The organism is Frondihabitans sp. PhB188 (genome assembly GCF_003752365.1).
GTDB lineage: Bacteria > Actinomycetota > Actinomycetes > Actinomycetales > Microbacteriaceae > Frondihabitans.
Genome location: NZ_RJUO01000001.1, coordinates 284556 through 399898 on the forward strand (window position 1 = coordinate 284556; position 115343 = coordinate 399898).

The 115343-nt window shown below is 68.8% G+C and carries 107 protein-coding genes and 2 tRNA genes (1 of these 109 only partly in view); 48 read left to right on the forward strand and 61 right to left on the reverse strand.

Annotated features, from left to right (window positions below; translation table 11 throughout):
- Positions 1-2: 2 nt before the first annotated feature.
- The 7 genes from EDF46_RS18815 to EDF46_RS01355 all read right to left on the reverse strand — a co-directional run bounded on the left by EDF46_RS18815 (position 3) and on the right by EDF46_RS01355 (position 6097).
- The gene (locus EDF46_RS18815; RefSeq protein WP_370454028.1) at positions 3-215 is read right to left on the reverse strand and encodes a twin-arginine translocase TatA/TatE family subunit; all 213 of its coding nucleotides are present in this window, start codon (positions 213-215) and stop codon (positions 3-5) included.
- A 78-nt stretch (positions 216-293) separates the two neighbouring features.
- A complete protein-coding gene (locus EDF46_RS01330; RefSeq protein WP_123504479.1) occupies positions 294-1301 on the reverse strand; it encodes a YafY family protein in 1008 nt (335 codons plus the stop codon).
- Positions 1294-2313: a YafY family protein gene (locus EDF46_RS01335; RefSeq protein WP_123504480.1), complete on the reverse strand. Its 1020-nt coding sequence runs from the start codon at positions 2311-2313 to the stop codon at positions 1294-1296. Before EDF46_RS01335 ends, EDF46_RS01330 begins: the two co-directional genes overlap by 8 nt.
- Positions 2314-2370: 57 nt before the next feature.
- On the reverse strand, positions 2371-3294 hold the full coding sequence (locus EDF46_RS01340; RefSeq protein ID WP_123504481.1) for an FKBP-type peptidyl-prolyl cis-trans isomerase: 924 nt from the start codon (positions 3292-3294) through the stop codon (positions 2371-2373).
- A 69-nt stretch (positions 3295-3363) separates the two neighbouring features.
- Positions 3364-4359, reverse strand: a complete 996-nt coding sequence (locus EDF46_RS01345; RefSeq protein ID WP_123504482.1) for an FKBP-type peptidyl-prolyl cis-trans isomerase — start codon at positions 4357-4359, stop codon at positions 3364-3366.
- A complete protein-coding gene (locus EDF46_RS01350) occupies positions 4359-5402 on the reverse strand; it encodes a tRNA (adenine-N1)-methyltransferase (protein WP_123504483.1) in 1044 nt (347 codons plus the stop codon). Before EDF46_RS01350 ends, EDF46_RS01345 begins: the two co-directional genes overlap by 1 nt.
- Positions 5399-6097 (reverse strand): HAD family phosphatase, encoded by a 699-nt coding sequence (locus EDF46_RS01355; RefSeq protein ID WP_255410929.1) that lies wholly within the window; start codon positions 6095-6097, stop codon positions 5399-5401. The genes EDF46_RS01350 and EDF46_RS01355 overlap by 4 nt, the downstream gene beginning before the upstream one ends.
- Positions 6098-6257: 160 nt before the next feature.
- On the opposite strand from EDF46_RS01355, the gene EDF46_RS01360 reads away from it, so the two are divergent.
- Entirely contained in the window at positions 6258-7109 is an 852-nt protein-coding gene (locus EDF46_RS01360) for a proteasome assembly chaperone family protein (protein WP_233579749.1), read from the forward strand.
- A 3-nt stretch (positions 7110-7112) separates the two neighbouring features.
- On the opposite strand, the gene EDF46_RS01365 is transcribed toward EDF46_RS01360, so the two are convergent.
- Genes EDF46_RS01365 through EDF46_RS01380 form a run of 4 tightly spaced genes read right to left on the reverse strand, consistent with a single transcriptional unit; the run spans position 7113 to position 11133 of the window.
- The gene (locus tag EDF46_RS01365; RefSeq protein WP_123504485.1) at positions 7113-7685 is read right to left on the reverse strand and encodes an AAA family ATPase; all 573 of its coding nucleotides are present in this window, start codon (positions 7683-7685) and stop codon (positions 7113-7115) included.
- A 23-nt stretch (positions 7686-7708) separates the two neighbouring features.
- The gene (gene mshC, locus EDF46_RS01370) at positions 7709-8947 is read right to left on the reverse strand and encodes a cysteine--1-D-myo-inosityl 2-amino-2-deoxy-alpha-D-glucopyranoside ligase (RefSeq protein WP_123504486.1); all 1239 of its coding nucleotides are present in this window, start codon (positions 8945-8947) and stop codon (positions 7709-7711) included.
- Positions 8947-9789 carry an undecaprenyl-diphosphate phosphatase gene (locus EDF46_RS01375; protein ID WP_123504487.1) on the reverse strand — a complete coding sequence of 281 codons (843 nt, stop codon included), beginning with the start codon at positions 9787-9789 and terminating at the stop codon, positions 8947-8949. Before EDF46_RS01375 ends, mshC begins: the two co-directional genes overlap by 1 nt.
- 33 nt (positions 9790-9822) lie before the next feature.
- The gene (locus tag EDF46_RS01380) at positions 9823-11133 is read right to left on the reverse strand and encodes a M20/M25/M40 family metallo-hydrolase (protein ID WP_123504488.1); all 1311 of its coding nucleotides are present in this window, start codon (positions 11131-11133) and stop codon (positions 9823-9825) included.
- Positions 11134-11228: 95 nt separating this feature from the next.
- Here EDF46_RS01380 and EDF46_RS01385 point away from each other — a divergent pair.
- The 11 genes from EDF46_RS01385 (at position 11229) to EDF46_RS01435 (ending at position 21274) form a co-directional block, all read left to right on the forward strand.
- Positions 11229-11313: transfer RNA gene (locus EDF46_RS01385), tRNA-Leu, on the forward strand.
- 241 nt (positions 11314-11554) lie between these two features.
- Entirely contained in the window at positions 11555-12532 is a 978-nt protein-coding gene (locus EDF46_RS01390) for an aldo/keto reductase (protein ID WP_123504489.1), read from the forward strand.
- 87 nt (positions 12533-12619) lie between these two features.
- Positions 12620-12862 carry a hypothetical protein gene (locus tag EDF46_RS01395; RefSeq protein WP_148061114.1) on the forward strand — a complete coding sequence of 81 codons (243 nt, stop codon included), beginning with the start codon at positions 12620-12622 and terminating at the stop codon, positions 12860-12862.
- A gap of 107 nt (positions 12863-12969) precedes the next feature.
- On the forward strand, positions 12970-14307 hold the full coding sequence (locus EDF46_RS01400) for an NAD(P)/FAD-dependent oxidoreductase (protein WP_123504491.1): 1338 nt from the start codon (positions 12970-12972) through the stop codon (positions 14305-14307).
- A gap of 856 nt (positions 14308-15163) precedes the next feature.
- A complete protein-coding gene (locus tag EDF46_RS01405) occupies positions 15164-16726 on the forward strand; it encodes a sugar transferase (protein ID WP_158614128.1) in 1563 nt (520 codons plus the stop codon).
- On the forward strand, positions 16726-17928 hold the full coding sequence (locus tag EDF46_RS01410) for a glycosyltransferase family 4 protein (RefSeq protein ID WP_123504493.1): 1203 nt from the start codon (positions 16726-16728) through the stop codon (positions 17926-17928). The genes EDF46_RS01405 and EDF46_RS01410 overlap by 1 nt, the downstream gene beginning before the upstream one ends.
- Complete coding sequence (locus EDF46_RS01415; RefSeq protein WP_199738171.1) at positions 17925-18689, forward strand: CDP-alcohol phosphatidyltransferase family protein; 765 nt, start codon at positions 17925-17927, stop codon at positions 18687-18689. Before EDF46_RS01410 ends, EDF46_RS01415 begins: the two co-directional genes overlap by 4 nt.
- Positions 18686-19843, forward strand: coding sequence for a hypothetical protein (locus tag EDF46_RS01420; RefSeq protein ID WP_123504494.1), 1158 nt, complete (start codon positions 18686-18688; stop codon positions 19841-19843). Before EDF46_RS01415 ends, EDF46_RS01420 begins: the two co-directional genes overlap by 4 nt.
- The gene (locus EDF46_RS01425) at positions 19840-20286 is read left to right on the forward strand and encodes an adenylyltransferase/cytidyltransferase family protein (RefSeq protein WP_123504495.1); all 447 of its coding nucleotides are present in this window, start codon (positions 19840-19842) and stop codon (positions 20284-20286) included. The genes EDF46_RS01420 and EDF46_RS01425 overlap by 4 nt, the downstream gene beginning before the upstream one ends.
- 86 nt (positions 20287-20372) lie before the next feature.
- Complete coding sequence (locus EDF46_RS01430) at positions 20373-20894, forward strand: hypothetical protein (protein WP_123504496.1); 522 nt, start codon at positions 20373-20375, stop codon at positions 20892-20894.
- Positions 20895-21067: 173 nt separating this feature from the next.
- Positions 21068-21274, forward strand: coding sequence for a hypothetical protein (locus EDF46_RS01435; RefSeq protein ID WP_123504497.1), 207 nt, complete (start codon positions 21068-21070; stop codon positions 21272-21274).
- A 193-nt stretch (positions 21275-21467) separates the two neighbouring features.
- Here the strand turns inward: EDF46_RS01435 and EDF46_RS01440 are convergent, their stop codons facing one another.
- Positions 21468-23252 (reverse strand): DEAD/DEAH box helicase, encoded by a 1785-nt coding sequence (locus tag EDF46_RS01440; protein WP_123505148.1) that lies wholly within the window; start codon positions 23250-23252, stop codon positions 21468-21470.
- Positions 23253-23356: 104 nt separating this feature from the next.
- Complete coding sequence (gene dinB / locus EDF46_RS01445) at positions 23357-24691, reverse strand: DNA polymerase IV (protein ID WP_123504498.1); 1335 nt, start codon at positions 24689-24691, stop codon at positions 23357-23359.
- A gap of 133 nt (positions 24692-24824) precedes the next feature.
- On the opposite strand from dinB, the gene EDF46_RS01450 reads away from it, so the two are divergent.
- A complete protein-coding gene (locus tag EDF46_RS01450; protein WP_233579750.1) occupies positions 24825-25847 on the forward strand; it encodes an alpha/beta fold hydrolase in 1023 nt (340 codons plus the stop codon).
- A 76-nt stretch (positions 25848-25923) separates the two neighbouring features.
- Here EDF46_RS01450 and EDF46_RS01455 read toward each other — a convergent pair whose 3' ends face one another.
- Entirely contained in the window at positions 25924-27171 is a 1248-nt protein-coding gene (locus EDF46_RS01455) for an acyl-CoA dehydrogenase family protein (RefSeq protein ID WP_123504499.1), read from the reverse strand.
- A gap of 22 nt (positions 27172-27193) precedes the next feature.
- Here EDF46_RS01455 and EDF46_RS01460 point away from each other — a divergent pair, with 22 nt between their 5' ends.
- Positions 27194-27991, forward strand: coding sequence for an SGNH/GDSL hydrolase family protein (locus EDF46_RS01460; protein WP_123504500.1), 798 nt, complete (start codon positions 27194-27196; stop codon positions 27989-27991).
- 26 nt (positions 27992-28017) lie between these two features.
- Here EDF46_RS01460 and EDF46_RS01465 read toward each other — a convergent pair whose 3' ends face one another.
- Both EDF46_RS01465 and EDF46_RS01470 read right to left on the reverse strand, forming a co-directional pair.
- Positions 28018-29268, reverse strand: coding sequence for a D-alanyl-D-alanine carboxypeptidase family protein (locus EDF46_RS01465; protein ID WP_158614129.1), 1251 nt, complete (start codon positions 29266-29268; stop codon positions 28018-28020).
- On the reverse strand, positions 29265-30098 hold the full coding sequence (locus EDF46_RS01470) for an RNA methyltransferase (RefSeq protein ID WP_123504502.1): 834 nt from the start codon (positions 30096-30098) through the stop codon (positions 29265-29267). Before EDF46_RS01470 ends, EDF46_RS01465 begins: the two co-directional genes overlap by 4 nt.
- Before the next feature lie 118 nt (positions 30099-30216).
- Here EDF46_RS01470 and EDF46_RS01475 point away from each other — a divergent pair, with 118 nt between their 5' ends.
- Positions 30217-31065: a Sir2 family NAD-dependent protein deacetylase gene (locus EDF46_RS01475; RefSeq protein ID WP_123504503.1), complete on the forward strand. Its 849-nt coding sequence runs from the start codon at positions 30217-30219 to the stop codon at positions 31063-31065.
- Between the two features lie 31 nt (positions 31066-31096).
- On the forward strand, positions 31097-31735 hold the full coding sequence (locus tag EDF46_RS01480; protein WP_123504504.1) for a histidine phosphatase family protein: 639 nt from the start codon (positions 31097-31099) through the stop codon (positions 31733-31735).
- Here the strand turns inward: EDF46_RS01480 and EDF46_RS01485 are convergent.
- Together EDF46_RS01485 and EDF46_RS01490 are read right to left on the reverse strand one after the other, a co-directional pair.
- Positions 31732-32790: a glycosyltransferase family 1 protein gene (locus EDF46_RS01485; protein ID WP_123504505.1), complete on the reverse strand. Its 1059-nt coding sequence runs from the start codon at positions 32788-32790 to the stop codon at positions 31732-31734. The genes EDF46_RS01480 and EDF46_RS01485 overlap by 4 nt on opposite strands.
- On the reverse strand, positions 32787-33719 hold the full coding sequence (locus tag EDF46_RS01490; RefSeq protein WP_123504506.1) for an alpha/beta fold hydrolase: 933 nt from the start codon (positions 33717-33719) through the stop codon (positions 32787-32789). Before EDF46_RS01490 ends, EDF46_RS01485 begins: the two co-directional genes overlap by 4 nt.
- Positions 33720-33830: 111 nt before the next feature.
- Here EDF46_RS01490 and treS point away from each other — a divergent pair, with 111 nt between their 5' ends.
- The gene (gene treS, locus EDF46_RS01495; protein ID WP_123504507.1) at positions 33831-35612 is read left to right on the forward strand and encodes a maltose alpha-D-glucosyltransferase; all 1782 of its coding nucleotides are present in this window, start codon (positions 33831-33833) and stop codon (positions 35610-35612) included.
- A gap of 28 nt (positions 35613-35640) precedes the next feature.
- On the forward strand, positions 35641-36366 hold the full coding sequence (locus tag EDF46_RS01500) for a 3'-5' exonuclease (protein ID WP_123504508.1): 726 nt from the start codon (positions 35641-35643) through the stop codon (positions 36364-36366).
- Positions 36367-36414: 48 nt separating this feature from the next.
- On the opposite strand, the gene EDF46_RS01505 is transcribed toward EDF46_RS01500, so the two are convergent.
- The gene (locus EDF46_RS01505; RefSeq protein ID WP_158614130.1) at positions 36415-36966 is read right to left on the reverse strand and encodes a helix-turn-helix domain-containing protein; all 552 of its coding nucleotides are present in this window, start codon (positions 36964-36966) and stop codon (positions 36415-36417) included.
- Positions 36967-37042: 76 nt separating this feature from the next.
- Between EDF46_RS01505 and EDF46_RS01510 the strand changes: the two genes are divergently transcribed.
- The 12 genes from EDF46_RS01510 (at position 37043) to EDF46_RS01565 (ending at position 49300) form a co-directional block, all read left to right on the forward strand.
- Positions 37043-38404, forward strand: a complete 1362-nt coding sequence (locus tag EDF46_RS01510; protein WP_158614131.1) for an NtaA/DmoA family FMN-dependent monooxygenase — start codon at positions 37043-37045, stop codon at positions 38402-38404.
- A gap of 103 nt (positions 38405-38507) precedes the next feature.
- Entirely contained in the window at positions 38508-39638 is a 1131-nt protein-coding gene (locus EDF46_RS01515) for a DUF475 domain-containing protein (RefSeq protein WP_370454029.1), read from the forward strand.
- Between the two features lie 73 nt (positions 39639-39711).
- Entirely contained in the window at positions 39712-40302 is a 591-nt protein-coding gene (locus EDF46_RS01520; RefSeq protein ID WP_123504512.1) for a TerD family protein, read from the forward strand.
- A 31-nt stretch (positions 40303-40333) separates the two neighbouring features.
- Positions 40334-40915, forward strand: a complete 582-nt coding sequence (locus EDF46_RS01525; RefSeq protein ID WP_123504513.1) for a TerD family protein — start codon at positions 40334-40336, stop codon at positions 40913-40915.
- A gap of 91 nt (positions 40916-41006) precedes the next feature.
- A complete protein-coding gene (locus tag EDF46_RS01530; RefSeq protein ID WP_123504514.1) occupies positions 41007-41585 on the forward strand; it encodes a TerD family protein in 579 nt (192 codons plus the stop codon).
- Positions 41586-41626: 41 nt separating this feature from the next.
- On the forward strand, positions 41627-42859 hold the full coding sequence (locus tag EDF46_RS01535; protein WP_123504515.1) for a toxic anion resistance protein: 1233 nt from the start codon (positions 41627-41629) through the stop codon (positions 42857-42859).
- Positions 42860-42897: 38 nt separating this feature from the next.
- Positions 42898-43419 carry a hypothetical protein gene (locus EDF46_RS01540; protein WP_123504516.1) on the forward strand — a complete coding sequence of 174 codons (522 nt, stop codon included), beginning with the start codon at positions 42898-42900 and terminating at the stop codon, positions 43417-43419.
- Complete coding sequence (locus EDF46_RS01545) at positions 43419-43970, forward strand: TerD family protein (protein WP_123504517.1); 552 nt, start codon at positions 43419-43421, stop codon at positions 43968-43970. The genes EDF46_RS01540 and EDF46_RS01545 overlap by 1 nt, the downstream gene beginning before the upstream one ends.
- Before the next feature lie 304 nt (positions 43971-44274).
- A complete protein-coding gene (locus EDF46_RS18245; RefSeq protein ID WP_158614132.1) occupies positions 44275-44757 on the forward strand; it encodes a hypothetical protein in 483 nt (160 codons plus the stop codon).
- A 9-nt stretch (positions 44758-44766) separates the two neighbouring features.
- Positions 44767-45930 (forward strand): HpcH/HpaI aldolase/citrate lyase family protein, encoded by a 1164-nt coding sequence (locus EDF46_RS01555; protein WP_123504518.1) that lies wholly within the window; start codon positions 44767-44769, stop codon positions 45928-45930.
- Positions 45927-48467 carry a phosphoribosyltransferase domain-containing protein gene (locus EDF46_RS01560; RefSeq protein WP_123504519.1) on the forward strand — a complete coding sequence of 847 codons (2541 nt, stop codon included), beginning with the start codon at positions 45927-45929 and terminating at the stop codon, positions 48465-48467. Before EDF46_RS01555 ends, EDF46_RS01560 begins: the two co-directional genes overlap by 4 nt.
- A complete protein-coding gene (locus tag EDF46_RS01565) occupies positions 48467-49300 on the forward strand; it encodes an HAD family hydrolase (protein ID WP_123504520.1) in 834 nt (277 codons plus the stop codon). Before EDF46_RS01560 ends, EDF46_RS01565 begins: the two co-directional genes overlap by 1 nt.
- Positions 49301-49494: 194 nt before the next feature.
- Here the strand turns inward: EDF46_RS01565 and EDF46_RS01570 are convergent, their stop codons facing one another.
- The 4 genes from EDF46_RS01570 to glgA all read right to left on the reverse strand — a co-directional run bounded on the left by EDF46_RS01570 (position 49495) and on the right by glgA (position 52318).
- Entirely contained in the window at positions 49495-49746 is a 252-nt protein-coding gene (locus EDF46_RS01570) for a type B 50S ribosomal protein L31 (RefSeq protein WP_123504521.1), read from the reverse strand.
- A gap of 115 nt (positions 49747-49861) precedes the next feature.
- Entirely contained in the window at positions 49862-50314 is a 453-nt protein-coding gene (locus tag EDF46_RS01575; protein WP_123504522.1) for an SUKH-4 family immunity protein, read from the reverse strand.
- Positions 50315-51097 (reverse strand): ABC transporter ATP-binding protein, encoded by a 783-nt coding sequence (locus EDF46_RS01580; protein ID WP_123504523.1) that lies wholly within the window; start codon positions 51095-51097, stop codon positions 50315-50317. It abuts the gene before it with no gap.
- Positions 51098-51136: 39 nt separating this feature from the next.
- Entirely contained in the window at positions 51137-52318 is a 1182-nt protein-coding gene (gene glgA / locus EDF46_RS01585; RefSeq protein WP_123504524.1) for a glycogen synthase, read from the reverse strand.
- Between the two features lie 365 nt (positions 52319-52683).
- Here glgA and EDF46_RS01590 point away from each other — a divergent pair, with 365 nt between their 5' ends.
- Complete coding sequence (locus EDF46_RS01590) at positions 52684-52917, forward strand: hypothetical protein (RefSeq protein WP_123504525.1); 234 nt, start codon at positions 52684-52686, stop codon at positions 52915-52917.
- A gap of 281 nt (positions 52918-53198) precedes the next feature.
- Here the strand turns inward: EDF46_RS01590 and EDF46_RS01595 are convergent, their stop codons facing one another.
- Positions 53199-53750 (reverse strand): hypothetical protein, encoded by a 552-nt coding sequence (locus tag EDF46_RS01595; protein WP_123504526.1) that lies wholly within the window; start codon positions 53748-53750, stop codon positions 53199-53201.
- A gap of 49 nt (positions 53751-53799) precedes the next feature.
- Between EDF46_RS01595 and EDF46_RS01600 the strand changes: the two genes are divergently transcribed.
- Positions 53800-54672, forward strand: a complete 873-nt coding sequence (locus tag EDF46_RS01600) for a DUF4145 domain-containing protein (RefSeq protein ID WP_123504527.1) — start codon at positions 53800-53802, stop codon at positions 54670-54672.
- A gap of 427 nt (positions 54673-55099) precedes the next feature.
- Positions 55100-55492, forward strand: coding sequence for a hypothetical protein (locus tag EDF46_RS01605; RefSeq protein WP_148061115.1), 393 nt, complete (start codon positions 55100-55102; stop codon positions 55490-55492).
- Positions 55493-55580: 88 nt separating this feature from the next.
- Here EDF46_RS01605 and EDF46_RS01610 read toward each other — a convergent pair whose 3' ends face one another.
- Positions 55581-56186, reverse strand: a complete 606-nt coding sequence (locus tag EDF46_RS01610) for a recombinase family protein (protein WP_148061116.1) — start codon at positions 56184-56186, stop codon at positions 55581-55583.
- Positions 56187-56761: 575 nt separating this feature from the next.
- A complete protein-coding gene (locus tag EDF46_RS01615; RefSeq protein WP_148061117.1) occupies positions 56762-57163 on the reverse strand; it encodes a hypothetical protein in 402 nt (133 codons plus the stop codon).
- A 211-nt stretch (positions 57164-57374) separates the two neighbouring features.
- Between EDF46_RS01615 and EDF46_RS17930 the strand changes: the two genes are divergently transcribed.
- The gene (locus EDF46_RS17930; RefSeq protein WP_158614133.1) at positions 57375-57659 is read left to right on the forward strand and encodes a hypothetical protein; all 285 of its coding nucleotides are present in this window, start codon (positions 57375-57377) and stop codon (positions 57657-57659) included.
- Positions 57660-58310: 651 nt separating this feature from the next.
- Here EDF46_RS17930 and EDF46_RS01620 read toward each other — a convergent pair.
- Both EDF46_RS01620 and EDF46_RS01625 read right to left on the reverse strand, forming a co-directional pair.
- Entirely contained in the window at positions 58311-59324 is a 1014-nt protein-coding gene (locus tag EDF46_RS01620) for a hypothetical protein (RefSeq protein WP_148061119.1), read from the reverse strand.
- A gap of 181 nt (positions 59325-59505) precedes the next feature.
- Positions 59506-60606 carry a site-specific integrase gene (locus tag EDF46_RS01625; protein ID WP_123504532.1) on the reverse strand — a complete coding sequence of 367 codons (1101 nt, stop codon included), beginning with the start codon at positions 60604-60606 and terminating at the stop codon, positions 59506-59508.
- Positions 60607-60782: 176 nt separating this feature from the next.
- On the opposite strand from EDF46_RS01625, the gene EDF46_RS01630 reads away from it, so the two are divergent.
- Both EDF46_RS01630 and serB read left to right on the forward strand, forming a co-directional pair.
- A complete protein-coding gene (locus EDF46_RS01630) occupies positions 60783-62024 on the forward strand; it encodes a glucose-1-phosphate adenylyltransferase (protein ID WP_123504533.1) in 1242 nt (413 codons plus the stop codon).
- A 75-nt stretch (positions 62025-62099) separates the two neighbouring features.
- Complete coding sequence (gene serB / locus EDF46_RS01635; protein ID WP_123504534.1) at positions 62100-62738, forward strand: phosphoserine phosphatase SerB; 639 nt, start codon at positions 62100-62102, stop codon at positions 62736-62738.
- A gap of 33 nt (positions 62739-62771) precedes the next feature.
- On the opposite strand, the gene fabG is transcribed toward serB, so the two are convergent.
- Entirely contained in the window at positions 62772-63482 is a 711-nt protein-coding gene (gene fabG / locus EDF46_RS01640; RefSeq protein ID WP_123504535.1) for a 3-oxoacyl-ACP reductase FabG, read from the reverse strand.
- A gap of 133 nt (positions 63483-63615) precedes the next feature.
- Between fabG and EDF46_RS01645 the strand changes: the two genes are divergently transcribed.
- The 3 genes from EDF46_RS01645 to EDF46_RS01655 are packed head-to-tail and all read left to right on the forward strand — an operon-like array spanning position 63616 to position 65131.
- Positions 63616-64008 (forward strand): DUF3099 domain-containing protein, encoded by a 393-nt coding sequence (locus EDF46_RS01645; protein ID WP_123504536.1) that lies wholly within the window; start codon positions 63616-63618, stop codon positions 64006-64008.
- Positions 64005-64250: a hypothetical protein gene (locus EDF46_RS01650; RefSeq protein WP_370454030.1), complete on the forward strand. Its 246-nt coding sequence runs from the start codon at positions 64005-64007 to the stop codon at positions 64248-64250. Before EDF46_RS01645 ends, EDF46_RS01650 begins: the two co-directional genes overlap by 4 nt.
- Entirely contained in the window at positions 64247-65131 is an 885-nt protein-coding gene (locus tag EDF46_RS01655) for an SURF1 family protein (RefSeq protein WP_123504537.1), read from the forward strand. Before EDF46_RS01650 ends, EDF46_RS01655 begins: the two co-directional genes overlap by 4 nt.
- Before the next feature lie 114 nt (positions 65132-65245).
- Here the strand turns inward: EDF46_RS01655 and EDF46_RS01660 are convergent, their stop codons facing one another.
- Positions 65246-66844, reverse strand: coding sequence for an ABC-F family ATP-binding cassette domain-containing protein (locus EDF46_RS01660; protein ID WP_123504538.1), 1599 nt, complete (start codon positions 66842-66844; stop codon positions 65246-65248).
- A 137-nt stretch (positions 66845-66981) separates the two neighbouring features.
- On the opposite strand from EDF46_RS01660, the gene EDF46_RS01665 reads away from it, so the two are divergent.
- Complete coding sequence (locus EDF46_RS01665) at positions 66982-67599, forward strand: biotin transporter BioY (RefSeq protein ID WP_123504539.1); 618 nt, start codon at positions 66982-66984, stop codon at positions 67597-67599.
- A gap of 91 nt (positions 67600-67690) precedes the next feature.
- Here the strand turns inward: EDF46_RS01665 and EDF46_RS01670 are convergent, their stop codons facing one another.
- From EDF46_RS01670 to sufB, 5 genes are read right to left on the reverse strand one after another with little or no spacing between them, the layout of a single operon-like run.
- A complete protein-coding gene (locus tag EDF46_RS01670; RefSeq protein WP_123504540.1) occupies positions 67691-68023 on the reverse strand; it encodes a metal-sulfur cluster assembly factor in 333 nt (110 codons plus the stop codon).
- A 2-nt stretch (positions 68024-68025) separates the two neighbouring features.
- Positions 68026-68802 carry a Fe-S cluster assembly ATPase SufC gene (sufC, locus tag EDF46_RS01675; RefSeq protein WP_123504541.1) on the reverse strand — a complete coding sequence of 259 codons (777 nt, stop codon included), beginning with the start codon at positions 68800-68802 and terminating at the stop codon, positions 68026-68028.
- 41 nt (positions 68803-68843) lie between these two features.
- A complete protein-coding gene (locus tag EDF46_RS01680; RefSeq protein WP_123504542.1) occupies positions 68844-69191 on the reverse strand; it encodes a Rieske 2Fe-2S domain-containing protein in 348 nt (115 codons plus the stop codon).
- Entirely contained in the window at positions 69191-70567 is a 1377-nt protein-coding gene (gene sufD / locus EDF46_RS01685) for a Fe-S cluster assembly protein SufD (RefSeq protein ID WP_123504543.1), read from the reverse strand. Before sufD ends, EDF46_RS01680 begins: the two co-directional genes overlap by 1 nt.
- On the reverse strand, positions 70568-71986 hold the full coding sequence (gene sufB / locus EDF46_RS01690; protein WP_123504544.1) for a Fe-S cluster assembly protein SufB: 1419 nt from the start codon (positions 71984-71986) through the stop codon (positions 70568-70570).
- Positions 71987-72219: 233 nt separating this feature from the next.
- On the opposite strand from sufB, the gene EDF46_RS01695 reads away from it, so the two are divergent.
- Positions 72220-73185: a heme A synthase gene (locus EDF46_RS01695; protein WP_199738172.1), complete on the forward strand. Its 966-nt coding sequence runs from the start codon at positions 72220-72222 to the stop codon at positions 73183-73185.
- Positions 73186-73233: 48 nt separating this feature from the next.
- Here the strand turns inward: EDF46_RS01695 and EDF46_RS01700 are convergent, their stop codons facing one another.
- Positions 73234-74166 carry a heme o synthase gene (locus EDF46_RS01700; protein WP_123504545.1) on the reverse strand — a complete coding sequence of 311 codons (933 nt, stop codon included), beginning with the start codon at positions 74164-74166 and terminating at the stop codon, positions 73234-73236.
- Between the two features lie 408 nt (positions 74167-74574).
- On the opposite strand from EDF46_RS01700, the gene tkt reads away from it, so the two are divergent.
- The 5 genes from tkt (at position 74575) to pgl (ending at position 81255) form a co-directional block, all read left to right on the forward strand.
- Positions 74575-76677, forward strand: a complete 2103-nt coding sequence (gene tkt, locus EDF46_RS01705; RefSeq protein ID WP_123504546.1) for a transketolase — start codon at positions 74575-74577, stop codon at positions 76675-76677.
- A 32-nt stretch (positions 76678-76709) separates the two neighbouring features.
- Positions 76710-77837, forward strand: a complete 1128-nt coding sequence (tal, locus tag EDF46_RS01710) for a transaldolase (RefSeq protein WP_123504547.1) — start codon at positions 76710-76712, stop codon at positions 77835-77837.
- Positions 77838-77990: 153 nt separating this feature from the next.
- Positions 77991-79535, forward strand: a complete 1545-nt coding sequence (zwf, locus tag EDF46_RS01715) for a glucose-6-phosphate dehydrogenase (protein ID WP_123504548.1) — start codon at positions 77991-77993, stop codon at positions 79533-79535.
- Positions 79532-80482, forward strand: a complete 951-nt coding sequence (locus EDF46_RS01720; protein ID WP_123504549.1) for a glucose-6-phosphate dehydrogenase assembly protein OpcA — start codon at positions 79532-79534, stop codon at positions 80480-80482. The genes zwf and EDF46_RS01720 overlap by 4 nt, the downstream gene beginning before the upstream one ends.
- Before the next feature lie 2 nt (positions 80483-80484).
- On the forward strand, positions 80485-81255 hold the full coding sequence (gene pgl, locus EDF46_RS01725) for a 6-phosphogluconolactonase (RefSeq protein ID WP_123504550.1): 771 nt from the start codon (positions 80485-80487) through the stop codon (positions 81253-81255).
- 146 nt (positions 81256-81401) lie between these two features.
- On the opposite strand, the gene EDF46_RS01730 is transcribed toward pgl, so the two are convergent.
- The 17 genes from EDF46_RS01730 to polA form a co-directional block, all read right to left on the reverse strand.
- Complete coding sequence (locus tag EDF46_RS01730; protein ID WP_123504551.1) at positions 81402-81773, reverse strand: RNA polymerase-binding protein RbpA; 372 nt, start codon at positions 81771-81773, stop codon at positions 81402-81404.
- Positions 81773-82024 carry a preprotein translocase subunit SecG gene (gene secG, locus EDF46_RS01735; protein ID WP_123504552.1) on the reverse strand — a complete coding sequence of 84 codons (252 nt, stop codon included), beginning with the start codon at positions 82022-82024 and terminating at the stop codon, positions 81773-81775. The genes EDF46_RS01730 and secG overlap by 1 nt, the downstream gene beginning before the upstream one ends.
- A gap of 55 nt (positions 82025-82079) precedes the next feature.
- Positions 82080-82868: a triose-phosphate isomerase gene (gene tpiA, locus EDF46_RS01740; protein ID WP_123504553.1), complete on the reverse strand. Its 789-nt coding sequence runs from the start codon at positions 82866-82868 to the stop codon at positions 82080-82082.
- A complete protein-coding gene (gene pgk / locus EDF46_RS01745; RefSeq protein WP_123504554.1) occupies positions 82862-84073 on the reverse strand; it encodes a phosphoglycerate kinase in 1212 nt (403 codons plus the stop codon). The genes tpiA and pgk overlap by 7 nt, the downstream gene beginning before the upstream one ends.
- Positions 84074-84128: 55 nt before the next feature.
- A complete protein-coding gene (gene gap / locus EDF46_RS01750; protein ID WP_123504555.1) occupies positions 84129-85133 on the reverse strand; it encodes a type I glyceraldehyde-3-phosphate dehydrogenase in 1005 nt (334 codons plus the stop codon).
- A 98-nt stretch (positions 85134-85231) separates the two neighbouring features.
- Entirely contained in the window at positions 85232-85855 is a 624-nt protein-coding gene (locus EDF46_RS01755) for a superoxide dismutase (protein ID WP_123504556.1), read from the reverse strand.
- 167 nt (positions 85856-86022) lie between these two features.
- Entirely contained in the window at positions 86023-87003 is a 981-nt protein-coding gene (gene whiA / locus EDF46_RS01760; RefSeq protein ID WP_123504557.1) for a DNA-binding protein WhiA, read from the reverse strand.
- 98 nt (positions 87004-87101) lie between these two features.
- Positions 87102-88001, reverse strand: a complete 900-nt coding sequence (gene rapZ, locus EDF46_RS01765; protein ID WP_123504558.1) for an RNase adapter RapZ — start codon at positions 87999-88001, stop codon at positions 87102-87104.
- Positions 87998-89959 (reverse strand): excinuclease ABC subunit UvrC, encoded by a 1962-nt coding sequence (gene uvrC, locus EDF46_RS01770; protein ID WP_123504559.1) that lies wholly within the window; start codon positions 89957-89959, stop codon positions 87998-88000. Before uvrC ends, rapZ begins: the two co-directional genes overlap by 4 nt.
- Before the next feature lie 9 nt (positions 89960-89968).
- Entirely contained in the window at positions 89969-92923 is a 2955-nt protein-coding gene (gene uvrA, locus EDF46_RS01775; protein ID WP_370454059.1) for an excinuclease ABC subunit UvrA, read from the reverse strand.
- A 127-nt stretch (positions 92924-93050) separates the two neighbouring features.
- Complete coding sequence (locus tag EDF46_RS01780; RefSeq protein WP_123504561.1) at positions 93051-93965, reverse strand: SDR family NAD(P)-dependent oxidoreductase; 915 nt, start codon at positions 93963-93965, stop codon at positions 93051-93053.
- On the reverse strand, positions 93955-96021 hold the full coding sequence (gene uvrB / locus EDF46_RS01785) for an excinuclease ABC subunit UvrB (protein WP_123504562.1): 2067 nt from the start codon (positions 96019-96021) through the stop codon (positions 93955-93957). Before uvrB ends, EDF46_RS01780 begins: the two co-directional genes overlap by 11 nt.
- A gap of 77 nt (positions 96022-96098) precedes the next feature.
- On the reverse strand, positions 96099-96713 hold the full coding sequence (coaE, locus tag EDF46_RS01790; RefSeq protein WP_123504563.1) for a dephospho-CoA kinase: 615 nt from the start codon (positions 96711-96713) through the stop codon (positions 96099-96101).
- Positions 96714-96811: 98 nt separating this feature from the next.
- Positions 96812-98263: a 30S ribosomal protein S1 gene (rpsA, locus tag EDF46_RS01795; RefSeq protein ID WP_123504564.1), complete on the reverse strand. Its 1452-nt coding sequence runs from the start codon at positions 98261-98263 to the stop codon at positions 96812-96814.
- A 208-nt stretch (positions 98264-98471) separates the two neighbouring features.
- Positions 98472-100175, reverse strand: coding sequence for a DUF885 domain-containing protein (locus EDF46_RS01800; protein ID WP_123504565.1), 1704 nt, complete (start codon positions 100173-100175; stop codon positions 98472-98474).
- Positions 100176-100210: 35 nt separating this feature from the next.
- Positions 100211-100522 (reverse strand): PTS lactose transporter subunit IIB, encoded by a 312-nt coding sequence (locus tag EDF46_RS01805; RefSeq protein ID WP_123505152.1) that lies wholly within the window; start codon positions 100520-100522, stop codon positions 100211-100213.
- Positions 100523-100578: 56 nt separating this feature from the next.
- Positions 100579-103242: a DNA polymerase I gene (polA, locus tag EDF46_RS01810; RefSeq protein WP_123504566.1), complete on the reverse strand. Its 2664-nt coding sequence runs from the start codon at positions 103240-103242 to the stop codon at positions 100579-100581.
- A 149-nt stretch (positions 103243-103391) separates the two neighbouring features.
- Here polA and EDF46_RS01815 point away from each other — a divergent pair, with 149 nt between their 5' ends.
- Entirely contained in the window at positions 103392-103736 is a 345-nt protein-coding gene (locus EDF46_RS01815; protein ID WP_123505153.1) for a hotdog fold thioesterase, read from the forward strand.
- Positions 103737-103881: 145 nt separating this feature from the next.
- Here the strand turns inward: EDF46_RS01815 and EDF46_RS01820 are convergent, their stop codons facing one another.
- Both EDF46_RS01820 and EDF46_RS01825 read right to left on the reverse strand, forming a co-directional pair.
- Entirely contained in the window at positions 103882-104487 is a 606-nt protein-coding gene (locus EDF46_RS01820) for an ANTAR domain-containing response regulator (RefSeq protein ID WP_123504567.1), read from the reverse strand.
- Positions 104488-104609: 122 nt separating this feature from the next.
- Positions 104610-104691: transfer RNA gene (locus EDF46_RS01825), tRNA-Leu, on the reverse strand.
- A gap of 261 nt (positions 104692-104952) precedes the next feature.
- Here EDF46_RS01825 and EDF46_RS01830 point away from each other — a divergent pair.
- Positions 104953-105156, forward strand: coding sequence for a cold-shock protein (locus EDF46_RS01830; protein WP_123504568.1), 204 nt, complete (start codon positions 104953-104955; stop codon positions 105154-105156).
- A 102-nt stretch (positions 105157-105258) separates the two neighbouring features.
- Here EDF46_RS01830 and EDF46_RS01835 read toward each other — a convergent pair whose 3' ends face one another.
- The 6 genes from EDF46_RS01835 to trpA all read right to left on the reverse strand — a co-directional run.
- Positions 105259-105888 carry a hypothetical protein gene (locus tag EDF46_RS01835; protein ID WP_123504569.1) on the reverse strand — a complete coding sequence of 210 codons (630 nt, stop codon included), beginning with the start codon at positions 105886-105888 and terminating at the stop codon, positions 105259-105261.
- A gap of 171 nt (positions 105889-106059) precedes the next feature.
- Entirely contained in the window at positions 106060-107505 is a 1446-nt protein-coding gene (pyk, locus tag EDF46_RS01840; RefSeq protein WP_123504570.1) for a pyruvate kinase, read from the reverse strand.
- A gap of 87 nt (positions 107506-107592) precedes the next feature.
- Complete coding sequence (locus EDF46_RS01845; RefSeq protein ID WP_123504571.1) at positions 107593-109050, reverse strand: glutamate synthase subunit beta; 1458 nt, start codon at positions 109048-109050, stop codon at positions 107593-107595.
- A 53-nt stretch (positions 109051-109103) separates the two neighbouring features.
- Entirely contained in the window at positions 109104-113675 is a 4572-nt protein-coding gene (gltB, locus tag EDF46_RS01850) for a glutamate synthase large subunit (RefSeq protein WP_123504572.1), read from the reverse strand.
- 312 nt (positions 113676-113987) lie between these two features.
- Positions 113988-115001 carry a prolipoprotein diacylglyceryl transferase gene (gene lgt, locus EDF46_RS01855; protein WP_370454060.1) on the reverse strand — a complete coding sequence of 338 codons (1014 nt, stop codon included), beginning with the start codon at positions 114999-115001 and terminating at the stop codon, positions 113988-113990.
- A 72-nt stretch (positions 115002-115073) separates the two neighbouring features.
- Positions 115074-115343 carry the end of a tryptophan synthase subunit alpha gene (gene trpA, locus EDF46_RS01860; protein ID WP_123504574.1) on the reverse strand. The gene runs 528 nt beyond the window's last position, so only the last 270 of its 798 coding nucleotides appear in the window; the start codon falls outside the window, past its right edge; its stop codon occupies positions 115074-115076.

The following is a 115343-nucleotide window of genomic DNA, read 5'->3' on the forward strand; positions in this document are numbered from 1 at the left end:
CGCTACTGCTTCGGCGGGAGGTCGGTCGACGTCGTCGTGGTCGGGTGGACCGTCGTGTCGTTGACCGTGCCGGCCGACGGAGCTGCACTGCTCGTGTCGGTGGGCTTGTTGTCGTGGTTGGGAGCGATCTCGGTGCGGAAGATCTTCATCGACTGGGCGATGCTCTTCGCGAGACCCGGCAGCTTCGGCGCACCGAAGAGGAGGAGCAGGATCACGAGGATGATTAGAAGATGGGGCCATCCAAAGGCGTTACCGAACATGGTAGTTGCCTCCTTGCAAGTTCGTAGGGGTGGCTAGTCTAACCCGCCGTCGACCGAAAAGAGCTCATCCTCGCCATACCTGTGACTTGCTCGTGAGACCCAGTCGGAGACCGCGTCGCGAGCGGAGGCCGGGGCGATGACCACGGGACGACCGGGCAGGCCGGAGATGAGCCGGGCGAGGGATCCGAACTGGTTGACCCGCAGGTGCAGGCGGGTGCGGGATGTTCCTGCGCCCTCGATGTCGTCGGGAGCGTAGTCGGCGAGGAACGAGGACGCCGCGGTGTCGATCTCGACCGTCACGACCACGTCGTCGGGTGATCCCTCGAACAGCTTCTCGGGCAGAACGACATCGGACGCCGTGAACGAGATCGGCTGGTCGGACACCGCCGGCGCGGCGATGCGGTCGAGTCGGAAGGTGCGGACGGCCTCGCGCAGGTGGTCGTAGCCGCGGAGGTACCAGTCGGCGTCGAGCGACTCGACGCGCAGCGGGTCGACGCGGCGGCGCTCGACCTGGCCGCGGACTCCGGCGTAGTCGAACTCCAGCTGCACGCCCGCCTCGACGGCGCGCTCGACCAGCGCGAGGAGGTCGTTCGTCGGGGCGTTCTCGACGGCGACCTGGCTCGGCGCGCTCGACGCTCCGCGAGACAGCTTCGACATCAGGGTGGCGATGGCGGCGCGGTCGGCGTTCTCAGGCAGCGACGAGAGGTACTGCAGGCCGGCGATCATGGCGGCGGCCTCGCGCGCCGAGAAGCGCGGCGAGTCGTCGATGGCGACCATGTTGGTCAGAACGATGACGCCGTTCTGCTCGAAGTCGTCCCAGGCGATGTCGAAGAGGTCGCCGTGCTGGTATTGGGTGGTCTCGCCGGGAATCCCTGAGACGGCTATCAGCTCGACGGCGCGCTTGATCTGCGCGACCGGCACCTTGAAGTGGGCGGCGGCCTCGGCGATGCTGACGCTCCCCCTGTCCATCAGGTAGGGCACCAGCGAGAGCAGGAACGCCAGCTTGTCTTGCGCCTGGAGCGCGGGGGCGCGTTCAGCCACGGGAGGCCTCCGAGTCAGCGGTGCCGCGATGGTCGGCGACGAGTGCGGCGAGGCGCGCGACGACCAGCGCTCGGATCTCGGGCGGCGAGACGGCCTCGACCTCGGGGCCGAACGACGCGAGCTCGTCGGCGAGGAGGTGGCGGTCCGACCAGTGCACGGTGAGCGCGCCGTCGAGCCGGCGCACGGTGCCGCGGCGCTTGAGCAGGCGCGTCTCGGCATCGGATGCCGGGTCGGCGCGCACCACGGCGATCTGGGCCTCCCACAGCGCCTCCAGGTCGGCGAGGGCGCGCTCGGCGGTCGCGTCGGGGGGCACGGTCGCCGTCTCGGCGGTCACTGCGACCGGGCTGACGATGCGCGAGAGCAGGAACGTCCGCCACCCGTCGGTCTCCGGGTCGATGGCGGAGCACAGCCACCGCCCCTGGAACTGCACGAGCGCGTAGGGCACGACGCGGCGTGCGCGAGGAGCGTCGTCGCCGGGCTTGAGGTAGTCGAAGCGCACGACGAGTCGGCGGTCGAGCGCGGTCTGCAGCGGCTCGAAGGCGGCGTCGCGGGAGCGGATGCGGGGCGCGTAGTCGAGCTCGGGAACCGGCGCCGTGCCGCCGAGGCTGCGGAGCTTGAGGAGAGCGCGGCGCGACTCCCCCGAGAGCGTGCCCTCGCGCCAGACCATCGCCGCCAGGGTCAGAAGAGCCGTCTCCTCGGACGAGAACGCGATGTCGTCCGGCAGCTCGTAGGCACCGCGAGGGATGCGGTAGCGGAGGTTCTGGTTGTTGCCGGTGTCTCCGGGCTCCTCGATGGTCTCGAGGGGCACGCCGAGCTCGCGGATGTCGTCTTTGTCGCGTTCGAACTGGCGCTCGAGGGCGGCGTTGTCACCCTGCGTCCAGCGCTGGCGGTAGCCCTGGACAGTGGAGAGGATCTCGGTCTTCGTGAGTCCGGTCTCGGTCGCGAGCAGGGCGAGGACGAGGCTGAAGAGCCTCTCTTCGACGGGGACGCGCGGAGCGCGGGAAGCGGGCACGACGACGATCCTAGATCAGTCGGGTGCCGCGACGAGCGCGGGGCGTGCGGGTGCGGATCAGAGGGCGCCGAGCACGTCGAACACGTACACGTAGGTGCTCGCGGTGGTGGCTCCCTTGGCCGGCGGTACGACGACCATGACCTGGGAGCCGACCGGCTGGCCGATCAGAGCCGAGCGGACGGAGGCGGCGATCTGACTGGAGCCGAGGTCGACCGTGGTGGCCGCGCCGGTGTCGGTCCAGGTGGAGCCCTGCACCGTCGGGGTCGAGGCCCAGTCGACGGCGGTGTACTGCACGATCGCGGTGTCGCTCTTGGTGAGGACGTGGCCCGAGCCCTTGCGGATCAGCTGGACCTTCTCGGTGGTCGGCGCCGCGACGTCGGGGATGCTGATGCCGGGAGCACCGTTCGCCGCGGTGACGACGGCGGGCATGTTGTTGACGCCGCGCACGAGCCGGCCGTCGGCCTTGGGGAGGAACGCCTTCACGATGTCGACGACGGCGATGTACGCCGGGCCCGACTTGTCGGTCTTCTTGGCGGTGGTCGAGGTGAGCTCGCTGGCCTTGACGGCGACAGCGACGCGCGAGCCGACGGTCGAGCAGACGAGCGCGTCGGCGATGGGGCCGCCGCTGGTAGCGCCGACGGTGAGGGGAGCAGTCGGCGTGCCATAGGAGCTCGACGAGACGACGTCGCCGGTGGCGCCGCTGTAGATCGTGTACTTGATGAGCACAGGCGTGCCGTCGGTGATGACCTGGCCGTGGCCCGCGACGAGAGTCGACACCTCGGTCTGCTTCGTGTTGATCGGCGTCGGGATCGACACCGAGGTCGGCTTCTTGCCGACCGTGCCGCTGGCCGAGACGACGCTGGAGGCGTCACCCGAGGCCGGGGTGGTGCACCCGGCAGAGCCGGGAGCGGTGCTCGTGGAGCAGGCGGTCAACGTCGCCAGGAGTCCGGCCGTAACGATCAGCGCGGGGATCTTGCGCACGAGTCCTCAATTCCTTTGTACGAGCAAACGCCGACCAGCCTACTGGGTCTTGCCATGTCCCTCGGTCGCTCAGGACACCTTGCCGAGGAGGTCCACGACGAAGACCAGGGTCGAGTTCGCCGGGATCTCGCCGTTGGCCTTCGAGCCGTAGCCGTCGCCCGGCGGGACGACCAGGAGCACCTGGCTGCCGATGGTCTTGCCGGCGAGGCCGGTCACCCAGCCGTCGATCAGCTGACCCGAGGTGAGGCTGCCCACGAAGGCCTGGCCCTTGGTCCACGACGAGTCGAAGACCTTGCCGTTCTTGTAGAGCACGCCGGTGTACTGCATCATCACCTGGTCGCCCTCCTTGACCTTCGCGCCGGAGCCGGTGATGAGGTCCTGCGAGACGAGCTTGGTCGGCGCCGTGACGTCCTTCGGGATGGTGATCGTCGGGGCGCCGTTCTTGGCGAGCTTCACGGTCGGGAGGTCGGCCTGGGGAGCGACGGCTTTGCCGGTCGCCCTGGCGGGGAACGCCTTCAGGATGTCGGCGACGAACACGATGCTGTCGGTCGCGCCGACCCCGCTGCTCTCGATCCCCTGGCCGTTGGTCGATTCCTGCGCGGTCCCGGTGACGGCGATGCGGTCGCCCACGTGCGAGCAGACGAAGCCCTCGCTGAGCGCCGTCAGGCTGTCGGCCTTGCCGGCCATGAGGTAGGTGCCGGCCGACGTGTAGTCGGTCGAGAACGAGGCGATCTTCTTGCCGGTGTCGCCGTCGTACGAGGTGACCTGGAAGATCACGGGCTGCCCCGACTTCACCAGCGAGCCGTCGCCCTTGACGACGGTCGTCTTCTCGGTCTTCTTCGCGCTGAGGCCCTTGTCGAAGGTCACCTTCGGGGCGGAGCCGGTCTTGCCGGTCACCTTCACGGAGTCCGAGACACTGCCCGACGCGGTGCCTCCGGAGCAGCTCGCCTGCGGATCGCTGGTCGAGCTGCACCCGGCGAGCGAGAGCGTGAGCAGGGCGCCGATGGCACCCGCGACGGCAAGCGTCTTCGTGATGGTCTGCTTCTTCATGAGGGACTGGGTCACTAGAGGGTCTCTTCCGTCTGATCCTGCGGGAGCGTGGTGGTGATGTCGGCGCCGGCGATCGCCTTGGCGGCGTCCGACTGAGCCTGCCTGGCGGTCTTGCGAAGCTTCTTCGAGGTGGCCGAGCGCTCACCGAGTGCGCCGGGCGTCCACAGCTCGACGTCCTCCTCGCTGAAGTCCGACTTCGACGCGCGTCTCTTGAGCTGCGGGAGCACGGCGCCCGGGGCGAGCCGTCGCGCCGTCATCAGGAATCCGGTGTGCGCGATCATGCGGTGGTCGGGGCGCACGGCCAGGCCCTCCACGTGCCAGCCCCGCACGAGCGTCTCGGACGAGTCGGGCTCGGTGAAGCCGCCGTAGTGGCGGAACGCCTCCGCGGTGCGCGAGAGCTGCGTCACGGTGGCGACATAGCAGACGACCAGCCCGCCGGGCTTGAGGGCGGTGGCGACGGCGTCGACGTTCTCCCACGGGGCGAGCATGTCGAGCACGACGCGGTCGGCCTCGCCCTCCCCCACGACTCCGGGCAGCTCGTCGGCGAGGTCGCCGACGGTGACCGTCCAGTTGTCGGGCTCGGCGCCCAGGAAGGAGGTGACGTTGCCGCGCGCGACGTCGGCGAACTCGTCGCGGCGCTCGAACGAGGCGAGGCGGCCGGTCGGGCCGATGGCCCGCAGCAGCGACAGCGACAGGGCTCCTGAGCCCACGCCCGCCTCGACGACCGTCGCGCCCGGGAAGATGTCCGAGAACGTCACGATCATCGCGGCGTCCTTCGGGTAGACGATCGCGGCGCCGCGGGGCATCGACATGACGAAGTCGGCCAGAAGCGGTCGCAGCGCCAGGTACTCGTCTCCGGTCGAGGCGATCAGCACCGATCCGTCCGGCTTGCCGACCACGTCGTCATGGCGGATGATCCCGCGGTGCGTGTGGAACTCGCCCCCGGGCGTGAGCGCGATGGTGTGCATGCGGGCCTTGGGCCCCGTCAGCTGCACCTTGTCGCCCCACAGGAAGGGTCCGGACTGTCGGCGCTGTGCCTGCGGCGATTCGGCGCTCATGCGGCGGCCTCGGCCTTCTTCTTCTGGCGCAGGAACTGCGCGAGGTCGTCGAGGGTCACGCCCGCGAGCGTGCTCCGGTGCTGGAACGCCCCGTCGTGCGGGAGCGGCGCGTGGTGCTCGACGCCGAGCGTCGCCGCGCCGGCGGCCACCGCCGAGGCGACGCCCGTCGGGCTGTCCTCGATGGCGACGCAGAGGTCGATGTCGACTCCGAGCCGGCCCGCCGCGAGCAGGTAGGGCTCGGGGTGCGGCTTGGCGTTCTCGACCATGTCGCCGGCGACGACGAGGTCGAACCCCTGGAACTCGATGTTCGAGGCGATCTCCTCCGCCATGCGGCGGAACGACATGGTGACGAGCGCCGTCTTGATTCCGGCGTCGCGGATCTCGCGGAGCAGCTCGCGCGCGCCGGGACGCCACGGGAGGTGGGCGCGGATGCCGACGAGCACGTCGTCCGTCATGCGGTCGATGATCTCTTGGGCGGTGAGGTCGACGCCGTGGTCCTGGAGCACCTTCGCGGAGTGCCAGAGGCCCGAGCCGATCAGGGAGTCGCCGTCGGCGCGGGTCCACGACCCGCCGTGCTCGGCGACCAGGCGCACCTGCGACTGCTGCCAGTACGGCTCGGTGTCGACGAGGGTGCCGTCCATGTCCCAGAGGACGGCCGAGGGCAGCAGAGCGTCGGCGGAAGTCGTTTCGGTCACGACGCCCGAGTCTAGGCCAGGCGGTCGACGGCCACCCGCCGCCGCACGCGGCGAGCGGCCGGGGAGGCTATCGTTGATGGCTAGTGCGCGGCCCGGCCGGGGTGGCGCACCGCAGAGGAGTCAGGTGTCGTCAACGTCACGTTTTGCCGGGGGTCGGCTCATGGTCGTCGCTTTCGAGGGGTGGAACGACGCGGGTGAGGCGGCGAGCAACGTCGCCCGCTCCCTCGTCGAGACCCTCGAGCTGACGACTCTCGCCGAGCTCGACGGCGAGGCCTACATCGACTTCCAGTTCAACCGGCCCATGGCCGCGCGCGACGAAGACGGCAACTCCACGCTCGTGTGGCCGCGGATCCTGCTTCATGGCCCGGCATCGGCCGCCTCGCCCGTCGAAGGGGCCGACGACAGCCTCTTCGTGCTGCTCGGAGCCGAGCCCTCGCGCAGCTGGCGCAGCTTCGCCGCCGAGATAGTCGACCTCGTCGACGTTCACGACATCGCCGGCGTCGTCTTCCTCGGTGCCATGCTCGCCGACGTGCCGCACACCCGACCCATCTCGCTCTACGTCGGCAGCGAGAACCCCGACGTCCGCGCCGAGCTGCTGGTCGAGCGCTCCACCTACGAGGGCCCGGTCGGCATCCTGTCGGTGCTGTCGCAGTCGATCGAGGCCGCCGGCGTCCCCACCGTGTCGATCTGGGCGAGCGTGCCCCACTACGTGCACAACGCGCCCTCCCCGAAGGCGTCGCTCGCTATCCTCGAGAAGGTGGAGGAGATCACCGGCGTCGAGGTGCCTCGCGGCGACCTCGTCGAAGAGGCCGCGGCCTGGGAGAGCGGCATCGACGCGCTCGCCGCCGACGACGAGGACATGGCGGGCTACATCGAGCAGCTCGAGCAGGCACGCGACACCGTCGACTCCCCCGAGGCGAGCGGCGAGGCCATCGCCCAGGAGTTCGAGCGGTACCTGCGCAAGCGCGACGGCAAGTCCGGCGACGACCCCTGGCGTCCGCCGGCGGCCTAGCCGTCAGCCGAGGGCGTCGGCCCGGTGCGTGCCGGCGGCGAAGACGAACTGCTCGACGTCGCGGGGAGACCGAAGGCGCACGACCTGCAGGTGCGGGTGCTCTCGCGCGGCCCGCGTGCAGTCGCGAGCGGGATCGCGGCGCGTGCGGATGGACCAGCGGATGATGTTGTCGCGGTCGGTGAAGAACGTCGACAGCGGGCCCTCGACGTTGCCGCTCCAGAGGCGCTTCCGCGTGACCCGGCGCGTGACAGTCCGCCAGACCACACGGCGCAGCACGGTGCGGAACGGCAGGTCGAGCCAGACCAGGGTGTCGGCGCGCTCCGCGAGCAGCGGGCGCACGACGTGGTACTGCCACTCGCTCACCCAGGCAGGCTCGCTCGTGAGGCGCTCGACGTCGGCCTCGAACGTTGGCAGGGCGGTCCAGTCCGGGCCGTGATAGAGCGAGTCGATCTCGGTGTAGGGCAGCTGCAGGATCCGCGACAGCCGTCGTGCGAGCGTCGACTTTCCGGCGCCGGCCACGCCGGCGATCAGGACTCGGCGGGGCGGATGCGGCAGAGCGTCGAGCGGCCCCAGCATTCGTGCAGCCGGCGTTCCGGAGCTCACGACCGCAGGTCGATGCCGAGCAGCGCGTCGACGGCATCGACGTCGACAGAGGTCGGCACAGCGCCCGAGCGGGCGGCGGCCTCGACCGCGGCGATCGCGGACGGGGTGTCGAGGTCGTCCGACAGGGCCGCACGCAGTGCGGTCAGAAGCTCGGTGGCCTCGTCGCCGGGAACCGCCGTGGTCGCCCACTCCGACCAGTGCGTGATGCGCGCGATGGCGGCGAACACGTCGTCGTCGAACCACTCCCAGTCGCTGCGGTAGTGGTGCGACAGCAGTGCGAGGCGGATGGCGCGCGGATCGACGCCCTCGGTGACCAGCTCCGACACCTTGACCAGGTTGCCGAGCGACTTCGACATCTTCTCGCCCTGGTAGGCGACCATGCCGGTGTGCGCGTAGTGCGACGCGAACGCGTCGCCGGTGAGCGCCGTGCCGTGGCCGGCGCTCATCTCGTGGTGCGGGAAGATCAGGTCGCTGCCGCCGCCGTTGACCGAGATCGGCAGGCCCAGGTGGTCGTGAGCGATGACGGAGCACTCGATGTGCCAGCCCGGTCGACCGTCGCCCACGGCGCTCGGCCACGACGGCTCTCCGTCGCGCGCGGAACGCCAGAGCAGGGGGTCGAGCACGTTGCGCTTGCCGGGGCGGTCGGGGTCTCCCCCGCGCTCGGTGAAGTACTGGAGCATCGTGTCGGCGTCGAGGCGGCTCTCGATGCCGAGGTGCCACGAGGTGTCGGCCGTCGCTCGGTCGACGTCGAAGTAGAGGTCGTCGCCGGCCTCCGAGTCGGCGGTGTCGACTGGGTACGCGAAGCCCGTCGCCAGAAGCCGCGCGGCGGCGTCTCCGATGGCCTCGACGACGTCGGTCACGGCGATGTAGTGGTCGGGCGGGATCACGCGGAGGTGCTCCATGTCGGAGCGGAAGAGGTCGGTCTGCGAGTCGGCCAGCTCGCGCCAGTCGACGCCGGTGTCGTTCGCCCGCTCGAGCAGCGGGTCGTCGACGTCGGTGGTGTTCTGCGCGTAGGCGACCTCGATGCCGGCGTCGCGCCAGACGCGGCCGAGCGTGTCGAACGCGAGGTACGTCGACGCGTGGCCGAGGTGGGTCGCGTCGTAGGGGGTGATGCCGCAGACGTACAGGCGGCCGCCGTCGGTGGGGTGCGCGCCGCCGGTGGCGGTGTCGTAGAGGGTGGGCGGCGTTCCTGCGCCCGGAAGCCCGGGAAGCACCGGGAAGCTCCAGGAGCGCATCAGCCGATGACTCCGATGCCGAGGAGCGCGAACAGCACGACGCCGAGCACGATGCGGTAGACGACGAACGGCAGGAAGCTGCGCTTGGAGATGTAGTTCATGAAGAACGCGATGACCACGAAGCCGACGACGAACGAGACGACCGTCGCGGCCAGCGTGTCGCCCCACGAGTACGGGTTGGGCGCGTGATCGTGGAACGACTGGTAGACCTCGAACAGCCCCGAGCCGAAGACGGCCGGGATCGCCAGCAGGAACGAGAACCGGGCGGCGGCGGGCCGCGAGTACCCGAGTGCCAGACCCGCCGACGTGGTCGCTCCGGAGCGCGAGACGCCGGGAACGAGCGCGAGCACCTGGGCGATGCCGATGGCGATGCCGTGGCCCCACTTCATCTCTTCGAACCGGGCCGTCTTCTTGCCGAGGATGTCGGCGGCCGCGAGGACGAGGCCGAACACGATCAGCACCGTCGCGAGGAGCCAGAGCGAGCGGAACTCGTTCGCGATGAACTTCTGCGTCAGCACGCCGACGACGACGATCGGGAAGGTGCCGATGATCACGAGCCAGCCCATGCGGACGTCGGGGTCGCCGCGGTCGACCCGGCCGAACAACGACCGGAACCACTTGCCGACGATCCGCGTGACGTCCTTCCAGAAGTAGATGAGGACGGCGAGCTCGGTGCCGAGCTGGATGATCGCGGTGAAGGCGGCGCCCGGGTCGAACTCCTTGCCGGCGGCGTGTGGGAAGAAGAGCGCGACGAGGCGGATGTGACCGCTCGACGAGATCGGGAGGAACTCGGTGAGGCCCTGGACGAGGCCGAGCAGGAGCGCCTGAAGGAAGTGTTCCACGTGCTGGGAAAGCCTCTCGGTACAAGGGGAGGATCAGTAGGTGGCGAGGAGGTCGCGGAGCACCCGACTGCCAAAGGTTAGCGCCTCGAGCGGCACCCTCTCGTCGACGCCGTGGAACATCGCCGGGAAGTCCATCTCTTCCGGGAGGCGCAGCGGTGCGAAGCCGTAGCCCTTGATGCCGAGCAGGCTGAGCGCCTTGTTGTCGGTGCCTCCCGAGAGGAGGTAGGGCAGCACGGGCGCACCCGGGTCGTGCTTGTCGAGGGTCGATTTGATCGACTCGACGAGCGGCCCGCCGAACTCGGTCTCGAGGCCGATGTCGGTGTGGATCGTCTCGATCTCGATGTCGTCGCCGATCAGCTCGCGCACCTGGGCGAGCACCTTCTGCTCGTCACCCGGCATGCAGCGGATGTCGACGAGCGCCTCGGCGGTGTCGGGGATCACGTTGTGCTTGTAGCCGGCCTGCAGCACGGTCGGGTTCGTCGTGACGCGCAGGCTTCCCTTGATGAAGCCGGACGCCGTGCCGGTCTTCAGCACCAGCTCGTCGGGGGCGATCTGCTCGGGGTCGACGCCCAGGATGCGCGAGACCTCGCGGAGCAGGCCCGTCGTCGTGTCGGTCAGCTCGACCGGCCACTCCTGGCGGCCGAGAACCGTCACGGCCTCGGCGAGGCGGGTGACGGCGTTGTCTCTGATCATCTGCGACCCGTGGCCGGCCGTGCCGCGCGCGATGAGCTTGATCCAGATCAGGGCCTTCTCGCCGGTCTGAAGCAGGTAGGCGCGCTTGCCGTCGATGAACGTCGAGTACCCCCCGACCTCGCTGATCGCCTCGCCCATGCCGTCGAACAGCTCGGGGTGGTTCTTCACCAGGAAGTGCGACCCGAGCACTCCCCCGGCCTCCTCGTCGGCCAGGAAGCCGAGCACGAGGTTGCGCTCCGGCTGCTGGCCCGAGCGCAGCAGGTCGCCGACGCTGGTGAGCATCATCGCGTCCATGTTCTTCATGTCGACGGCGCCGCGCCCCCAGAGCATGCCGTCTCTCACCTCGCCGCCGAACGGGTCGACAGACCAGTTCGCAGGATCCGCGGGCACCACGTCGAGGTGACCGTGCACGACGAGCCCCGGCTTCGTCTGGTCACGCCCCGGCACCTTCGCCAGCACGCTGTGGCGGCCGGGCTCCGACTCGAACATCAGCGGGGTGAGGCCGAGCTCCTCGAGCTTGGCGGCGACGTACTCGGCCGCGTCGGTCTCGCCGTTGGAGCGGCCGCCGCCGTAGTTGGTGGTGTCGAAGCGGATGAGGTCGCGCGCGATGGCGGCGGTCTCGTCGAGGTCGGTCTGCTCGTGCGAGGTCATGCGTCCACGGTACCGGGCGGAGGGTGTCAGGCCGGCCCTCGAACTCGTGCTAATGTCTTCGAGGCGGTTAGGCCGCAGCAGTGAGACACACACTCGTCCGGGTGGCGGAAATGGCAGACGCGCTAGCTTGAGGTGCTAGTGCCCGTATAGGGCGTGGGGGTTCAAGTCCCCCCTCGGACACGAACGAATAGAAGGCCTCTGCCCCGAAGGGCAGGGGCCTTTTTCGTTCGTCGTGCCTGCTTGTCGCGCTTCGCGCGACGTCGCTCCGCTGGGGCCCTCCGGGCGGGCCTTCGGGGGTGGGTGTCGCCGGGCGTCGCTGCGCTCCGCCCGAGCTTCTGGGCCGCGGGTCGGCGGGCACTCGGGAGGGGGAGAGCCGCGAGTAGGGTCGGTCGTGAACGACACCCGTCTCGAAAGGCTTCTCATGGAATACGTCCGTCTCGGCTCCTCCGGACTGCAGGTCTCCGCGGTCACCCTCGGCATGATGAGCTACGGCGACCCGGCTCGCGGCGGGCACGAGTGGAGCCTGCCCGAGGAGGAGAGCCGCCCCTTCATCCAGCAGGCGCTCGAAGCCGGCATCACGACCTTCGACACCGCCAACGTCTACAGCGACGGCTCGAGCGAGGAGATCACGGGCCGCGCGCTCGCCGACTTCGCCGCTCGCGACGAGGTCGTCATCGCGACCAAGCTGAACGGCCGCATGCGCAAGGGCCCGAACGGCGCCGGCCTCTCGCGCCTCGCCGTCATGACCGAGGTCGACAACTCTCTGCGCCGCCTCGGCACCGACTACATCGACCTCTACCAGATCCACCGCTTCGACCCCGAGACGCCGGTCGAGGAGACCATGGAGGCGCTCCACGACGTCGTCAAGGCGGGCAAGGTCCGCTATCTCGGCGCGTCGTCGATGTGGGCGTGGCAGTTCGCGCAGATGCAGTACACCGCCGACCTCGGCGGCTGGACGCGTTTCGTCTCGATGCAGGACCAGTACAACCTGATCCAGCGCGAGGAGGAGCGCGAGATGCACCCGTTCTGCCTCGATCAGGGCGTGGGCGTGCTGCCCTGGAGCCCGCTCGCGCGCGGCAGGCTGACGCGCGACTGGGACGCCACGACGGCCCGCAGCGAGACCGACCTCTTCGGCCAGACCCTCTACCGCCAGCGCGAGGACGGCGATCGGGCCATCGCCGACGCCGTCGCCGCGGTCGCCGAGGCGCGGGGGATCTCGCGGGCGCAGGTCGCCCTCGCCTGGGTGCGCCAGCAGGACGCCGTGTCGTCGCCGATCTTCGGCGCCACGAAGCCCGAGCACCTCGCCGACGCGGTCGCCTCCGTCGACGTGTGGCTGACCGACGACGAGCTCGACCAGCTCGAGGCCCCCTACGTCACGCGCGACCCGGAGGGCTTCTAGGCGAGGGGTGCCATCGCAGCCACGCGAGGAGCATGATGGGGCCACGGTGAGCGGCGACGGCGCCCTCCCCCGACGAACGGAATCATGATGAGCGACGAACGACACGACGATCAGGCCGCCGAGGAGCGCGAGGCGGCCGCGGAGGCCCCGCTGAACGGCGGTTCGCACTCCGAGGCGGGCTCGTACACGTCGACCAAGGAAGGCGGCGTCGACTACGACGGCGCGTTCACCGACAGCGACATCCCGGCCGAGGGCGTGAAGCCCGGCGAGACCGAGGTCGACAAGGCCGGCTTCGAGGGAAGCTACACCGAGAGCGACGGCGTCGAGTAGACCGGATCGGTCGAGCGCGGACGGAAGGCGGGCACCCCGAGTTCCTGCGGGGTGATTTTCGGTCGCGCGTGGCGAACGACTGCCCGACCGGGAGTAGCGTCGGTGTCATGACAACACGAATCGTTATTCTGGGTGGTGGTTCGGCGGGTCTCCAGACCGCTCTGACTCTGCAGAAGAAACGCCCCCCGCAGAGCGCGAGCATCACGGTCATCGACCCGAGCCCGTACATGACCTACCAGCCGTTCCTCCCGGAGGTCGTCGGCGGGCACATCGACCCGAGAGACGTGACGGTTCCGCTGCGAAAGACGCTGCGCCGCTCCAAGTTCATCCAGGGCGCCATGTCGGCGATCGACACCGACGCGAAGTCGGTCACCGTCGATCTCGCCGACGGTCGCACGACCGAGGTCGGCTACGACCACCTCGTCGTCGCGATGGGCGCCGTGACCCGCACCTTCCCGACCCCCGGCCTCGCCGAGAACGCCGTCGGCTTCAAGAGCGTCGAAGAGGCGTCGTACGTGCGCGCCCGGGTGCTCGGCAACATCGAGAAGGCGGCGGCTTCGACCGACCCCGCCGAGCGCGCCAAGTTGCTCACCGTCGTCTTCGTCGGCGGCGGCTACACCGGCGTCGAGGCGATGGGCGAGCTGCTCGACACCGCCAACGCGGCCGTCGACGGCTATCCCGTGCTCTCGCGCCACGAGCTGCGCTTCGTTCTGGTCGAGGCTCTCGACCGCGTCGCCCCCGAGGTCGGCCCCGAGCTGTCGAAATGGACCCTCGGCGCTCTCCGCGCCCGCGGCATCGACATCCGCCTCCAGACGACCATGCCGTCGTGCGAGAACGGCGACTGCGTGCTGAGCGACGGCGAGACCGTCCCCGCCGGCACGATCGTCTGGACCGCCGGCGTCAAGCCGAACCCCGTCCTCGACAAGACCAGCCTGCCGCGCGGCCCGAAGGGCCACGTGAACGCGAACGCGAAGCTCGAGGTCGTGACGGACGACGGCAAGCGCATCGACGGCGTCTGGGCGCTGGGCGACAACGCGCAGGTCCCCGACCTGACGGCCGCCAAGCAGCCGGCCTACTACCCGCCGAACGCGCAGAACGCCGTCCGGCAGGCAGTCACGGTCGCTGACAACATCCTGGCGTCGATGGCCGGCGAGCCTCTCGCCGAGTACCGACACGAGTCGGTCGGCACGGTCGCCAGCTACGGCATCGGCAAGGGCGCGGCCCTGATCCAGGGCGTGCACCTCAAGAACCTGCTCGCGTGGCTCGCCCACCGCGGCTATCACCTGCTGGCCATGCCCACCCTCACCCGCAAGTGGCGCATCCTCACCGGGTGGGTGACCGAGATCGTCGGCGGCCGCGACGAGACGACCCTCGAGAACCTGGACGACCCGCGTGCGAACTTCGTCGCGCTTGCCGCTCCGGCGTCGAAGGGCGCCAAGAAGTAGCGCAGACCCACCCTGAGAGCGAGGCCTTCCGAGGCCTCGCTTTCGTGCGTTAACCTGCGAGCAGGGTTGCCGGCGGGTGAATGCGGCGTAAACGACCTCGGAGGCAGAGTTCACCCGTTTGAGCCTGGGCAGCACTTCCGGGGTACAAACGATGCGGTCATTCGGGGGGACCATGATTCGGGGTCTCCGCGAGCCGAACGACAACTGTTGTCGATTGTGCAGCCTTCCATCGGTAGGCGAATGCGGTCGATCCCCATGTATCCGGGCGACTCGCCGTCGCCTCCTTGCGAGCGGATAGACTATCCGATTGTCTCGAAGGACCACGTCTGCCTACCCGAACGACGCATTTCGGCTGCATCACCCGTTCGAGGGCCGGGATCACCCGTTGTCATCCCCCCGCCCGGGGGGCGCATGGTCCCCCGAAATGGGGGCATGTGGCCCCCGAGGTGAATGGCCTAGTTTCGATTCATACCCGCTGAAAGGCGGAGGGAGGAAACGGCCGGAAACCAGCCGCTCCCCGTCACCCGAACAACCCGAATGCACCACGCGCTTTACCCGAAGCGTCACCCGATCACCCGCAGCACCCGACACCTTCCCGATCGTCGACTCGCACCGAGCCTCGAGACCCGCCGTACCCGACGGCCCTCAGAGGATCAGAACCGCAGGTCGACACCCGGACGCACGACCGAATCCCGATCTTCCGGTCGTTCGTCCGACCCGGCTCCGACTCGTTCCCGAATAGCGGACTGGAGCCTTTGCGCCGCCTACCCGAACCCCCCCCTGGATCCATGCTTACCCTGCTCATTCTGCGTACGCTTCCGCGTACCCGCTTCCGCCCCGAATCGGAAGCGGCATCGTGACCGGCATCGGCCGCGACCTCGGAGAGAAATCCCGACTCGCGTTCCCCTCGCCGGTGAAATCCGCGGCCGCAGCCTGGTCGGATCTGGGCGAGCGGGTGGGCGGCGCATCCATCGGAACCGGCTGGGCCGTGCGCTACCGTCGCCGGCTGGTCGCCTTCGACGCCATCGTCATCGCGCTCAGCGTGGTCGTCGCCTCGTTCGTCGAGGCCCTCCGCGAGGGGTTCGGCGAGACGCTGGCCTCGCTGTCGACGACCGACACCAGGACTCTCCTCATCACGATCGGCTACCCGGTCGGCATCGGGCTCCTCTGGGCACTGTGCCTGTCCTTCCAGCGCACCCGCGACCTCTCCGTCGTCGGCACCGGCGCGGACGAGTACAAGCGCGTGCTCAACGCGACGATCCTCACCTTCGTCATCATCGCCCTGATCATCTCGATCACCGGCCACGAGTCGATGCGCTCCTACTTCTTCGTCGCCCTCCCCGGCGGCTCGCTCGGCCTCATCGCCTCCCGCTTCCTCCTGCGCCGCTGGCTGATCCGCCAGCGCACCCTCGGCAACTACCTGTCGCGCGCCATCGTCGTCGGCAGCCGCGCCGACGTCACGTACGTCATCGACCGCATCGACGAGAAGCCGGGCGCCCTCTACGACGTCGTCGGCGCCGTAGTCGAAGACGGCGACGACAGCGGCAGCATCGCCGTCGGATCCCATGTCGTGCCGATCGTGGCCGGCCTGGACGACGTGTCCCGCGCCGTCTGGCGCATGAACGTCGAGAGCGTGATCGTCGCCGGCGACCCGCGCCACGGCACCGACTACGTCCGCGATCTCGGCTGGAGCCTCGAAGGCCGCGCGACCGAGCTCGTCATCGCCTCGCGCCTCGCCAACATCGCGGGCCCCCGCATCCACTTCCGCCCGGTCGAGGGACTCCCGCTCATGCACGTCGAGCTGCCGCAGTTCGACGGCCCGAAGCACGTGATGAAGCGCGCCACCGACGTGACCCTCGCGGGTCTCGCCCTGCTCGTGCTCCTGCCCCTGATGGCCGTCGTCGCCGGCTTCATCCGCCTGGGCGACGGTGGGCCGGTGTTCTTCCGGCAGGAGCGCGTCGGGCGCGACGGCGAGCGGTTCACGATGCTCAAGTTCCGCACGATGACCGTCGACGCCGAGGACCGCCTGGCCGAGATCGCGAGCCTGTCCGAGGGCAACGGCGTGCTGTTCAAGATGCGCGTCGACCCGCGGGTCACCCGCGTCGGCCGCGTGCTGCGCAAGTACTCGCTCGACGAGATCCCGCAGCTGATCAACATCCTCGGCGGCTCGATGAGCCTCGTGGGGCCGCGTCCGCCGCTGCCCCTCGAGGTCGACGGCTACGCCGAGCACGTCCACCGCCGTCTCTACATCAAGCCCGGCCTGACCGGCATGTGGCAGGTGGGCGGCCGCTCCGACCTCAGCTGGGAGGAGAGCGTCCGTCTCGACCTCTACTACGTCGAGAACTGGTCGCTGACCGTCGACTTCGTGCTCATGTGGCGCACCGTGAAAGTGATCCTCCGCCCTGAGGGGGCCTACTGATGACCGATATCGAGCAGGAACTCGCAGGCCTCGACGCCCCCGGCGTCCGTCGCGGCGCCCGCCGCGGCCGCATCCTCGTCGTCCACTCGTCCGACGAGATGTACGGGTCCGACCGCATCGTCCTCGAGGTCGTCGCCGAGCTCGTCGCGTCCGACTCCAACGACGTCACCGTCTGGCTGCCGACCGACGTCGAGCCCGGGCCCCTCGGCCCGATGCTCCGCGACCTCGGGGCTCGGGTGGAACGCCACCCGCTGCCGATCCTCCGTCGTCTGAAGATCACTCCCGGCGGATTCCTCCGTCTCGCCAGGGACGCCGTCCGAACGCTCGCCCGTCTCTCGGGCCGTCGTTTCGACCTCGTCTACCTGGCCACCAGCGCTTGCCTGCCCGTCGCTCCCCTTGCTCGCCTCACCGGCGTCCGCAAGGTCGTCGGGCACCTCCAAGAACCATGGGGACCGAAGGACCGGGTAGGTCTTCGTCCCCTGGCAGGCGCGTGCACGGCACTTGTGGCCGTCTCGCGCTCTGTCCTCGGCGCGTCGGGTCTCGCCGAGGACCCGCGGGCGGTGGTGGTGCACAACGGTGTACCCCATCGTTCGCGCGAACTTCCCGCGGCTCCGCCGGAGCACCGCAGGCCGCACTACGTGATCGCCAGCCGCTGGAACCCGCACAAGGGCCACGGCACGCTGCTGCGCGCATGGGAGAAGGCCGGCTGCCCGGGTGAGCTCGTCGTGCTCGGCGCAGTTCCTGCCGTCGGAATCGGCGTGGATGTGAAGGCCCTCGTGGCCCAGCACGTGTCGCGCCCCGAGACCGTCGTCGTCGTCGGCGAGGTCGCCGATGCGACGCCGTACCTGCAGGCCGCCGACGCCGTCGTCCTGCCCACCGACACGCTCGAGGGCTTCGGCCTCGTGACGGTCGAGGCGTTCAGCGAGGGCCGCGCCGTCATCGCCAGCCGCTCCGGTGGGCCCGAGGAGGTCATCGACGACGGAGTGACCGGCTGGCTGTTCGACTGCACGGACGTCGACGCCCTGGCCGAGCTGTTCTCGACGCTCGACGTCGCGACGCTCCGCGCTGCCGGGCAGCGTGCTCAGGAGGTCTACGCCGCCGAGTACACGCCGGAGCGCATGCGCGCCCGGATCGCAGCCGTCGTCGACGGCGAGCTGCACCGCGTCGCCCGCGGCACCGCACCCCTGGCGGTGGCCTCGTGACCACCGCGCTGAACCGCGAGACCTACGGCGAGTCGCTCGCCCGCCTCGCAAGCGCCCAGAAGGGCTCCAGCGGCGCCCCGGCGTACTCGCGCTTCGTCAACCGCCGCATCGGACGATTCCTCGCCGCCGCCGCGTACCAGCTGCGCATGACGCCGAACCAGGTGACGATGGTGAGCGCGCTGTTCACGTTCGCGGGCATCGCCGTCATCGCGTTCGTGCCGACGTCGATCGCCTCGGCCGTGTCGGTCATGCTGCTGCTCGTCATCGGCTACGCGCTCGATTCGGCCGACGGCCAGCTGGCGCGCCTGCGCGGCGGCGGAAGCCCCGCCGGCGAATGGCTCGACCACGTGATCGACGCCACCAAGATCGGCGTGCTCCACCTGGCCGTGTTCGCGAGCTTCCTGCGCGAGCCCTCGGGCCGGTCCGGCGTGCTCTGGGTGCCGCTCGCGTACTCGGCCGTCGCGTCGGTCGCGTTCTTCGCGATCATCCTCACCGACATGCTCCGTCGCGCCCAGCACATCCGCACGGGCGTCCCGACCCGCGGCTCGCGGAACACGTCGACGCTGTACTCGCTCGCCGTCGTCCCGACCGACTACGGCCTGATGTGCCTCTCGTTCGTCCTCCTCGCCTGGCCGCTCGGCTTCACGATCGTCTACGTCGCGTTCTTCGCCGCCAACACGCTCTACCTGCTCCTCGCGCTGCCCAAGTGGTTCCGCGAGCTCAAGGGCCTCGGCTCTCTGCCCGACCGGGAGGTCTCATGAACATCCGCGCTGGATTCTTCGACCTGACCGCTCAGCTCCGTCGCGCCTGGATCGCTGTCGCCGGCATGGCGGTCGTGGGCCTCGTGGCGGGCGTCGCCGTCGAGCAGACCATCGCCGGAAACGTTCCCGGCGGCATTCCGAAGGTCGCCTCTCTCGGCGTGCTCCTCGGTCTCACCCTGATCGGGTTCGCCCTCGGACTCGCGGTCGGCTTCGTGCTGGTCCGCCTCCAGCCCCGTGTCACGACGGCCGACGACGTCCGTCGTGTCACGGGCCTTCCCGTCCTCGCGCAGCTGCCCGCTGGCGTCATCGACGCCGACGACCTCGAGGTCCGCGCGGCGTCGCGGCGCATGCGCTCCGCCCTGCGGGAGGCCGTCATGAACACCCGGTCGCTGGCCGGCGGCGAGCTCCCGGCGCGCCTCGTCCTGGCTCGCACCGAAGACGCCGACGAGTCGGCCGGAGTCGACGGCGGACTCGCCCGCGCCCTGGTCGAGAGCGGATTCGTGTCGGCGGTCGTCCGCACCGATCTCGAGACGCAGCTGCTCGCTCGTCCCTCCACCGTCGACGATTCGGCCCTCGAGGACCCGGCCCGTGCCGACGCCTCCGGCTACCAGCGCGTCTCGGTGCCCGATCGCGTCGCCTCGGCTCGCCCCGAGCGTCGCCTCGTCGAGGCCGAGAGCTTCTTCACGACCCTGAGCGAGCGCTACGACGCCGTCGTGGCCCTGGCCGGCAGCAACACGATGCCGGTGCCGCTGCGGGGTCTCGCCCCCGTCGCCGATGCCGTCGTGGTCGTCGTCCGCTCCAACCGCACCACCGTCGAAGACCTCCTCGCGCTCCATGGCGAGCTGCTCGGCCTCGGCGTCGAGCCCCTCGGCGTGCTCATGACCGGAGTCGCCGGCCGCCACCGCTCGGCGCTCCGCCGCGAGTGGGTGCCGTCGGACTTCCGCCTGGGCCGACCCGCGCAGCCGTCGCCCGAGCCGATCTCGGTCGTGGCGCCGTTCGCCGCCTTCGGGGCTGTCTCCGGAGCCGTCTCCGCGGCTGCGGACTCGGCCGACGACTTCCTGCCGTCGCGCTCCGGCTTCTCGATCGCCGACCTCGCCGCGCGTGCCGAAGAGGCCGCGCAGACCTCCACCCCGTCCGGAAGGGACTCCCAGTGACCGACGCACCCCGGGTCGGCTACGCAGCCGGCGCCTACGACCTCTTCCACATCGGGCACCTGAACCTGCTGCGCCACGCCAAGTCGCAGTGCGACGTCCTGATCGCCGGCGTCGTCGCCGACGAGATGCTCGAGCTCACGAAGGGCATCTCGCCGATGGTGCCGCTCGCCGAGCGCCTCGAGATCGTCAGCCACATCGACTTCGTCGACCACGCCTACGCCGAGACCGTCCCCGACAAGATGGACGTCTGGCGCGAACTGCAGTTCGACGTCTTCTTCAAGGGCGACGACTGGCGCGGCACCGAGAAGGGCCTGAAGCTCGAGCGCGAGTTCGCCGAGGTGGGCGTCGAGGTCGTCTACTTCCCGTACACGATGTCGACGTCGTCGACGATCCTGCGGCGGGCCGTGTCGGCCCTCGACGAGGATTCGGCGGCGGTGCGCTAGTTCCTGCGCCCGGGGGCTGTGAGTAGTCGCTCCCGGCCTGTGGAGAGCGCCGGCAGGAACTGCTGCGCGTGCCCCACCATCGTCGGATGAACACGACGACATCGCACTCCGCCCTGCCCGCCCTGCCCGCCGCCGTCTGCGCGTGCGAGGCCTCCCCGCCCCACTACCTCGACTCGCAGCAGAGCCTCGCCACCCGCGACGCGCTCGACGTGCGGGTGAGGCAGCTGATCCCCTGCGCGCTCGTGGCGCAGATCTGGCTGCTGCTGTTCGACGCCGACGACGTGCAGATGCCGCTGATGATGCCCATCGGCGAGCTGCCCCACCGGCCCGAGCACGGCTTCCACGGAGCGCTGGCGCTGCTGCACGAGGAGTACGGCGCGGCGTCGTTCGTGTTCGTGCACGAGCGGCCCGGGCCCGGCGTGCTGTCCGTCGACGACGCGGCGTGGCTGCGGGCGCTGCTCGAGGTGCCCGCCGACGCCGGGTACCGGGTGCGGGCGGCGTACGTGGCGCACGACGAGGGGGTCGGCGGATTCGTCGACCGCGGCGCCGTCGGGGTGGGGCGGGCCGTGCCGGCCGTGCGGCCGGGGTGCGGGGCGTGTCGCAAGTAGGCGTGCTGGCGAGGACGTCTGACGTGGACGTCCTTGTGGCTCATCCACGATGCGGGGGTTCTCCTCGTGGGGCCTGCACGGCGCGGCCGTTCTCCTCGTGAACGTGCCGCCTGTCCTTGCGAGCGTGCACGCCTCCGCATCGTGCCGTAGGGCGGGGCGAGTAAAATCGCCTCATGCTCGATGAGACCGGCCCCGACACCTGGCTGGTCCGCGCGCGCGACGATGCTCAGCCCGAAGCGCTCGTCGAGTCCTTCGCGCGGGGCTACAAGCTGACGAGCTGGTCGCTCGTCGAAGACGAGCGGGTCGCGCTCGGCGTCTACACGTCGGCCGTGCACGCCGAGACCGCGTGGTGGCGCCACCGCGACGGCCTCGACGACTGACGCCGGCGCACTCGGCACGGCCCGTCGGTCGCGGGGCGACTGCGCGTTCGCAAGGACGCCTGGTGCGCCCACAAGGAGTTCGGCGGTGAGGCGCAAGCCCCACAAGGAAGAGTCGCGTCGGGTGCCACCGCCACAAGGACGTCTACCGCAGGAGTCCTTGCGAGCGACGCGGGGCGCGCGCCCGGCGGCGGCGCTAGCGCCGGTTGCCGATGCGGCCGCGCAGCACGTCGATGCGGCGCTGGATCTGGTCGGTGCTGGCCTGCGCGACGGCGGGCCCGCCCGAGATGCGGCGGAGCTCGGCGTGGATGGCGCCGTGGGGCTCGTTGGAGTGGCGCGACCAGATCGAGACCAGGCGGCTCAGCTCCTGCCGCTGCTCCTTGATCGTCATGTAGAGAGGCCGAGCCTCTTCGACGGCCTGGGTTGGCAGGCCCGTCTTGGGCTGCTTCTTCGAGCGGCCGGCCTGCGTCACCTGGCGCTGGCGCAGGAGCTCGCGGACCTCGTCGGGCTCGAGCAGACCAGGCAGGCCGAGGAAGTCGAGCTCCTCGAGGCTGCCGACCTCGCTCGACTGGCCGAACTCGCCGCCGTCGTAGAGCACGCGGTCGAAGTTCGCCTGTGCGTCGAGGGCCTCGAACGGCTGCTGCTCGAGGAGGCTCGACGCCTTCTCCTCGCGGTTGGCCTCGGCGACCATGGCGTCTTCTTCGGAGGTGAAGATGCCGTCGTCGGAGTCGGTCGGGCGGTCGAGGGCGTGGTCGCGCTCGAGCTCGAGCGACCCGGCGAGGGCCATGAGGGACGGCACGCTCGGGAGGAAGATCGAGGCGGTCTCGCCGCGACGGCGGGCGCGGACGAAGCGGCCCACGGCCTGCGCGAAGAAGAGCGGCGTCGAGGCCGACGTGGCGTAGACGCCGACGGCGAGGCGCGGGACGTCGACGCCCTCGGACACCATCCGGACGGCCACCATCCAGCGCGACTCGCCGACGGAGAATGCGGCGATGCGGTCACTGGAGGCCTTCTCGTCCGAGAGCACGACGGTGGGGCGCTCCCCTGTCAGCTTCGTGAGGATCGATGCGTAGGCACGAGCGGCGGTCGTATCGGTCGCGATGACGAGGCCGCCGGCGTCGGCCACACCGCGCCTCACCTCGGTGAGCCTCTTGTCGGCCGCGCTCAGCACCGCGGCGATCCAGTCGCCCTGCGGCGACAGGGCGGTGCGCCAGGCCTGAGCGGTGATGTCCTTCGTCACGGCCTCGCCGAGGGTGGCGCTCATCTCGTCGCCCATGCGCGTGCGCCAGCGCATCGCACCGGCGTACGCCATGAACAGGACGGGGCGGACCACGCCGTCGGCGAGGGCGCGCCCATAGCCGTACGAGTAGTCGGACTGCGACGTGCGGATGCCGTGCTCGTCGGGCGCGTACTGCACGAACGGGATCGGCGCCGTGTCGGAGCGGAAGGGGGTGCCGGTGAGCGACAGGCGGCGGGTGGCCTTGCCGTACGCCTCGCGGATCCCGTCGCCCCAGGTCAGGGCGTCGCCGCCGTGGTGCACCTCGTCGAGGATCACGAGCGTGCGGCCGGCCTCGGTGATCGCCCTGTGCACCTCGGGCTTCATGCCGACCTGCGCGTAGGTGACTGCGACGCCGTGATAGTGCCTGCCGAAGGTGCCGTCGGCGTTCTTGAACATCGGATCGAGACGGAGGTTGACGCGGTCGGCGGCGTCGGCCCACTGGCGCTTGAGGTGCTCGGTCGGTGCGACCACGACGACCCGGTCGATGTCACCGCGCGAGAGCAGCTCGGTCGCGAGGCGGAGGGCGAAAGTGGTCTTGCCGGCGCCGGGTGTCGCAGCAGCGAGGAAGTCGCGGGGCTCGGCGGCGAAGTACTTCTCGAGGGCCTCGGCCTGCCAGGCGCGGAGCTTGCCGGCGGTGCCCCACGCCGCGCGCTCCGGGAAGGCGGGCGAGAGGTGCTCGGCGGCGCTGTTGCCGGCCACCACGCCGATGTCGAGCGCGGGCTCCACTTCGAGGGAGGGTTCGGCCGACCCACGGCCTTCGGGCCTGTCGGGGTCGAACGATTCGGCGATAGTCACTGCCACTGATTTTACTCGGCCCGAGGGCGCTGCTCGGACGCCGACGGCGCGTCAGGCTCGATCTCGACGCCGACGCGCGGCACCGGGCCGCCGCGCGAGATGCGGCGGGTCGAGTCGCCGAGCAGGCTGGCCGAGGTGATGCTCCCGGCGCCGAAGCGGGCCCGGAGGGCGTCCATGGTGGTCTCGGAGGCGCGCCAGTCGGCGTCGTCGTCCCACAGCCCGATCGACCCGGAGCCCGCGCCGCCGAAGCCGAGCTGCTCGACGCGCACGCCGATGAGACGGATCGGCGTGGCCTTGCGGCTGCCGGATGCGCTGTGGTCGGTCGCCTCGTAGATGCCCCAGGCCTCCTCGAAGATGCGTCGCCCGAGGTCGGTGGGCTCGGCGAGCGTCTTCGACCGGGTGATGGTCTCGAAATCGCCGAAGCGGAGCTTCAGCACGATCGTGCGGCCGGTGGCCCCGGCCGCCCGCAGTCGGCGGCCGACCTGATCGCTGAGCCGGAACACCTCACGCCGCAGCCGGTCGGTGTCGTCGACGTCGTTCTCGAACGTGACCTCGTGGCCGGCGCTCTTCTCCTCCGACGCCGTCGTGACGCGTCGCGGATCGCGCCCCCACGACAGGTCGTGGATCTTCTGGCCGCCGGCGACCCCGATCGCGCGCCGCAGCGTGTCGAGCGGCGCCTGCGCGACGTCGCCGATCGTGTTCAGGCCGTAGGTGCGCAGGGTCTCTTCGGTCTTGCCGCCGACACCCCAGAGCGCGCCGATCGGGCGCGGATGCAGGAACTCGAGGGTCTCACCGTGCGGCACGATCAGGAGCCCGTCGGGTTTCGCCACGCCCGACGCGAGCTTGGCGACGAACTTCGTCGAGGCGGCCCCGATACTGCAGTGGAGACCCGTCTCGGCGTGCACTCGTCGCCGCAGCTCCGTGGCGATGCGGAACGGCGAGCCCATCAGCCGGAGCGACCCGCCGATGTCGAGGAAGGCCTCGTCGATGCCGAGGCGCTCGACCAGGGGCGTGACGTCGTCGAACATCGACATGACCTGCGCCGAGAAGTGGCGGTACCTCTCGAAGTGCGGCTCGAGCACGACGGCCTGAGGGCACCGCCGCAGGGCGATGGCCATCGGCAGGGCCGAGTTGACGCCGAACTTGCGGGCCTCGTAGGTGGCGGCGGTGACGACCGAGCGCATCGAGCGATGACCGACGATGACCGGCTGCCCGCGCAGCTCGGGATGCTCGAGCAGCTCGACGGACGCGAAGAAGGCGTCCATGTCGACGTGCAGGATCGTGGCCGTGGCGTCGTCGGTCGGCTGCGCCGTCACCTGGCGGCCGCTGCCGTCCTGCTTGCTCACTCGCTGCCCTTCCGAGAGACCTCTCCGGACCCTCCAGAGAATGGTGTCACGACCCTCCGACACTCGGCGGTGTCCGACGATCGCCGCTCTCCGAGCCCTCGTGAAGGCGCCGACGGCGGCCTACGGTAGACGCGTGACGTATCCGCCGATCGAGCCGTTCGCGCACGGGCACCTGGCGATGGACGACGGGGCCGAGCTCTACTGGGAGGCGTCGGGCAACCGGGAGGGAGTTCCTGCGCTGTGGCTCCACGGCGGGCCCGGCGGCTCGCTCGGCCGGGGCGGCTACCGGCGGCACTTCGATCCGGAACGCTACCTCGTCGTGGGGATCGACCAGCGCGGGAGCGGGCGGAGCCGCCCGTGGGCGACGGAGGACCCCGAGTTCCTGCGCGCCATCACCACCGAGCGGATGATCGCCGACATCGAGGCGGTCCGGGAGGAGCTCGGATTCGACAGCTGGGTGGTCTCGGGCGTGTCGTGGGGCACGACGCTCGCTCTGGCGTATGCGCTGGCCCACCCGGCCGCCGTGCGCGCCCTGGCGCTCGTGGCGGTGACGACGACGAGCCGCGACGAGGTCGACTGGATCACCGAGGGCGTGGGGCGGGTGTTCCCGGAGGCGTGGGACGACTTCGAGGCGGCCTCCGAGCGACGGCCCGGCGAGCGGCTGGTCGACGCGTACGCGCGGCGCCTGCGCGACGGCGACCCGGCCGATCGGGAGCGCGCGGCGTCGGCCTGGGACGCCTGGGAGAGCGTGCACGTGTCGCTCGACCGCCCGGAGCTGCGCGGTGCGGGTCACGTGGATCCTGCGCAGAGGCTGGTCTTCTCGGCGCTGGTGACGCACTTCTGGTCGAACGACGGCTTCCTGCCGGGGTCGGCGGCGATCCTGGGGCGCGTCGGGGAGCTAGCCGGGATCCCGGCGGCGCTGGTCCACGGGCGGCGAGACATCAGCGGTCCGGCGTCGACGGCCTGGCGGCTGCACCGGGCGTGGGCGGGGAGCGCGCTCACGATCGTGGAGGACGAGGCGCACGGCGGGGAGCGCGAGATGGCGGCGCTGGCCGCGGCGCTCGACGGGTTCGCGGGGCGTCGGCGCGCTAGGCCCGCCGTATCGGCAGGCTCCCTCCGTTCGGGCGGCGGGTTCGTGCCGATCCGGCGGGCGTGAGCGCATTCGGCGCTGGACCCCGCGGAACGGCGCCGACCCCTTGGAGCGGCGCAGGAGTGCGTCCGCGGCGGCGGGTCTAGCGCTCGTCCGCGGCCTCGGCGTCTGGCCCGCCGCCCGTCGGCCCGCCGCCGCCCGTCGGCCCGCCGCCGCCCGTCGGCCCGCCGCCCGCAGGCCCGCCCACCGGCCCCAGCCACCGGCTCGCCACCGTCGCGTGAGCGGAGTCGGTCGACGACGGGTGGAACCGTCCGGCCAGCACGTCGCGGTACAGCCGCCCGAGCTCCGTGTCGGCGCGGTACGACGAGCCGCCCGCCACGGTCACGGCCCGGTCGACGACGCGGGTCGCGGTCTCGGTGGCCCGGACCTTGAGGCCGACGAGACGCGGAAACCAGTCGGGGCCGTTGTCGACGAGGTCGTCGAGTTCCTGCGCGATGGTGTCGACCTGGGGCTCGAGACCGTCGAGGTCGATGGCGGCGTCGGCGATGCGCCAGCGCACGACCGGGTCGGCGGCGGTCGACTCGCCGGTGCGGCGGGACGTCCGCGCGGTGGCGGCCTCGACGGCGAGGTCGAGCGCGCGGCGGGCGATCCCCCGGTACACGGCGGCGACGAGGGTCTCGAAGGCGGCGAAGATGCCGAAGACGAGCGGGTCGGCCGAGGGCCCGACGGGCAGCACGCGCACGATCCGGGATGCGGGGACGTGCGCCCCCGTCAGGCGGGTGGTGTGGCTCTGGGTGGCGCGCATGCCGACGGTGTCCCAGTCGCCGAGCGACTCGTGGCCGCCGTCGTCGCGGCGCAGGAAGCCGTGGGCGATCTCGTCGGACGGCGTGCGTCCGAAGACGCCGAGGCGGGTCCACACGGGTGAGAGCGACGTGAAGATCTTCGTGCCGGTGTACCGATAGCCACCCGCGCCGTCGGGCGCCGCCTCGGTGACGGAGTCGAACAGCACGAGGTCGTTGCCCGGCTCGCTGACGCCGAACGCGAAGACCTCCCCCGCGGCCGCGTCGTCGAGCACGAGCCGCAGTGAGTCGTCGCCGCGCGCTGCGAGCAGCGACGCCGTGACGGTCCAGACGAGGTGCATGTTGACGGCCAGCGCCGTCGCCGGGGCCGCCGTCGCCAGGCGTGACTGCAGCGCTGCGATCTGCCGCATGCCGAGCCCGAGCCCGCCCTGCGCCACCGGCACGGCCGCCCTGAGGTAGCCGAGCGCCACGAGCTCGTCGAAGTCCTCCTGCGGAAACGCGTTGGCCGCGTCGTACCCGGCTGCCCGCGCGCGGAACCTCTCGAGCAGGTCGGCCGAGAGCAGGGGCGCAGGAACTTCCGTGGTCACCATTCCTCAAAGGTACGTTTGTTCCATGACACAAGCCCACCCGTGGTCCCGCTACGTCGCGATCGGCGACTCGTTCACCGAGGGCATCGGCGACCCCGATCCGACGTCGACCGGCGGCAATCGCGGCTGGGCCGACCGGGTGGCCGAGGTGCTCGCCTCGACGACCGACGGCTTCGCCTACGCCAACCTCGCGATCCGCGGCCGGCTCCTGCAGCAGATCATCGACGAGCAGGCGCAGGCCGCCCTCGACCTCCGCCCCGACCTGATCAGCGTGTCGGCGGGCGGCAACGACATCATCCGCCCCGGCACCGACCCTGACGAGGTCGCCGGCCGTCTGGAGGGACTCGTCGAGACGCTGTCGTCGCAGGGCGCCACCGTGGTGCTGTTCACCGGGCCCGACATCGGCGCGACGCCGGTGCTCGGCCGGATCCGGGGCAAGGTCGCGATCTACAACGAGAACGTGCAGGCCATCGCGCTGCGGCACGACGCGGTCGTCGCGAACATGTGGGCGATGCGCGACCTCGCCGACAGCCGCATGTGGGCGCCCGACCGTCTGCACTTCTCGCCGCTCGGCCACCACACGATCGCCCGCATGGTGCTGGCCGCGCTCGCCGTCGACAACGACCTCCTCGCGTCCGAGCTGCCCGCCGCCGAGCTCCGCCAGTGGCGGGAGGCGCGCCGCGAGGACATCGGCTGGGCGCGCGAGTACCTCGTGCCGTGGGTGCTGCGGCGGGTGCGCCACCAGTCGTCGGGCGACGGCCTGGGGCCGAAGCGGCCGGAGCCGATGTCGGTTCCGCCCTACGGCGCCGGGACGGAGTCGTAGCCGCTCAGCGGCAGATGCGATAGCGGCTAGAACACCGACGACGGGTTCGTCAGGCGCCACCACGCGTCGGGCTCGGTCATCGCCCGATCGAGCACGAGCGGCACGGTGGTGACCGACGAGCCGATCGTGACCCTGAGCGTCCCGACCTTCGAGCCGGCCGTGGCCTCCCCCACGGTGTCGAGCGCAGGAACGGCCTTCACGGTCGCCGACCCGTAGACGAGCTTCGACACCGTCTTCGCGGCGACAGCGTGGGCGTTCGAGCCCCACTCGGTGTCGTACGACCCGTACACGTCGTCGGCCGTCACCGCTGTGACGGTCTGGAAACCCGACTTGACGCTCGTCAGCAGCTTCGCCACGTCGACGTCGAGCGAGTCGTGGTCGACCCCGCCCAGCATGACGCCGACCACCGTCACGGTGTGGCCGAGCACCTCCTCTCTCGTGGCGAACAGGAGACAGGCCCCCGCCTCGTCGAGGGTGCCGGTCTTGATTCCGACGACGTCGTCGATGCCGAGCAGCTTGTTCGAGTTCTCGACCGTGCCGACGACGGGGATGTCGACCGACTTCGTCGACACGATGGACGCGATGTCGGGGTTGGCGAGCGCGAGCTTGCCGAGCTTCACGAGGTCGGTCGCCGTCGACCGGTTGGCCGCGTTCAGCCCGGTCGGCTCGACGAGCGTCGTGTGGTTCAGCCCGTGCTCCTTCAGCCAGGCCTTCGCCGCCGTGACGTAGGCCTGGTTCGAGCCGAACGCCCAGTAGGCGAGCGCGCTGGCGTAGTTGTTGGCCGACTTGATCAGCGCGACCTGGAGGGTCTGCTTCTCGGTGAGCGTGAGACCGGCGGGCATGGCGGCGACCTCGCCGTCCTGCGCCAGATAGGTGTCGTACAGCGCCCGGTCGGACGCCGTGAACGTGATGTCCGGCCCCGAGCCGCCGTCGAGCGGCTTCTTCGAGAGCACGACGAGCGCGGTCACGATCTTCGAGATCGACGCGATCGAGCGCGGCTTCGAGTCGCCCGAGGTCGTCAGGCTGTCGTCGAACCCGACGGCCTCGACCGCCGTGGCCCCGTAGTCGGGGAAGCGCAGCGAGAGCGCCTTCTCGGTGGGCGCGGTGTACTTCGTGACCTCGGCCGACGCGGGTGCGATGGGGGCGAGGAGGGAGGCCGGAACGTAGACGCCGACGGCGATGACGGCGGCGACGACGACGACGGCGGCGATCCGCCGACGGACGGCGCCGGGGCGGCGCGCGCTGCCGCGACCGCGGGCCGAGCGGCGGGCGCTCACTGAGCGGCCTCTGCGCCACCCGAGCCCGGAGAGACGCGCAGCGACCACAGCACGACGGCCGACGCCGCCGCCACGTTCAGACTGTCCACGCCGTGCAGCATCGGGATCGTCACGACCGTGTCGGCCGCCTCGAGCGCCCGGTGCGAGAGGCCATCGCCCTCGGTGCCGAACAGCATGGCGATCTTGTCGGGCGGGTCGGCCGCGTAGGCGTCGAGCGTCACCGCGTCGTCGCGGAGCGCGAGCGCGGCGATGTCGAAGCCGGCAGCGCGCAGGAACTCCGCGCCCTCCGGCCAGTCGGGCAGCCGAGTCCACGGAACCTGCAGCACCGTGCCCATGGACACGCGCACGCTGCGGCGGTACAGCGGGTCGGCCGAGCGCGGGGTCACCAGCACGGCGTCGGCCCCGAGGCCCGCCACCGCCCGGAAGATCGCGCCCACGTTGGTGTGGTCGACGATGTCTTCGAGCACGACGACGCGACGGGCGCCCTCGAGCACCGACTCGACGCTCGGCAGCTCGGGGCGGTGCATGGCCGCGAGGGCGCCGCGGTGCAGGTGGTACCCGGTGAGCTCTTCGAGCACGTCGGCCTCGCCGACGAAGATCTGGCCGTCGTACTGCTCGACGAGGGGCTCGATGTCGGCCAGCCACTTCTCGCTCAGCAGCACGGAGCGCGGCACGTGGCCGGCGTCGAGGGCTCGCCGGATCACCTTCGACGACTCGGCGATGTAGAGCCCGCCCTCCGGCTCCGTCTTGCGGCGGAGCGCGACGTCGGTGAGGCGGGAGTAGTCGGCGAGCTCGTCGCGGTCGAGGTCGGTGATGCGGGTGATGCGCACGGAGGGCTCCAAGGCGGGGCGCCACCGCAAGCCGGTGGCTCGCGGAAACAAAACGGTAAAGGTTCCCGTTTAGGCTAACGTCACCCGCCTCGCAAAGAGATGTACCAGGAGCCCCACCATGGCGCTAGCCACCGCACCGGCCGACAGCACCGGCACGCTCGACGCGGCGGTCCGCGCGCTCGCGGGGCGGAAGCTGGCGGTCCTCACCGGGGCGGGAGTCTCGACCGACTCCGGCATCCCCGACTACCGGGGCGAGGGCGCCCCCGTCCGCAACCCGATGACGTTCCAGCAGTTCACCTCGGGCGGCCCCGACTTCCAGAAGCGCTACTGGGCCGGCAGCCATCTCGGCTATCGCCACTTCGCCACGGCCGCGCCCAACGACGGGCACCGCGCCCTCGCCGCCCTCGAGGCCGCCGGCATCTCCAACGGCGTCGTGACGCAGAACGTCGACGGCCTGCACCTGCGGGCCGGCTCGTCGCGCGTCGTCGACCTGCACGGCACCGTCGACCGCGTCGTCTGCCTCACCTGCGGCCAGTTCTTCGCGCGGGGCGACATCGCCGAGCGCATGGCGGCCGCGAACCCCTGGCTCGACCGCCCCGACGAGGTCCGCCTGAACCCCGACGGAGACGTCGACGTGACCGACATCGCCGGCTTCAGCGTGCCCCAGTGCACCGTGTGCGGCGGCGTTCTGAAGCCCGACGTGGTCTTCTTCGGTGAGTTCGTGCCGGTGGAGCGCTTCGCCGAGGCGCGCGCCATGGTGCAGTCGGCCGAGGCGCTCGTCGTCGCCGGCTCGTCGCTGGTCGTGAACTCCGGCATCCGCCTCCTCGAGACGGCGCTCCGCAAGAAGCTGCCCGTCGTCATCATCAACCGCGGGGTGACGAAAGGCGACTCGCGCGCCGCCGTTAAGCTGAACGCCGGCACGTCGGAGTCCCTGACGGCCCTTGCCAAACGGCTCGCCGCCGCGTGAACCCGCGGTCGGCGCCCCTCTGGAGGACGACATGACCCGGCTGTACCTGGTGCGACACGGCGAGACCGACTGGAACGCCGCCCGGCGAATCCAGGGATCGACCGACATCCCGCTGAACGACCGGGGCCGCTCGCAGGCCGCGGCCGCCGCCGAGCTGCTGGCCCGTCGCCGCTTCGACGCCGTCGTCGCGAGCCCGCTGAGCCGCGCGTTCGAGACAGGCGCCATCATCGCCTCCCGGCTCGGGCTCGACGAGCCCGCCGTCGACCCGCAGGTCGTCGAGCGCAGCTACGGCCAGGCCGAGGGCCTCACCTTCGAGGAGGTCGAGGCGCGGTTCCCCGACGGCGTCGCCGTGCCCGGGCGGGAGAGCCGCACGGCCGTGCTGCAGCGGGTGGAGGCGGCGCTGCTCGCCATCGCCGAGGAGCGCCCCGGCCAGTCCGTCGTGGTCGCGACCCACGGCGCCGTGATCCGCGGCATCGTGAACCACGTCGCGCCCGAGACCGACGCCAACGCGGGAGTGCCCATCCGCAACGGGTCCATCCACTCGTTCGAGGTCGTCGACGGCGCCCTCGCGCTCGTGGCCTTCGACGATCCGATCGAGGTCGAGTCGGAGGCGCCGGGCCGCTACTCGTTCGACTACCAGAACGCGCTCGAGGGTCGCGGCGACGCCTAGCGCCCCACCCGCTCCAGCACGTCGAGCAGAGCCGCGGCCGACGACGCCCAGCTGTAGTGCGACGCCTGAGCGAGCCCGGCGGCCGAGCGCCGCTCCCACTCCCCCGGCTCCTCCAGTCGGCGCACGGCCGCGGCGATCGACGCCGGCGACTCCGGGTCGAAGTAGAGCGCTGCGTCGCCGCCGATCTCGCGGAAGATCGGGATGTCGCTGACCACGGCCGGTGTGCCGAGCGCCATGCCCTCGATCACCGGGATGCCGAACCCCTCGGCCTTCGACGCGGTGACGACGGCCGTCGCGCCGAGCAGCGTGTCGCGGTACTCCTCGTCGCTCGCACCGCCGTGGAAGACCAGAGACCCCTCGGGAGCCGAGGCCTCGAGGGCGAGGCGCTCGGCGTCCGAGACCCGGCTCATGAGGTGGAGGCGGTAGCCGGCGAGCAGGCTCAGCGCGCGGGCGAGCGCGACGACGTTCTTGTACGGCATGAAGGAGCCCATGTACACGAGGTCGCGGGTGGGCGGCGAGTTCCTGCGCCCGGGCTCCTGCGGATCGGCCGCGTTCGCGACCACGGTCACGGGCCGGCGGGTGAGGCGGTGGTCGGCCATCTCGCGGGCCGTCGTCTCGCTGACCGTCACGACGGCGTCGGCGCTGTTGAGCAGCAGGCGCTGAGGCCACCAGGCGAGGTGGTAGAGGCGCCAGAGCAGGCGGATGGGCGCTGCGAACTCGGGCGGCGGCGTGCGGTTCGTGTAGTAGATCAGGTCGTGCAGCGTCTTCACGAGCCGGTAGCGGCGGCCGAGCGTGCCCATGGTCTGCATCGGGGTCCAGACGACGTCGGGGCGCAGGCGGTTCACCTGGAGCGCCACGAGCGGCTCGAGGGGGCTGGTCGGCGCCGACACCAGCGCGTGCGGAGCGTCCGGGAGCTTGTCGAGCTGGCGGCGGTCGCTCACGAGCATCGTCACGTCGTGGAGCTCGGCGAGCTCGCCGACGACGCCCGCCGTGAAGCGGCTGATGCCGTCGTGGCGTCCGGTGCGCACGTAGCGGCAGTCGACGACGATCCTCACGACGCGGGCCCGAGCGTCGCCAGGAAGTCGGTGATCATCGCCGCCGCCTCGCGGGGCTTCTCGTAGTGGATCAGGTGGCCGACGCCGTGGATGACGTCGAGCTGCGCGTCGGCGAAGAGGCCCTGGAGCTCGTACTGCGCCGGGAGGGCGGTGATGTCGTCGCGGTCGGCGGCGATCAGCAGCGCAGGAACTCGGATCTGCCGCGCATACGTCGACACATCGCTCGACACGGAGGCCTTGAACGCGTCGAGCACGACCTTCCGCGACGCGAACCACGAGAAGTAGGTGTCGTGCTGATCGTGCACCCAGGCGCGCAAGGTCTTCGACCGGGTCTTGACCATCGCGAGGCTCGCGACGCGGGTGACGGCGCGCAGCCTCAGGACCGGGCCGCCGATCGACTCGGGAAGACCGGCGCCCGCCCAGTAGTAGAACACCGCGAGGCGCGTGAGCACGCCGCGCGGGCCCGACAGCGCCGGGGCGGCGATCGGATTGACCAGGATCAGCGCGCGCACGTCGAGGCCCGAGGCGACGGCCGCGCTCGTCACGATCGACCCGAACGAGTGGCCCAGCACGACGGTGTCGGCACCCTGGCCGATCGCGGCGAGGAACCCGCGGAGCCACTCGGCGTAGACGGCGGTGCTGTGCTCGCGGCCCGGGAGGAGCGCGGACTCGCCGAAGCCGGGGAGGTCGGGAGAGATCACGCGGACCGCGCCCGAGTGGACGCCGTCGAGGAAGGCGACCACCGGCTCGAGACCGTGGTGCTCGCCGCGGAAGCCGTGGACGGCGACGATCGTCGTGGGGGCGTCGTCTCGGCCGTACACCCAGTAGCGCGCCGTGGCTCCGAGCACGCGGGCCTCGAGGCGCACGGTGGGGATGCTCGCGAGCTCATCGGCGTACGGCGAGGCGACGGACGGCACAGGCGTGATCATCCGACCAGTGTAGGGACGGCCGTCCGGCCAATCTGGGCGACGCCCGGCACCCTCGTCATAGAGTGGGCCCACCTGCCGGGGCCCGCGCCGGCTAGCGATCGAAGGAGAACGGTGAGCTTCACTGCCCCCATCCAGACGCCCGGACTCACCCTCGACCCGCAGTGGTATCGGCGGAGCGTGTTCTACGAGGTCATGGTCCGCTCGTTCGTCGACAGCAACGGCGACGGGGCGGGCGACATCGCCGGGCTCTCGTCGCGGCTCGACTACCTGCAGTGGCTCGGCATCGACTGCCTCTGGATGCCGCCGTTCTTCCAGTCGCCCCTGCGCGACGGCGGCTACGACATCTCGGACTACAAGGCGATCCTCCCCGAGTTCGGAACCCTCGACGAGTTCCGCGACCTCGTCACCAAGGCCCACGAGCGCAACATGCGCATCGTCATCGACATGGTGATCAACCACACGTCCGACCAGCACGAGTGGTTCAAGCAGTCGCGCGAAGACCCCGACGGCCCGTACGGCGACTTCTACACGTGGAGCGACACCGACGAGAAGTACGAGAACATCCGCATCATCTTCGTCGACACCGAGGAGAGCAACTGGACGTTCGACCCCGTGCGCCGCCAGTTCTTCTTCCACCGGTTCTTCTCGCACCAGCCCGACCTCAACTTCGAGAACCCGAAGGTGCACGAGGCCGTCTACGACGTGATCCGGCACTGGCTCGATCTCGGCGTCGACGGGATCCGCCTGGACGCGATCCCGTACCTCTACCAGTCCGACGACGGCAACGGCGAGGGCGAGCCCTCGACCCACGAGTTCGTCAAGAGGCTCCGCACGATGGTCGACGAGGAGTACCCCGGCCGCATCATGATCGCCGAGGCCAACCAGTGGCCCCGCGAGGTGGCGGCGTTCTTCGGCACCGACGACGAGCCCGAGTGCCACATGGCGTTCGACTTCCCGGTCATGCCGCGCATCTTCTACTCGCTGCGCTCGCAGGACGCCGGCGAGCTCAAGCGGATCCTGTCCGAGACGACCGACGTTCCCGAGAGCGCGGGGTGGGGGGTGTTCCTCCGCAACCACGACGAGCTCACGCTCGAGATGGTCAGCGAGGAGTACCGCCAGGCCATGTACGGCTGGTACGCCTACGACCCGCGGATGCGATCGAACATCGGCATCCGCCGGCGCCTGGCGCCGCTTCTCGACAACTCGCGCGCCGAGCTGGAGCTCGCCCACGCGCTCCTCTTCGCCCTGAAGGGCTCGCCGTTCCTGTATTACGGCGACGAAATCGGCATGGGCGACAACATCTGGCTCAACGACCGCGACGCGTCGCGCACGCCGATGCAGTGGACGCCCGACCGCAACGCCGGCTTCTCGACGGCCGACCCGGGCAAGCTGTACCTGCCGGTCGTCCAGTCGCTCGTGTACAACTACTCGCTGGTGAACGTCGAGAGCCAGCTGGCTCAGTCGCGCTCCCTGCTGCACTGGATCCGCAACGTCATCCACGTGCGCAAGGCCCATCCCACGTTCGGGCTCGGCACCATGGAGGTGCTCGGCACGAACCACGGGTCGACTCTCGCCTTCGTCCGCTCGTACCAGGGGTCGGGCACCGACTTCGGCGACGCCGCCGAGGAGGTGCTGTGCGTGTTCTCGTTCGCGCACAACCCGGTGTCCGTCACCGTCTCCGCTCCCGAGCTGGCCGGCCGGACCCTCACCGACCTGTTCGCGGGCGGGGCGTTCCCGAGCTTCGACGCGGAGGGCAACGTCACGCTGACGCTCGGCACGCAGGCCTTCTTCTGGCTGCACGTCGGGCCGGCACCCGTTCCCGCGCTGCCGCCGTCGTCGATCCCGGTGTCGTCGACCTCGGAGCCCACGACCCCGGTCGCCCCTGGCGAGTGATGTCGGCGGCCTCTCGTAGGCTGTCCGTGTGAGTGAAGCTGCAGTCGGCCCCGTCCCCGTCCGCTGGTGGGACGGCCTCGGCGTGTTCGACCTCGAGACCACGGGTATCGACGTCGAGACCGCCCGCATCGTGACCGCGCACGTCGGCATCATCGACTCCACGGGCGAGTCCATCGCCCATGGCGAGTGGATCGCCGACCCCGGTGTCGAGATCCCCGAGCAGGCCGCAGCCGTGCACGGCGTCACCACCGAGCGCGCCCGGGCCGAGGGGCGGCCTGCCGTCGAGGTCGTGGCCGAGATCATCGCCGCCCTGCGCGCCGTCTTCGAGCGAGGCGTGCCGCTCGTCATCTACAACGCCCCCTACGACCTCACCGTGCTCGACCGCGAGGCCAAGCGCCACGGCCTCGAGCCGCTGGCCGACGCGCTCGCCGCGGGCGCCTGCGTCATCGACCCGCTCGTCATCGACAAGGCCGTCGACAGGTACCGCAAGGGCAAGCGGACGCTCGAGGCCGCCGCCGCGTACTACGACGTCGTCCTCACCGACGCCCACGACGCCGGAGCCGATGCGATCGCCGCCGGCCGCGTCGCTCAGGCGATGGCTCGCCGCCACCTCGACACGCTCGACGTCCCCGCCCCCGACCTCCACACGCTTCAGGTGGGCTGGTGCGCCGACCAGGCAGCGAGCTTCCAGGAGTACATGCGGCGCAAAGACCCGACGTTCATCGCGTCGGGCGACTGGCCTGCGCGGCCGTAGCGCGTGTCCGGCCCTGCGCGGCCGTAGCGTACGTCCGGCTCTGCGCCGTCAGCCTTTCCCGCCGCTGACGAGCAGCACGCGTGTCACGGCGGGCGCGTCGTCCGGCACCCGCCAGGCGTGCGGCGCGGTCGCCTCGTGCCAGAAGGACTCCCCTGCGACGAGGCGCACCGGCGCGTCCTCGCCGACGGTGACGTCGAGCGTCCCCTCGATCACGTGAACGACGTCCTCGCCCTCGTGCGCGTACGCCGGCTCGTCGACGTGCCCCGGGGCGAGTTCGAAGAGATACGACTCGAGGGCGGAGCCGGGCCCACCGGCGATGAGCCGGGCCGACCCCGTCGAGCCTTCGCTCGCGGGGAGGTGCAGCGGCGCGTGGCGCGGGTAGGTGCCGGGCAGCAGATCGGAGGGCTGCACCTCGAGCGCCGAGGCCAGCGCGTACAGGGTCGGCACGCTCGGGTAGATCCGAGCGTTCTCGACATTCGACAGGAACGGCTGCGACACCCCGGCGCGCCCGGCGAGCTCGCGCATGCTCCAACCGCGCCGGGTCCGCTCGGCGCGGACGGCCTGGCCGATCTCGGCCTGCAGCTCGTCGGGAGTTCCCATGCCTCGACCGTAGCGCCTCGCCGGTCGAATGTGATAACTCTTTGTTATCAACCCGCACGACCCGGCAGGAGCCCCCGTGACCAAGCAGATCTTCCTCGGCGCCTTCGAGGAGCTGACCCCCAACTTCATCAGCAACGCCTGGCACCACGAGAAGGGCGACACGAGCGGCTTCGCCACGCTCGAGTACTGGCAGGAGATGGCGCGAGAGCTGGACGCGGCCGGCTTCGACTTCCTGTTCTTCGCCGAGGCGATCGGCTACCCGATGAGCGGGGACGACGTGCCGGAGGTCGTGATCCGCGAGGCCGTCCAGTTTCCCGTCCACGATCCCATGACCATCGTGTCCGGACTCGCGGCCACCGTCGACCGGCTGGGCTTCGTCGTCACGGCGTCGACGACGGCGCAGCAGCCGTACCTCAACGCCCGCGCCTTCACGACGCTCGATCACCTCACGAAGGGGCGCGTGGCGTGGAACGTCGTCACGAGCGACAACCAGGTCGGGCTGGTCAAGCTGCTGGGCCAGCGGGAGGTGACCCCTCACGACGAGAGGTACCGTCGGGCCACGGAGTTCCTGGATCTCTCTTTCAAGCTCTGGGAGGGGGCCTGGGAGGATGACGCGATCGTGAACGACAAGGCCACGCGGACCTTCGCCGATCCCGCCAAGGTGCACCGGATCAGGCACGACGGCGAGTACTTCCACCTCGACGGCTACTATCCGGCGACCCCGTCGGTGCAGCGGACGCCGCTCCTGCTCCAGGCGGGCACCTCGTCGGCCGGGCGCGCCTTCGCTGGCCGCTTCGCCGAGTGCGTGTTCATCCAGGACCGCGACATCGACCAGGCCGCGGCGACGGTGCGCGACCTCCGGGCCCGCGCCGTCGCGAACGGCCGCTCGGCCGACTCGGTCCGCATCATGGACGCCGTCTCGATCGTCGTCGCCGACACCGAGGAGGAGGCCCTCGCGGCTCGCGCCATGCTCGACTCGACGCCCTCGCGAGAGGCGGCCGCGGCGCTCTTCATGGGCTGGAGCGGCGTCGACCTGATGAAGTTCGACCTCGACCAGACGCTCGCCGAGGTCACGACCGAGGTCGGCCAGTCGATGCTGGGCATGTTCCAGCGCGGCGAGGAGAGCCCGACGGTGGCCGAGATCCTCGACCGCATCACCACGTCGATCGGCGGCCCGCGCCTGACCGGCACGCCCGAGCAGATCGCCGACGAGATGCAGCGCTTCGTCGAGGTGGCCGACGTCGACGGCTTCCTGATCGAGTACACCTACGGCGGCATGGACACCTACCGCGACTTCATCGACACGGTCATGCCCGTGCTCCGACAGCGAGGGCTCCTTCCCGAGACCCCGCGCGGCGGCACGATGCGCGACCGCCTGCTCGGAGCCGGCGACCGGCTTCCCGACAGCCACCCGGGGGCGACTCACCGGCGCCGTTGAACCGACTCCACAGCACCGCACAGGAAGGCATCTGTAATATCGATGCACGGGGCGACAGTCGTCCCGTGCATCGACAGACCTGGGGGGCTTCGCAGCCTTGTTCTTGAAGACGTTCGGGTGGTCCATGGTGATCACCGTCATCGCCCTCGGCATCGCACTCGCCTACGGCGGCCCTGCCGGTCTCGCCGTCGCCGCCATCCTGGGCGTCCTGGAGATCAGCCTCAGCTTCGACAACGCGGTCGTAAACGCTCGCATCCTCGAGAGGATGAGCCCGTTCTGGCAGCGCATCTTCCTGACGGTCGGCATCCTCATCGCCGTCCTCGGCATGCGGATCCTGTTCCCGCTGATCATCGTGTCGGTGACATCGGGCCTCAACCCGGTCGAGGCCGTTCAGCTCGCGCTCGAGAAGGGTCCGATCGACACACCCGGCACCTACGCATACATCCTCCACGACGCGCACCCGCAGATCGCAGCGTTCGGCGGCATCTTCCTGCTGATGATCTTCCTCGACTTCATGTTCGAAGAGCGCGAGATCCGCTGGATCGGCTTCCTCGAGAAGCCCCTGGCGAAGATCGGCAGCATCAACGCCGCCTCCGTCATCGTCGGCCTCGCGGCCCTCGTGCTCGCATCGCTCGCCGCCGGCGACAAGCAGACGATCGTGCTGATAGCGGGCATCGCGGGCATGATCCTGTACTTCCTGGTCAACGGCCTCGGCGACCTTTTCGATGTCGGCGACGACGACGTCGAGGAGGAGAACGGCGAGGGCGAGCTCGACGCCGAGTCGATCGAGAAGCGCGCCGGCCGCGTCGGCGGCGGCAACCGGGAGCTCGGCAAGGTCGTCGGCAAGGCCGCGTTCCTGCTCTTCCTCTACCTCGAGGTCATCGACGCCTCGTTCTCGTTCGACGGCGTCATCGGCGCGTTCGCTATCACCTCCGACCCGATCATCATCGCGCTCGGCCTCGGCCTCATCGGCGCGATCTTCGTCCGGTCGCTGACGGTGTTCCTGGTCCGCCAGGGCACGCTGGATGAGTTCGTCTACCTCGACCACGGCGCGCACTGGGCGATCGGCGCGCTGTCCGTGATCCTGCTCGTCACCATCACGACCGAGGTGAGCGAGGTAGTCACCGGCCTGGTGGGCGTGCTCTTCATCCTGGCCGCCTTCATCACCTCCATCATGCGCAACCGCCGCATCGCGGCAGAGGCGCCGACGATCCCCGAGTCGGTCTCCGCCTGACACGGCGAACCGACAGCATCACCCTGCACCGAAGCCTCGAAACCGAAGCACCGAAATCAAAGGAGATCCACCCATGGGCCTGAGCCTCTCCAAAGGACAGACGCTGTCGCTGACCAAGAACGACGGCGGCGCGCTGAGCAAGGTCCGCATGGGCCTCGGCTGGGACAGCGCCGCGCCGGTGAAGCGCGGCCTCTTCGGTCGCGGCAAGGCGGCCGAGGTCGACCTCGACGCCTCGGCGATCTTCTTCGACGCCCAGGGCCAGCTCCTCGACAAGGTCTGGTTCAAGCAGCTCGCCAGCAAGGACGGCTCGGCGAAGCACACCGGCGACAACCTGACCGGCGCCGGCGACGGCGACGACGAGGTCATCCTCGTCGACCTGTCCGCCGTCTCTCCCGCCGTCGCGCAGATCGTGTTCGTGATCTCGAGCTACAGCGGCCAGACCTTCGATCAGGTCGAGAACGCCTTCTGCCGCCTCGTCGACGACTCCACCGCCGGCACCCCCGAGGTCGCCCGGTACGAGCTGACCGACGCCGGAACGCACACCGCCATGATCATGGCGAAGGTGTCGCGCGAGGGCTCCGGCTGGGCGTTCACGGCCATCGGCAACCGCGCTACCGGCCGTTCGGTGCTCGACCTCGTCGATCCGGCCGCCCAGGCACTCTGAACCTCACCCGCACACGTAGAAAGGCAACACGATGGCAAGCCTGTCTCTGACCAAGGGCAACAACCTCTCGCTCACGAAGGCCGACCCCGGCCTCACCCGCGCGATGGTCGGTCTTGGCTGGGATCCCCGGACGACCAGCGGCACCGACTTCGACCTGGACGCGTCGGCGCTCCTGATCGGCGCGAACGGCAAGGTGCGGTCGAACGACGACTTCATTTTCTACAACCAGCTGCAGACGCCGAACGGCTCGGTCGTGCATCAGGGCGACAACCGCACCGGCGAGGGCGACGGCGACGATGAGCAGATCCTCATCGACCTCAGCCTGGTCGAGGCCGATGTGCAGCGCATCGTGATCACCGTCACCATCGATCAGGGCGACGTACGCGGCCAGAACTTCGGCCAGGTGCGCGACGCGTTCTGCCGCGTCGTCAACGAGGACACCGGCTCCGAGATCGTCCGCTACGACCTCAGCGAAGACGCCGCTGCCGAGACCGCCATGATCTTCTCCGAGATCTACCGCAACGGCGCGGAGTGGAAGTTCAGGGCCGTGGGCCAGGGTTACGTGACCGGGCTGCGCGGAATCGCCACCGACTTCGGCATCGTCCTCGACTGACGACCCCCTCCACCCGACCCCGTACGACCCGACACCCGATCCCCGACCCGACACCCGACACCCGATCCCCGACACGACTCAGGAGCATCCCATGGCAGGACTCACCCTCGAAAAGGGCAACAACCTCTCCCTCACCAAGACCAGCCCCGGCCTCACCATCGCGACCGTCGGCCTGGGCTGGGACCCCCGCACCACCTCGGGCGAGGCGTTCGACCTCGACGCCTCGGCGCTCCTCGTCAGCGCCTCCGGGAAGGTCCGCTCGTCGGCCGACTTCATCTTCTACAACCAGAAGCAGTCGGCGAACGGCTCGGTCGTCCACCTCGGCGACAACCGCACCGGTGACGGCGACGGCGACGACGAGCAGATCTCCGTCGATCTTCGCAGCGTCGAGTCCGACGTCGAGCGCGTCGTCATCGCCGTGTCGATCGACAAGGCCGACGAGCGCCGTCAGAACTTCGGCCAGGTCCGCGCGGCGTACTGCCGCGTCGTCGACCAGGACGGCACCGAGATTGTCCGCTTCGACCTCAGCGAGGACGCCGCGCCCGAGACCGCCATGGTCTTCGCCGAGGTGTACCGCAACGGCGAAGAATGGAAGTTCAAGGCCGTCGGCCAGGGCTACACCACCGGCCTCGCCGGCATCGCCGGCGACTTCGGCGTCTCCTTCGGCTGATAGCGCATAGCCCACCACCACCCTTTCTGCGAGGATCAAGCATGGCCACTCCCCTGACTCCCCCCGACTCGTCCGACCAGGGCGCCGACCTCGTCCTGCGCGCTCCCGACGCGCCCGAGATCGTGCAGGCCGACGACGCCCCCGGCATGGTGCCGGTCCCCGCGGACCGTCAGGCCGAGATCCAGCGCCAGGCTCGGGAGTTTGTCGACGAGGTCTCCTCGCTCGACGCTCGCAGCCCGGAGTTCACGACGAAGGTCGAGGGCATCTCGGCCATCGCCGGCACGGAGATGTCGACCTCGAGCAACTTCTCGTCGCGCATGCTCGAGCGCAGCTCCACGTCGGTGGCCGGGGCGAAGCGCGGCGGCAACAGCTCGCAGGTCAAGGTGGCGAGCACGCTCGGCCAGCTCCGGTCGACGGTCGAAGACCTCACGCCGAACCAGGCCGACCTGGGCGTCGGGCGCAAGATACTGGGGTTCATCCCGGGCGGCAACAAGCTGGCCAAGTACTTCCAGAAGTACGAGTCGGCGCAGACGCAGCTCGACGCGATCATCAAGTCGCTGATGTCGGGTCAGGACGAGCTTCTGAAAGACAACGCGTCGCTCGCGGGTGAGAAGGTGCAGCTGTGGGAGACCATGCAGCAGCTCAGCGAGTACGCCGTCTTCGCGAAGGCGCTCGATGCGGCGACCGTCGAGAAGATCGACCAGCTGCGTTCGTCGGGCAAGATCGACGAGGCGTCGAAGCTGGAGTCCGACGTGCTGTTCGCCGTCCGCCAGCGTCACCAGGACATCCTGACGCAGCTCGCGGTCTCGGTGCAGGGCTATCTGGCGATGGACCTCATCCGCAAGAACAACGTCGAGCTGATCAAGGGCGTCGACCGGGCGCGTACCACCACCATTGCGGCGCTCCGCACGGCCGTCATCGTCGCTCAGGCCCTCGCCAACCAGAAGATGGTGCTCGATCAGATCGACGCCATCAACACGACCACGAACAACATGATCCTGCAGACCAGCGAGATGCTGCGCGATCAGACCACTCGCATCCACGAGCAGGCGGCGAGCTCCGGCGTCAGCGTCGAGACCCTGCAGAAGGCGTTCGACAACGTCTTCGCCACCATGGACTCGATCGACACGTTCCGCGCCCAGGCGGCGAAGAACATGGAGGGCACCGTCCAGGCGCTCGAGACCGGTATCCAGAAGGCGCGTCCCTACCTCGAGCGCAGCCGTCAGAGCGAAGGAACCGAGCAGAGCACTCAGAGCGCCATCGGCCGCTCCTGACCTGCTCCTCCCCCTCCTCCAGAAAGAAGTCACCGCCGATGCGCCGATTCGTCGAGTCCATCTTCGGTCGCCCCGCGGTGCCCGTCGACGATGCGAGGCCGCCCGCGGCCGTCGAGTCCGAGGCCGAGCAGACGGCTCGAGCCCTGGACGAGTTCCGGGTCTTCGTCCGACGCTCGGGGCGCGACCTGCCGACGCTCGTCTCATCGCAGCTCGGTCAGATCGACGACCTCCTCCATGTCGTGGTGCAGGCCGCTGTCGCGGAGGACGCATCGACCGAGCAGCGCTACCTGCTCGACGCCATGGTCCGCGACTACCTGCCGACGCCCGTGCGCGGCTACCTGAGCCTCCCGGAGGCCGACCGCCAGCAGTCCACGCGCGCGACCGGAATCCTCGTCGACCAGCTCCGGCTGCTCGAGGAGACCATCCGCGACCTCCTCAACCAGATCCGCACGCACGCCATCGCCGAGCTGTCGACGCACGGGCGCTTCCTCGCCTCAAAGTTCGACGAGGTGTCTCCCGAGCTGACCCTCCAGCGTCCGGCAGACGCGGGGACGGTCTGATGGCAGGCATCGTCGCCGGCGGCAACGCCTCTCTCACCGCCGAGAACCCCGGCCTGGATCAGGTGCTCGTCGGGCTCGGCTGGGACGTCATCCCGTCGCGCGGCCCGCAGTCCGAGATCACCCCGATGGCGCTCCTCGTCGGATCCGACGGCAAGGCGCTGTCGAACGAGCACCTCGTCTACTTCAACCAGATCCAGTCGCAGGATGCATCGGTGGCCTTCATCGGCGGCGACGACGACGAGCAGATCGACGTCGACCTGATCTCCGTGCCGGCCACGGTGTCGCGCATCGTCTTCATCGTCTACGTCGACCCCGACGTGCGCGGCCCGGGCACCTTCTCGGCCGTGCGCTCGGCTCACATCCGCGTGGCGAGGCCCGACGGCTCCGAGCTCGTGCGCTTCGACCTGAACAGCATCGAGAACCGCTCGATCAACGCGATGATCTTCGGCGAGCTCTACCGCCATCGCGACGAATGGAAGTTCCGCGCCCTCGGCCAGGGCTACACGACCGGGCTGAAGGGCGTCGCCGACGACTTCGCCGTGACGGTCTGACGGCGGCCGTCGTATGCCCGTCGTCCGCACAGACCTGCCGTTCTTGAAGCGGAGGGTCCCACCTCGCTCGGCTTCGACGAGCGCTCCCGCGGGCCCCCCTGCCGTCCGGCCCGTGTCCGCGCCGTCTGCCGGCCTCTCGCTCGCGCCGACAGCCCCGACGCCGCCCGCCCCGACGCCAACAGCACCGACGCCGCCCGTCCCGACGCCGAAAGCCTCGCCGCCGCCCGCCCAGCCGGCCGCGCCCGCCCGCGGCCCGCTGCGGACACCCGCTCCCGCCCCCGGCGCCCGCCTCTTCCCTGCCCCGATGCCGTCGCGCCTCGCCGAGCTCGACGCCGAGAACCCCGTCGTCCGCCTCGACGTGCTGCGCTCCTCGATCGGCAGCCTCCTCGTCGACGGCGTCGAGACGGCCGTGTGGGAGTCCGTCACCGGGGTGTCGGGCTCAGAGACCCCGGCCGGCGATGTGGTCGGCACCGTCGTCGCGACGTCGGGCAACCGGCCGCTCGTCGGGTTCGACGGCCGACTGGCCGTGGTCACGCTGCGGCACGTGCGCGAGCTGCGCCGCGCCCTCTTCGTCGGGGCACCCGCGGGAAGCCTGGGCGTCCGACTCTTCGACGGGACGACGATCACCGCGACCGGCGACGGGCCGGGCCCCGTTGTCGTGCTGGTCCTCGTGATCGACGGCCTGGTCGAGATCCGGGTGGCGACGGCGGCCGCGTCGCCAGAAGTTCACGCGGAGTTCGGCTTCGAGCTGACACGCCGCTTCGACTTTCACAGCGGCAATGGTTGAGAATCAGGGATGCGCCATTTCGCCTTCCTGAGCGACGACGACAGGACCCGCCTCTTCCACACACCGCCGGTCGACCTTCACCACTCCTCTGATCCGAGACTGCTGGCCACCGCGCTGGGCGCGACGCTGTACACGCCGGGCGATCGTCCCGAGCTCGCCGCGTCGGTGATCAAGCAGTCGAAGAAGGGCGCCGTCAGCATGGTGCTGTGCCTCGAGGACAGCATCGCCGACTCGGCCGTTCCCGCCGCCGAAGACAACGTCGCAGCGACACTGGTCGAGCTGCACGGCTGCGGCGAGCTCCCGCTGCTGTTCGTCCGCGTCCGCACCCCCGAGCAGATCCTGCTGCTGGCCGAGCGCGCGGGTGCGGCGCTGAGCGTCCTGGCAGGCTTCGTCGTGCCCAAATTCCGCAACGACGACGGCTACGGCCAGCGGTTCTTCGACGCGCTCCACGAGGTGACGGACCGCGGGCTCGTCCCCGACCACCGGCTGCGGCTCATGCCGATCCTCGAATCCCCCGCGATGATCCACGCCGAGACGCGCACGCAGGTGCTCTCCGAGATCGCCCGCGTGCTCCTCGACAACCGCGACGACGTCCTGGCCGTCCGCATCGGCACGACCGATCTGTCCAGCGTCTTCGGGCTCCGGCGTGGCCGAGACCTGACGATCTACGACGTCCAGGTGGTGGCCGCGGTCATCGGCGACATCGTCAACGTGCTCGGTCGAGGCTCCGACGGCTTCGTGATCACGGGGCCGGTGTGGGAGCACTACGCCGACACCGAGCGCCTCCTTCGTCCGCAGCTGCGCCTCACGCCGTTCACGGAGGCCAACGAGGAGGCTCTCCGCCGGGAGCTGCTCGTCCGCAACTTCGACGGCCTTCTCCGTGAGATCACGCTCGACCACGCCAACGGCCTCCTCGGCAAGACGGTGATCCACCCGACCCACGTCGCGCTCGTCCACGCGCTGAGCGTCATCAGCCACGAGGAGTATCTCGATGCCACGGCGATCACCCAGCCCGGGGCCGGCGGTGTCGCCGCGTCCCCGTCGCGCAACAAGATGAACGAGATGAAGCCGCACCAGATGTGGGCCGAGAAGACCCTTCAGCGCGCCGACGCGTTCGGCGTGGCCGCTGCCGACGCGACGTTCGTCGACTTCCTCGAAGTGAGCATGCTGTGACCGCCGCTGCCGGCGCCCCGAGCGTCGACCCCGTCTGGACGGGCGGCTGGGTCGCCGACCGCCTCGGAGCCCGCATCGAGTCCGACCCCGTCCGCAGCCTGGTCCCCGTCGAGGCGCTCGTCGGGCTGGCGCTCCGCCGCAACCCTCGCCGCGCTCACCTGCTCGTCTCGACGGTCCTGGCGAAGCACGTGCCGACGCCGCCCCTGCTCGTCGAGTCGGCGGGAGCGCTGCTCGGCGTGCTGGTCGCCGACCGGCTGGAGGGGCGCGACGCCGCCGCTCGGGCCGGGCTGGCACGCGACCTGGCCGACGAGCTGACCGGGGCAGGAACCGACCTCTGGAGCCTCCGTGACCGTCTGCACCGCCTCGAGTTCCTGCACCCCGCCGTGACCACTCTGGGCTATGCCGAGACCGCCACCGGCCTCGGGCGGCTCGTGGCCGACCAGCTGGGCGCCTACTACCTGCACTCGACCCGCCGCGCCGTGCCCGGTCTCGAGCCGGTGGCCGGTTTCGAGGAGGAGCACTCTCACGCCACGGGCCACCGCCTCGTGCCGAGCGCCGCCGACTGGCTGAAGCCGCGGGGCACGGTCGTGCTCGTCGACGACGAGTTCAGCACCGGCACCACTGCAATCAACACCGTGCGCGCCCTCCACGCGCTCGAGCCGCAGTCGCGCTATGTCGTGGCGGCTCTCGTCGACCTGCGCGGCGACGCCGACCGCGCCCGCTTCGACGTCCTGGCCGCGGAGCTCGGGGTCGCCGTCGACGTCGTCTCGCTCGGCGCCGGCTCGATCCACCTGCCGGAGGGGTTCGCTGCCGCAGCCTCCGAGCACGTCGGCGACGTCGCCCCGGCAGCGACGCCCCGCGCACTCGCGGATGTCGCGCGTGTCAGCATCTCGGCGAGCGTGCCGTCGGACCGCGCGGGCTCCCCCGCGGCCCTCCGCGTCGCACCATCGCGAGAGGCCGCCGCCTCGCTCGCCGCGCGGCTCGCCGAGCTGCCCGCCGCGCGCACTCTCGTGCTCGCCACCGAGGAGAACATGGCGTTCCCCGTCCAGGTCGCAGCCGCTCTCGATCAGCTCCAGCCGGGCGTGCTGTTCTCGTCGACCACCCGGTCTCCGATCGCGCCGGTGGACGACCCGCAGTACGCCATCCGCTCGGCAGCCCGCTTCGCGTCGCACGACCGCACCATCGACGGGCCGGGCCCGCGCTTCGCGTACAACCTGACCGCTGGCGGGGAGCGCTTCGACAGGATCGTCCTGATGCCCGAGCCCGGCACGACCCTGGATGCGCTGTCGCGGCAGGGCGGCCCGCTCGAAGCTCTGAGAGCCCGGGCCGACGAGGTCGTCGTGGCGACCGTGGAAGGCGACACCGTGAACGAGTCGATGCCCCTCGAGCCCCTTCGCGGCCCCGCGTTCGGCTCGTACGAGCCCGACGAGGTCGGCTGGCTGCTGCAGGACCTCGGCGGCGTCGCGCTCGAGGCCCCCGCCGCCGACCGCGAGGCGGCCATCCAATCGGGTCGGGCGCACTACGCCGAGTCGCTGCCGCAGGAGTACGTGCCGAGCGACGACTACCAGCGGCTCTACGCCGAGGCTCTCGATCGCTCGGCGGCGCGTGTCGCCCTCGCCGTCGGAGTCGCGGCCGAGCTGGTCATGGACGGGCGCGAGCGGCCACCGGTGCTCGTGTCGCTGGCACGAGCCGGCACGCCCATCGGGATCCTGATGCGGCGCTGGATCGCGCGGACGCACGGCGCCGACTCTCCTCACCGTGCTCCCTTCCACTACACGATGAGCATCGTGCGCGGCGTCGGCATCGACACGACCGCCCTCGCCTGGCTGGCCGAGCGCCACGACCCCGCCGACGTCGTCTTCGTCGACGGCTGGACCGGCAAGGGCGCTATCGCCCGCGAGCTCACCGCCGCGCTCGACCAGCACGCGGCCGATACCGGAGTCCGCTTCTCGGACGACCTCGTCGTTCTGGCCGACCCCGGCCACTGCGTCCGTACCTTCGGCACGCGCGACGACTACCTGATCCCGTCGGCCTGCCTCAACTCGACTGTGTCGGGCCTCGTCTCACGGACGGTCTACAGCGAGAAGCTCATCGCCCCCGGGGAGTTCCACGGCGCGAAGTTCTACTCTGAGCTGGCCGGAAGCGACGTGTCGCGCGCCTTCCTCGACGCGGTCGAGTCGCACTTCGAGTCCGTGCGCGCCGACGCCGAGGCGGCCGCCGCCGAGCTGGTCTCGACCGACCGCACCCCGACGTGGGAGGGCTGGGCCGCCGTCGAGCGGCTGCAGCGCGAGTACGGCCTCGACGACGTCAACCTCGTGAAGCCCGGCGTCGGGGAGACCACCCGGGTGCTGCTGCGCCGAGTGCCCTGGAAGATCCTCGTGCGACCCGATGCCCTCAGCGACGTCGCGCACGTGCTCCTCCTGGCGCGCCAGCGCGGCGTCGACGTCGTCGAGGTCGACGACCTGCCCTACAGCTGCGTCGGGCTGATCAAGCCGCTGGCCGATGGCGAGCAGGACGCCGCGCAGGGCAGCGTCTGATGCCCGCGATCGTCGCCTCCGACCTCGACCGCACGCTGATCTACTCGGCAGGAGCCCTGATGCTCGACGGCACGGACGCCGAGGCACCGCTGCTGACGGTGGCCGAGGTGTACAACGGCGCGCCGCTGTCGTACCTCACACGGGACGCCGAAGACGGCTTGGAGCGGCTGGCGGAGCGCGGCGTCTTCGTCCCGGTCACCACGCGCACGGTGGCTCAGTACCGCCGGGTGCGTCTCCCCCGTGCCCCCCACGACTGGGCGGTCACGACGAACGGCGGCGTCATCCTGCACCGCGGCGAGCCCGATGCCGACTGGACGGCGACCGTCGCGGCTCGGCTTGAGCACGCCTGTGCCCCGCTGGCCGAGATCGAGGCGCTCGTTCCGCGACCTGGCGACCACCCCGCGTTCCTGCGCCTGAACCATGCCGAAGAGCTCTTCGTCTACGCGATCATCGATCGGGCGAACCTGCCTGCCGACGAGCTCTCCGCACTGACCGACGCGTGCGAGGCCCGCGGCTGGACCGTCTCGCTTCAGGGTCGCAAGCTCTACCTGGTGCCGTCGCCGCTGACGAAGAGCGCCGCAATCGCTGAGATCGCCGCGCGCACCGGGGCTGATCGGGTCGTGGCCGCGGGCGACTCGCTGCTCGACCTCGACCTGCTGCGCTACGCCGACGCGGCGATCCGGCCGGCGCACGGCGAGCTGCACGACGCCGGGATCACGCTCCCGCACCTCGAGGTCACCGCCGCCCGCGGCGTGATGGCCGGCCAGGAGATCGTCGAGCGGCTCGTCGCAGCGGTCGACGCTCCCGTCGTGGCCGCGCCCGTCGCTCCGTAGCCTCGCCGCGCCATCGCCGCACCACCGCCGCACCACGATCGGGACTCCGCACCGCTTCGTGCGGTGGTGCCGAGTCCCGATCGTGGTGCCCGGGCCGCCGCGCGCCTCCGGAAACGCCGAAGGGCGCCGCACACCGAGTGTGCGACGCCCTTCGGGAGGAGCCTGCGGCTTACTTGCTGCCGAAGTTCTTCCTGTTACTTGCTGCCGAAGTTCTTGAAGCGCTGGTTGAACTTCTCGACGCGACCGGCCGAGTCGAGGATGCGCTGCTTGCCCGTGTAGAACGGGTGCGAAGCCGACGAGATCTCGACGTCGATGACGGGGTACGTGACGCCGTCGATCTCGATCGTCTTGTCGCTGGTCGCGGTGGAGCGCGTGAGGAACGTCTCGCCCGAGGCAAGGTCGCGGAACACGATGGGGTTGTACGCGGGGTGGGTATCGGTCTTCATGGCTGTTCCTCAAAGGTCTGTGGTCGGACTGGTTTTTGCCAGCCCCGGGATGTCGGCCGAATGCACGGCGCAAACAGCTGTCAACGATACCAGATGGGCGGGGCTCGCCGCGCTGCTAGTCGAACTCGGGGCGGCGCAGGATCCGCGCCCACCACGTGCCCTCGGCGACCGCGGGCGGATCCTGCGCCCCGAGGGTCTGGCGCAGGGTCGCAAGGCGCTCGGACCGGGCGATCGGCGCGGCCGCGACGGGGTCGGCGAGGGTCTCGCCGCGGTGGAGGGCGGCGAGCCGGGCCCGCGCCTCATCGACGGTCATCTTCGCCGGCACGGCCGGGCGGTCGCCGAGGTAGAACACGCGGAACGCCTCGAGAAAGCCCTCGAGTGAGGCGATCGACGAGTTGACGAACCGGGGGTTGGCCCCGCTGGGGTCGACGATGCGCACGGTGCCATCGACGTCGCGCACGATCAGCTCGGCGTCGGGACTCCAGACGTGGCCGATGCGGCCGCTCTGAGCTCGGTCGCGGTCGTCGGCCTCGTAGAGCTCGATCCCGAACCGGGCATCGGAGACCACCTAGTGCGCGCGAGCGGTGAAGCGCCCGTCGCTCTCGGTCACCGCGAGGTCGAGGCCGAACGTGTCGCTGAGGGCGGTGCCCGTGACGACCTCGTCGAGGGGACCGGAGGCGACGATCCGGCCCTGGGCGAGCAGGAGCGCGTGGGTGAAGCCCTGAGGGATCTCTTCGACGTGGTGGGTCACCATGATGATGGCGGGCGAGCCCTTGCTCGAGGCGTAGCCGCCGAGCATGCGCAGGAGCTCTTCGCGGGCGCCGAGGTCGAGCGACGCGGCCGGCTCGTCGAGCAGGAGCAGCTCGGGGTCGGTCATCACCGAGCGGGCGATCTGCACGCGCTTCTGCTCGCCGTCGGAGAGGCCGCCGAAGGTGCGGTCGGCGAGGTGGCCGAGCTTCCACTCGTCGAGGACCCTCTGCGCACGACGGACGTCGACGTTCTCGTACTCCTCGTTCCAGCGGCCGGTCACCGAGTAGGCCGCGGTCAGGACGACGTCGAGGACAGTCTCTTTCGGCGGGATGCGGCGCGCCAGTGTGGTCGAGGCGAAGCCGATCCGGGGGCGCAGGTCGAACAGGTCGCTCTTGCCGAGGTCTTCGCCGAGAATCTCGGCCGACCCCGAGGAGGGGTGCGTCTGCGCTGCGGCGATCTGCAGGATGGTGGTCTTGCCGGCGCCGTTGGGGCCGAGCACCACCCAGCGCTCGTCGGAGTCGACGGTCCAGGAGACGGAGTCGACGACCGGCGAGCCATCCCGGACGACGGACACATCGGTGAGCTGCAGAACGGTGGGCATGGCTAGAACTCTAGGCCACCGAGGTGGGAGGAGGCGGCGCTACGCGAGCGAGTTGTAGACCTTCACGGTCTCTTCGGCGATCGACGACCAGCTGAACTCCGACTCGGCCCGCAGGCGGCCCGCGCGGCCCATGAGCCTCGCCATTCCGGGGTCCGAGAGGGCGTGGGTCAGGGTGGCCGCGAGGTCGCCGACGAACCTGTCGGCGTCGAGCGGCGTGCCGGTGCCGTCGGTGGCCTGGTCGATCGGCACGAGCCAGCCGGTCAGCTGGTCGGCGACGACCTCCGGGATGCCGCCGGTCGCCGTGCCCACGACCGGGACGCCGCAGGCCATCGCCTCGAGGTTCACGATGCCGAGAGGCTCGTAGATCGACGGGCAGACGAAGACCGTCGCGGCCGAGAGCACGGCGCAGAGCTGGTCGCGAGGCAGGATCTTCTCGATCCAGACCACGCCCGTGCGAGTCTGCTGGAGCTCTTCGACCAGGCCGGTGACCTCGCGCATGATCTCAGGGGTGTCAGGGGCCCCGGCACACAGGATCAGCTGCACGTCGGCGGGCAGCGACGCGGCGGCTCGCAGGAGGTACGGGAGGCCCTTCTGGCGGGTGATGCGGCCGACGAACACGACGGCGGGCCGGTCGGGGTCGATGCCGAGCGAGCGCACGAGCTCGGGCTCGTCGAGGCGGCGCCAGCCCTCGAGGTCGATGCCGTTGTAGACGACGCTGACCTTCGACTCGTCGACCTGCGGGTAGGAGCGGAGGATGTCGCGGCGCATGCCGTCGCTCACCGCGATGATGTGGTCGGCCGACTCGTAGGCCTGGCGCTCGATCCAGCTCGACACGCGGTAGCCGCCGCCGAGCTGCTCGGCCTTCCACGGCCGGAGCGGCTCGAGAGAGTGCGCGGTGAGCACGTGAGGCACGTCGTGGAGGAGCTGCGCGAGCTGGCCGGCGGCATTGGCGTACCAGGTGTGCGAGTGGACGACGTCGGCGCCAGCCACGTCGTCGGCGATCGAGACGTCGACGCCGAGGGTTTTGAGGGCTCCGTTGCGCCCGGCGAGCTCAGGCAGGTCGGGATAGCCCGTCGTGCCGTCCTCGGCGATCGTCTCCCCGAAGGCACGGACGCGAACGTCGATGGACTCCCGGAGCGCCTTGACGAGCTCCGTCACGTGGACGCCGGCACCGCCGTAGACGTTCGGAGGGTATTCCTTGGTGATCACATCGACTCGCACGGGTTCACCGTAGTCGTCCGGACGCGAAACGTGCCATTCTGGCCCCACCGATTCGCCCGCTCACCGGCCACACGCGGAAGCCATCAAAGCGGAGAATCAAGGTTCAGTTCATGAATTGAGTCTGATGCTGAGGCCAAATTTAGCTGATCAAGGCACGTTCTAGGCACAAACGCACAAGTACACACACAGTCATCTGAGAGACCACGCCTTCTGGCATACCTTCCAGCACACCTTCGGGCATGCTTGCCGCATGGAAGAGCCGGAAAGCGAACGGTGGGCACGCATTATGCGGGAGCGTGAGGCGAAGACCCGAGACCACAGCCTGAAGGTTCTAGACGCATTCAAGGCGGCAAGGAAGGCTCGACGTGGTTGAGGACAAGGTGTTGGAGAACCGCCTGCGCCGAGAGGCTGAGCGTCGTGGCTACATGTTGGTGAAGTCACGCCGACGCGATCCCAAGGCCCTCGACTACGGCCTCTACGCCTTGGTCGTCGACATGGCCGGGAACCGGGCAGGGCGGTACGGAGGACAGGCTGCTATCAGCGCATTCGAGAACGGCTTCGGCATGACGCTCGCTGAGGTCGAGAAGGAACTGAGCTAGTTACTTGTCCAGCGGGGTGCCTACCACCTTGTTGGTGATGGTCCGGACGGCCTGCGACATCGACTGCCCAGAGGTCAGGCCAAAGCTGGCAACCATGTAGCGGACCCCTTCTGCCCAGTCGACGAGGAGGGCTCCGCTCTGCCGTGTTCTGGCTCTGGTTGAAGAGCGTCTTCATGCGGAGATCGCTGAGGACCGCATCCTTCATCTCGTTGATGACACCGTCAGTGAGTGGCTAAGCCGTCCGGGGACAGAGATTTTGAGAAGGACCTTGGCGGCATCGACTACAACGTGAGATGCCCGCCTTCGATGGCCCCCTGGATGTACGTCGCGACGCTGAGAACGCGATTCGCGCGTTCGGTCAGCGTCATGTGGATGGCCGCGTCACTCCCATCAAACTGGGCGCGCTCGCTGATGAGCCATCTTCCGTAGTCGCCATGTAGGTAGCGGCCATAGAAGAAGTCGTCCAGCATGTTTTCATCTGTGTAGCCCTCGGGTACACCCGCAACGTGGTGGAGTCCCCAGTCACTCATCTTCTCTACGTTCGAGATCGCATTTAGCCAGTCAGAGTCGCGTGCCTCTCCCCCGTCTGCCGCCGTCCTGAGGGCGATGAGAACCGAACTGAGCTTCAGCTTGTCCCGTGGCGCGAAGTACTTCCGGAGAATTGCCCCATGCAGGACGACTGTCCAGCGGGTCTCATCGTCTTGGCCATACCCAAGCCAGTTGACCGATGAGCTGAGGGGGAAGGCTGCCTGAAGCCGTTTGTAGTCCTCGACGGTGGCCAGGAAGTGACGCAACTTGTTCTTGGCCGCCTGTCGCTTGATCGTGTCCGTCACGGAAGCAGTGTCGCACTTCCGAAAGCATCCAAACATCTAGAGTTCCAGCATGGCCAACAAGCTCTCCGCCGCCGACCGTGCTCCAGCGCGGAACAAGCCTCGATTCGATTGCCCGCATTGTGGGGCCTACGCGAGCCAGACCTGGTTCAAGCTCTATCGGGATGTCGGCTCGGAAGACTACGGCCACCCCGAATTCGAGCTGGTCACTGATGGCAAAGAAATCGGCCTACAACTCGCAGCAGGACCGGGAACACCCATTCCATTTCCCAGCAGCGCAGAGATGGCCTCCGCCGCCGCAGAGGCCTGGCTGAATAAATCGCGTCATCCTGGCGAATGGATGCAGTCGCTCTGTACGTCTTGCGAGGACTACGCCACGTGGCGAAGTGAAGACTTGATTTACCCAGGCACCTCGATCACGCCTCCACCATCCGAAGACATGCCGGAGGACGTAGCAGCTCTGTACGAGGAAGCTCGCGCCGTCGTATCGGTATCTCGGCGGGCGGGCGCAGCACTCGCACGGGCCACCATGGAAGCCCTTATCAAGCGCATCGACCCGGATGCCCCGAAGCCGATGAACCTTGACAATCGCATCGCACGGATTATCCCTACGGTGTCGTCGTCGTTGGGGCAAATGCTTACAGTCATCCGGCACGTCGGGAACAAGACGCTGCACGTCGAGGAAAATCCGGATGCCGCGACTCGCCTGGTCTTAGACGAAACGCAGACCGAGATTGTTGACCTCATTTTCCAGTCGATCAACGACCTGGTAGACGAGAGAATTACTCGGCCGCTGGCGGCGGCCTCGGTTCTCAGGCTCGTCCCCGAGTCCGTCAGGTCACGGGTTCCAGGGCTGGCCGACATCATGGAAGGCGCTCCTGGCAATCCACTCGACGGGCTAGGGACAACCCCGGAGACGATCTAAGGAGAGCGTCGGTAGCTCGGGGCAGTCTCTGCCTATGGGAGTTCGAGGCTCGGGCGAAGCGCTCAACAAGATTTTAGGGCAATCCCCCGCATCACATCCGTTCGCGTTCGGATCGTTCGGGCACTGGGTTATCCAGCAACGGCCTGCATCTCCGCTGGGGTGGGTGCTCGCGCGGAACGACTCCGGCGTATGGGTCTTCGATGCTTACGCACGATGCCGCGACAACACGGGCCGACGACCTTGGCTAAAGACCTTCAAGTCTCTTAACTCCGCAGTCGCTTGGATGCTCCAGCACGAACGAGAGTTACGGGACCTCATGGACAGGAGCGACCCGGAGCCGGAGTAGGGCTGCGTCTCAGTACCCACGGCAACGACACAGAACTGTCAGAATTGTGTGGGGCCACTTCTACTTCCGAGAGGCCTTTACATGACCGAGTACCCGCACATCGTCCAAGCACGCGACCCTTGGGGCAACGTTGCTCAGCTAAGTCCTACCGACGCATACGGCGAACCTAGCGTCATGCCAAACGTCCTTGAAGTGGGCCAGCACGTCCACTTCGTAGTGGAGGCCAGCGAGCCGGTTACGTGGGTGCCATTTGCACCAGGTGCTCGCATCGACGTGACTCCCGTTGTCGGCCAGGTTGTGGAGTTCGACTGGGTTGTGACGGAATCGCAGGTTCGACTCCGGTCGGCCTTCTTGTTCCACGCGGTGGGTGAGGGCCGCTTCCACCGCCACGGCGAGCATGACGACACGGTTCAGTTCGTCTACGAGGTTCAACCCGCCGACGTGGAGTCATGGCAGGCGTACGCCGGGGCCTGAAGGGCCAGAGCGGCGCTCCCCGCGCAGCCCGGCCTAGGTTGCTTTTGGGCGCTCAGAGCTGCCCTGGGCGGCTTCCCGCCATACTCCCCTAAGCGTCGTCGGCAACCCTGTAGGCATTGAGGTATCGATAGATGGTCGGCACGCTGGTCCCAAGCGTTGTCGCTATGTCGGCCACCTTCTCGCCCTCGTCCGAGAGTCGAATGGCTAGGGCGGCCTTCTTGGAGTCGAGTGCTCGGGGGCGGCCTCCGAAGCGGCCCTGAGCGCGTGCCTCAGCCAGGCCAGATCGAGTGCGACGCAAGATGAAACGGCGCTCCATCTGAGCCATGATCGCCAGGAAGCCCATCATTGCCTCGCCCATATCGGTTGTGCTGTCTACGCCGTCTGCAATGCTCTTGACGTGAATGCCGCGCTCGCGGAGGTCGGCAATTGTCACGATGACGTGGCCGGAGTTACGCCCAAGGCGGTCAAGCTCTGCAACGACGACCAAGTCGCCGGGTGTCACGTTCGCGAGCATTCTGTCGAACTCGGGCCTGGAGGTCTTCGCTCCGCTCTGACCGCTGTCTACGTAGAGGGCGTGGTTCGTAATCCCTGCGTCGCGGAGTGCAGAGAGCTGCCGGGCCTCATCTTGCTTGTCAGTGCTGACGCGGGCGTAGCCGACGACGGTACCGGTCGGGGAGACGTGGGGGGAAGTCATGACCACAGATTATCAATAGTCGTCTATCCAAAACAAGAATGTGGGGCAGGTTCCGTAGTCGAGTTTTGAGAACTGGATCGAGGTCCGAGAGCGGTTGTCCGGGGCGGTTCAGAAGTTCTCGCTAACCGATCGTTTTTGAGAAGACCGTCTCCACGTTCTGCCGAAGACGCAGACCGGCCCACTCGCTGACAAACTTCCCGGATTGTGGAATGCGAGTGGGCCGGGGCATTGGGGTGCGGGCCGGATCAGCTCGCCGAAACCTCCGGCCCGCACTGGTCGCAGTTTCCAGGCCAACAAACCTAACTGCGACCTCTTCGGCGACCCAAGGAGTAAGCGCCGAAGCTGTGTTCGGAACTACTTTGTTCCGAAAATCTTGTTTTTCACGAGTTGCTGGAGCGGGGTGGGTACCTCTACCTCGCCGCCCTCAGTGAAGGCCCGGACGACTCCGGCGAGGTCCAGCACCCACGCGAGCGCACCGTCTTGGACTCGGACGACCTTGCAGCCGCTAGGGAGGCCGTAGGAGGCTGATCCAACCTGTAGGCGGGCACGACCTCCGATTGAGGGACGGAAGAGCTTTAGCGCCATGCTGAGGCCTCCTCGGCCCACTCGGTAGTACGTCGCACGAGAGTGGCGAAGGTTCGGAGATCAATCACGACGTAGCCAGCGCTCGGCTCGTGGCCCGGGCGACTCCAAACGCCCGCGTAAAACGGGTTTCCGGCCTGCTCAGCGGCCTCGCGGGCTTCATCGATACCGCTGGAGAAGTAGGGGCGACGCTCTGCCCTGGTGATGACCGACCACCCGTCAAGACCAAGAATGTCGCCGTGGCCGTCTACCCCGTCTACGGGGTCGATCCGGGTGCGGTTCTCTCGGCGCTGGAGCGCGGGGAGTCCATGTGCTTGCAGGAACATCACGACCTCGCGTCGCCAGCGGACTCCGGCGCGCTTGGGGTGAAAATCTTGTTTGGACGCGTCAGGCATAGAGACCGCCTCGACGTGGGGCAGGCGACGGCGACACTGCGCCATCCGTGGGGCGGTCAGCCGAGAAGCGGGCTGTCTCAGTCGAAGTCGGCTGGCCCGCACCGTAACGGCTCAGGACTGCTCGGAGGGCCTTCGCCCTGTCCCCCTCGTCTGCGACCGCCCATGCGGCGCTTTGTGCCTTCGCTCGGTTAAGTTCCCAGACCGGATCGCCTTGGACCCAGGTCTCTGTGTCGTCTGGCCACGGGCCTGGCGCGAAGCGAACCTCGCCCCACTTCTCGATTTGGCCCTCCGCGTCATTCACGAGGTCAAGCCAGCTAACGCCGTGCTTATTTTTCGTTGCCTCGATCAGATCAGCGGTGATCGTCACGGTTCGACCTCGCTCGACTACCTCGCCGCCGCTAAACAATCCACCGCCGACCGGGAGCGTGGCAGCCGTCAGGGCGTGGAAGCGCTCGCCGGGGCTTGCGTGGAAAGTCTTGTTCGTTGTCATGCGTGAACCGCCTTACTGAGTTGAGTTTCTGAACTGAGCGCGTGGCCCTCTAGGGCTGTGGCCATCTCGTCGGCACCAAGTGCACGGAGTCGGGAGGCGATGGCACGACCGAGTGCCGGGTCTACGCGTGTGGCGATCCCGACCGCCGTGGCCAGGCGCTCGCCGTCGCGCAACTGGTCGAGCACTTCCAAGTCATCTACGCCTAGGCGGTCGAAGAGGGCTTCCAGGGCGCGAACCTCGGCGGTACCGGCTCGGAGTGCTACCGAACGTTCTCCATCGTCTAGGGCGCTCAAGCGAGCGTCACGAGCGGAGTCGGCCACGTCAGCGACGCGAGAGATCAGGTCGGACGTGGACAGGCTCTCAGCGCCTCGTAGGGCTTGGCGAGCTTCGGGCGCAAGATGACTCCGAATGTGACGGCGGACCGAATCAGCAGAAACGCCGTGGTCTCGCGAAAGGCGCGCAATCGGAGTGCCCGCGATAATTCCAGCGTCGATCTCGGAAAGGTCAGCGTGGGCGCAGATCGTGCAAGGGCGACCGATTTTGCCAGGAACCTTGGTTTGATCCATCGTGGCGGCGCTCCTCTCGAAATCCTCTTCATAGGACTATCGGCGCGGCGTGAGCAAACTTGCACCGTTCAGACGTTTTTCTTTGCAGTCGTCACAGAGTCAGTTCATCCGCCCAGGCCGTTAGATCGTCGTCGGGGACGCAGCGGGCGTTATCCACAGGTGTTGTGGAGTCTCCATTCATGATCTGGTCCCAGTCGTCGCGTTCGTAGTGACGCGTCTTTGGGAAGGCGACGCTGTAGGACCGGCGACGTGGCTTCGGTGGTACAGGCTCAGCGGTTGCCCCTGGCAGATATACCTCCGGCTTAGTCGATACAGGCTCTGATTCTTGTTCTGCTCGCTCCTGAGGCTTATCTGTCAGTGCCTGCTTCCGGTATCGCGAGATCGTCCGCTCCGTCACTCCCAAGGCCTTGGCCTGCTCCGTGATCGACAGGTGCTCCAGCCCCTCCAAGGAGTGCTTCGGCTTCCGCTTGGAGGTCTTGCCACCTTTCCGACCGGCGACGCTGAGCTTGGTCTTGAAGTCCGCGTCCCACACGTCCAAGGCGAACACGGCAGCACTCTGCGTCATCCGCTCCACGGCGGCGAGACTGAAGCCCTTGCTCTGCCCTACGTCGTCGTAGTCGGACAGGAAGCCATACGGCTTGTTGTCCATCACGTACTCCCAGAGGTAGTCCTCCAAGTGCTTCTGCTTCAGGGAGGCCACTGTCAGGCCGTTGTCGTCGCCGTGCATGAGTTCCCGGAGTTCCTGGTGACTCTCGGCCTCCATGACGGCAGAGAGCCACTGGCGGCTGATCTGCTTCCCGATCCGGTCATCACCCACGAGAGCATGAAGCTCGAAGATCGTGAGCTTCTGCCGTCTCTCGTTCAGGTGCCGGAGTGCAATGGAAACCAAGTGACGGCCTACCTGCCTGTAGTAGGAGTCCTCAGGGTCGATGGTCCACGTATGCAGAGGGAAGGCAAGAGCCAGCTTCTCCGGGAATTCCTTCTTCCGTCTTCCTTCAGCTCTCGCTTTCCAGAGCTTTCGCTGAGCCTCAGTAGGAGCACTAGGAGCTGTAGTGCTCTCTGGCTCTCCGTGGAGATGCACGTTATCTGTCAGTGGGAAAGTCATCTTGGACTCCTTGCTTGGCGGGTTGAACTGCTCCTCCATCTACGATCGGCGCGGAGTCGACGCAGTTCACCTGTAGTACGCCGCAGAACGCGAGAACCCCCACGTTGAAGAGATGACGCTTCAACGTGGGGGAGCAAATTCCCGCCAAGGAATCGGTATAACTATACCGCTAGCGAGCGAGTCACTGGCTGCTCTCCGCTCGTGAGGCTTTCTTGCCGGTTGCAAGTTGCTCCACGAGGACCGCGGATACTTTCAGGGCTGCCTCCCTTCGACGCTGGTCGTCGGAGTGCATGTAGTGCAAGGCGCTCCGGATGTCGGCATGTCCGCCGCGTTGCATGACCTCTTCAATCGAGAGTCCCGACTGCGCGGCGACAGACAACCCCATGTGCCGTAGATCGTGCGGGCGGATGTTTGGGAGGCCGGAGTCCTCACGGAGTTTGGCCCACGTCCGTCTGAACCACGAGTCATTGATCGGCTTGCCTCGGGACGTGGTGAAGAGCGGAGTCATCGGGAGGCGGGGATTCTTGGCGAGGTAGTCGCGGAGTGCATTCAGGCCAGGTGCGAGCAGGACGACGGTCCTGGTGGTTCCCGTCTTGGTCGGGCTGACGACTTGGGCGCGAAGCTGTTTCGAAATCGTCACCGTTCCTGTCTCCAGGTCCACGTCACTACGGAGTAAAGCTCGTAATTCGCCGATCCTGACGTGGGAGGCGAGCATGGTCCACAACACCGGCAGGAAGCCCTCTGGGGCCGCGTCTAAGAGCTTCTGGAAGTCTCGAAGCGTATACGTCTTCGGAGCCTCTGCCGTGGCCCGCATAGCGCCTCGGACGGTCGGCTTGACCGCTAGCTCCTCCCACTCGACAGCAAGGCTCAGATAGGCGCTGAGAGCCGTGTAGGCGTTCCTGCGGACGTTGACAGACGCGTCCATGGTGTCGAGCCAAATCGTGATCCGGCGCTTGGTGATGTCCTTCAGCGCGACGTGGCCGAACGTCGGCAAGATGCGGAGCCTGAGGTGTCCTCGGTCGTTGGTGATCGTTCCCGCCCTCAGGGTCTGCTCACGGTGTCGGAGAGCCAGTGGCGCGAACTCTCCGAAGGTCATGGCTCCCTTGGTTTCGTCCACCCACGCGTCCCGACTGAGGTCGGCTTGGACTCGTGCCAGAGCGTCTTTTGCCGCCTTCAGAGTGTCGAAGCTCCCCACGGTCCTCTGACGCTTGTCTGGACCCCAATAGCGGGCCTGGACCTTGCCAGAAGGAAGCGTGCGGGTGGTACCGAAGGAGCGAGTCATGTTCGTGCCGATCTCGTGACGACCGACCTTCTAGGCACGCTCTAGGCATGAGCGCGACAGGTGCCGATCTGCACCAGACCGAAAACAAGAATTTCCGGCGTGATTCTCCCGGTAATTCCATGTTGCGCGACCGGGTGCCGTAGTCGTCCGGACGCGAAACGTGCCATTCTGGCCCCATGGCATCAAAGAAGATCTTCGGCATCGTCCTCGCCGGCGGAGAGGGCAAGCGACTCATGCCCCTCACGGCCGACCGTGCGAAGCCCGCAGTCCCCTTCGGCGGCAACTACCGCCTCGTCGACTTCGCGCTCTCCAATCTCATCAACTCGGGGCTGCGGCAGATCGTGGTCCTGACGCAGTACAAGTCGCACAGCCTCGACCGGCACGTGTCGCAGACCTGGAGCATCGAGGGCCTCCTCGGCGCCTACGTCGCCTCGGTGCCCGCGCAGCAGCGCCTCGGCAAGCGCTGGTTCGCCGGCAGCGCCGACGCGATCCTGCAGAGCCTCAACCTGCTCCGCGACGAGAAGCCCGACATCGTCGTCGTGGTCGGCGCCGACCACGTGTACCGCATGGACTTCGAGCAGATGGTCGAGGCGCACATCGCCTCCGGCAAGAGCGCCACCGTCGCGGCCATCCGCCAGCCGATCTCGCTCGCAGACCAGTTCGGCGTCATTCAGACGAACGCCGACGACGCGACGCTGATCGACGCGTTCCTGGAGAAGCCCAAGAACCCCGTCGGGCTCGCCGACTCGCCCGACGAGGTCCTCGCCTCGATGGGCAACTACGTCTTCAACGCCGACGCGCTCATCGACGCCGTCCTCCGCGACGGCGAGAACGCTGAGTCCGACCACGACATGGGCGGCGACATCATCCCCGACTTCGTGTCGCGCGGAGACGCCGCCGTGTACGACCTCAACCGCAACGAGGTCCCGGGCTCGACCGAGCGCGACCGCTACTACTGGCGCGACGTCGGGACCATCGACTCGTTCTACGACGCACACCGCGACCTCATCGCAGCGCTGCCGGTGTTCAACCTGTACAACACCGACTGGCCGATCTTCAGCCAGCAGCTCAACTCGCCGCCGGCCAAGTTCGGGCGCGACGAGCACGGCAACCCGGGCTCGGTCATCGAGTCGATCGTCTCGCTCGGCACGCTGGCCGTCGGCTCGCACATCGAGCGCAGCGTCGTCGGCCCCTGGAACACCCTCGACTCCGGCTCCCGTGTCGTCGACTCGGTGCTGTTCGACCGGATCTACGTCGGCAAGAACTCCATCGTGAACCGCGCCATCCTCGACAAGGACGTCGTGATCGTCGATGGAGCGCACGTGGGTCTCGACGCCGAGGCCGACCGGGCTCGCGGCTTCACCGTGACACCGTCGGGCATCACCGTCGTCGGCAAGGGCGTCCGAGTAGAGCAGTAGGGCGCGCACGGTCTCGTGCTGTCCGAAGCTCGATCGTCCGCGTAACGGGGGGCGGCGCGCCGATACGATACGTGCGTGCCACGATTCCTGCTCGTCCTCGACGTCGACTCCACGCTCATCGAGAACGAGGTGATCGAGCTCCTGGCTGACGCCGCGGGCAGCCACGACCGGGTCCGCGAGATCACCGAGCGCGCGATGGCGGGCGAGATCGACTTCGCCGAGAGTCTGCGCGAGCGCGTCGCCACCCTCGAGGGGCTGCCCGAGTCGTGCTTCGACGATGCCCGGGCCCGGGTGCGCGTGACCGACGGCGTCGCCGAGATGATCGCCGGAGTCCACGCGGCCGACGGACTCGTCGGCGTGGTCTCGGGCGGGTTCCACGAGATCCTCGACCCTCTGGCGCAGGAACTCGGCCTCGACCACTGGCGAGCCAACCGCCTCGGGGCCCGTGACGGCCGCCTTACCGGACTCGTCGACGGACCGGTCGTCGACGCCGTTGCGAAGGCGTCCGCCCTCGCCCAGTGGGCCGCTGCCGCCGGAATCCCGCTGGCCCGCACCGTCGCCGTCGGCGACGGCGCCAACGACCTCGAGATGATGCGCGAGGCGGGGCTCAGCGTCGCCTTCGACGCGAAGCCCCGCGTGCGCGCTCAGGCCGACGTGGCGATGCCGCACCGAGACCTGTCGCAGGTACTGGCCCTGCTCGGCCTGAAGGGCTGACCCCACCCTTGCCGAACGCGGCGCGAGACGTCGTCAGTGGCCCATGCCGAGGCCGCCGTCGACGGGGATGACCGCGCCGCTGATGTAGCCGGCGTGGTCGCCGGCGAGGAACGACACGGCGCCGGTGATGTCGTCGACCGAGCCGAAGCGGGCGAGCGGGATGCTGCGGCGGTACTCCTGCTGCTGGGCCTCGGGGAGCACGGCCGTCATATCGGTCTCGACGAAGCCCGGGGCGACGACGTTGGTCGTGATGCCGCGGGCGCCGAGCTCGCGGGTGAGCGAGCGGGCGAAGCCGACGAGGCCCGATTTCGACGCGGCGTAGTTGACCTGGCCCGCACTGCCGTAGAGGCCCACGACGCTGGAGATGAGGATGATCCGGCCGAAACGGGCCTTGAGCATCCCCTTCGAGGCACGCTTAACGACCCGGAAGGTGCCGCCCAGGTTCGTGTCGATCACGCTGGTGAAGTCGTCCTCCGACATGCGCATGAGAAGGGTGTCCCTGGTGATGCCGGCATTGGCGACCACCACCTCGACCGGACCGAGCTCGGCCTCGACGGCGGTGAACGCGGCGTCGATGGACGCGGAGTCGGTCATCTCGGCCTGCACGGTCATCGTGCCCTCGGGTCCGGAGCCCGAGCGGGCTGTGACGGCCACGCGGTGGCCGTCGGCGGCGAACTGCTGGGCGATGGCGTAGCCGATGCCGCGGTTGCCGCCGGTGACGAGGACTGTGCGGGGCGTGGTCATGAGGAACTCCGTCTCTGTGTGATTGCTTGACGCCGAGCCTCCCAAGGCCCGGACGACCCGGACAAGCCTAGTGTTCATGGAGCACCGTCCTAGAATCGGCGGATGCTCCGCCCCGACCCGAGCCCGTGAGGGAATGAAGATCAGAACGAAGAAGACCACCGCGAACGCGATCACCTCGCTTCCGCCGTCGCCCTACGACGAGCGCCGCGGTCGGATGATTCGGTACTCGCTCGCCATGCTCGTGCGTCTCGTCTGCATCATCGTCGCCTTCCTGGTCCCCGGCTGGTGGGCTCTCGCTCCGGCGATCGGGGCCATCGTGCTGCCCTACGTCGCGGTGGTCCTGGCCAACGTCGGAGCCGAGGGACAGCGCGGCGACGTCCAGCGCCCCGGCGGCGTGGAGCTGTACCGGCCTCAGCAGGCCGACGCTCCCGGCTACGGTCCGACGCCCGACGCGTTCCCCTACGATCGGTCGACCGACCAGCCGTCCGCGCGAGACGCTCCGTCGGGCGACGACCGCCGCTCGTGATCATCGGCTCCGAGGGGCCGTCGGCTCCCCAGTGCTCCCGTGCGGGGTGCCGAGCCGACGCGATTCGTGGCGTCCACTGGCGCAACCCCAGGATCCACGGCATCGACCGGGTGAAGGTCTGGGCGGCCTGCGACGAGCACGTAGACTTTCTCGCAGAATTCCTGCGGTCGCGCGACTTCCCGGTCATCGTCACCGCCCTGGGCGAGACCGTCGACTCGGTCGGAGTGGAGACGACCTCGTGAAGGAGTGGCGCTTCGCCTTCTCACGCAAGTGGGTCGGCTACTTCGCCGTTGCGGTCGTGTTCGCCATCGTCTGCGCGTTCCTGTCGCACTGGCAGTGGGAGCGTCGCGGTGAGAACCTCGCCCTGCAGCACACGCTCCAGGCCAACTACGACGCCGAGCCCGTGCCGCTGGCCGACGTGCTCACGAACCTCGACTCGTACTCATCGGCCGACGAGTTCAAGCCGGTCACGGTGACCGGCACGTACCTCGCCGACGACTTCTTCCTCGCCCGCGACCGCAGCTACAACGGCTACCCCGGATTCGAGGTGCTCGTGCCGCTCGAGACCTCGACCGGCGAGGTCTTCGTGATCGACCGCGGCTGGGTGCCCACGGGCAACACGCACGACTACCCCGACTCCATCCCTGCTCCCCCGTCGGGCACCGTCACGGTGGTCGCGCGCCTCGCGGCCACCGAGGCCGACGTTCCCGGCCGCACGGACATCCCGAAGACCAACGAGCTCGCGGTGATCAAGCCGTCGACCATCGGCGAGCGACTCGGACTCCCGACCTACACGGCGGCGTTCGGGCAGCTCAAGACAGAGACGCCCGCCGCCTCGACCCTGCCGAAGCTCGCCCAGAAGCCGTCGGTCGACTACGGCCTCAATCTGTCGTATGCGATCCAGTGGGTCATGTTCGCCCTCGCCGCGTTCGGCTTCTTCATCTACGTCATCCGCCAGGAGTACGACGCGCGGAACTCCGACGAGGAGGACCAGCGCTGGCTCGACGAGGAGCGCGAGCGCAAGCGCCTCAAACGCGGGCCCGACGACGCCGAGATCGAAGACGCGCACCTCGACGAGGTCGGGTGGGAGGAGTCGACGCCCGGAGCCGGCATCAGCCGGTAGTCGGGCGGCGGGCTCGGAGTTCCTGCGCCCGCGGTTTCGGGCCGCGAGATGGCCGTGCCTGTCGTCTCACGGGGTGAGGTCGACAGGCACGGCCATCTCGCGGGTCCGAAGGCGCTACGCCAGAGTGATCAAATCGGTGTAGTCGGGAGTCCAGTGGTCTTCGGTGCCCTCAGGCATGATCAGCACGCGCTCGGGGTTGAGCGCCTCGACCGCGCCCTCGTCGTGGCTCACGAGCACGACGGCGCCCTCGTAGTTGTTGAGCGCATCGAGGATCTCGAGGCGCGAGGCCGGGTCGAGGTTGTTGGTGGGCTCGTCGAGCAGCAGCACGTTGGCGCCCGAGACGACGATCATTGCCAGCGCCAGACGCGTCTTCTCGCCGCCCGACAGCACCCCGGCGGGCTTGGCCGAGTCGTCGCCCGTGAACAGGAACGAGCCGAGTACGCGACGCGCCTCCATCTCGGTGATGTTCGGCGACGACGACACCATGTTCTCGAGGACGCTGCGCTTCACGTCGATGGTCTCGTGCTCCTGCGCGTAGTAGCCGACACGCAGGCCGTGGCCGGGCTCGAGCTGGCCGGTGTCGGGCTCGTCGACGCCCGCGAGGATGCGGAGCAGGGTCGTCTTGCCGGCGCCGTTGAGGCCCAGGATGACCACCTTCGAGCCGCGGTCGATCGCGAGGTCGACAGCCGTGAAGATCTCGAGCGAGCCGTAGCTCTTCGACAGGTTCGTCGCCATGAGGGGCGTGCGGCCGCAGGCGGCCGGCGTCGGGAACCGCAGCTTGGCGACCCGGTCGACGGCGCGCACCTCGTCGAGGCCGGCGAGCAGCTTCTCGGCGCGAGCGACCATCTGGTGGGCGGCAGCGGCCTTCGAGGCCTTCGCACCGAAGCGGGCGGCCTGCTTCTGCAGCTGGCCGGCCTGCTTCTCGGCGGTGGCGCGCTCTTTCTTGCGGCGCTCCTCGTCGGAGGCGCGCTGACGCTGGTAGTGCTTCCAGCCCATGTTGTAGATGTCGATCTGCTGGCGGTTCGCGTCGAGGTAGAAGACGCGGTTGACGACCTCGTCGACGAGCTCGATATCGTGCGAGATCACGATGACCCCGCCCTGGTACGTCTTGAGGTACTCGCGCAGCCAGACGACGGAATCGGCGTCGAGGTGGTTGGTCGGCTCGTCGAGGATCATCGTCTCAGCGGCCGAGAACAGGATGCGCGCGAGCTCGATGCGCCGGCGCTGACCACCCGAGAGGGTCGAGAGAGGCTGGTCGAGGATGCGGTCGGGCAGACTCAGGTTGCTGGCGATCGACGCGGCCTCCGCTTCGGCGGCGTACCCGCCGAGCGCGTTAAAGCGGTCGTCGAGGTCGCCGTATCGCTTCATCGCCTTCTCGGCGACGGCCGGGTCGTCGCTGCCCATGTCGAGACTCGCCTGCTGGATCCCGAGCAGGATCTGCCCGAGGCCGCGCGCATCCAGGATCCGGGTGCGGGCGAGGTCTTCGGGGTTGCCGCTGCGGGGATCCTGCGGCAGGTAGCCGATCTCGCCGTTCGACTCGATCGAGCCGCCCGTCGGGAGCGTCTCGCCCGCAAGGGTCTTGGTCATGGTGGTCTTGCCGGCGCCGTTGCGGCCGACCAGGCCGATCTTGTCGCCCTTGTCGACCCGGAAGGTCACGCCCTCCATGAGGAGGCGGGCGCCTACGCGAATCTCGAGGTCGTGCACGGAGAGCACAGCAAAAGTCCAATCATCTGAGGAGGTGTCCACAACGCCGCCCGCCGGTGGGCCGCCCCTAGGATGAAAGGGATCAGCGTGGGACCGTGTCTCGGTGCCAGTGGCGCCGATCAACCTACCCATTCTAGGAGATCTGCATGACGAACACCGCCGCCGCGACCACGAGGCCCGTCCTCGCCGACCGTTTCGTGTCTCGCAGCCTCGCCACCGACGCCGCGCTCGTGCTCGGCGGCGTCGCCTTCACCGGCCTGCTGGCCCAGATCGAGATCCCTCTCTGGCCCGTTCCGATCACCGGTCAGACCCTCGCCGTCATGCTCGTCGGCGCCACCCTCGGCCTCCGCCGCGGTGCCCTCTCGCTCGCGCTCTACGCGCTGATCGGCCTCATCGGAGCGCCGATCTTCGCCGGTCACGCCGGCGGCGTCTCGAGCCTCCAGCTGCCGAGCTTCGGCTTCATCATCGGCTTCATCCCCGCGGCCGCCCTGGTCGGCTGGCTCTCCGAGCGCAACTGGGACCGCCACGTGGTCCGCTCGCTCGCCGCCTTCCTCGGGGCCAGCCTGATCCCGTTCGCGTTCGGCCTCCCCTACCTCGGCTTCGCGCTGGCGAACCTCGGCTACCCGCACTCCGTCGCCGACGTCCTCGCGGCCGGCTTCACGCCGTTCATCGTCGGCGGCCTCGTCAAGTGGGTCATCGCGGCCGGCAGCCTCCCTCTGCTGTGGCGTGCCGTGCGCGCGATCGACCAGCGCCGCTCGAACTAGCACTGGTCGACGAAGGGCCCCCGCCACATGGCGGGGGCCCTTCGTCGTTGGCGCACAGCAACTGCTCAGTCGCAGGAGCCAGCCCGGCGTCTCAGATCGAGAAGCCGATGGCGCGCATCATGTCGCGGCCGTCGTCGGTGATCCGCTCGGGACCCCACGGCGGCATCCACACCCAGTTGATGCGGAACGCCTCCACGACGCCGTCGAGCGCGTTGGCGGTCTCGGATTCGATCACGTCGGTGAGAGGGCAGCCGGCACTGGTCAGGGTCATGCTGATGATCAGCGCGTTCTCGACCTCGTCGTCCAGGGCGAGGTCGTAGATGAGGCCGAGGTCGACCACGTTGACGCCGAGCTCGGGGTCCATGACCTCTTTCAGGGCCTCTTCGACCTGATCGAACTTCTCGGGCGCGAGTGCGACGGGCATGATCAGGCTCCCGCGGCGGCTGCAGCGGCGGCCGTCACGTAGCGGTCGTAGCCCTCGTTCTCGAGCTGGTCGGCCAGCTCGGGGCCGCCCTGCTCGGCGACGTGGCCGTCGACGAAGACGTGCACGAAGTCGGGCTTGATGTAGCGGAGGATGCGCGTGTAGTGCGTGATCATCAGGATGCCGAGGTCGGTCGCCGCGTGCGCGCGGTTGACCCCCTCGGAGACGATCTTGAGCGCGTCGACGTCGAGGCCGGAGTCGGTCTCGTCGAGGATCGCGAACTTCGGCTTGAGGAGCTCGAGCTGCATGATCTCGTGGCGCTTCTTCTCGCCACCGGAGAAGCCCTCGTTGACGTTGCGCTCGGCGAACGAGGAGTCCATCTTCAGGTCGCTCATGTGCTGGCGGAGGTCTTTGACCCACGTGCGGAGTGCGGGAGCCTCGCCGTCGAGGGCCGTCTTGGCCGTGCGGAGGAAGTTCGCGACCGTGACGCCGGGGATCTCGACCGGGTACTGCATCGCCAGGAAGAGGCCGGCCTTGGCGCGCTCGTCGACCGTCATGTCGAGGACCTCGACGCCGTCGAGCATGATGGAGCCGCCGTCGACCTTGTAGCGAGGGTGTCCCGCGATCGTGTAAGCGAGAGTGGACTTGCCGGAGCCGTTCGGGCCCATGACGGCGTGGATCTCACCCTTGTTGATGGTGAGGTCGACACCCTTGAGAATGGGCTTGTTGCCCTGCTCGGTGTCGATCGAGACCTGGAGGTCGCGGATTTCGAGGGTTGACATGCGATTCCTTTGAGTGAAGCGGGGAAGAAGAGCGGAGGGCGTCAGGCTGCTGGCGGAGCCGACGCGGGGGTGACGTCGACGTAGACCTGGCCGTCCACGACCGAGACGGGGAAGACCGGCACCGGCTCGTAGGCCGGAAGCGTCAGCGGCTTGCCCGAGGTGAGCTCGAACTTCGAGCCGTGGGCCCAGCACTCGAGGGTGTCGTCTTCGACGAAGCCCTCCGACAGCGAGATGTCGCCGTGGGTGCAGGTGTCGCCGAGTGCGTGCAGCTGGCCCGCCGAGTCGCGGACGACCGCGACAGCCACGCCGTCGACGACGACGCGGAGCGCCTCGGAGACGCTGACATCGGCCTCGGAGCAGACGGGCTGCCCCTGCGCTGTCGGGGCCATCAGTGCGTTCCCCCGGGAGAGGTGCCCTCGCCGGTCACCCCGGCGGCGACGTCGGGCTCGCTCGTCACGTGGTCGGTTCCGACGGCGACTGCGGCTCCGGGCTGGGAGTCGACGTAGGGAGCGCGCGCCTTCCGGCCCGGCGCACCGGCGGCGTTGGCCTCGGCTCGGGCCTGGGCGCCGTCGGCGAGCTCGGCTTCGAGAGCCGCGATGAGGCGCTCCTCGAGGGCGGGTTCGCCGATGTGCTGGACGATCTCGCTGAGGAACCCGAGCACGACGATGCGTCGCGCCTCCTCCTCGGGGATCCCGCGGGACTCCAGGTAGAAGAGGTGCTCATCGTCGAAGCGGCCGGTGGCGGAGGCGTGCCCTGCGCCGAGGATGTCACCCGTCTCGATCTCGAGGTTCGGGATCGAGTCGGCGCGAGTGCCCTCGGAGAGGACGAGGTTGCGGTTCTGCTCGTAGCTGTCGGTACCCGGTGCGGTCCGGCCGATCAGCACGTCGCCGATCCAGACCGTCCTTGCGCCCTCGCCCTGGAGAGCGCCCTTGTAGTTGACGCGGCTCTTCGTGCTGGGTGCGTCGTGGTTGACGTAGACCTGCTGCTCGAGGTGCTGACCGGCATCGGCGAAGTAGACCCCGTTGAGGTCGGCGTCGGCGCCCTGATCGGCGAGGTGCGCCGAGGGATTGACGCGCACGATGCTGCCGCCGAGGGTCACCACGAAGTGCTTGAGCTGCGCGTCGCGACCGATCCTGGCGAGGTGACTCGCGAGGTGGATGCCGCCGTCGTTCCACTCCTGAACGGTGACCACCGTGAGGTGCGCCCCTTCGTCGACGATGATCTCGACGTTCTCGACGAGCTGAGCGTCACCCGAGTTCTGGAGGATCACCAGACCGGACGAGTTGGGCGTCGCATGGATCACGGTGTGGCCGGCCCGGGGCGCCGCGTCGAGACCGGAGCGGCCGATCGTGATGGAGGAGGGCTCGTCGCCCGAGACCGTGACGAGCAGGACGTTCTCGACGCTCGACCAGGCGTTGGCGGAGGCGCGATCCTCGGGTGTTCCGGCGGTGCCGACGAGCTCGTGTTGGGGCGAGACCCACTCGACCGTCGCGCCGGGAGTCTCACGCGCGAGATACGCGTAGGGCGAGCCGTCGAGAGGGCCGTCGATCAGCGGACGGAGGGCCGGGACCGGGCTGAGCTTCCAGTCGACCTCGCGACCAGTGACCGCGGGGAACGCGGCGGGATCGGTCGACGAGAAGCGCTCGGAGCGGGTCTGGACGGGGATCGCCCGGTTCGCCCAGTCGCCGTCGCTGTGGGCGACGGCGCCGTGCTGAGCGGGGGCATCGATGACCGGAGCCTCGGTTGGTGCGGGAGTTGCAGACATCTAGCCGACGGATCCTTCCATGCTCATCTCGATGAGCTTGTTCAATTCGAGTGCGTACTCCATCGGGAGCTCGCGGGCGATCGGCTCGATGAAGCCGCGGACGATCATCGCCATGGCCTCGTCTTCCGCCATCCCGCGCGACATCAGGTAGAAGAGCTGCTCCTCGCTGACGCGCGAGACCGTGGCCTCGTGACCGAGCTGGACGTCGTCGACGCGGATGTCGATCGCCGGGTAGGTGTCGGACCGCGAGATCGTGTCGACGAGCAGAGCGTCGCAGCGCACGGTGTTCGCGGAGTGGTGCGCTCCCTCGTCGACGCGGACCTCGCCACGGTAGCCGGCGCGGCCGCCGCCGCGGGCGATCGACTTCGAGACGATCGACGACGTGGTGTACGGGGCCATGTGGATCATCTTGGCGCCGGCATCCTGGTGCTGGCCGGGACCGGCGAAGGCGACGGAGAGCGTCTCGCCCTTCGCGTGCTCGCCGGCGAGGTAGATCGACGGGTACTTCATCGTCACCTTGGAGCCGATGTTGCCGTCGATCCACTCCATCGTCGCGCCCTCGTGCGCGATCGCGCGCTTGGTGACGAGGTTGTAGACGTTGTTCGACCAGTTCTGGATCGTCGTGTAGCGCACGCGGGCGTTCTTCTTCACGATGATCTCGACGACGGCCGAGTGCAGCGAGTCGCTCTTGTAGATCGGAGCGGTGCAGCCCTCGATGTAGTGGACGTAGGAGTCCTCGTCGGCGATGATCAGCGTGCGCTCGAACTGGCCCATGTTCTCCGTGTTGATGCGGAAGTAGGCCTGGAGCGGGATCTCGACGCGGACGCCCTTGGGCACGTAGACGAACGAGCCGCCCGACCAGACCGCCGTGTTCAATGCAGCGAACTTGTTGTCGCCGGCCGGGATCACCGTGCCGAAGTACTCCTGGAAGATGTCGGGGTGCTCGCGGAGGGCCGTGTCGGTGTCCATGAAGATGACGCCCTGGGCCTCGAGGTCCTCGCGGATCTGGTGGTAGACGACCTCGGACTCGTACTGAGCGGCGACGCCGGCGACGAGGCGGTTGCGCTCTGCCTCGGGGATGCCGAGCTTCTCGTAGGTGGCCTTGATGTCGTCGGGCAGCTCTTCCCAGCTGGTCGCCTGCTTCTCGGTGGAGCGGACGAAGTACTTGATGTTGTCGAAGTCGATGCCCGAGAGGTCGGCGCCCCAGGTCGGCATGGGCTTGCGCTCGAACAGGGTGAGGCCCTTGAGACGGTTCTTGAGCATCCACTCGGGCTCGCTCTTGAGGTTCGAGATGTCGGTGACGACCTCGGGGTTCACGCCGCGGCGCGCCGAGGCGCCTGCTGCGTCGGAGTCGGCCCAGCCGAACTCGTATTGGCCGAGGCCTTCGAGCTCGGGGCGGTCAATCAACACGTCTGACATTCGTACCTCTTCCTTTGCCGACTCGAACCTGTACGTCCGTTGCGGCATTCCCGTTGCTGGGTGACCCCACGGCAGCAGCCGCGGGGATGGGTTCAGGCTCGCACCCAGATCAGCCTCAATAGAATTGACTTCGTCTTGATCTGCGGTCTGCGTCGACTCACCGAAACGGGTGTCTTCCTGAACTCATCGATTCTACAGGTCGAGACTCCAAAAGGAACGAAGGGCAGCAATCCGTGACCAACGCTCAGGCTGGGCCTGCGGGCATCCTCGCCCGTCTCCTCGACTATCTCCCCGCGACGATCGACCGCCGTGTCCGTGTCGTCGCCTGGGCGTCGCTCGCCTGCCAGCTGCTGCTCGTCGGCACCGGCGGCCTCGTCCGACTCACGGGGTCGGGCCTCGGCTGCCCCACCTGGCCGCAGTGCAGCGCCGGATCGTTCGTGACGACGCCGGAGATGGGCTTGCACGGCGTCATCGAGTTCGGCAACCGGCTGCTCACGTTCGTGCTGGTGATCGTCGTCATCGCCGCGTTCCTGGCCGTGTTCCGCATGCGACGAGTCCGCCGCGACCTGTTCTGGCTGACGTTCATCCAGGGCATGAGCATTCCGTTCCAGGCCGTCCTCGGCGGCATCAGCGTGCTTGCCAAGCTCAACCCGTACGTCGTCGGCTCGCACTTCATCGTCTCGATGGTCCTGGTCCGCATCACCGCGACGCTCGTCTACCGCGTCTACAACGGTCCACGCGGTGACTCCCCCGCCACTCCCCGCTGGCACGCCGCCGTCACGCGCGTCGCGGCCGTCTTCGTCGCGATCACCGTCGTGCTGGGCATCCTGACGACCGGCGCGGGTCCGCACGCAGGAGACGCGAACACGCACCGCAACGGCTTCGACCCGAAGACGATCGAGGTGCTCCACGCCGTCCCTGCCTTCGCCGTGTTCGCGCTGACCCTCGTGCTCGTGGCCGGCGCCTTCCGGCTCGGGCTCCAGCACCGCTTCGTGCTGATGCTCCTCGGCGTCGAGGTCGCTCAGATCATCGTCGGCCTCGTGCAGGCCAACACCGGCCTGCCGGCGTTCCTCGTGGGTGCGCACCTCGTGCTGGCGGGGCTGCTCGTCGCCGCCATGACGGCGGTGACGCACACGCTCGAGAACGACGCCGATCTCGCCAAGCCGGTGCCGGAGGCGGCCGTCAGCGCGACGGCCTAGGCGGTTCCTGCTACTGGCCCACAGGGGCGGGAGCCAGATGGATGGAAGCTAGAAGGGCAGGAGCGGGTCGATGCCGACCGCGATGAAGAGCAGCGTCAAGTACGTGATCGAAGCGTGGAAGACCTTCATCGGCTTGACCTCGGCCACCTCGGTGATGGCACGGCCGTAGAGGCGGTGGCCCTCGACGATGAACCAGATGCCGCTCGCGACGGCCACGACGGTGTAGACGACACCCATGTGCGCGACGGGGATGAGCAGCACGGAGCACACGACGGTCGCCCAGGCGTACAGGATCACCTGGAGGCCGACGTGGGCGCGGCCGCGAACCACGGCGAGCATCGGCACGCCGACGGACGCGTAGTCGTCGCGGTAGCGCATCGACAGCGGCCAGTAGTGCGGCGGAGTCCAGAGGAAGATCACCATGAAGAGGATCACGGGCGCCCAGGACAGCGAGTTCGTGACGGCCGCCCAGCCGATGAGCACCGGCATGCAGCCGGCGATGCCGCCCCAGACGATGTTCTGCGGGGTGCGGCGCTTGAGCCAGAGCGTGTAGACGAAGACGTAGAAGAGGATCGCGGCGAGCGACAGGGCGGCCGCCAGGATGTTGACCGTCAGCGCGAGCCAGGCGATGGAGGCGATGCCCATGGCGTACGAGAAGACGAGGGCCTCGCGGTCGGTGACGTCGCCGGTCACGAGGGCGCGGTCTTTGGTGCGCTTCATGACCCGGTCGATGTCGCGGTCGATGTAGCAGTTGAACGCGGAGGCCGAGCCGGCGCTGAGGGCGCCGCCGACGAGGGTCGCGACGACGAGCCAGACCGGGGGCACGCCGCCCTGGGCCAGGAACATGGTCGGGATGGTCGTGACGAGCAGGAGCTCCATGACGCGTGGCTTGGTCAGGGAGATGTAGCCCCTGACCTTGCGGGCGACACCGACGGGCTCCTTCTTGGCGGAGCCGGCGGGGGTGTCGATTGCTGCAGTCATCGGTCCTCAAACGTTGTGCGACTCGCCCGGAGGCGGCGCCGAGGCGAACCCGGCGCATGCGTCGTCGCAAGCGAGTCTGTGGCCTCGTGAAGTCTAATCGATGATTGTCTGCGCTCAGCGCGAATCGATGCGACGCGAGCGGGCGAAGGGTGCCCTGACCTCTCTATACTTGGGGGTGCTTGCCAGTTGCAGGGCCCAGGGCGCCGATCACACAGTCCGTGTCGATGTCGTTCCTAGAGGTATGCCCGGCAGCAGGCCCGGAGGGCTCGTATGCAACAAGTGCGTCCCGGGGTCGAGTCGATGAAGCCTCGGCGAGCATGTCAGTGTCTTCGACAGACACGGTGCGGGATCGACAACCCGCCCAATCCTGCAACAAGACAATCTCGCATCAAGAAGGGTCATCTTCAAGTGGCAGATCTGCAATGGGAATCCATTGACAACAAGGCAGTGAACACTGTCCGCGTTCTCGCGGCCGACGCGGTGGAGAAGGTGGGCAACGGCCACCCCGGCACGGCCATGAGCCTCGCTCCTGCCGCCTACCTCCTCTTCCAGAAGGTCATGCACCGCGACCCCAGCGACAGCACCTGGATCGGTCGCGACCGCTTCATCCTGTCCGTCGGCCACTCGTCGCTGACGCAGTACATCCAGTTCTACCTCGGCGGCTACGGCCTCGAGCTCGAAGACCTGGAGCAGCTCCGCACGTGGGGCTCGAAGACCCCGGGTCACCCCGAGTACGGCCACACCGACGGAATCGAGATCACCACCGGCCCCCTGGGCCAGGGTCTCGCCAGCTCCGTCGGCTTCGCCTACGCGGCCCGCTTCGAGCGCGGCCTGTTCGACCCGGAGGCCCCCGCCGGCACCAGCCCCTTCGACCACTTCGTCTACGTGATCGCCGGCGACGGCGACATGCAGGAGGGCGTGACCAGCGAGGCCGCCTCGCTCGCCGGCCACCAGCAGCTCGGCAACCTGATCGCGATCTACGACTCGAACCAGATCTCGATCGAGGACGACACGAACATCGCCTTCACCGAGGACGTCCACAAGCGCTTCGAGGCCTACGACTGGCACGTCCAGGTCGTCGACTGGAAGAAGACCGGCGAGTACGTCGAAGACGTCGCCGAGCTGAACGACGCCATCGAGCGCGCCCAGGGCGTCACCGACAAGCCGTCGCTGATCATCCTCAAGACCATCATCGCGTGGCCGTCGCCCACCAAGCAGGGCTCCGGCAAGTCGCACGGCTCCGCTCTCGGCGCCGAAGAGATCGCCGGCCTCAAGCGCTTCCTCGAGTTCGACCCGGAGAAGTCGTTCGACGTCGACCCCGAGGTCCTGTCGCACACCCGCAAGGCCGTCGAGCGCGGCCAGGCCCAGCACGCCGAGTGGAACACCAGGCTCGACGAGTGGGCTGCGGCGAACCCCGACAAGAAGGCCCTCCTCGACCGCATGCTCGCGGGCGAGCTGCCCGATGGCCTCGAGGCGGCGCTGCCCGTCTTCGAGCCCGGCAAAGAGGTCTCGACCCGCGCCGCCTCCGGCAAGGTCATCAACGCCATCGCCGGCGTCGTCCCCGAGTTCTGGGGCGGCTCGGCCGACCTCGCCGAGTCGAACCTCACCACGATCTCGAGCGCGCAGTCGTTCGTGCCGTCGGAGTGGTCGACCCACGAGTGGACGGGCAACCCCTACGGCCGCGTCCTCCACTTCGGCATCCGCGAGCACGCCATGGGCTCGATCCTCAACGGCATCGCGCTGCACGGCAACACGCGCCCCTTCGGCGGAACGTTCCTGATCTTCTCCGACTACATGCGCCCGGCAGTCCGACTCGCCGCCCTCATGAAGTCGCCGGTCACCTACGTCTGGACCCACGACTCCGTCGCTCTCGGCGAGGACGGCCCGACGCACCAGCCGGTCGAGCAGCTCGCTGCCCTGCGCGCGATCCCGGGCCTCGACATGGTGCGCCCCGCCGACGCCAACGAGACCGCCTACGCCTGGCTGACGATCCTGCAGCGCTTCTCCGGCCCCGCCGGCCTCGCGCTCAGCCGCCAGAACCTCCCCGTCTTCGAGCGCGGCGACGGCGACGCCGTCGGCGAGACCTTCGCCTCGGCGAAGAACGTCGCCAAGGGCGCCTACGTCCTGGCCGAGGCCCCGGGCGGAACCCCCGACGTGATCCTCATCGCTACCGGATCCGAGGTCCAGATCGCTGTCGACGCCCGCGAGGCGCTTCGCGGCGAGGGCATCAACGCCCGAGTCGTCTCGGCCCCGAGCCTCGAGTGGTTCGACGAGCAGTCGGACGAGTACAAGGAGTCCGTGCTCCCGTCGTCGATCAAGGCGCGCGTCTCGATCGAGGCCGCCATCGCCATGCCGTGGCGCGGCATCGTCGGCGACGCCGGCCGCTCCGTGTCGATCGAGCACTTCGGCGCCTCGGCCGACTACAAGACCCTCTACAAGAAGTTCGGCATGACGACCGAGGCCGCGGTCGCCGCTGCCAAGGACTCGCTGAACTCGCTGGCCGCCCTGTAACGGGCGACGAGCCAGACGAAGGAAGAAGAAAAATGACTGACACCCAGACCACCGCCACCACCCCCACCGCCGAGTTGTCGGCTGCGGGCGTGAGCATCTGGCTCGACGACCTGTCGCGCGAGCGCATCAAGTCCGAGGGCCTGCAGAAGCTGATCGCCGAGCGCAACGTCGTCGGCGTGACCACGAACCCGACGATCTTCGCATCGGCTCTCGCCAAGGGCGAGGCCTACGACGAGCAGGTCGCCGAGCTGGCCAAGGCCGGCACCGGCGTCACCGACGCGGTCTTCGAGATCACGACGGACGACGTCGCGGATGCCTGCAACGTCTTCAAGCCGATCTACGACTCGACCGCCGGCTTCGACGGCCGCGTCTCGATCGAGGTCGAGCCGGGGCTCGCTCACGACGCCGCCGGCACGATCAGCCAGGCCAAGCAGCTCTACGCGAAGGTCGACAAAGAGAACGTCCTCATCAAGATTCCGGCGACCATCGAGGGTCTCGAGGCCATCACCGCCGTCATCGCCGAGGGCATCAGCGTCAACGTCACGCTGATCTTCTCGCTCGAGCGCTACCGTGCCGTGATCCAGGCCTACCTGGCCGGTCTCGAGCAGGCCAAGGCCGCCGGCAAGGACCTCTCGAAGATCCACTCGGTCGCCTCCTTCTTCGTGTCGCGCGTCGACACCGAGATCGACAAGCGCCTCGAGGCCGTCGGCACCGACGAGGCCAAGGCACTCAAGGGCAAGGCGGGCGTCGCGAATGCCCAGCTCGCCTACGAGGTCTACGAGCAGGCCTTCGCCACCGAGCGCGCCACGGGCCTCCTGGCCGCCGGCGCCAACAAGCAGCGTCCGCTCTGGGCCTCGACCGGCGTGAAGGACCCTGCGGTCCTCGATACCACGTACGTGGTCGAGCTCGTCGCCGCCGACGTCGTCAACACCATGCCGGAGAAGACCCTCGAGGCCACCTTCGACCACGGAGTCATCGCCGGCGACACCATCACGGGCTCCTACGCCGCCGCCAACGAGGTCATGGACGCCATCGCGGCCCAGGGCATCTCGTACGACGACGTCGTCGGGGTGCTCGAGTCGGAGGGCGTCGACAAGTTCATCGTCTCCTGGAACGAGCTGCTCGACACGGTCACGGCCGCTCTCGAGGCTGCCAAGTAGCAGTGATCCAAGCGATCAGCATCAGCGCAACCCGCTGACAACGAGGCGGGCGCGGGGTCATCCCCGCGCCCGCCTTCTTGCCGCCCGGGCCCTGCTGCACGTCGGGGCGGCGCGCACGTCACAGCACTACGAGGCAAGGACAACGATTCGACAATGGCACCGGTGGAAATCACGCCGGAGTTCAACCCTCTGAGGTTGCCCTCCGACCGCCGACTCAACCGCATAGCCGGTCCGAGCGGCCTCATCATCTTCGGCGTGACAGGCGATCTGTCACGCAAGAAGCTGATGCCGGCCGTGTACGACCTGGCCAATCGCGGCCTCCTCCCCCCGGGCTTCGCTCTCGTCGGCTTCGCTCGGCGCGAGTGGGAGGACCAGGATTTCGAGCAGGTCGTCTACGAGGCGGTCAAGCAGCACGCTCGCACCCCCTTCGACGAAGACGTCTGGCGTCAGCTCAAAGAGGGGATCCGGTTCGTCCAGGGCTCCTTCGACGACGCGAGCGCCTTCGCCGAGCTCAAGCAGACCATCGACGAGCTCGACACCGAGCGCGGCACGATGGGCAATCACGCGTTCTACCTGTCCATCCCTCCGAAGGCGTTCCCGCTCGTGACCGAGCAGCTCCGCAACTCCGGCCTGGCCGACGACACGGCGGACGGCGCCTGGCGCCGCGTGGTCATCGAGAAGCCGTTCGGTTCCGACCTGACGACCGCGCGCGAGCTCAACGCCGTCGTCGAGACCGTCTTCGAACCCGACTCGGTGTTCCGCATCGACCACTATCTCGGCAAGGAGACCGTCCAGAACCTCCTGACGCTGCGTTTCGCCAACCAGATGTACGAGCCGCTGTGGAACAGCAACTACGTCGACCACGTGCAGATCACGATGGCCGAGGACATTGGCGTGGCCGGCCGGGCCGGCTACTACGACGGCATCGGCGCGGCGCGCGACGTCATTCAGAACCACCTGCTCCAGCTCCTCGCCCTCACGGCGATGGAAGAGCCCGTGAGCTTCGGCGCGAAGGACCTCCGGGCCGAGAAGGAGAAGGTCCTCTCCGCCGTCCGCATCCCCGAAGACCTCTCGAAGGGCACCGCTCGCGGGCAGTACTCCGGTGGCTGGCAAGGCGGCGAGAAGGTGCTCGGCTTCCTGGAGGAGGGCGGCATGAACCCCGACTCCGTCACGGAGACCTTCGCGGCGATCAAGCTCGAGATCGCGACGCGTCGCTGGTCGGGAGTCCCGTTCTACCTCCGTGCCGGCAAGCGCCTCGGCCGCCGGGTCACGGAGATCGCGGTCGTCTTCAAGCGCGTCCCCGAGAACGTCTTCGGTCTGGGTGACGGTGCCGAGCTCGGCCAGAACGCCCTCGTCATCCGCGTGCAGCCCGACGAGGGCGTCACGCTCCGCTTCGGCTCCAAGGTCCCCGGCATCGGCACCCAGGTGCGCGACGTCACGATGGACTTCGGCTACGGCCACGCCTTCACCGAAGCGAGTCCCGAGGCCTACGAGCGTTTGATCCTCGACGTCCTCCTCGGCGACCCGCCGCTGTTCCCCCGTCACGAAGAGGTGGAGCTCTCGTGGAAGATCCTCGACCCGATCGAGGAGTTCTGGGCGACGCAGGGCCAGCCCGATCAGTACCGACCCGGCACGTGGGGCCCCGCCTCCGCCGATGAGCTCATGGCCCGTGACGGCCGAACCTGGAGGCGTCCGTGATCGTCGATCTTCCCGACAGCACCATCAGCCACATCTCGAAGGCCCTCGTCAAGATCCGCGAGGAGGGCGGCGTGGTCGCCCTCGGTCGCGTGCTCACGCTGGTCATCTCCACGAGCCTCGGGCACGAGGAGGAGGCCATCGAGGCCGCCAACGAGGCGTCGCGCGAGCACCCGATGCGCGTCATCGTGATCTCGACCGAAGACGACGGCGCCGACGGCTCCGAGGCCCGCCTCGACGCCCAGATCCGTGTGGGCGGCGACGCCGGCGCGAGCGAGGTCATCCTGCTCCGCGCGTACGGAGACATCGCGGCCGACGAGGAGGGGCTGGTCACGGGCCTGCTCCTGCCCGACGCTCCGGTCGTCGCCTGGTGGCCGGGCAAGGCGCCCGCCGTCGTCTCGGAGTCGCCCCTGGGCAGGATCGCGCAGCGCCGCATCACCGACGCCGCCGCGCAGAGCAATCCCCTCCAGTCGATCGTCGACCTGGCGTCGACGTACGAACCGGGCGACACCGACTTCGCGTGGACCCGCCTCACCCTCTGGCGCACGCAGCTCGCCGCGGCTCTCGACCAGCCGCCGTACGAGCCCGTGACCGCTGTCGAGGTGTCCGGAGCAGCCGACTCCCCGTCGACGCTTCTTCTCGCGGCCTGGCTCCGCCTGCAGCTGCAGGTCCCGGTGGATCACTCGCTCACGACCCGGGCGACCGGCTCGAGCGGCATCCACGGCGTCAAGCTGATCCGCGAATCGGGCCCTATCGAGCTCGAGCGGTCGATCGTGAACGTCGCCACGCTGTCGCAGCCGGGGCAGCCCGTGCACGACCTGTCGCTGCCACGCCGGTCCCTGCGCGACTGCCTGGCCGAGGAACTCCGTAGACTCGACCCAGACTCCCTGTTCGGGAATGTCGTGAAGACCGGCGTGAAGCAATTGCGCGACGACCAAGAAAGCAACTGAGAGTGACGAATGAACGCCGGGTGCTCGTTCACCCTGACAAGCAGAGCCTCGGCGCATCCGTCGCGGCCCGCTTCATCACCAAGATCATCGATGTCATCGAGGAGCAGGACTACGCCTCCGTCGTCCTGAGCGGCGGTTCGGTCAGCACCCTCGTGCTCGCAGCGATCAACCGGTCTGAGGCGCGCGACAGCGTCGACTGGTCGAAGGTGTCCTTCTGGTGGTCTGACGAGCGCTGGGTCGAGGCTGACAGCGCCGACCGCAACGACAAGCAGAACGGCATCGATCTGCTCGACCACATCGGCGTTCCCGCCGAGAACGTGCACCGCTTCGCCGCAGTGGGTGAGCTCGCCTCTGTCGACGAGGCCGCGTCCGCGTACGTGGCCGAGCTCAAGGAGTTCGCGCAGGGTGACGACGAGTCGCCCCGCTTCGACATCACACTGCTCGGCGTCGGGCCCGATGGTCACGTCGCGTCGCTGTTCCCGGACAAGCCGCAGATCAGTGCGACCGAGCCGACTGTCCTCACGATCGACGACTCCCCCAAGCCGCCGCCCGTCCGCCTCTCGCTCAGTCTCCCGGCGATCAACAACTCCCAACGCGTGTGGATGATCCTCGCGGGCGCTGAGAAGGCCGCGTCGCTCGGGCTCGCCCTCGCGGGTGCCGGCGCCGACCAGGTGCCGGTGGCGGGCGTCAAGGGCCGCAAGCGCACCGTGTTCTTCGTCGACAAAGACGCTGCCGCAGAAGTACCCGAGCAGCTCATCGCCTCGACGTACTAGTCGCGGCATCTCGAAGCGCGCACGCCCCTCAGGGTGTGCGCGCTTCGTCGTTCGTGCCGGGCGACTCAGAGGGGCGCAGGAACTGGCAGAGGCCCCCGAACATGACGCTCGGAGGCCTCTGCCAGTTCGTGCGGAAAGCCGCGGCGCTACGCCTTCTTGGCCGGAACCTTGCCGCGACGCTGGCGGAGCTGCTGAAGCGCCTCGTCGAGGAGCTGTGCCGCCTCTTCTTCGGTGCGACGCTCTTTCACGTAGGCGAGGTGCGTCTTGTACGGCTCGAGCTTCGCGACCACAGGCGGGTTGTCTTTGTCGCGACCGGCCGGCAGGCCGCTCGAGGGCGAGTCGACCGTCTCGGGGATCTCTTCGTCGGGGACATTCGCCGCGAAGTGGCGGACGACCTCGTTGCCGAGGGCATCCCAGTAGGAGATGGTGATCCGCTCCGCGTGGAAGCCGCGGTCTTGTTCGCCCATGGGACCTGCGCCGACGCGAGACCCACGGATTGCGCTGCCGCCTGAAGCCATTACGAACCTGCCGAGAACTTGGTGATGAGGCCGAGGACCACGATCGAGGTGATCCAGATCAGGCCGAGGATGACGGTGATGCGGTTGAGGTTGCGCTCAGCGACCCCCGACGCGCCGAGGTTGCTGGTGACGCCGCCGCCGAACATGTCGGAGAGGCCACCACCACGCCCGCGGTGAAGGAGGATGAGGAGGGTCAGCAGGAGGCTCGTGATGCCGAGCACCACCTGCAGTACGACCTGGAGAATTTGCACGGAGAACCTTTCGAGGGGCGGGCCGACAGCAATTATAACTGGACGGCCCGCTGTTTCAGACTCCGACGTGGTTCTGGTAGCGGATGATGCTCGCGAACTCGGTGATATCGAGGCTCGCACCGCCCACCAGCGCGCCGTCGACGTCGGGCTCGCGCATGAACGAGGCGATGTTCGACGCCTTCACGCTGCCGCCGTAGAGGACCCGCGTCGAGGCCGCGGCGTCGGCTCCGAGGAGGTCGACCAGAGTCGCGCGGAGGGCGGCGCAGACCTGCTGGGCCTGGTCGGGCGTCGCCGCCTGGCCGGAGCCGATGGCCCACACGGGCTCGTAGGCGACGACGATCTCGGCAGAGGACGGAACGGCCGCCAGGGCGGCCTTGAGCTGGGCGACGGGCACGGCGCTCGGACCGTGCTTCTCGAGATCGTCGGCCGTCTCGCCGACGCAGACGACCGGCACGAGGCCGTTGCGGTGAGCCGCGGCGACCTTGCTGGCCACGACCTCGTCGGACTCGAGGTGGATCGTGCGGCGTTCGGAGTGGCCGACGATGACGTACTTCACGGCGAGCTTTGACAGGAAGGCGCCCGAGATGTCGCCGGTGAAGGCTCCGGAGTCGTTGTCGGAGAGGTCCTGCGCACCCAGCTCGAGCTCGAGCTTGTCGGCGTCGATCAGGGTCTGCACGCTGCGGAGGTCGGTGAACGGGGGGAAGATCGCCGCCTCGACGGTAGCGGCATCGTGCTTCGCGTCTTTGAGGTTCCACGCGAGCTTCTGCACGAAGGCGATCGACTGCAGGTGGTCGAGGTTCATCTTCCAGTTGCCGGCGATGAGCGGGCGACGTGCGGTTACCATCCGAGGACCTCCAGTCCGGGGAGCTTCTTGCCCTCGAGGAACTCGAGGCTGGCGCCACCGCCGGTCGAGATGTGACCGAACTGGTCGTCGTGGAACCCGAGGGCCCGGACGGCGGAGGCGGAGTCGCCGCCGCCGACGACACCGAGGCCGGAGACCTCGGTCAGCGCCTGGGCGACGGTCTTGGTGCCGGCGGCGAACGCGTCGAACTCGAACACGCCCATGGGGCCGTTCCAGAAGACGGTGGTGGACGCCGTGATGATGTCGGCGAACGCCTTCGCCGTGTCGGGGCCGATGTCGAGTCCGATGCCGTCCGCTCCGAAGCCGGTGGACTCGATCGCGTCGGCTGCGACCGTCTCGTGCTCGGCATCGGCCGAGAAGCCGGAGGCGACCACGACATCGGTCGGCAGGACGAGGTCGATGCCGCGCGACTCCGCGTCGGCGATGTAGCCGCGGACCCGGTCGAGCTGGTCGGCCTCGAGCAGGCTCTTGCCCACGGCGTGGCCCTGGGCCGCGAGGAACGTGAAGAGCATTCCGCCGCCGATCAGGAGATTGTCGACTCGAGGGAGCAGGTGCTCGATGACGCCGAGCTTGTCGGAGACCTTCGAGCCTCCGAGCACGACCGTGTAGGGGCGCTCGGGATTCTCGGTCAGGCGGTCGAGAACCTTCAGCTCGGTCTCGATGAGTGAGCCGGCCGCGCTCGGGAGGAGCTGCGGCAGGTCGTACACGCTGGCCTGCTTTCGGTGTACGACACCAAAGCCGTCCGAGACGAAGGCCTCGCCGAGAGCTGCGAGCTCCGCGGCGAAGGCCTTCCTCTCGTCGTCGCTCTTCGACGTCTCGGCAGCCTGGAACCGGAGGTTCTCGAGCACCGTGATCTGGCCGTCGGTCATCGTCATGACCGCGTCGGTCGTCGCCTGACCGGTCGTCTCGGAGGCGAAGCCCACCGACTTGACCAGCAGCTCGCTCAGTCGCTGGGCGACCGGCGCGAGGCTGTATTCGGGCTTGACCTCGCCGTCGGGGCGGCCGAGGTGCGAGATCACGATGACTCGTGCCCCCGCGTTGATCAGGGTGTTCAAGGTTCCCAGCGAAGCGCGGACGCGACCGTCATCGGTGATCACGCCGTCTTTCAACGGCACGTTCAGGTCGCAGCGGACGATGACGCGCTTGCCGGAGAGGGTTCCGAGGGAGTCGAGGGTACGAAGAGGCATTGAGTGGCCTGTCTCTGTTCTAGATCGCAGACGTCTGGGCAGTCGTGAGACTAGCTCAGAGCTTGGCGGCGACGTACTCGGCGAGGTCGACGAGACGGTTCGAGTAGCCCCACTCGTTGTCGTACCACGACGTGATCTTGACCATGTTGCCGATGATCTTGGTCAGTCCCGAGTCGTAGATGGACGAGTGCGGGTCGGTGCGGATGTCGCTCGACACCAGGGGGTCTTCGGAGTAGAGCAGGATGCCCTTGAGGGGACCCTCAGCGGCCTCTTTGTAGGCGGCGTTGATCTCGTCGACCGTGACGGGGGTCTCGGTGACCAGCGTGACGTCGGTGATCGAGCCGGTCGGCACCGGGACGCGCAGGGCGTAGCCGTCGAGCTTTCCGGCCAGCTCAGGGAGGACGAGTCCGATGGCCTTGGCCGCACCGGTCGAGGTCGGGACGATGTTGAGCGCTGCGGCGCGGGCACGGCGCGGGTCGCTGTGCGGGCCGTCCTGGAGGTTCTGGTCGGCCGTGTAGGCGTGGACCGTCGTCATGAGGCCGCGCTCGACGCCGAACTTGTCGAGGAAGACCTTCATGAGCGGCGCAAGGCTGTTCGTGGTGCACGACGCGTTGGAGATGATGTGGTGGTTGGCGGGGTCGTACTGGTCTTCGTTCACGCCCAGGACGATGGTGACGTCGTCGCCCGTCGCGGGGGCGGAGATGATGACCTTCTTGGCACCGGCGTCGATGTGCTTCCTGGCGGCCTCGGCCTTGGTGAAGAAGCCGGTCGACTCGATGACGATGTCGACACCCAGCTCGCCCCAGGGGAGGTTGGCGGGGTCGCGCTCGGCGAGGACCTTGATCGGCTTGCCGTTGACGACGATGCTGTCGCCGTCGAGCTCGACGGTCGCGTCGAGGCGGCCCGTGATCGAGTCGAACTTCAGGAGGTTGGCGAGGGCTGCGTTGTCGGTGAGGTCGTTGACCGCGACGATCTCGAGGTCGCTGCCCTTGGCGAGTGCGGCGCGGAAGTAGTTACGGCCGATGCGGCCGAAGCCGTTGATACCGATCTTGACGCTCAATGGATCTCCAGTTTTTCAGGCGCCGGGAGGCGCTTCGTGATGGGGCTTGTGGCTAGGAAAGACGAGCTGTGGGCCTCTACGACAGTAGCGCAGAGGGGTCAGAGGACGATGAGGCCGTCGGTCTTGGTCGTGGCGGCTGTGTAGCGGTCTTGGACGTTCTGCCAGGAGACGATGTTCCAGAACGCCTTGATGTAGTCGGCGCGGACGTTCTTGTAGTCGAGGTAGTAGGCGTGCTCCCAGACGTCGAGCATCAGCAGGGGCACGAGGCCGAAGGGCACGTTGCCCTGCTGGTCGAAGAGCTGGAAGATGCTGAGCTTCTGGCCCACGATGTCGTAGGCGAGGACGGCCCAGCCGGAGCCCTGGACGCCGAGGCCGACGGCAGTGAAGTGCGCGACGAACTGGTCGAACGAGCCGAACTGGTCATCGATGACGGACGCGAGGTCGCCGGTGGGCTTGTCGCCGCCGTCCGGGGACATGTTGGTCCAGAAGATGGAGTGGTTGACGTGGCCGCCGAGGTTGAACGCCAGGTCTTTCTCGAGCTTGTTGACGTTCGCGAGGTTGCCGCTCTCGCGGGCTTCGGCGAGGGCCGCGTTGGCGGTGTTCGCGCCGGCGACGTAGGTCGCGTGGTGCTTGGAGTGGTGCAGCTCCATGATCTGGCCCGAGATGCTCGGCGCGAGGGCCGAGTAGTCGTACGCAAGGTCGGGAAGAGTGTATTCGGCCATCGTCGTCTCCTAGCTAGCGGTGCGGTTCGGTGCTGACTGGCCCAGTGTAGTGACGGCTCAGCGAACGGTGATCGCGCGCGACGCAAACCTTCAGGAAACCCCGGGGGGTGCCTGACCAAACTCGTGGGTGCCGGTCGGAGAGTTCCTGCGCCCCGGTGTTCGGTCGGCTAGTCGAGGTCGAGGTCGGCCGGCAGGTTCGCCTCGGTGCCTGGGATGCCGTCGTCGGCGGCCTTCTTGTCGGCCATCGCGAGGAGACGGCGGATGCGGCCGGCGACGGCGTCTTTCGTCATCGGCGGGTCGGCGTGGTGGCCGAGCTCGTCGAGGCTGGCGTCGCGGTGCGCGAGGCGGAGCTCGCCGGCGTAGCGGAGGTGGTCGGGGATCTCGTCGCCGAGGATCTCCATGGCGCGGTCGACGCGGGCGCAGGCGGCGACGGCGGCCTGGGCCGAACGGCGGAGGTTCGCGTCGTCGAAGTTGACCAGGCGATTGGCCGTGGCGCGGACCTCGCGGCGCTGACGGAGCTCCTCCCAGTCGCTGACGCTCTTCTCGGCGCCCATCTGCTTGAGCATGGCGCTGATCGACTCGCCGTCGCGGATGACGACTCGGTGGACGCCGCGGACCTCGCGGGCCTTGGCGGCGATGCCGAGGCGGCCGGCGGCGCCGACGAGAGCCATGGCGGCCTCGTTTCCGGGGCAGACGACCTCGAGAGCTGCCGAGCGGCCCGGGTCGGTGAGCGAGCCCTGAGCGAGGAAGGCGCCGCGCCAGATGGCGGCGAGGTCTTCGCGGGAGCCGGTCGTGAGGCGGTTGGGGAGGCCGCGCACGGGGCGGCGTCGGGCGTCCATCAGACCGGTCTGGCGCGCGAGGGTCTCGCCCGCCTCGTGGACGCGGACGAGGTAGTGGCTGGTGCGGCGGAGGCCGGTCGCGGCGATCACCGAGACGTCGCTGCGGGCACCGTAGAGCTCGGCGAGGTCTTTGCGGACCCGACGGGCGAGCAGCGCGCTGTCGAGCTCGGCCTCGACGGCGATGCGCCCCGAGATGACATGCAGACCGCCGGCGAATCGAAGAACCGTGGCGACCTCGGCCGCTCGGACCGTGGTCTTCTGGACCTCCACTCGCGCGAGTTCTTCTTTGACGTCGGCGGTTTGAGCCACAGCGGTTCCTCACATGTTTCGGGATGGGCGCTTCGCTGGCGAAGCGGTCGGGGTGCCGACCTCGGCAGGCACGGGCAACGGCTGGGCCGATCGCGGGATCACTCGCGACCGAGGTCGCGGTGCTTCACGCTGACGGCTACTCCCGGGAGTCCACGCAGATGCGCGGCCAGCTCGCCGACGAGGGTCACCGATCGGTGTTTTCCGCCCGTACAGCCGATAGCGATCGTAGCGTGTCTCTTGTTCTCGCGCTGATAGCCGGCCATCACAGGCTCGAGGGCGGCGCCGAACGCCACGATGAACTGGCGCGCCCCCGGTTGCCCCAGGACGTACTGCTGGACGTCGTCGTCGAGTCCGTTGTGCGCCCGGAGCTCGGGCACCCAGTAGGGGTTCGGCAGGAAGCGCGCGTCTCCGATCATGTCGGCGTCGGTCGGCAGTCCGTACTTGAAGCCGAAGCTCAGGACGGTGACCTGCACCCCGGGGGTCTCGGGGGCGGCGAACTTCTCGGTGATCGTGGTCGCGAGCTGGTGGATGTTCAGCTCGGAGGTGTCGATGATGATGTCGCTCGACTCGCGGAGCTCTTCCATGCGGCTGCGCTCGGCGAGGATGCCGTCGAGGAGCGTGCCGTCGCCCTGGAGCGGGTGCGGACGGCGGACCTGCTCGAATCGGCGGACCAGAGCGGCGTCGGTCGCGTCGAGGAACAGCACGCGCACCTTCTGCGGCATGGACTCCTGCAGCGCCCGCACGGCCTCCTGCGCCTCGGAGAAGAGGCGGCCGCCGCGCACGTCGACCACGGCGGCGACCTTCGGGAGGGAGTCGCCCGCGCGTTCGGCGAGGTCGATCAGAGGTCGCAGCATCTGGGCGGGCAGATTGTCGACCACGTACCAGCCGAGGTCTTCGAGGGCGTTGCCGACAGTGGAGCGGCCGGCGCCCGACATTCCGCTGACGATCAGGACGTCCTGTTGCTCGGCGGCGCTCGGGGCTCCTACGGTGTCCGTCACGCCTCGCCCTCCGTCGTGGTCGAGACGAGTGTATCGGCAGGCTCCTCCGTCGAGGCGGGATTCGCGGCCTGAGTACCGCCGCCGAGCGTCGCGACGATGCTGTCGGCGAGCTTCGGCCCGATGCCCTTCACCTCCGCGATGTCGTGAGCGGTCGCGGTCTTCAAGCGCGAGACCGAGCCGAAGTGCTTGAGCAGCATGGCGACCCGGGCGGCGCCAAGACCGGGGATCTCGGAGAGCTGCGTCGCCACGTCCTTCTTGCGCTTCTGCCGCTGGAAGGTGATCGCGAAGCGGTGCGCCTCGTCGCGGATCCGCTGGATCAGGAAGAGCGCGTCGGAGTTGCGCGGAAGGATCACCGGGAAGTCGTCGTCGGGCAGCCAGATCTCCTCCAGCCGCTTGGCGATGCCGCAGAGCTGGATGCCGGTGACGCCGAGGTCGTCCATCGCGCGCTGAGCCGCGGCGACCTGCGGCTGGCCGCCGTCGACGATCAGGAGGTTCGGGCGGTAGGCGAAGCGCTTGCGCTGCTCCCCCACCTCCTCGACGGGCGCCAGCTCGTCGTCGAGGCGGGCCAGGCGCCTCGTGAGCGTCTGGTGGATCGACTCGGTGTCGTCGGTCGACGACGGGATGCTGAACCGTCGGTACTGGTCTTTGCGAGGCAGGCCGTCTTCGAAGACGACCATCGAGGCGACGATGTTGGTGCCCTGCAGGTGCGAGACGTCGTAGCACTCCATCCGCAGGGGCGCCTCGTCCATGCCGAGGGCCTCCTGGATGTCGGCCAGCGCGGTCGAGCGCGTCGCGAAGTCGGCGCTCCTCCGCGTCTTGTAGAGCATGAGCGCTTGTCCGGCGTTGATCGCCGCGGTCTGCATCAGGTTCGCCTTGTCACCGCGCTCCGGCGTGTGAAGCGCCACTCGGCCCCGGACCCGGCCGTCGGCGCTGCCCTCGCGTCGCAGGTCGGTCAGCCATGTCTCGAGGGCCTCCGCGTCGTCGGGCAGTGCCGGCACCACGATCTCGCGCGGCAGGTCGCCGCCTTTGCTGTAGACGTCTTGAACGGCCTGCTCGACGATGTCGCCGGTCGAGATGTCGATCTCTTTGTCGAGCACCCACGCCCGGGCCCCGCGGATGCGGCCGCCTCGCACGGTGAAGAGCTGCACGGCCGCCGCGAGCTCGTCTTCCGCGACGGCGAACAGGTCGAGATCGACGGAATCGCGCAGGACCACGGCCGACTTCTCGAGCACGGCCTCGAGGGCGCCCACCTGGTCGCGGTACATCGCGGCCTCCTCGTACCGCTGCTCTTCGGCGGCGACCTTCATCAGGCGCTGCCGCTCGGCGATCACCTTGCGGTCGTAGCTGCCCATGAAGCGCACGAACTCGTCGACGATCGCCCGGTGCTCCTCGACGGTGACCCGCCCCGAGCACGGCCCTCCGCAGCGGCCGATCTGCCCGGGAAAGCACGGCTTGCCCGTCTCCATGGCCTTCTTGTAGCTGGAGTCGGAGCAGGTGCGGATCGGGAACACCTTGATCATCAGGTCGATCGTGTCGTGCACGGCCCAGATCTTCGGGAAGGGCCCGAAGTACTTGGCGCCCTTGATCTTCGTGTTGCGCGACACCATCACCCGCGGCGCCTCGTCGGCCAGGGTGATCGCCATGAAGGGGTAGGTCTTGTCGTCGCGGAACTTGACGTTGAAGGGCGGGTCGAACTCCTTGATCCAGGTGTACTCGAGCTGGAGCGCCTCGATGTCGGTGCCGACGACGGTCCAGTCGACGCTCCGCGCGGTCAGCACCATGCGCCGCGTGCGCTCGTGCAGCGACGGAAGCGGCGCGAAGTAGTTGCTCAGACGCGCGCGGAGGTTCTTCGCCTTGCCCACGTAGAGCACCCGGCCGCGTTCGTCGCGCCAGCGGTAGACGCCCGGCTGGGTAGGGATGTCGCCCGCCTTCGGGCGCCAGGAAACGGTGTTCGCCATGGGGTGGGCCTACTTCGCCAGCGCCTTCGCGCGGGGCGCACGCGCCCGCACCTTGGCCGGCGCCGGGATCTCGCCACGCGGGATGGACAGGATCTCGGCCAGGAACCGCCCGGTGTGGCTCTCCGGGACCGCCGCAAGATGCTCGGGCGTGCCCGTAGCGAGCACGCGCCCTCCCCCGGCGCCACCCTCGGGGCCCATGTCGATGAGCCAGTCGGCCGACTTGATCACGTCGAGGTTGTGCTCGATCGTGATGACCGTGTTGCCCTTCTCGACGAGGCCGTTCAGCACCAGCAGGAGCTTGCGGACGTCTTCGAAGTGCAGCCCGGTGGTCGGCTCGTCGAGCACGTAGATGCTGCGGCCGTTCGAGCGCTTCTGGAGCTCGGTGGCCAGTTTCACGCGCTGCGCCTCGCCGCCCGACAGCGTGGTCGCGCTCTGCCCGAGACGGACGTAGCCGAGCCCGACGTCGACCAGCGTGGTCATGAACCGCGAGATCGCCGAGATCGGCGCGAAGAACTCGGCCGCCTCGCTGATCGGCATGTCGAGCACCTCGGAGATGTTCTTGCCCTTGTAGTGCACCTGGAGCGTGTCGCGGTTATAGCGGTCGCCGTGGCAGACCTCGCACGCGACGTAGACGTCGGGCAGGAAGTTCATCTCGATCTTGATCGTGCCGTCGCCCGCGCAGTTCTCGCAGCGGCCGCCCTTGACGTTGAAGCTGAACCGGCCGGGCAGGTAGCCGCGCGCCTTCGCCTCGACGGTCTCGGCGAAGAGGTTGCGGATCTTGTCGAAGACGCCGGTGTAGGTCGCGGGGTTCGAGCGCGGCGTGCGGCCGATCGGCGCCTGGTCGACGTGCACGACCTTGTCGAGGTTGTCGAGCCCGGTGACGCGGGTGTGCTTGCCGGGGATCTGCCGGGCGCCGTTGAGCTGGTTGGCGAGCACCTTGTAGAGGATGTCGTTCACGAGCGACGACTTGCCCGAGCCGCTCACTCCCGTCACGGCCACGAAGGCGCCGAGCGGGAACTCGACCGTGACGTCGTGCAGGTTGTTGGCCTTCGCCCCGACGACCGTGATCTTACGGGCCGGGTCGAGCGCGCGACGGCTTGTCGGCGTCTCGATCGAGCGGCGGCCGGCCAGGTAGTCGCCGGTGTACGACGACGTGTTCGCCAGCAGCTCCTCATAGCCGCCCGAGTGCACGACCGTGCCGCCGTTGACGCCCGCGCCCGGACCGATGTCGACGATCCAGTCGGCGGTGCGGATGGTGTCTTCGTCGTGCTCGACGACGATCAGCGTGTTGCCGAGGTTCTTGAGCTTGACGAGAGTGTCGATGAGGCGGCGGTTGTCTCGCTGGTGCAGGCCGATGGAGGGTTCGTCGAGCACGTACAGCACGCCCGTGAGACCTGATCCGATCTGGGTGGCCAGACGGATGCGCTGCGCCTCGCCGCCCGAGAGCGAGCCCGCCGAACGCGACAGAGACAGGTAGGTGAGGCCCACTTCGAGCAGGAACTCGAGTCTGACGCGGATCTCGCGCAGCACCTGGGCGGCGATGCGGGCTTCGCGTGCGGTGAGCTCGACGGTGTTCATGAACGAGAACGCGTCGGTGAGGCTGAGCTCGGACACGTCGGCGATGTTGCGCCCGTCGACGAGCACGGCCAGCACCTCGGGCTTGAGGCGCTTGCCCTTGCAGACGACGCAGGGGATCTCGCGGAGGTAGCTGGCGTAGCGCTGTCGCTGCGAGTCGCTCTCGGCTTCGGCGTACTTGCGCTCGATGTAGGGCATGACGCCCTCGAAGCCGGTGGAGTACTTCATCTCGCGGCCGAAGCGGTTGCGGTAGCGCACCGTGACCTCGAAGTCGTTGCCCTCGAGCACCGCTTTCTTCACCTCGGCCGAGAGGTCGCGCCACGGCGTCTTGAGCGAGAAGCCGAGGTCGCCCGAGAGGCCTTCGAGGAGCTTCTGGAAGTAGTTGTAGAGGCCCTTGCCCGACTGGGTCCAGGGCAGGATCACGCCCTCGGCGAGGCTCAGCTCGTCGTCGCCCAGCAGGAGGTCGGAGTCGACCGACATCTTCGTTCCGAGGCCGGAGCACTCGGGGCACGCGCCGAACGGCGCGTTGAACGAGAAGGTCCGGGGCTCGATCTCGGTGAGCTGGACGGGGTGGCCGTTCGGGCACGAGAGCTTCTCAGAGAATGTGCGGAATGCTGCCGGGCCCGTCTCGTCGACGAAGTTGATGGTCACGAGGCCGTCGGTGAGGCGGAGCGCCGTCTCGAGGGAGTCGGTGAGGCGCGAGAGGACGTCGTCGGAGGCGACCAGGCGGTCGATGACCACCGAGATGTCGTGCTTGATCTGCTTCTTCAGAACCGGCGGCGAGCTGAGCTGGATCTGCTCGCCGTCGACGATCGCTCGCGAGTAGCCCGACGAGGCCAGCTCTTTGAAGAGGTCGACGAACTCGCCCTTCTTCTGCGACACGATGGGGCTGAGCACCTGGTACCGGCGGCCCGTCTCGAGCGTCATCAGCTGATCGGCGATCTGTTGGACCGTCTGCTTGCTGATCGTCTCACCGCAGACGGCGCAGTGGGCGATTCCGATGCGGGCCCAGAGCAGGCGCATGTAGTCGTAGATCTCGGTGATCGTGCCGACGGTCGACCGCGGGTTGCGGTTGGTCGACTTCTGGTCGATCGAGACGGCGGGGCTGAGGCCCTCGATGAAGTCGACGTCGGGTCGATCCACCTGGCCCAGGAACTGCCGCGCGTACGCCGACAGGGACTCGACGTAGCGGCGCTGGCCCTCGGCGAAGATCGTGTCGAACGCGAGGGACGACTTGCCCGAGCCGCTCAGGCCGGTGAACACCACGAGCGAGTCGCGCGGGATCGCCAGGTCGACGTTCTGCAGGTTGTGGACTCGTGCGCCGCGGACTGTCAGGGTCGAGACGTCGCCGGGGTCGGTGATCGAGGCGGAGACGACGGCCGGGGTCAGGACCGTCTCAGCCGCTGGTGCGGCCTTCTTCGGAGCCTTGGAGGAAGTCTTCTTGGGGGTCTGCGCGGGTGAAGTCGACACTGTGTCCATTCTACGGCGTTCGGATTTCGGAAGTCGGCGGGCGGTCTCAGTCGACAGAGGGCTGCACCCGGGTGAGGCGGACGGAGAGGTTCCAGAGGCGGGTCGCCGCCTTGCGGCCGTGCGCGTGCTTCTTGGCCCGCACGACGGCGGGGGCGCCGGTCAGCTGGAACCAGCCGTCGGGCCCCCAGTACTCGCCACCCTGCGCATCGGCGCCGACGGCGGCGTGCGCCAAGGGCCGCGCGCCCTGGTCTTTACCCTGCGAGACCGTCCGCATGAGGCCGATGATCGGGGCGGGGAGCCAGCGGCGCCGGACGATGCCGGGCCGGCGCTCGGTCAGGTTCTCGAGAGCGAAGCCGGGATGGGCGACGACGCTTCGGACGCTCGAGCCCGAGGCGCGGAGTCGCCGATCGAGGTCGAACCCGAAGGTCATCACGGCGAGCTTCGACCGCGCGTACGCGACGTAGCCGCGGTAGCGGGTCACCATCATCGGGTCGTCGAGATCGAGTCGCACCCAGCGGTGGCTGATGCTGCCGAGGTGCACGATGCGCCCGGCCTTCGCGGCCTTCAGTGCCGGCATCAGGTGCGAGATCAGCGCGAAGTGGCCGAGGTGGTTGGTACCGAACTGCAGCTCGAAGCCGTCGGAGGTCGTTGCTCGCGACCGCGAGCCGACGACGCCGGCGTTGGCGACGAGCACGTCGACCGGGCCGCCCGCGCGGATCTCTGCGGCGGCCGTGCGGATCGACTCCAGGTTCGCGAGGTCGGCGATGACGACTTCGAGCTGTGCGTCCGGCAGTCGAGAGCGGATGCTGTCGACAGCCGCCTGCGCGCGGGCCGCGTCACGGCATGCCAGGATGACCACCGCGCCGGTGGCGGCGAGCTGCTCGGTGACGAAGTAGCCGAGACCTGCGTTCGCGCCGGTGACGACGACCCGGAGGCGCGGCGCCCCGGGCTCAGCGGACATGGCCCGCGGCCTCCATCTGCCGGAGGTCTTTCTTGAGGTCGGCGACCTCGTCCCGCAGGCGGCCGGCCAGCTCGAACTTGAGCTCTGCAGCGGCCTGCAGCATCTGCTCGTTGAGGTCGGCGATGATCGTCTCGAGCCCGCCGGCCGCACCGGCCGCCATGCCCTCGCGGCGGAGGTTCGGCGTCGGGGCGCGCTTGCCGCCCTGGCGGCCGGCGAGCAGCTCGGCCGTGTCGGCTCCTTCGCGGGCGAGCACCGCGGTGATGTCGGCGATCTTCTTGCGGAGCGGCTGCGGATCGATGCCGCGCTCGAGGTTGTAGGCGACCTGCTTCTCGCGGCGACGGTCCGTCTCGTCGAGCGCCTGCTTCATCGAGTCGGTCATCTTGTCGGCGTACATGTGCACCTCGCCCGAGACGTTGCGGGCGGCGCGGCCGATCGTCTGGATCAGCGAGGTGGACGAGCGGAGGAAGCCCTCCTTGTCGGCATCGAGGATGGCCACGAGCGACACCTCGGGGAGGTCGAGGCCCTCGCGCAGCAGGTTGATGCCGACGAGGACGTCGTAGACGCCCTGCCGCAGCTCGGTGAGGAGCTCGACACGACGGAGCGTGTCGACATCGGAGTGCAGGTAGCGGACCCGTACCCCCGCTTCGGTGAAGAAGTCGGTGAGCTCTTCGGCCATCTTCTTCGTCAGGGTCGTCACCAGGACGCGCTCGTCGCGCTCGGTGCGGAGTCGGATCTCTTCGAGGAGGTCGTCGATCTGCCCCTCCGACGGCTTGATGACGATCTTCGGGTCGATGAGGCCTGTCGGACGGATGATCTGCTCGACCACGCTGTCGGTGATGCCGAGCTCATAGCGGCCCGGCGTCGCCGACAGGTAGACCTTCTGGCCGACCCGGTCGAGGAACTCGTCGAATTTGAGCGGCCGGTTGTCGAGCGCGCTCGGCAGGCGGAACCCGTGATCGACGAGAGTGCGCTTGCGCGACGCGTCACCCTCGTACATGGCGCCGATCTGTGGCACGGTGACGTGCGACTCATCGATCACGACGAGGAAGTCGTCGGCGAAGTAGTCGAGCAGGCAGTGCGGCGCCTCGCCCGGCGAGCGGCCGTCGATGTGGGCCGAGTAGTTCTCGATGCCGTTGCAGAAGCCGATCTGCTCCATCATCTCGAGGTCGAACGTGGTGCGCATGCGCAGACGCTGCGACTCGAGGAGCTTGCCCTGCTTGTCGAGCTCTTCGAGCCGCACGGCGAGCTCTTCTTTGATCGTGCCGATGGCGCGGTGCATCACGTCGGTGCCGGCCACGTAGTGCGAGCCGGGGAACACCGAGACGGCCTCGACGGTGCGCACGACGTCGCCGGTCAGAGGGTGGAGGTAGTAGAGCGCCTCGATCTCGTCGCCGAACATCTCGATGCGCACGGCGAGCTCCTCGTACATCGGGATGATCTCGATCGTGTCGCCGCGCACGCGGAAGTTGCCGCGCGAGAAGTCGATGTCGTTGCGCTGGTACTGCATGGCGACGAAGCGCCGGATCAGCTGGTCGCGCGGGATCTGCATGCCGACCTGGAGCGCGATCATCGCCTCCATGTAGCCCTCGGGCGTGCCGAGGCCGTAGATGCAGGAGACGGTCGAGACCACGATGACGTCGCGCCGGCTGAGCAGCGAGTTCGTGGTCGAGTGGCGCAGGCGCTCGACTTCGGCGTTGACCGAGGAGTCTTTCTCGATGAAGGTGTCGGTCTGCGGGACGTACGCCTCGGGCTGGTAGTAGTCGTAGTACGAGACGAAGTACTCGACGGCGTTGTTCGGGAACAGCTCCCGGAACTCGTTGGCCAGCTGGGCGGCGAGCGTCTTGTTGTGGGCCAGCACCAGGGTCGGACGCTGCACGGCCTCGACGAGCCACGCGGTCGTCGCGGACTTGCCGGTACCGGTTGCGCCGAGAAGCACGACGTCGGTCTCACCGGCGTTGATTCGGCCGGCGAGCTCAGCGATAGCGGCGGGTTGATCGCCGCTCGGCTGGTACTCGCTGACCACTTCGAAGGGGCGGACGCTGCGAGTCGGTTCCATAGAACAAGTCTACGAGTGGCCACCGACACTCGTCCGCCGGGAGACGCCGACCGCCGCCGCTGGGAGCGAACAGGCGGCTACGCCTTCTCGAGTGCGAGAGCCGCGAGCTTCCGGTAGAGGGCGTCGGTCTGCTGGACGGTCGACTCGAGGCTGCTCGACGAGTCGATGACGTCGTCGGCGACTGCCAGCCGCTCGTCGTCGGACGCCTGCGCGTCGACCCGGCGGACGGCGTCGGCCTCGGCCATGCCACGGAGCGCGACGAGGCGCTTGATCCGCATCGCCCGAGGCGCGTGCACGACGACGACGCGGTCGAACTCGCCCGCTCCCCTGGCCTCGACGAGCAGCGGCACGTCGTAGACGACGACGCGGGTCGGGTCGTCGGCGACGGACTCCCGCATGCGCTCCTGGCTGAGCGCCTGGACGGCCGGGTGCGTGATGGCCTCGAGGGCTCTGCGGGCATCGGCGTCCGAGAACACGACCGCACCGAGTGCAGCTCGGTCGAGGCTGCCGTCGGCCTGGAGGACTCCCGCACCGAAGCGCTGCTCGATCGCCGCGAGACCGGGTGTCCCCGGCTCGACGACCTCGCGCGCCAGCTTGTCGGCGTCGATGTGCGCGGCTCCGCGCTCGGTGAGCCGCGACGACACGATCGTCTTGCCTGCGGCGATCCCGCCGGTCAATCCCACTACGAACACGCCTCCACCCTAGTGCCCCGGCGGAAGGCGACACCTGTTGCAATGCCGAACGGCGGCCACCCCGAGGGTGACCGCCGTTCGCGGATGGTGCGGTGTGACTAGTTGTTGTTCGACAGCTTCTCGCGAAGCGCGGCGAGCGACTCGTCGTCGGCGAGGGTGCCGGCGCCAGAGGTCGACTCGTTCGAGAACGAGGAGCCGGTCGGCACGTCGAACGCGGTGGCCTCTTCGACCAGCGACGCCGCGACCTGCTTCTTGTGGGCCTCCCAGCGAGCCTGGGCGGCAGCGTAGTCCTGCTCCCACTTCTCGCGCTGGGACTCGAAGCCCTCGCGCCACTCGTTGGTCTCGGGGTCGAAGCCCTCGGGGTACTTGTAGTTGCCCTGGTCGTCGTACTCGGTGAGCATGCCGTAGAGCGCGGGGTCGAACTCGGTGCCCTCGGGGTCGACACCCTCGTTGGCCTGCTTGAGGCTCAGCGAGATGCGGCGACGCTCGAGGTCGATGTCGATGACCTTGACGAACACCTCGTCGCCGACCGACACGACCTGCTCGGCGAGCTCGACGTGCTTGGCGGAGAGCTCGGAGATGTGGACGAGGCCCTCGATGCCATCCGCGACGCGGACGAACGCACCGAACGGAACGAGCTTCGTGACCTTGCCCGGTGCGACCTGGCCGATGGCGTGGGTGCGGGCGAAGACCTGCCACGGGTCCTCCTGCGTCGCCTTGAGCGACAGGGAGACGCGCTCGCGCTCGAGGTCGACCTCGAGGATCTCGACGGTAACCTCCTGGCCCACCTCGACGACCTCGGAGGCGTGCTCGATGTGCTTCCACGAGAGCTCGGAGACGTGGACGAGACCGTCGACGCCGCCCAGGTCGACGAACGCGCCGAAGTTGACGATCGACGACACGATGCCCTTGCGGACCTGGCCCTTGTGGAGGTTGTTGAGGAACGAGGTGCGGCTCTCGGACTGCGTCTGCTCGAGGAGAGCGCGACGCGAGAGGACGACGTTGTTGCGGTTCTTGTCGAGCTCGAGGATCTTGGCCTCGATCTCCTGGCCGAGGTACGGCGTGAGGTCACGGACGCGGCGCAGCTCGATTAGCGACGCGGGCAGGAAGCCACGCAGGCCGATGTCGACGATGAGGCCGCCCTTGACGACCTCGATGACCGTACCGGTGACGACGCCGTCGGCGTCCTTGATCTTCTCGACGTCTCCCCAGGCACGCTCGTACTGAGCGCGCTTCTTGGAGAGGATCAGACGGCCTTCTTTGTCTTCCTTCTGGAGGACGAGGGCCTCGACCGTGTCGCCGACGTTGACGACCTCGGTGGGGTCGACGTCGTGCTTGATCGAGAGTTCGCGCGAGGGGATGACGCCCTCGGTCTTGTACCCGACGTCGAGGAGGACCTCGTCGCGGTCGATCTTGACGACGGTGCCCTCGATGAGGTCTCCGTCGTTGAAGAACTTGAGAGTCTTTTCGACCGCGGCAAGGAAGTCTTCAGCAGATCCGATGTCGTTGACGGCGACCTGCTTGGGTGCCTTGGTCGTTACGATTGTCATGTAGTGATTGCTCCGTTTTGGGCATTTCTCGGGCCGCATCTCGCCGGTGACAGCAGGATCCGTTCGGATCGGAGGCTGTCGCGGTGATTGTGAGAGTGCGGCGTGCGGATAGTTCAACGCAGTTTGCGCCAATCGATTCTAACGGGTTGCCGCAGGGGCGATCAACCCGGGCGAGCGGCGTGTTCGCCCCCTCCGCCCGGCCGTCCAGTCAGCCGAGAAGCGCCTTCTCGAGGGTCTCGAGACCGACGCCGCCGAGCGCCAGTGCCTCCGAATGGAAGCGCTTCACGTCGAACCCGTCGCCCTCGCGCTCCGCGAGCCGGGCACGGAGCCCCTCCCACACGCGCTGGCCGACCTTGTACGACGGCGCCTGCCCCGGCCAGCCGAGGTAGCGGTCGACCTCGAAGCGCACCGTGGCCTCGTCGGCGTTGTAGTTGTCGGCGAGGAAGGCGAGGGCCTTCTCGTGGTCCCACGTGCCTCCGGCCGCGTGCGACGGAGTGCCGGGAAACTCCTTGCCGAGGTGCACGCCGATGTCGAGCACGACGCGGGCCGCGCGCATCCGCTGCCCGTCGAGCATGCCCAGTCGGTCGGCCGGGTCGGCGAGGTAGCCGAGCTCGTCCATCAGCCGCTCGGCGTAGAGGGCCCAGCCCTCGGCGTGGCCCGAGGTGCCGGCGATCGAGCGGCGGTAGGTGTTGAGGCTCGCGCGGTTGTAGACCGCCTGGCCGAGCTGGAGGTGGTGGCCCGGAACGCCCTCGTGGTACACCGTGGTCTTCTCGCGCCAGGTGGTGAAGGTGGTGACGCCGACAGGAACCGACCACCACATGCGGCCGGGGCGCGTGAAGTCGTCGCTCGGGCTCGTGTAGTAGACCCCGCCGTCCTGCGTCGGGGCGATCCTGCACTCGAGGGTGCGGATCGCCTCCGGGATGTCGAAGTGGGTGCGCCCGAGCTCCTCGACGGCCTGGTCGCTGGTCTGCTGCATCCACTCGCGCAGGGCGTCGGTGCCGTGCAGTACGCGTGCCGGGTCGGCGTCGAGCACCTCGATGGCGCGGGCGACGCTCGCCCCGGGCTCGATGGCCTCGGCGATGGCCTCCTGCTCGGCGGTCATGCGCGCGAGTTCGGCCACGCCCCACTCGTAGGTCTCGTCGAGGTCGACCGTCGCCCCGAGGAACCGCCGCGAGTGCAACGAGTACGCCTCGCGGCCGACTCCGTCGCCGTCGCCGGCGGCCGGAAGGAGCTCGGAGAGCAGGAACTCGCGGAAGGCCGTGTACGCGGCGGCAGCCTCCACCGCTCCGACCGTCAGCGCCTCCCCCACCGCCTCCGGCAGCACCGCGTCGCCCGCGAGCTCCGGCGCCGAGACCAGCGACTCGAAGAATCCGCCGGGTGCGGAGTGGCGCGCGCACTGCTCGGCCACCGCGGCTACCTGGCGCTTGGCGGGCACGACGCCCTCGGCGATCCCCGCGCGCAGGGTCTCGGTGTAGCCGTCGAGGGCGCCCGCCACATTGCCGAGGCGCGCGGCGATGTCGCGCCAGTCTTTCTCGGTGGCGGTGGGCATGAGGTCGAAGATCTCGCGGATGCCCTGGGCGGGCGATGCGAGCACGTTGAGGTCTCGCAGCTGCAGGTGCAGGGCGTCGTATTCGAGGTCGAGCGTGAGCGAGGACTCGAGATCGTCGCGAGTGACCTGGTCGACGGCGTCGACGACCGGTGCCGCGCGGAGCTCGTCGAGTGTCGCGCGCACGGCGGCGATGTACGCCGCGTGGCCGTCCGGCGAGGTGTCGCCGTACTCGCCGGTGCGCCCCTCGCGGCCGAGCCAGGTGGCCCACTGCGGATCGAGGTCGACGATCGTGTCGACCCACTTCTCGGCGACGGCGTCGATCGGGGTGGGCTGGCGGACGGCGGGCGTGGACTCGAAGCTCATGGTCCGAGCCTAGGACGACCGGCCGACAGCAGTCGTCAGACCTCGATCGTCGAGCCGGACTGGATCGCCTCGACGAGCCGTGCCACGGCCGGGTCGCCCATGAAGAGCTGGAACGGCACGATGGGCGTGCCCTCGGTGACGACTTCGCGCGCGCGGGCGGCCAGGTTGTTCTGAGTGACGACGACATCGGCGTCGGCGGGGATCTCGCGGACCGCCGAGTGCTCGACGTGGACGCCGTTCTTCTTCAGCAGCTTCTTGAGGCTGGAGGCGAGCATGATGCTCGAGCCCATGCCGGCGTCGCAGGCGACGATCAGCTTCTTGACGTGTGATCCGTCGAGGGTGGCCACGGGGTGCTCCTTGTTCGAGGACGGAAGGGAGTGCTCTTGTTCCATCATGCGCCGTCTTAGTGCGCGGCGGCGTCCCAGCTCTCGCCGGTGCCCACGGAGACGTCGAGCGGCACCCGGAGGTCGGCGGCGGAGCCCATGCGGCGGCGGACGACGTCTTCGATCACGTCCACCTCGCCGGTGGCGACCTCGACGATGAGCTCGTCGTGCACCTGGAGCAGGACTCGGGACTGCAGCTCGCGCTCGTCGATCTCGGCCTGGACGCCGAGCATCGCGATCTTCATGATGTCGGCGGCGGAGCCCTGGATGGGAGCGTTGAGCGCGGCGCGCTCCGCGTTCTCGCGCAGCACGCGGTTCGACGACTTCAGATCGGCGAAGGGGCGGCGGCGGCCGAAGATCGTCTCGGTGTAGCCGTCTTCGCGGGCCTGCTCGACCACGTTGCGCAGGTACTCGCGAACGGCCCCGAACCGGTGGAAGTAGTCGGTCATCAGCTGCTTCGCCTCGGCGGTCTCGATCCGGAGCTGCTTCGAGAGGCCGAACGCGCTGAGGCCGTAGGCCAGGCCGTACGACATCGCCTTGACCTTCGTGCGCATGGTCGGGCTCACGTCGGCGGGCTCGACGCCAAAGATGCGGGCGCCGACGAACCGGTGAAGGTCTTCGCCCTCGGTGAAGGCCTGGATGAGGCCGGCGTCGCCCGAGAGGTGCGCCATGATCCGCATCTCGATCTGCGAGTAGTCGGCGGTGAGCAGAGTCTCGTACTCGGGACCGTGCTGGAAGGCGGCGCGGATCTCGTGGCCGACCTCCGTCTTGACCGGGATGTTCTGCAGGTTCGGGTCGATCGAAGAGATCCGCCCGGTGGTGGTGCCGGTCTGATCGTACGTCGTGTGGATGCGCCCGCCGTCGTCGACGGCCTTGTCGAGCGTGTCGATGATCTGGCGCAGCTTCGTCGCGTCGCGGTGCTTGAGCAGCAGGCCGAGGAAGGGGTGCGGATGCTTGTCCTGCAGGTCGGCGAGCGACCCCGCGTCGGTCGAGTAGCCGGTCTTCATGGAGCGGGTCTTGGGCATGTCGAGCTGCTCGAAGAGCACCTCCTGCAGCTGCTTCGGCGAGCCGAGGTTGACCTCGCGGCCGATGACCTCGAACGCCTCGGCGGCGATGTTGGCGGCCGACTCGCCGAGGCGAGCGGAGAGGGCGCGCAGGCCGGGCTGGTCGGTCGCGACACCGGTGAGCTCCATGTCGCCGAGGACCGACACGAGGGGGAGCTCGATGTCGCGGAGAACGCCGCGGGAGCCCTCGTCGAGCAGCTCGTCGAGCTCGTCGGAGACGCGGAGCGCGAACCAGGCCTCGGTCGCGACCCCTCCGGCTTCGTCGACGGGGACCAGCTGATTGGGGTCGGCGACCGGCATCCGCTCGCCGAGCAGCTCGTAGGCGAGGTCGGCGAGCACGAAGGAGTGGTTGCCAGGGCGCAGCAGCCAGGCCGCGATCCGTGGGTCGCCGTGAAGGCCGGTGAGCTCCAGGCCGGCTCGCTTGAGCGCCTTGTAGGCGCGCTTGGAGTCGTGGACGACCTTGGGCGACTCGGTGTCGAGCCAGGCCTCGAGGGCGACGTAGTCGCCGCGTCCGGCGGCCCACGGGACGTACACGGAGTCGTCGGGCGCGGCGATGCCGAGGCCCGTGACCGTGCCGTCGGTGCCGTACTCGACAGCGACGCCGACCGGCGGCTTGTCGGCGCCCGCGTGAGTGCGGAGCCAGTGATCGAGCTCCTCGTCGATGAGGGTGCGGATGACGGGCGCCGCCGGGCCGGCCGCGACGGCTTCGGCTTCGGCGGGTGCTGCGGAGTCGTCGGCCAGGGCGACGACGCGTTCCTGCAAGGTGCGGAACTGCAGCTTGTCGAACACCTCGCGCACCGCGGAGACGTCGATGGGGCGGCGCTCGAGGTCGTCCGGGCCGACCGGCAGATCGACGTCGGTGACGAGGCGGTTGAGCTTGCGGTTGCGAACGGCGCGGTCGTACTGCTCGCGGAGCTTGTCGCCGACGACGCCCTTGACCTCGTCGCGGTGCGCGACGATCTCGTCGAGGGAGCCGAACTGGTTGATCCACTTGACGGCGGTCTTCTCGCCGACCTTGTCGATGCCGATGAGGTTGTCGCTGGTCTCGCCGACGAGGGCGGCGATCTCGGGGTACTGGTGCGGCTCGATGCCGTAGCGCTCGAACACCTTGTCACGGTCGTAGCGGGTGAGGTCGGTGACCCCGCGAGCCGAGGGGTAGAGGAGAGTGACGTCGTCGTTGACCATCTGGATCGCGTCTCGGTCGCCCGAGACCACCTTGACCGTGTAGCCGGCTGCCGAGCCGCGGGCGGCGAGCGTCGCGAGGATGTCGTCGGCTTCGAAGTCGTCTTTGGTGATGGTCGTGATGCCCATGGCGTGCAGGGCCTCCTGCAGCAGGGGGATCTGCCCGACGAACTCGACCGGGGTCGCATCGCGCGTGCCCTTGTACTCGGGGTACTCGCGGGTGCGGAACGAGTAGCGCGAGATGTCGAAGGCCACACCGAGGTGGGTCGGCTTCTCGTTCTTCATCAGGTTGAGGAGCATCGAGATGAAGCCGTGGATGGCATTCGTGTGCTGCCCCTCGCGGTTGACGAAGCTGTCGACCGGTAGGGCGTAGAAGGCCCGGAATGCGAGGGAATGACCATCGATTACGAGGAGGGTAGGCTTTGCTGCGTCCGACACCCCGTCAGCCTAGCGGCCCCCTCCGACACTCGTCCTTGCCCGAGAGCTGACGCGACGAAACCCCGGGAGACACCGTGACCGACCAGCCGTTCAGCCCTGCCGCAATCGAGTTCCTGGAGCGTCGCGGCGCCGGCGAGCTGGCCGAGAAGATGGGCATCGAGATCCTCGAGCTGAGCGCCGACCGAGCCGTCGGCACCATGCCGGTCGAGGGCAACCGCCAGCCGGTCGGCATCCTGCACGGCGGGGCCCACGTCGTGCTCGCGGAGTCGCTCGGGTCGATGGCCGCGAGCGTGCACGCGGGCGAGGGCCGCATCGCCATGGGCATCGAGCTGAACGCGTCGCACAGCCGGGCCGCCTCGTCGGGGGTCGTCACGGGCACCTGCACGGCGCTGCACCTCGGCCGCACGCTCACGACCCACGAGATCGTCATGACCGACGAGCAGGGCCGGCGCCTGTCGACCGTCCGCATCACGAACATCCTCCGCGACGCCTAGGCCCTCAGAAATTCAAGGAGATTCTTCGCCGGGCGGGGCGATCCGCGCCGATCCGGGTCTGCACAGGCAAAAATCTCCTTGAATTTCTGGGCGGGACGCGAAAACGGCCGGCCCCCGAAGGGACCGGCCGTCCGTAACGCGACTGCTACTTCTTGACGCTGAGCTGCTCGATGATGGCCTGCGCCACGTCGTGCATCGTGAGGCGGCGGTCCATCGACGCCTTCTGGATCCAGCGGAACGCCTCGGGCTCGGTCAGCCCCATCTTCTCGTTGAGCAGGCCCTTGGCGCGGTCGACGAGCTTGCGGGTCTCGAAGCGCTCGACCAGGTCGGCGACCTCGGCCTCGAGGGTGATGATCTGCGTGTAGCGCGAGAGGGCGATCTCGATGGCCGGAAGGAGGTCGTTCGGGGTGAACGGCTTCACGACGTAGGCCAGAGCCCCAGCCTCGCTGGCCCGCTCGACGAGCTCCTTCTGGCTGAAGGCCGTGAGGAGGACGACGGGCGCGATGTGGTTTTTGGACAGCTGCTCGGCCGCGGAGATGCCGTCGAGCTTGGGCATCTTGACGTCCATGATGACGAGGTCGGGCCGGAGCTCGGTGGCCAGAGCCACGGCGGTCTCGCCGTCGCCGGCCTCGCCGACGACCTCGAACCCGTTGTCGCGGAGGATCTCGACGATGTCGAGGCGGATGAGCGACTCGTCTTCGGCGACGACGACGCGACGGGGTGCTGCGGACGGTGCTTCTTGATCACTCACGGGATGAATCCTACCGGTCTGTTCGTGGGGGCGCGCCGTTTCGGTGCACACGAGGGCGTGAGCACGGGGCGTCTGCTGGACGTTCGCACCATCGCGAATCACGAGCGTCGTCGTTCGTGTCGTGCGAATGGCGGGACTCGAACCCGCAAGCCGTGAGGCAGAGCATTTTGAGTGCCCCGTGTATGCCAATTCCACCACATTCGCGCAGGCGACAAGCCTACTGGCTTCCATGAAGGGTCGATTCGCGACGACACGGGCGTCACATTGGATCTTCTTGGGCGAAAACCGCGCGTTCGGGGGTCAGCCTGCGATAGTGTGAGCCGCACTGGTTGTTGTGTTACGCATTTGTACTTCGCGATGAGGCGCTTCGTCTCATCGTTCTTAGAGGGAGCGGACCAAAAAAGCACCGCGACGAGAGATCTCGATGGACGGGATCGAACACCTCTGATTGAAGGAATAAGAAAAATGGCAACAGGCACCGTGAAGTGGTTCAACTCCGAAAAGGGCTTCGGCTTCATCACCCCCGACGACGGATCCACTGACGTGTTCGCGCACTTCTCCGCGATCGCCGGCGATGGCTACCGCAACCTCGAAGAGAACCAGAAGGTCGAATTCGAGACCGCTCAGGGCAACAAGGGTCTCCAGGCCGAGAACATCCGCGTTCTCTAAGTCGAACGACTTACTCGAGAAGCCCCGTCGACTTCGGTCGGCGGGGCTTCTTCGTGCTCGGCGTCGGGTGGCGAGTTCCTGCGCCCGGAGTTGCGATGGGGCTCAGCGCGGCAGCGGCAGACCGAGGAGCTCGGCGACCGGCTCGAAGTCGTGACGGGCCGTGATGTAGGTGAGCTCCGCGGAGGCCAGCGCCTCGGTCGACGGAGGGGCTGCGACCGTGGTCGGGCCGCTGACGAAGAGGCCGTGGTCGTTCTCGAAGGGCAGGTTCTCGACGGCGACCTTGGCCGCGCGGTAGCGGCGAGTGACGAGGCTCCAGAGGGCGAGCTCGTCGGCTGTCGAGTCGTCGGGCGCCAGCCGGGCGACGTCACCGGGGATCTCGACCGCCGGGAGACGCAGCACGACCGGCTCGGGCGCTCGGCCGACGAAGGCGTCTCGGATGCCGATCGCGCTGGCGAAGCCCACGAGGCCGCCGAGCGCGAACATCATCGCGAGGGCGAGCCAGTCGCTGACGCCTGCGTTGTTGACGGCCGACAGGTCGATCAGGAGACCGCCGGCGACTCCCCCGACGATGGCGGTCCAGTGGATGCGCGGGCGACGACGCGTGCGGCGGACCCGCTCGGCGGCGATGTAGCTCTCGCGCGTGTCGGGGACGCTGTGGCCGGTCGTGGTCGGCACCGCATAGAGCCGCGAGCCGTGCGTGAAGCACCCGGGGTGCGAGCCGTCGATCGCCATGCCCCGACACTATCGACGCGGCCCAGCGCCATGACCGAATCTCAGGAGGGTCACGGCTGGCGCGGCCCTCCTCGACATCTCTGATCGGGCGCAGGATCCGCCCCACCGCCTCCGGGCACGGCGAAGGCCCGCACCCCGAGGGGCACGGGCCTTCGGCTGAGCGGATGACCGCTAGCTGCGGGCGTACGCCGGCGCGGCCTCGTTGTGAGCGTCTCCGACGCGATGCACGCGGAGGTCGTTCGTCGATCCCGAGATTCCGGGAGGGGAGCCGGAGATCACGATGACCTTGTCACCGGCCTGGGCGAGGCCGTTGCCGAGGAGGACGTCGTCGACCTGGCTGAACATGGCGTCGGTGTGCGTGACCGGCTCGACCACGTACGCCTGGGCGCCCCAGCTCATCGCGATGCGGCGGCGGATCGCCTCGTCGGTCGTGAAGGCCACGATCGGGATCGAATGGCGCAGGCGGGCCATGCGGCGCACCGTGTCGCCGCCCTCGGTGAAGACGCAGACGTACGAGGCCTGGACGAACTCGGCGACCTCGGCCGCGGCGAGCGTGATGGCTCCGCCGAGGGTGCGGGGCTTGGTGCCCAGCTCGGGGATGCGCTCGAGGCCGTGCTCTTCGGTCGAGGAGACGATGCGGGCCATGGTCTGCACCGTGATGACGGGGAACTCCCCGACGCTGGTCTCGCCCGAGAGCATGACCGCGTCGGCGCCGTCGAGCACCGCGTTCGCGACGTCGGACGTCTCGGCACGGGTCGGGATCGGCGACGAGATCATCGACTCGAGCATCTGCGTCGCGACGATGACCGGCTTGGCCATGCGGCGTGAGAGCTCGATCGCGTGCTTCTGGACGATCGGCACGGCCTCGAGGGGCAGTTCGACGCCCAGGTCGCCACGTGCGACCATGATGCCGTCGAACGCGTCGATGATGGCCTCGAGGTTGTCGACGGCCTGCGGCTTCTCGATCTTGGCGTAGACGGGGACCTTGCGGCCCTCCTCCCCCATGATCACGTTCACGCGGTCGATGTCGTCGGCGTTGCGGACGAAGGAGAGGGCGATGAAGTCGGCGCCGAGCTGGAGGCCCCAGCGAAGGTCGGCCTCGTCTTTCTCGGAGAGGGCGGGCACGTTGACCGCGACGCCGGGCAGGTTGATGCCCTTGTTGTTCGAGACGGTGCCGGCCACGACGACCTCGGTGGTGACGACGGTGCCGTCGGTGTCGAGCACGCGCAGCTTGACGCGGCCGTCGTCGATCAGGAGGGGGTCGCCAGCGGAGACGTCTTGCGGAAGGCCCTTGAACGTCGTGCCGCAGATCTCCTTCGTTCCGAGGATCTCTTCGGTCGTGATCTTGAAGATGTCGCCGACCGCGAGCTCGTGCGGGCCGTCGGAGAACTTGCCGAGACGGATCTTCGGGCCCTGGAGGTCGACGAGGACCGCGACGGCGCGTCCGGAGTCGGCCGCTGCCTTGCGAACGTTCTCGTACACCCCCTGGTGGACGTCGTACGTTCCGTGGCTGAGGTTCATCCGCGCGACGTCGACGCCCGCATCGATGATCGCTCGGATGTCTTCATAGCTCGACGTCGCGGGCCCGAGGGTCGCGACGATCTTTGCTCGTCTCATCTTTTCCTTCGTTGGGGGGTGATTTCGCTATCCACCCTATTCCCGGCGAGGGGGTGGAATCTAACCAGCGGGTGTCAGAGCGGTGACCTACAGGGACAGAGCCCGGTCGGTCGGCTTGACGGGCGAGGGCAGCGAGGTCGCACCCTCGAGGTACTTGTCGACCGCGGCGGCGGTGGCACGGCCCTCGGCGATGGCCCAGACGATGAGCGACTGGCCGCGGCCGGCGTCGCCGGTCACGAACACGCCCGGCTGGCTGGTCTCGTACGATCCGTCGCGCTGGACGTTGCCGCGACCGTCGATCGGGAGGCCGAGCTGGCTCTCCAGCGCGTCGCTCTCGGGGCCGGTGAAGCCCAGGGCGAGCAGGACGAGGTCGGCGGGGATCTCGCGCTCCGTGCCCGACTTCGGCACGCGGCGGCCGTCGATGAACTCGGTCTCGGCGACGCGGATGGCGCGCACCTCTCCGACCTCGTTCGACAGGAACTCGACGGTGGAGGCGAGGAACATGCGCTCTCCGCCTTCCTCGTGGGCGCTGGAGACCTCGAACAGCGTCGGCTGCGTGGGCCACGGCTGGCTGTCGGGGCGCTCCGCGGGCGGCTGCGTGCCGATGGCCAGGTTCGTGACGCTCAGCGCGCCCTGGCGGTGCGCGGTGCCGATGCAGTCGGCGCCGGTGTCGCCGCCGCCGAGGACGACGACGTGCTTGCCCTCGGCCGAGATCTGGTCGCCGACGCTGTCTCCGGCGCCGGCCTTGTTCTGCTGGACGAGGTACTCCATGGCGAAGTGCACGCCCGACTGGTCGCGGCCCGGGATCGGGAGGTCGCGCGGAACGGTCGCGCCCGTGGCGACCACGACGGCGTCGTAGCGCGCGCGGAGGTCGTCCCAGGTGATGTCGCGGCCGATCTCGACGCCGGCGCGGAAGCGGGTGCCTTCGGCCTGCATCTGAGCGAGGCGCTGCTCGATCTGCTTCTTCTCCATCTTGAAGTCGGGGATGCCGTAGCGGAGCAGGCCGCCGATGCGGTCGTCGCGCTCGTAGACGGCGACCGTGTGGCCGGCGCGCGTGAGCTGCTGGGCAGCGGCGAGTCCGGCGGGGCCGGAGCCCACCACGGCGACCGTCTTGCCCGTGAGGCGCTCGGGCGGGTGCGGGGTGACCCAGCCGTTCGAGAAGGCCTGGTCGATGATCGACACCTCGACCTGCTTGATGGTGACGGGAGGCTGGTTGATGCCGAGAACGCAGGAGGCCTCGCAGGGCGCCGGGCAGAGGCGGCCCGTGAACTCCGGGAAGTTGTTGGTCGCGTGCAGGCGCTCGATCGCCTGGCGGCCCTCGCCGCGCCACATCAGGTCGTTCCACTCCGGGATCAGGTTGCCGAGCGGGCAGCCCTGGTGGCAGAACGGCACGCCGCAGTCCATGCAGCGGCCGGCCTGGCGGCGGAGCTCGCCCGACTCCTGCTGCTCGTAGACCTCTTTATAGTCCATGAGCCGCACTGACACGGGGCGGCGCTGGGGAAGCTCTCGCTTCTGGACTTTCAGGAATCCCTTGGGGTCAGCCATGGGACACCTCCTTGCTGTGGGTAGACACGACTAGGGGCAGGGGGCGCAGGAACTCAGCCACCCGTGACGCTCATGATCCGGTTCCAGACCTCGTCGCCGTCGAGGTCCAGGCCCTCTTCCGCGGCGGTCCGGCGCGTCTCCATGACCGCGGCGTAGTCGCGGGGCAGGACTTTGACGAACTCCTCGGCGCTCGCCTCGATGTCGGCGAGGAGCGCTTCGGCGACGGTCGAGCCGGTCTCTTCGAGGTGCTGGCGCAGGAGGTCGGCGAGGATCTCGATGTCGGCGGAGCCGAGCGGCTGCAGCAGCAGCTCGCCGGTCGACAGCGCGTCGTCGTTCACGTTCTCGGTCTTGAGACCGCGCACGTACGCCGTCCCGCCCGACATGCCGGCGCCGAGGTTGCGCCCGGTCTCGCCGAGGATCACCGCGAGGCCGCCGGTCATGTACTCGAGGGCGTGGTCGCCCACGCCTTCGACCACGGCCGAGGCTCCGGAGTTCCTGACCAGGAACCGCTCGCCCACGATTCCGCGGATGAACAGGGAGCCCTGCGTCGCGCCGTAGCCGATGACGTTGCCGGCGATGACGTTGTCTTCGGCGGCGAACGAGGCCTCCGCCGGCGGCCGGACGATGACCGTGCCGCCCGACAGCCCCTTGCCGACGTAGTCGTTGCTGTCGCCGATGAGGCGCAGCGTGATTCCGGCGGGCAGGAACGCACCCAGCGACTGCCCTGCCGAACCGGTCAGGGTCACGTCGATGCTGCCGGCGGGCAGCCCGTGCTCGCCGTTGCGGACGGTCACCTCGTGGCCGAGCATGGTGCCGACGGCGCGCTCCGTGTTGCGGATGGGCAGCGAGATCTCGATGCGGCCGCCGTTGTCGATGACGTCGGACGCCTCCGCGATGAGCTGGTTGTCGAAGTGCTTCTCGAGCTCGTGGTCCTGCGGCACGAAGTTGCGGCGCGGCTCGTCGTCGGCGAAGTCGGGGCCGACGAGGACGGGCTCGAGGTCGAGGCCGGACGCCTTCCAGTGCTCGACGGCGCGGTCGACGCCCAGCATCTCGCTGTGGCCGATCGCCTCGTCGAGCGAGCGGAAGCCGAGGGCGGCGAGGTACTCGCGGACCTCCTGAGCCAGGAACTCGAAGAAGTTGACGACGTGCTCGGCCTTGCCCGAGAAGCGGGCGCGCAGCTCGGGGTTCTGCGTTGCGACGCCCACGGGGCAGGTGTCGAGGTGGCAGACGCGCATGAGGATGCAGCCGGAGACGACGAGCGGCGCCGTCGCGAAGCCGAACTCCTCGCCGCCGAGCAGAGCGGCGACGACGACGTCGCGACCCGTCTTCATCTGACCGTCGACCTGGACCACCACGCGGTCGCGCATGCCGTTCAGCATGAGCGTCTGCTGCGTCTCGGCGAGGCCGATCTCCCACGGGGTGCCGGCGTGCTTCAGCGAGTTCAGCGGACTGGCGCCCGTTCCGCCGTCGTGGCCGGAGACGAGCACGACGTCGGCGAGGGCCTTCGTCACGCCCGCCGCGACCGCGCCGATGCCGGACTGGCTCACGAGCTTCACGTGCACCCGAGCGGAGGGGTTGGCGCGCTTCACGTCGAAGATGAGCTGCTTGAGGTCTTCGATCGAGTAGATGTCGTGGTGCGGGGGCGGCGAGATGAGGCCGACGCCGGGCGTCGCGTGGCGGGTGCGGGCGACCCAGGGGTACACCTTCGACGGGGGCAGCTGGCCGCCCTCGCCGGGCTTCGCGCCCTGCGCCATCTTGAGCTGGATGTCGGTGGAGTGCGTCAGGTACATGCTCGTGACGCCGAAGCGGCCCGAGGCGACCTGCTTGACCGCGCTGCGGCGCTCGGGGTCGAGGAGACGGTCGACGTCTTCTCCGCCCTCGCCGGTGTTCGACTTGCCGCCGAGGCGGTTCATCGCGATGGCGAGAGTCTCGTGGGCCTCTTTCGAGATCGAGCCGTAGCTCATCGCGCCCGTCGAGAACCGCTTGACGATCGACGAGACCGGCTCGACCTCGTCGAGCGGCACAGCGGGGCGGACTCCCTCGCGCAGCGTGAAGAGGCCGCGCAGCGTCATCAGGCTCTCGGCCTGGTCGTCGACCATCTTCGTGTACTCGCGGAAGATGTCGTACCGGCGCGTGCGGGTCGCGTGCTGGAGGCGGAACACCGTCTCCGGGTTGAAGAGGTGGGGCGGGCCCTCGCGGCGCCACTGGTACTCGCCGCCGGTCTGGAGGCGCTCGTGCGCGGCGGTCGCGCCGTCGGCCGGGTAGGCGCTGAGGTGGCGCTCGGCGTTCTCGGTCGCGATCACGTCGACGCCGACGCCGCCGAGGCGGGTCGAGGTGCCGGTGAAGTAGGTGTCGATGAACTCGTGGCTCAGGCCGACGGCCTCGAAGGCCTGGGCGGCCGCGTACGACGAGACGGTCGAGATGCCCATCTTGGACATGATCTTGAGCACACCCTTGCCCAGAGCCTTGATGACGTTCTTGACGGCCTGCTCGGGCGACATGCCCGTGATCATGCCGCTGCGGACCAGGTTCTCGCAGGTCTCCATGGCCAGGTACGGGTTGATCGCTGAAGCGCCGTAGCCGATGAGGGTCGCCACGTGATGGACCTCGCGCACGTCGCCGGCCTCGACGATCAGGCCGACCTTCATGCGGTTCTCGGTGCGGATGAGGTGGTGGTGCACCGCGGCGAGCATGAGCAGCGACGGGATCGGCGCCAGGTCGGCAGTCGAGTCGCGGTCGGAGAGGACGATGAACTGCGAGCCCTCCTCGATCGCCTCGTCGACCTCGGTGCAGAGCGCCGCGATCCGCTTCTCCATGGCGCGGGGGCCCTTGTCGACGCGGTAGAGGCCCCTGAGGGTCGTCGTCAGGCGCGAGCCGGGACGCGGGTCGATGTGCTGGATCTTCGCGAGCTCGTCGTTGTCGATGACCGGGAAGTCGAGGATGACCTGCTTCGCGTGCTCGGGAGTCGCCGCGAGAAGGTTGCGCTCGGGGCCGAGGCCGACCTTGAGGCTGGTCACGACCGACTCGCGGATGGAGTCGAGCGGGGGGTTGGTCACCTGGGCGAACTGCTGGGTGAAGTAGTCGAACAGCAGGCGCGGGCGGTCCGAGAGCACGGCGATGGGCGTGTCGCTGCCCATGGCGCCGAGGGGCTCGGCTCCGGTCTTCGCCATGGGGGTGAGCAGGATCCGCACCTCCTCCTCGGTGTAGCCGAACGTGCGCTGGCGGCGCGTGACGGAGGCCGGCGTGTGCACGATGTGCTCGCGCTCGGGCAGGTCTTTGAGGTGCAGGCGGCCCATCTCGAGCCACTCGCCGTACTCCTCGGAGGAGGCGAGCTGCTGCTTGATCTCGTCGTCCTCGATCAGGCGGCCGGCCTCGGTGTCCACGAGGAACATCTTGCCCGGGCGCAGGCGGCCCTTGCGGACGATCTTCGACTGGTCGATGTCGGGGAGAACGCCGATCTCACTGGCGAGCACGACGAGGCCGTCGTCGGTCACCAGGTAGCGGCCGGGGCGGAGGCCGTTGCGGTCGAGGGTGGCGCCGACGAGCGAGCCGTCGGTGAAGGTGACGGCGGCGGGGCCGTCCCACGCCTCCATGAGCATGGAGTGGTACTCGTAGAAGTCGCGGAGCACCGGGTCGATGCCGACCTGGTTCTCCCACGCCTCCGGCACCATCATCATGATGGCGTGCGGGAGCGAGCGGCCCGTCAGGCTCAGGAGCTCGACGACCTCGTCGAACGAGGCCGAGTCGCTGTTGCCCGGGCTCACGATCGGGAGCAGCGGCTTCATGTCGCCGATGAGCTCGGACTCGAGCTGAGACTGGCGCGCGCGCATCCAGTTGCGGTTGCCGCGCACGGTGTTGATCTCGCCGTTGTGGGCGATCATGCGGAACGGCTGCGCGAGCGGCCACGACGGGAACGTGTTCGTCGAGTAGCGCGAGTGCACGATGGCGAGCTTCGAGGCGACGCGCTCGTCCGAGAGGTCGGGGTAGAACGGCTCGAGCTGGAGCGTCGTGACCATGCCCTTGTAGACCATGGTTCGGCTCGAGAGCGACGTGAAGTAGGCGCCCAGCTCGCGCTCGGCGCGCTTGCGCAGACGGAACGCCAGGCGGTCGAGCTCGATTCCCGAGACGTGGTCCTCGCCGTGGTTGGCCGCGATGAAGAGCTGCTCGAAGGCGGGCATGGCGTTGCGTGCGAGCGTGCCGAGCTCGTCGGCGCGGACGGGGACGTCGCGCCAGCCGACGACGCGCAGCCTCTCTTCGGCGGCGATCTTGGCGATCGCCTTCTGGAGTGTCACCCGCTCGTCGAAGTCGGTCGGCAGGAAGCCGATGCCGACCGCGTAGTGGCCGGCCTCGGGCAGCGTGAACTCGACGACATCGCGGAAGAAGGCGTCGGGCACCTCCATGAGGATGCCCGCGCCGTCGCCTGTGCCCGCGTCGGACCCCACGGCCCCGCGGTGCTCGAGGTTGCGCAGGGCGCCGAGGGCGGCGTCGATGATGTCGTGTCCTGGCGTGCCTCGGAGGGTCGCGACCATGGCGAGGCCACAGGCGTCCTTCTCCAGGCTCGGGTCGTAGAGACCCTGGGCCGCCGGGATGCTGCTGAATGTCTGGTGCGCTGGCGTGAGAGCCATGTCGATCCGTCCTCACGATGGGAACTGGTCGCTGAATGACCAGTAGAGGAAAACTAACGCAGGGCGGGGCGTCGCTGGCCCGATTCGCTTCCACTCGGCAGGAAACCGAGTGACTCTGGCAGGCGTCTCGTGGCTCGGGGTCGTGGCCGTAGGAGTCGCTTCGTCGGATGCGGCAGTGCCGGCCGACCCCCTGGTCTTCGGTGCGGACCCGGGGTGATTCGTGGGGTGCTGTGGTGCTGGAGATACGGTGCTGAGAATGCAGTGCTGGTGATTCCGGTGCAGTGCTGGTGGTGCTGGATCGTTGCCGGCCGGTTAGGCCTTCACATCTGCGGAGGCGTCGGATGGGGTGCGATCCGTGGGCTCCGCGTCGTCATCGTCGTCGGTGCCTGCTGCCGAGTCTACCTCAGGGTGGTCGACCTCACCGGTGATGACGGGGTGGAAGCCCTCCTCGTTCGGACCACGGCCCGGAACATAGGCGCTCGGCACGAGGCCGGTGTGGCGGCGGCTCTGCACGATGAAGATGATCAGGCCGAGCACGACTGCGGCGGCCGCGGCCCAGACATTGACGCGGAATCCGAGGAACACCTGGCTGTAGTCGGTGCGGATCGACTCGAACCACATGCGGCCGGAGCCGTACCAGATGAAGTACAGGGCGAGCGTCTTGCCCCACTCGAGCTTGACGTTCTTGTTGATCAGCAGGATGACCGCCAGGCCGAAGAGGTTCCAGAGGATCTCGTAGGCGAAGGTCGGGTGGAACAGGGTGCCGGCGGGCAGCCCGACCGGGTAGGCGGCGTTGGTGGACTCGATCTCGAGTCCCCACGGCAGAGTCGTCGGGGTGCCGAAGAGCTCGTGGTTGAAGTAGTTGCCGAGGCGGCCGAAGGCCTGCGCCAGCATGAGGCCGGGCACGAGGGCGTCGGCGAATACGGAGAAGCGGAGACCGGTCTGGCGGCAGCCGAGCCAGGCGCCGAGTGCGCCGAAGATGAGGGCGCCGAAGATGGCGAGTCCGCCCTCCCAGATCGCGAAGACGTGCCAGAGGGCCTGCCCGTTGAAGTAGTCGTCGGGGTGCGTGACGACGTGGAAGACGCGGCCGCCGACGATTCCGAAGGGCACGCACCAGATGGCGAGGTCGATGATGACCCAGCGCTCGGCGCCGCGGCGGTTGAGGCGGGCGTTCGTGAACAGCACGGCGGCCACGATCCCCAGGAGGATGCAGATCGCGTAGGCGTGGATGCGGATGTCGAACGACAGCGACGCGTTGAACGTCTTGTTGATCCATCCCGTGAGATCGAAGTACTGCCAGTCGGCAGAGGGACTCGGGATGCTCAGGGGCAACAACGTTCAGGTGCCTTTCGTCGTGTGGATCGAGGAGTGCAGGCGCGCCGTGGCACGCGGGACACGCTAGGAGACTCTACTGCCCGAAGCCAGATCGGCCGACACGCGCGCGAGCTGCTCGAGCCCGCCCTCGGCCAGGGCCCGGACGAAGGCGGAGCCGATGATGGCGCCGTCGGCGTACTCGAGTACCTCGCGGACCTGCTGGGCGGTCGAGATGCCGAGACCCACGCAGGCGTTGTCGACGCCGGCCGCGCGCAGGCGAGCGACCAGAGCGGCCGCGGCCGAGTCGACGCCCTCGCGGGTGCCGGTGATGCCCATGGTCGAGACGGTGTAGAC

Excerpts from the sequence above, each read along its gene's own strand:
- fabG (WP_123504535.1), bottom strand. The coding sequence starts at position 63,482 with ATGACCACGCCCCGCACAGTCCTCGTCACCGGCGGCAACCGCGGCATC.
- EDF46_RS01580 (WP_123504523.1), bottom strand. The coding sequence starts at position 51,097 with ATGCCCACCGTTCTGCAGCTCACCGATGTGTCCGTCGTCCGGGATGGC.
- EDF46_RS01700 (WP_123504545.1), bottom strand. The coding sequence starts at position 74,166 with ATGACTGCAGCAATCGACACCCCCGCCGGCTCCGCCAAGAAGGAGCCC.
- EDF46_RS01520 (WP_123504512.1), top strand. The coding sequence starts at position 39,712 with ATGGGCCTGAGCCTCTCCAAAGGACAGACGCTGTCGCTGACCAAGAAC.
- EDF46_RS01490 (WP_123504506.1), bottom strand. The coding sequence starts at position 33,719 with ATGATCACGCCTGTGCCGTCCGTCGCCTCGCCGTACGCCGATGAGCTC.
- EDF46_RS01670 (WP_123504540.1), bottom strand. The coding sequence starts at position 68,023 with ATGCCCGTCGCACTCGCGCCCGAGAAGTTCGATCAGGTCGAAGAGGCC.
- EDF46_RS01730 (WP_123504551.1), bottom strand. The coding sequence starts at position 81,773 with ATGGCTTCAGGCGGCAGCGCAATCCGTGGGTCTCGCGTCGGCGCAGGT.
- EDF46_RS01815 (WP_123505153.1), top strand. The coding sequence starts at position 103,392 with ATGGGCATCGAGATCCTCGAGCTGAGCGCCGACCGAGCCGTCGGCACC.
- EDF46_RS01505 (WP_158614130.1), bottom strand. The coding sequence starts at position 36,966 with ATGGGAACTCCCGACGAGCTGCAGGCCGAGATCGGCCAGGCCGTCCGC.
- EDF46_RS01545 (WP_123504517.1), top strand. The coding sequence starts at position 43,419 with ATGGCAGGCATCGTCGCCGGCGGCAACGCCTCTCTCACCGCCGAGAAC.
- EDF46_RS01410 (WP_123504493.1), top strand. The coding sequence starts at position 16,726 with ATGACCGATATCGAGCAGGAACTCGCAGGCCTCGACGCCCCCGGCGTC.
- EDF46_RS01350 (WP_123504483.1), bottom strand. The coding sequence starts at position 5,402 with ATGAGCGCCGAATCGCCGCAGGCACAGCGCCGACAGTCCGGACCCTTC.
- EDF46_RS01395 (WP_148061114.1), top strand. The coding sequence starts at position 12,620 with ATGAGCGACGAACGACACGACGATCAGGCCGCCGAGGAGCGCGAGGCG.
- EDF46_RS01625 (WP_123504532.1), bottom strand. The coding sequence starts at position 60,606 with ATGACTCGCTCCTTCGGTACCACCCGCACGCTTCCTTCTGGCAAGGTC.
- EDF46_RS01620 (WP_148061119.1), bottom strand. The coding sequence starts at position 59,324 with ATGACTTTCCCACTGACAGATAACGTGCATCTCCACGGAGAGCCAGAG.
- sufD (WP_123504543.1), bottom strand. The coding sequence starts at position 70,567 with ATGTCTGCAACTCCCGCACCAACCGAGGCTCCGGTCATCGATGCCCCC.
- EDF46_RS01480 (WP_123504504.1), top strand. The coding sequence starts at position 31,097 with ATGACCCGGCTGTACCTGGTGCGACACGGCGAGACCGACTGGAACGCC.
- pyk (WP_123504570.1), bottom strand. The coding sequence starts at position 107,505 with ATGAGACGAGCAAAGATCGTCGCGACCCTCGGGCCCGCGACGTCGAGC.
- EDF46_RS01430 (WP_123504496.1), top strand. The coding sequence starts at position 20,373 with ATGAACACGACGACATCGCACTCCGCCCTGCCCGCCCTGCCCGCCGCC.
- EDF46_RS01475 (WP_123504503.1), top strand. The coding sequence starts at position 30,217 with ATGGCGCTAGCCACCGCACCGGCCGACAGCACCGGCACGCTCGACGCG.
- EDF46_RS01400 (WP_123504491.1), top strand. The coding sequence starts at position 12,970 with ATGACAACACGAATCGTTATTCTGGGTGGTGGTTCGGCGGGTCTCCAG.
- EDF46_RS01755 (WP_123504556.1), bottom strand. The coding sequence starts at position 85,855 with ATGGCCGAATACACTCTTCCCGACCTTGCGTACGACTACTCGGCCCTC.
- EDF46_RS01535 (WP_123504515.1), top strand. The coding sequence starts at position 41,627 with ATGGCCACTCCCCTGACTCCCCCCGACTCGTCCGACCAGGGCGCCGAC.
- sufB (WP_123504544.1), bottom strand. The coding sequence starts at position 71,986 with ATGTCAGACGTGTTGATTGACCGCCCCGAGCTCGAAGGCCTCGGCCAA.
- zwf (WP_123504548.1), top strand. The coding sequence starts at position 77,991 with ATGGCACCGGTGGAAATCACGCCGGAGTTCAACCCTCTGAGGTTGCCC.
- EDF46_RS01380 (WP_123504488.1), bottom strand. The coding sequence starts at position 11,133 with ATGACCTCGCACGAGCAGACCGACCTCGACGAGACCGCCGCCATCGCG.
- EDF46_RS18245 (WP_158614132.1), top strand. The coding sequence starts at position 44,275 with ATGCCGTCGCGCCTCGCCGAGCTCGACGCCGAGAACCCCGTCGTCCGC.
- EDF46_RS01570 (WP_123504521.1), bottom strand. The coding sequence starts at position 49,746 with ATGAAGACCGATACCCACCCCGCGTACAACCCCATCGTGTTCCGCGAC.
- EDF46_RS01365 (WP_123504485.1), bottom strand. The coding sequence starts at position 7,685 with ATGCTGGGGCCGCTCGACGCTCTGCCGCATCCGCCCCGCCGAGTCCTG.
- EDF46_RS01780 (WP_123504561.1), bottom strand. The coding sequence starts at position 93,965 with ATGTCCGCTGAGCCCGGGGCGCCGCGCCTCCGGGTCGTCGTCACCGGC.
- EDF46_RS01830 (WP_123504568.1), top strand. The coding sequence starts at position 104,953 with ATGGCAACAGGCACCGTGAAGTGGTTCAACTCCGAAAAGGGCTTCGGC.
- EDF46_RS01800 (WP_123504565.1), bottom strand. The coding sequence starts at position 100,175 with ATGAGCTTCGAGTCCACGCCCGCCGTCCGCCAGCCCACCCCGATCGAC.
- uvrC (WP_123504559.1), bottom strand. The coding sequence starts at position 89,959 with ATGGCGAACACCGTTTCCTGGCGCCCGAAGGCGGGCGACATCCCTACC.
- EDF46_RS01360 (WP_233579749.1), top strand. The coding sequence starts at position 6,258 with ATGGTCGTCGCTTTCGAGGGGTGGAACGACGCGGGTGAGGCGGCGAGC.
- uvrB (WP_123504562.1), bottom strand. The coding sequence starts at position 96,021 with ATGGAACCGACTCGCAGCGTCCGCCCCTTCGAAGTGGTCAGCGAGTAC.
- EDF46_RS01565 (WP_123504520.1), top strand. The coding sequence starts at position 48,467 with ATGCCCGCGATCGTCGCCTCCGACCTCGACCGCACGCTGATCTACTCG.
- tpiA (WP_123504553.1), bottom strand. The coding sequence starts at position 82,868 with ATGGTAACCGCACGTCGCCCGCTCATCGCCGGCAACTGGAAGATGAAC.
- sufC (WP_123504541.1), bottom strand. The coding sequence starts at position 68,802 with ATGTCAACCCTCGAAATCCGCGACCTCCAGGTCTCGATCGACACCGAG.
- EDF46_RS01835 (WP_123504569.1), bottom strand. The coding sequence starts at position 105,888 with ATGGCGATCGACGGCTCGCACCCCGGGTGCTTCACGCACGGCTCGCGG.
- EDF46_RS01600 (WP_123504527.1), top strand. The coding sequence starts at position 53,800 with ATGGCCAACAAGCTCTCCGCCGCCGACCGTGCTCCAGCGCGGAACAAG.
- EDF46_RS01605 (WP_148061115.1), top strand. The coding sequence starts at position 55,100 with ATGACCGAGTACCCGCACATCGTCCAAGCACGCGACCCTTGGGGCAAC.
- EDF46_RS01525 (WP_123504513.1), top strand. The coding sequence starts at position 40,334 with ATGGCAAGCCTGTCTCTGACCAAGGGCAACAACCTCTCGCTCACGAAG.
- EDF46_RS01555 (WP_123504518.1), top strand. The coding sequence starts at position 44,767 with ATGCGCCATTTCGCCTTCCTGAGCGACGACGACAGGACCCGCCTCTTC.
- EDF46_RS01645 (WP_123504536.1), top strand. The coding sequence starts at position 63,616 with ATGAAGATCAGAACGAAGAAGACCACCGCGAACGCGATCACCTCGCTT.
- EDF46_RS01540 (WP_123504516.1), top strand. The coding sequence starts at position 42,898 with ATGCGCCGATTCGTCGAGTCCATCTTCGGTCGCCCCGCGGTGCCCGTC.
- EDF46_RS01390 (WP_123504489.1), top strand. The coding sequence starts at position 11,555 with ATGGAATACGTCCGTCTCGGCTCCTCCGGACTGCAGGTCTCCGCGGTC.
- EDF46_RS01420 (WP_123504494.1), top strand. The coding sequence starts at position 18,686 with ATGAACATCCGCGCTGGATTCTTCGACCTGACCGCTCAGCTCCGTCGC.
- EDF46_RS01435 (WP_123504497.1), top strand. The coding sequence starts at position 21,068 with ATGCTCGATGAGACCGGCCCCGACACCTGGCTGGTCCGCGCGCGCGAC.
- tal (WP_123504547.1), top strand. The coding sequence starts at position 76,710 with ATGACTGACACCCAGACCACCGCCACCACCCCCACCGCCGAGTTGTCG.
- EDF46_RS01845 (WP_123504571.1), bottom strand. The coding sequence starts at position 109,050 with ATGGCTGACCCCAAGGGATTCCTGAAAGTCCAGAAGCGAGAGCTTCCC.
- mshC (WP_123504486.1), bottom strand. The coding sequence starts at position 8,947 with ATGCGCTCCTGGAGCTTCCCGGTGCTTCCCGGGCTTCCGGGCGCAGGA.
- EDF46_RS01530 (WP_123504514.1), top strand. The coding sequence starts at position 41,007 with ATGGCAGGACTCACCCTCGAAAAGGGCAACAACCTCTCCCTCACCAAG.
- EDF46_RS01455 (WP_123504499.1), bottom strand. The coding sequence starts at position 27,171 with ATGGTGACCACGGAAGTTCCTGCGCCCCTGCTCTCGGCCGACCTGCTC.
- EDF46_RS01665 (WP_123504539.1), top strand. The coding sequence starts at position 66,982 with ATGACGAACACCGCCGCCGCGACCACGAGGCCCGTCCTCGCCGACCGT.
- rpsA (WP_123504564.1), bottom strand. The coding sequence starts at position 98,263 with ATGACAATCGTAACGACCAAGGCACCCAAGCAGGTCGCCGTCAACGAC.
- EDF46_RS01615 (WP_148061117.1), bottom strand. The coding sequence starts at position 57,163 with ATGCCTGACGCGTCCAAACAAGATTTTCACCCCAAGCGCGCCGGAGTC.
- EDF46_RS01610 (WP_148061116.1), bottom strand. The coding sequence starts at position 56,186 with ATGACTTCCCCCCACGTCTCCCCGACCGGTACCGTCGTCGGCTACGCC.
- EDF46_RS01460 (WP_123504500.1), top strand. The coding sequence starts at position 27,194 with ATGACACAAGCCCACCCGTGGTCCCGCTACGTCGCGATCGGCGACTCG.
- pgk (WP_123504554.1), bottom strand. The coding sequence starts at position 84,073 with ATGCCTCTTCGTACCCTCGACTCCCTCGGAACCCTCTCCGGCAAGCGC.
- EDF46_RS01680 (WP_123504542.1), bottom strand. The coding sequence starts at position 69,191 with ATGGCCCCGACAGCGCAGGGGCAGCCCGTCTGCTCCGAGGCCGATGTC.
- gltB (WP_123504572.1), bottom strand. The coding sequence starts at position 113,675 with ATGGCTCTCACGCCAGCGCACCAGACATTCAGCAGCATCCCGGCGGCC.
- EDF46_RS01630 (WP_123504533.1), top strand. The coding sequence starts at position 60,783 with ATGGCATCAAAGAAGATCTTCGGCATCGTCCTCGCCGGCGGAGAGGGC.